The following is a 110,123-nucleotide window of genomic DNA, read 5'->3' as shown; positions in this document are numbered from 1 at the left end:
GAGATCGGGCAGGTCGATCACGAACATCGCGGCAGCAACCTCCGCCCCGGCATTGCGCATCAGTTCGGCAGTGGCGAGGATCGTGCCGCCGGTAGCGAGCAGATCATCGACCAACACCACGCGGTGGCCGGGCAGCACCGCGCCTTCGTGCAGTTCGAGCCGGTCGACGCCATATTCGAGTTCATAATCGACCCCGATGGTGACGCCGGGCAGCTTGCCCGCCTTGCGCACGGGCACGAGGCCCAGCCCCATCGCGGTCGCCATCGCGGCGCCGAACAGGAAGCCGCGCGCCTCGACCGCAACGATCAGGTCAGGCGCATGGCTTGCCGCGCGAACGGAAAGACGCCGCACGGCTTCGGAAAAGCCGGCGGCGTCGCCGATCAGTGTCGTGATGTCGCGAAACTGGATGCCCGGCTTGGGAAAGTCGGGAATGGTGCGGACCAGCGACGCGAGGTCGAGGTCCGGCTGCGGCGGGAGGGCGATCATGGGACGCGCCCTCCCTAGTCCGCTCAATGCTTCTTGTCGGCCCAGATGTTCCGGTACGACAGATAGGCGAGCACGCTGAACATCGCCAGGAAGATCACGACGGCCCAACCGACCTGCACGCGCTTCACCAGCTTCGGCTCGGCGGTCCAGACGAGGAACGCGGTGACGTCCTTGGCCATCTGGTCGACCGTCGCCTTGGTGCCGTCGGCATAGGTGACCTGGTTCGGAGCCAGCGGCGGCGCCATCGCGAGATTGAGGTTCGCGAAATAGGGGTTGTAGTGCAGCCCGGTGCCCGGCTTGAGTTCGGCGGGCAGGTTAGCCGGCGGGTTCTTGAACCCGGTCAGCAGCGAATAGACATAGTCCTTGCCGCCTTCGCGCGCCTTGGTGATCAGCGACAGGTCGGGCGGCAACGCATTGTTGTTCGCCGCACGCGCCGCGGTTTCATTGGCATAGGGCGACGGGAAATAATCCGACGACAGCCCATCGCGGGTTGCCGGTTCGCCGGTGTCGGGGTTGATCGACGGAACCTGGAAACCCTTGGCGAAGGTCTTCACCTGGCCTTCGCTGTAACCCAGCGCCTCGATGTCGCGGAAGGCGACGAGGTGCAGGCTGTGGCAGGCCGAGCAGACCTCCTTGTACACCTGCATGCCGCGCTGCAGCTGCTGCTTGTCCCAATGGGGCAGCAGGCCGTCGCTGGCGAGCTTCAGATGCTTGGGATGTTCGTGAAACTTGTGGGCGACATTCTCTTCATTGCTGAGCGGCGTCGTGAGAATCGCGAGCACCAGCGCGGCAATGAAACCGAGGCCGACGAGGAATCCGAGCGGACGAACCATGGCTGTATCAGCTCCTATTAAAGTCCGGCGCTCAGGCCGTGGCCGCCGACGGCGTGTCGGCATGCTTGGCGAGAACCGCCTCGGTGATCGAATTCGGCATCGGCAACGGACGTTCGATGCGCGACACGATCGGCAGGATCACCAGGAAGTGGGCGAAATAATAGATCGCACCGATCTGGCTCATGATCACATAGGGCTGTTCGGCCGGCTGCATGCCGCAGAAACCCAGGATGAACACGTCGATCACCAGGACCCAGAAGAACCAGCGATAGATCGGGCGATAGGTCGACGACTTGACCGGCGAGCTGTCGAGCCAGGGCAGGAAGAACAGCACCGCGATCGAAGCGAACATCGCGATCACGCCCCACAGCTTCGCGTCGATCCACAGGAAGTTGAAGGTGAAGGCCTTCAGGATCGCGTAGAAGGGCAGGAAATACCATTCGGGAACGATGTGCGCCGGGGTCGAAAGCGAGTTCGCCGGGATATAGTTGTCGGCATGGCCCAGCATGTTCGGGCTGAAGAAGGTCAGCGCGGCGAAGATGAGCAGGAAGATACCGAGTCCGAAGCCGTCCTTCGCGGTGTAATAGGGGTGGAACGGGACGGTGTCCTGTTCGTCCTTCACTTCGATGCCGGTCGGGTTCGACGAACCCGGGATGTGCAGCGCCCAGATGTGCAGGATGATGACACCCGCGATCACGAACGGCAGCAGATAGTGCAGCGAGAAGAAACGGTTGAGCGTGGCATTGTCGGGGACGAAGCCGCCGAGCAGCCATTCGCGGACCGGTTCGCCGACGAGCGGTATCGCCGAGAAGAAGCCGGTGATCACCTGCGCGCCCCAGAAGCTCATCTGGCCCCACGGCAGCACATAGCCCATGAAGGCGGTCGCCATCATCAGCAGGAAGATCACGACGCCCAGCAACCACACCATTTCGCGCGGCGCCTTGTACGATCCGTAGAAAAGGCCGCGGAAGATGTGGAGATAGACGACGATGAAGAACATGCTCGCGCCGTTCATATGCGCATAGCGGATGAACCAGCCGGCGTTCACGTCGCGCATGATATGCTCGACCGAATTGAAGGCGACGCCCGCATTGGCGGCATAATGCATCGCCAGCACGATGCCGGTGATGATCTGAATCGCCAGCGCGGCGCCGGCGAGGACGCCGAAATTCCAGAAATAGTTGAGGTTGCGCGGCACCGGATAGCCGGCACCGATCGCGTTGTAGACGAGGCGCGGCATTGGCAGCTTCTCGTCCAGCCACTGCATCAACGGATGCTGCGGCTGATATTGCTTGGCCCAGGGAAAGCTCATCTTATCTCGCTCCTCAGCCGATCGTCACGACGGTGTCGCTGTCAAAATTATAAGGCGGCACAACCAGATTCTTGGGTGCCGGACCTTTACGAATGCGCGCCGCGGTGTCGTAGTGCGACCCGTGGCACGGGCAGAAATAGCCGCCGAAATCGCCACGATTCTCGCCCTCAGCAGCGCCGAGCGGCACGCAGCCCAAATGGGTGCAGACGCCGAGCGTGATCAGCCAGTTTTCCTTGCCCGGCTTGGTCCGCTGGTCGATCGTTTCGGGGTCGCGCAGGTCACCCAGCGGCACCGCTTTCGCCTCGGCGATTTCCTTGGCGACCAGGTTGCGAACGAACACCGGCTGCTTGCGCCAGCTCGTCTTGATCGCCTGGCCCGGCTGGATTGCCGAAATATCGATCTGGGTCGTCGACAGCGCGAGCACGTCCGCCGACGGGTTCATCTGGTTGACCAGCGGCAGCACGACCGCGGCCGCACCGACCCCCGCAAAGCTGACCGCTGCAATGTTGATGAAATCACGGCGGCGCACCCCGTCTTCGATTCCGGCGGTGTGTTCGGTTTCACTGGCCATTCGATTGCCCTTGTATGGCTGAACTGACAATTTCCCCGGGCTGAGGGCCACCCTGATTGCGCGCGCACGAAATGGCGCGCCCCGGCGGCCCCTCCGGGAATTGCGGGCCTGATAGCCGCACAGTCGGAGCTTGCCAACAGGCAATTTCCGCTTCTTTGACCGGATCATGTCGCGGCGCCGAAACGCTCGATTTGCGACGCCGCGCGCCCTAAGGAAAGCGCATGGAAATCGCCCTGTTTCAGCCCGACATCGCGGGCAATGTCGGTACCACGCTGCGCACCGCCGCCTGTTTCGGCGTGCCCGCGCATATTATCGAGCCGTGCGGCTTTCCCTTCTCCGACGGCGCGCTGAAGCGTGCAGGCATGGATTATGCGGTGCGCGCCAATGTGCGGCGCCACCCAGACTGGGACGCGTTCCGGATATGGTCGCAAATCGGCGGCCAGCGGCTCGTGCTCCTGACGACGACGGGGGCGACGCCCCTGCCCCGGTTCGATTTCACCGCAAGCGACATCCTGCTGTTCGGATCGGAAAGCGCGGGCGTCCCGCATCATGTCCATGCGGCGGTGACCGCGCGGGTCGCGATTCCGATGAGCCAGGGCTTTCGCTCCTTGAATGTCGCGGTCGCGGCTGGCATCGCGCTCGCCGAAGCGCTTCGGCAGACGAAAGGTTTTCCCGCATGATTTCGCTCGATCCCCAGCAACAGGCCGCGCGCGACTGGTTCGAATCGCTGCGCGACCGGATCTGCGCCGAATTCGAGGCGATCGAGACCGAAGCCGGCAGCGACGCGCGCTTCGCCTATACGCCGTGGGACCGCGAGGCCGAAGGACTCGACTCCGGTGCAGGCGGCGGCGGAGTGCGCGGGGTAATGACCGGCCAGGTATTCGAAAAGGTCGGGGTCAATGTCTCGACCGTCGGCGGCCAATTCGCCCCCGATTTCGCCGCGTCGATCCACGGCGCGGCCGAGGACCCCAGTTTTTTCGCGACCGGGATCAGCCTCGTCGCGCATATGGCGAACCCGCATGTTCCCGCTGTGCATATGAACACGCGCTTCCTCGTCACGACGCGACGCTGGTTCGGCGGCGGCGCCGACCTCAATCCGCCGATTCCCTATGCCGAGGACACCGACGCCTTTCATGCCCGGCTGCGCGCCGCCTGCGCGCCTTTCGGCCCCGAGGTCTATGAACGCTATGCCAAATGGGCCGAGGATTATTTCTATATTCCGCACCGCGGCGTCCATCGCGGCGTCGGCGGCATATTCTATGACCATCTCGAAACCGGCGACGATGCCGAGTTCGACCGCAATTTCCAGCTGACCCGCGCGGTCGGCGAGGCCTTCCTCGATATCTTTCCGCAGATCGTGCGGCGACGCATGGGCCTGCCCTTCACCGACGCCGACCGCGAGGCGCAGCTCATCTGGCGCGGCCGCTATGCCGAATTCAATCTCGTCTACGATCGCGGCACCCTGTTCGGGCTCAAGACCGGGGGCAATATCGACGCGATCCTGATGAGCCTGCCGCCACTCGCCAAGTGGAGCTGATGCGAAAAGGGCGCCCCGTTTCCGGAGCGCCCCTTCTTTTGCTTTGATCGGCTCACCTCAGGCGAAAACGTCCGGCGAACCCTGCACCCCGATGCAGCGATAGATGCCCGCCGGCATCGACACCGACACCAGAACCACCGGCACATAGATGACCAGCGCCATGATGAGCGCGCCGATCATCGCGCCCATGCCCGCGTCGGGCGTCATCATCGCGCTCGCAACCCCGCCGAAGACCATCGAGACGATGAAAAAGAAGACGAGAAAGAGGAGGATCATCAGGAAATTGAAGCCGACGATCGTCCATTGCGATGCGCTCGTCAGCCTCCACGATTCGGCGAAGGCCGAAAAGGGATTCGACGAACGGTTCACCGCCATCACCGGGCCGGCGGCGGTCAGGCGACCAAAGAACCACAGGAAGAAGACGATCAACGCGACATAGAAGATCACGCCGAACAGGATAAGTCCCGCCGATGCACCGCCGGTCGCGAAACTCTCCAGCGACATGCCGCTGGCACCGAAAATGCCGAACGCCAGCAGGCCGACGATGAACAACACGATGTAGAAGACGATCATCAACGCGATCTGCACGACGAAGTTGGCGAGCATCAGCGCGGCGCCCGCGCCCAGGCCCCAGCCGATATCGCTGGCAGGCTCGCCGCCGACCAGTCCGGTCCGCCAGATCAAAAGGCTCGCCGCATAGACGATCGTCCCGGCGATGAAACCGAACAGAATGATCGACCCGAAGGCTCCGAATGCGGCCGACGGATCGCCCTGCGCCATCATCATGGTCATCATCGCATTGCGCAACAGCAACCAGCCGAGCAGGCAGGCGATCACCACCGCGCCGCCAAGCCACAACAGCATCTGCATCCAATTGGTCTTCAGAAACCCGAAGGTCTCCGAAAAAGCGGCACCGATACTCATCTTGACCATGATTTTCCCCCTTTGTTGAACTTGCCCTTGTTCCTTTTTGTGCGCCCAATGTCCCTCATTAGCGGGCCGTCGTCCGGTTTGCGATCACTTCATGACGTCACGGACAAAGGCCTCTTGCGTTTCCCTCAGGAAAATATGGCGTTGCCGCCGGTGAGCGCCAACTGACGGTAGGTCGCGGCGCTGATCGCGGCCGAGACGATGCCGCCGACCGCCGCGACGCCGCCTTCGACGAATCCGGTCAGCATCCGTCCGATACCGTCACCGGTCCCCACGACCGCGCCAATCACCCCGCCGAGGAGCAGTGCGACGATGATGATCACGAGTGTGACGAGAAACAGAAAGAGCGCAATCCGCCAACCATTGCCCTTGGTCAAACGCCAGCTTTCCTGGATCGCGACGACCGGATTATACTGGGTGCGATCGGCAACGACCGGCGAGGTCACTGCGAGCCGCCCCCACAAATAAGCGCAGATGCCGAGGATCAACAGCGCGCCGACGAACAACAGCAGCGCGCCGACGGCGCCGCCCCCCGCCGCGATTCCCGGCATGATCGCCAGAACCGCGATCAGGCCCAGCCCGACGCCGAGGATCAGTTGGATCGCGATCATCGTCGGGATCATCTTGAGCGCGAAGACGAGCGCGTCGCCGACGCTGGTGCTGGTCCGCGACAACCAGAGGCGCAGGATACCGACCCCGCCGATCGCCGAAATCACGCTGACGAGCAACTGATACGGCACGGCCTGCCGCGCGCTTTCGCGAAACGTCATCATCATCTGGTCGAATGTCGCGCCAGCGGCGGGCTCGATCGGGACCGGCCCGAACCAGGCGACCGCGAGCGTCGGCAGAAAGAGGAAGACGGCGGCGATGGTGCCCGTCAATACGCTGTGCGACCGCAGCAGGACCAAGCTGTCTTCCCACGCCGCGCCCATGTCGAATTTTGGCATCTAAATCCCGTCTATGGTTGACCCGCTGACGCGGGAGACTGGCGGTCTTGCTCCCCGATGTCCAGCCATGTTAACGATTTAGCGCGCGCCCCTTGCACTCGCTCGCGCGTGGGAGCAGGAGGCGGCACGATGAGCCATCTGCCACCGCCCCTATGGACCGTTTCGCCGGGCCTGAGCGATTATCCCGCCGCGCTCGCCGACATGGAGGCGCGCGCCGCCGCGATCTTCGCGGGCGAGGCCAGCGAACGCATCTGGCTGCTCGAACATCCGCCGCTCTACACCGCCGGGACCAGTTCGGATCCCGCCGAGCTGCTCGACCCCCGTTTCCCGGTCTATGACGCCGGGCGCGGCGGGCGCTACACCTATCACGGCCCCGGCCAGCGCGTCGGTTATGTCCAGCTCGACCTTTCCAAACGGGGCCGCGACGTGCGCGCCTATGTGTCGGCGCTCGAAGGCTGGGTGATCGATGCGCTTGCCGAATTCGGCGTCACGGCACGCCGCGCCCAAGGCCGCATCGGCATCTGGACCGACGACGAAAATGGCCGCGAGGCCAAGATCGGCGCGATCGGGGTGCGCGTGAAACGCTGGGTGACGATGCACGGCGTCTCGATCAACGTCGCGCCCGACCTCGCTCATTTCGGCGGCATCGTGCCGTGCGGGATCGCCGAATTTCCGGTGACCAGCCTCGCCGCGCTCGGCAAGATGGTGGGTTTCGCCGAGGTCGACGCCGCGCTCGAACGCGCGCTTCCCGCCTTTCTCGACAAAATTTCGGCCAGCGACTAGGACAAGATCATGACCCGTATCATCCTCCCCTCGCTCCTGATCCTCGCCCTCGCCGCCTGCGGCAGCGAACCGTCGGGCAAGACGACGACCAAGCTCGAAACGGTCGAGGTCGAGCCGGGCACGATCAGCGATTCGATGATCATCCTCGACGATGCGAGCGGCGACGGCACCGCGGTCGACAACAGCGTTCCCGACGATGGGACGGCGAAGCCCGCACAGAAGGACGAGCAAGCGACCGACGAGGCCGACGCCGAAGAGACGAGTGGCGAAGGCGAAGCGATCACTGTCCCCGTCGGCAAGAAGCCCGACACCCCGGCGCCTGCCAAAAAAGCCGGCGAATAATGAAGGGTTAGCGCAGCCCCAGGCTCTTGTGTGCCTGGAGCGACAGACGCCAGCGCGGGTCTTCCATCACCAGGTCGATGCACGCCTGGACATTGGCAGCGGCATTCGGATCGTCGAGCGGCTGCACCAGCAGATGCCCGAAATCGAGCGTCGCGAACCGCGCGACGTCGCTGCCCGGCTGCGGCCACACCAGCTTCAGTTCGTCGCCGCTCGTCTGCACCAGTTCGCTGCCCGCCTTCGGGCTGATACAGATCCAGTCGATGCTGCGCGGCACGGCAAAAGTCCCGTTGCTCTCGATCGCGATGATGAACCCCTGCGCGTGTAGCGCGTCGATCAGCGCATCGTCGACCTGCAGCATCGGCTCGCCGCCGGTTAGCACGACATAGCGGTCGGCCTCACCCTCGCCCCAGCTCGCGACGATCGTCGCGGCGAGCGCCGTCGCGTCCTTATACTTGCCCCCCAATGTGCCGTCAGTGCCGACGAAGTCAGTGTCGCAGAATTGGCATATCGCCTTGGACCGGTCCTTCTCGCGACCCGTCCACAGATTGCAGCCGGCGAAGCGGCAGAAAACCGCGCGGCGGCCTGCCTGTGCGCCCTCGCCCTGCAGCGTCAGGAAAATCTCTTTGACCGCGTAGCTCATGGTCAGGCGTAGCGCGTCGGGTCGGCGAGCCCCGCATCGGCAAAACCCTTGCTGCGCAACCGGCAGCTGTCGCACGCGCCGCAGTGCAGCCCCTCGGGGGTCGGGTCGTAGCACGACCAGCTCATGCCCGCGTCCATACCGAGCCGCGCCGCCTCGGCGGCGATGTCGGCCTTGGTCATATGCTGGAGCGGTGCGTGGATGCGGAAATCGACGCCCTTGTCGCCGTCGCGCGTCGCGAGCCGCGCCAGTTTTTCGAAGCCCGAAATGAATTCGGGGCGGCAGTCGGGATAGCCCGAATAGTCGAGCGCATTGACCCCGATGACGATGTCCTGCGCGGCGCGTGCCTCGGCGAGGCCGAGCGTCAGCGACAGGAAGATCAGGTTGCGCGCGGGCACATAGGTGATCGGCACGTCGCTTCCCACACCGTCCTTGGGCACCGCGATATTGTCGGTCAGCGCCGAGCCGCCGAAGCGGCGGAGGTCGAGGGGCAGGACGATATGCTCGGTCGCACCGATATATTCGGCGATGCGCGCCGCCGATTCCAGTTCGACGCGGTGACGCTGGTTATAATCGATCGTCAGCGCGACGATGCGCGCGCCGGCCTCTTTCGCGAGGCCCGCGCAAACCATCGAGTCGAGCCCGCCCGAGAGGAGGACGATCAGCGTTTTTCCGGCTACGTCTTGCATCGGCGCCAGATAGGCCCGCGTCGTCGGGCGTGCAAGTGCTGCGCTGCACCAAAGAAACGGGCCGCATGACAGGTCACACGGCCCAGTTCGGCATGAAAGCCGTTAGGGAGAAGGACACACATCGGTGCGTCGTGACACCCGGCTTAGCGGCTTTTGGTTAACGGATTGTTACCGCAGGGTGCGGCTCAGTTCGTGCAGGCGCCGCTGCGTCGTGCCTCATAGGCCTGCGAGAAAGGCTTCCCGTCGGCGATTCCTTGCGTGTCGATCTGGACCAGGCGGTTCGTCTCGGACCGGATCGTGGTGCGGCCGTGGCCCGCGCCCGGACAGGTGTAATGCACCGTTACCGACTTAGGCGTGTCCTCGATGACATAGCGCGAGCAGTTCGCGCGCGGGTGGTAGATCTGGATCATCCGCCGCGCGTCGCCGAAACACATCGTCTGGGCGACGGCGTTGTTGCCGCGTTCGCGCAGCTGCCAGCTGCCTTTTTCGAGGCCATCGAGCATCGCCAGCGACGGCGCCTGCGCAGGCACCGCCGTCGCGCCGGCCAGCATCGTGGCCGCAAGGACCCATTTCATCGGGGGAGAGAAGATCGCCATGTACACCTATCCAACGATTGCCCCCGTCGCGGGCAAACATGCGACCCTGTGAAGACAAAATAGCGTTTCGGCGCCGCGATTTCAACCGCTTGGCGCTGAAAAACGTCCGTTCGTCGTCAGCCGGCTCAGTTGGGGGTGGCGATTTCGCCGAGCGGGATCGGGAAAATCCGCGAACAAAAGGCGCAATCGACGACGATATTGCCGGCCTCGTCGGCCATGTCGACGCGCTCGGTCTCGGGAAACTGGCGCAGCACCCCGGCGAAATAATCGAGGCTGCACCGGCAGCCGCGCGACACGGTGATGCCCGATTCGACGCGTACCTCATCCTCATGGAACAGCCGCCACGCCAGCGTTTCGAGCGAATGCGCGGGGTCGGTCAGTTCCTCGGGTTTCAGCGTCATCGCGATCGTGCGCGCATGCTCCCATTCGGGGTGATCGTGGCGCGTGTGCAACCGGTCGCGACCGACCTCGCCCTCGGGCAGGTGCTGGAGCAGCAACCCGCCCGCGACGCAGCCGGCTTCATGGTCATGGCGCGCGGCGAGCCTGATCAGGCTCGGGATCTGCTCGGACTGTTCGAAATAATGTTCGGCCGCATCGCCGATCGACACGCCTTCGAGCGGCACGATCCCCTGATAACGCTCGTCGGTCGCCGGCTGGTCGAAGGTGATCGCGAGAAAGCCCTCGCCGAACAGCGCGAACAGCGTCGGGTCCGGTCCGACCTCGGCCAGCCGTTCGGCGTCGAATTTGAGGTAACCGCGCAGCTCGCCGCCGCGATAGTCGCAGACGAGCAGTTCGATCGGCCCGCCGCCGGTCTGCGCCTGCAGCGTCAATTGCCCGCCATCGGTCTTGAGCGTCGAACCGAGCAGCACGGTCAGCACCAGTGCCTCAGCGAGCAATTTCTCCGCCACCGGCGGATAGCTGTGGGCGCTCAATATCGTGTTGAGCACCGGCCCGAGCCGGACGAAGCGCCCGCGCACATGGCGCTCGGCAATGGTAAAGACCAAAGGCTGGTCGAACCAGGTTTCGACGGTGTCGCTCATAACTTCCCTAGCGCCCACAACAGGACGGATTTCTGGGCATGGACGCGGTTCTCGGCCTCTTCCCACACCCGCGATTGCGATCCGTCGATCACCGCATCGGTGACTTCCTCGCCGCGATGCGCGGGCAGGCAGTGGAGGAACAGCGCGTCACCCTTCGCCGCGCCCATCAATCGGTCGTCGACCTGATAGGCCGCCATGGCAGCGAGCTTGTTATGCGCATGGTCCTGCCCCATCGACACCCAGGTGTCGGTGACGACCAGGTCGGCGCCGGCGACAGCTTCGCGCGCGTCGCGGACGATATCGATCTTCGCGCCCTTCGCACGTGCCGCCTCGACGAAGCCCGCATCGGGCTCATAGCCCTGCGGCACGCCCACGCGGACGTTGAAACCGAACAGCCCCGCCGCCTCGATCAGCGACGCCAGCACATTATTGCCGTCGCCGAGCCAGGCGAGTTCGAGACCGGGCAGCGCCTTGCCGCTCTCGACGATCGTCAGCAGGTCGGCGACGATCTGGCACGGGTGCGACAGGTCGGTCAGACCGTTGATCACGGGGACGCTGGCGAAATGCGCCAGTTCCTCGATCTTGTCGTGATGATCGGTGCGGATCATGATCGCATCGGCATAGCGCGACAGCACGCGCGCAGTGTCGGCGATCGTCTCGCCGCGGCCGAGCTGGCTCGTGCCCGCGTCGAGGATCATCGGCACCCCGCCCAATTGGCGGATCGCGATGTCGAACGAGCAGCGCGTGCGCGTCGAATTCTTCTCGAACACCATCGCCAGCACATGGTCGGCGAGCGGCTTGTCGGCGTCGGGTTTCGCCTTCGGCCAGCCGGCGCGCGCCGCCTTGCGGTCGATCGCGTCCGACAGCATCGCTGCGATCGCATCCCCGCCCGCATCGGACAGGTTTAGAAAATTCGGCATCAGCTTTCGGGCGGCGTATAGCTCGCCGCGCCCGCCGACAATTTCTCGATGCACTCGTTGATGTGCGACTCTTCAATGTTGAGCGGGGGCAGGATGCGGATGACATTGTCGCCCGCCGCCACCGTCAGCAGCCCATGGTTGTCGCGCAGATGCGCGACGAAGGCGCGGCTGTCGCTCTTCATCTTGACGCCGAGCATCAGCCCCATGCCGCGCACGCTCTCGAACAGATTGTCGTGGTTCGGGATCAGCTGTTCGAGCGCACCGCGCAGCCGCTCGCCCGTCGCCTTGACGCCCTCAAGGAAGCCCTCCTCGAGCACGACGTCGAGCACCGCCTGCCCCGCCGCCATTGCGAGCGGGTTGCCGCCATAGGTCGAGCCGTGCGTGCCGATCACCATGCCGCGCGCCGCCTTTTCGGTCGCGAGGCACGCGCCCATCGGGAAACCGCCGCCGATGCCCTTGGCGCTGGCGAGGATGTCGGGGGTCACACCGAACTGTTCATAAGCATAGAGCGAGCCGGTGCGCGCGACGCCGCACTGGACCTCGTCGAACACCAGCATCAGGTCGCGCTGGTCGCAAATGTCGCGCAGCGCCTGCAGAAAGGGCTGCGACGCCGGACGGATACCGCCCTCGCCCTGTACCGGTTCGAGCAGGAAGCCCGCGGTATTGTCGTCCACGAGATCCAGCGCAGCATTGACATCGTCGAACGGTGCATAGGCGAAACCAGGCAGCAGCGGGTCGAAACCCTTGCGCAGCTTCTCCTGGTTGGTCGCCGAGATCGTACCGAGCGTGCGGCCGTGAAAGGCGTTGTTGAAGGTGATCAGCGTGTGCTTGTGCGCGTTGCCCGCGCTCGAGTGGTAAGCGCGCGCGGTCTTGATCGAACATTCGACCGCCTCGGCGCCCGAGTTGGTGAAGAAGACGGTGTCGGCAAAGGTGTTCTCAACCAGCCGCGCCGCATAGGCTTCGCCCTGCGGGCTGCCGTACAGGTTCGAGACATGCATCAGCGTCGCGGCCTGGTCCTGGATCGCCTTGGTCAGGTGCGGGTGGCCATGGCCGAGCAAATTGACCGCGATGCCGCTCGCGAAGTCGAGATAACGCTCGCCGCGCTCGCCGATCAGATAGGCGCCCTCGCCTCGCACCGGACGCACACCGCACCGGGGGTAAACGGGCATCAGCGGCGTGATCGACATGTCAGGCACCTTTCCAAAACACAAAAGATACGACCAAAGCAAAAAGGCGACCCCAGATGGGCCGCCCTTGGGTCGGGCGGTCCCTATACTGCCCCCTGCTTGGCCGCGTCAACACAGCGCCGCGCGCAGCAACCAAGGCGGCGGCGCGGCGTATGAGCGGGATGCGACACAGCTTCGCCCTTTCCTTCGCTGCGCTGCTGCTAGCCGGCTGCGACAGCCTTCCGCGCGATGCGGCGGGTACGACCGAACGGATCGAGCGTATGCAGGCGATGCGCGTGACCATCCTCCCCGACACCCCCGATGCCCACCCCGCACTCGCCCTGCTCGGCGCTTACGCCCGCGACCACCATGCGCGACTGAAACTCGTGCCCTTGCACGGCGAGCATGCGCATAAGGCGCTTGAGGATGGCGAGATCGACGTGCTGGTCGGTCATTTCGCAAAGGCCTCGCCTTGGCAGGCCGATATCGCGCTGTCGAAGCCCGTCGCGCGCGGCGAACCCGACGACAAGGAACATCCCGTGCTGCGCATCGCGCGGCGCAACGGCGAAAATGCCCTGATCCTCGCCACCGACCGGCTGGTCTCCGAGGGTCCGCGATGAGCCTGCACAGCGGCATCCCCGACGCCATCGCCGCCGACGTGCGGCATGGCGAACGGCTCGAATGGTGGACCTTGCTATGGATCGGCAGCGTCGTCGTGGTGATGGCGCTGGTGATGGGCGCAAGCCAGGCGATGAAGTCGGCAGTGATCGAGGATGTGCTGAGCCTCATCCCTGCGATCGTGTTCCTGCTGTCGGCGCATTGGGAGCGCAAGCGCGCCAACAATCGCTTCCCTTTCGGCTATCGCCGCGCCAACAGCCTCGCCTTCCTCGTCGCCGCGACGGCGCTGCTGTCGGTCGGCGGCTTCCTCATCTATGAAAGCGTCACGACGCTGGTGCGGCAGGAGCATCCGACCGTCGGCGGCATCACCCTGTTCGGCCATACGCTCTGGTTGGGCTGGCTGATGATCGCGGCGCTCGTCTATTCGATCATCCCGCCGCTCATCCTCGGTCGGATCAAACAGCCGGTGGCAAAGCGGATCAACGACAAGGTGCTCCACACCGACGCGCTGATGCAGAAGGCCGACTGGCAGACCGGGCTCGCCGCGATCGCCGGCATCACTGGCATCGGGTTCGGCTGGTGGTGGGCCGATGCCAGCGCGGCGCTGTTCATCGCGCTGTCGATCATCAAGGATGCCGTGGGCGCGCTGCGGCAAGCGGTCGCCGAACTGCTCGACGGCACCCCGCGCGCGCTCGATTCGAACGCGATTGCCGAGGATGCCGAACGGCTGATCGCAGCGCTCAAGGCGCGCTTCGGCGACGTCGGGGTGCGGCTGCGCGAAACCGGCCGCTATATCGCCGCTGAGGTCGATTGCGCGCCGCCGGCTGTCATTCCCTCTGCCACCGAGTTGATGGGCGACAACGCTTGGCGGCTGGCAAGCCTAAGCTTTCGGCCTCAATAACGTCGTCATTGCGAGCGAAGCGAAGCAATCCAGAGCGAGTTGACGCTACTCTGGATTGCCGCGTCGCCTTCGGCTCCTCGCAATGACGACGTTTGGCTAAAGGCTCTTCGCCGCTTCCATCGCGAGCGCCACCGAATGCTTCCGCGCGTCATGGTCGTACATCGATGAAGCCACGACCACCTCGTCGACCCCGGTGCGCCCGACAAAGGCCTTCAGCCCGTCGCGGACATCGTCGACCGTGCCGACCGCAGAGCATTGCAGCACATGGTCGAGGATCGCGCGCGCATTGGGCGGCAGGCTGTCCTTGTACCCCGCGAGCGGCGGTTTCATCTTGCCGGGATTGCCGGTGCGCAGCGCGACAAAGGCCTGTTGCTGCGACGAGGCGAGCAGTTCGGCCTCTTCGCGCGTGTCGGCGGCGAAGACGTTGAACGCCGCGGCGGCATAGGGTTCGGACAATTGCGCCGACGGCTTGAACTGCCGCCGATAGATATCGAGCGCCTCGTCGAGCGCATCGGGGGCGAAATGGCTGGCGAAGGCATAAGGCAGCCCGAGCATCGCCGCGAGCTGCGCGCCGAACAGGCTCGACCCCAGGACCCAGATCGGGATGTGGGTCCCCTCGCCCGGCACCGCGCGGATGCCGAGCCGCTCGTCGCCGGCAAGGAAGGCCTGTAGTTCGACGACGTCCTGCGGAAACTGCCGCTCGTCGCTCGCGAGGTTGCGGCGCAGCGCCCGCGCGACGACTCCGTCCGACCCCGGCGCGCGGCCGAGGCCAAGGTCGATACGACCGGGAAACAGCGCCTCCAGCGTGCCGAATTGCTCGGCGATCACCATCGGTGCATGGTTCGGCAGCATGATCCCCGCCGACCCGATCCGGATGCTCGACGTTGCCTGCCCGATATGCGCGAGCACCACCGCGGTCGCGGCGCTCGCGATCCCCTGCATGCCGTGATGTTCGGCAACCCAATAACGGCCATAGCCGAGCGTTTCGGCATGTCGGGCGAGATCGGCCGCGTTGGCCAGCGATTGAGCGATCGTCCCGGTGTCGGTGACGGGCACAAGATCGAGCAGGGAGAGTTTCAGCATGAAACTGGATATGCGGATGGCACGACCGCCGTTCAACCTCTCTTCGTCATTGCGAGCGAAGCGAAGCAATCCAGGGCGGTTTACGCAGGCTCTGGATTGCCGCGTCGCCTTCGGCTCCTCGCAATGACGATGTTTTGGAACTTAGGCCCGCTCATCCTTCGGCGAACCCATCAGCACATAGGTGGTGATCGCATTCACCTGCGGCAGTATGCCCAGCACCTCCGTGTGGAAATGCTTGTACGCAGCGAGGTCGGCCGCCTCAACGCGCAGGATATATTCGATCGCGCCGGTGATGTTGTGGCACTCGCGGACCTCGGGCGCTTCGGCCATCGCGGCTTCAAAATCTTCCTGCGCCTGTTTGGTGTGCGTCGACAGCCCGACGGTAACATAGGCCATGAAGCTGTAACCGACCTTCGCCGGGTCGATGCGCGCCCGATAGCCCCTGATCACGCCGCTGCGTTCGAGTTCCTGCACCCGGCGCAAGCAGGCCGACGGCGACAGCCCAACCCGCTCGGCAAGTTCGAGGTTCGAGATTCGCCCGTCGCGCGACAGTTCGCGCAATATATTGCGGCCAATGGCGTCTATATTACTCATAGATTGCATAATCTATCCCAAAACCGCCCATCTTTGCAACCACCAGCGACGCAAGCCGCATTATATTGCGCATATGGATCAGACCACCCTCGCCGCCCTCTCCGCCTTCGCGCTCGTCTCGTCGATCACGCCGGGTCCTAACAACATGATGCTGATGGCGTCGGGCGCCAATTTCGGTCTGCGCCGCACCGTGCCGCACGCGCTCGGCGTCGGCTTCGGCTTCACGCTGATGATCGTCCTCGTCGGCGTCGGGCTGATGGGCCTGTTCGACCTCTTCCCCATTCTCAATACCGTCCTCAAGATCGTCAGCATCGCCTATTTGCTCTGGCTCGCGTGGAAGATCGCCAATGCCGCCGCACCGACCACCGACGGCAATGCGCGCGGCAAGCCGATGACCTTCGTCCAGGCGATGCTGTTCCAGTGGGTCAATCCCAAGGCGTGGACGATGGCGCTGTCGGCGATCGCACTCTATGCCCCCGACCGCAATGTCGTCGCGGTGCTGCTCGTCGCGATCGTCTTCGGCATCGTCAACCTGCCCTCGACGAGCATCTGGGCGGTGATGGGACAGGCGCTGCGCGGCTGGCTGTCGAGTCCGGCGCGACTTCGCGCCTTCAACTGGACGATGGCGGCGCTGCTCGTCGGATCGCTTGCGCTTCTGATTTGACGGCTTAATGCACGGCGCGACCTCCCCTCGCGACCGGAGAAGAGAAGCATGCAAAGCCGCCGCCTTGGCAAAAGCGCCATCCATGTGTCCGACATCTGCATGGGGACAATGACCTTCGGCAGCCAGACCGACGAGGGCGAAGCGTTCCGCATCCTCGACCGCTGCTTCGACGAGGGCATCAACTTCTACGACACCGCCGAGGGCTATCCGGTGCCGCCCGATACCAAATGGGTCGGCCGCACGGAAGAAATCGTCGGGCGCTGGCTGAAGACCAAGCCGCGCGACGCGATCATCCTCGCCACGAAAGTCTCCGGGCCGAGCCATGTCTGGTTCAAGTCGCCCTGCCGCAACGGCATGACCGCGCTCGACCGCAAGAATATCATGCAGGCGATCGACGACAGCCTGACGCGGCTGCAGACCGACTATGTCGACCTCTACCAAACGCACTGGCCCGACCACGACGCGCCCTATGACGAGATGATGGACGCGCTCGACGAGTTGGTCCGCGTCGGCAAGGTTCGCATCCTCGGCTGCTCGAACGAGACAAGCTGGGGGCTGATGAAGTCGCTCGCGGCGTCCGAACGGCTCGGCGTCCATCGCTACCACACGATCCAGAATAATTTCAGCCTCAACAACCGCCGCTTCGAGGACGAACTCAAGCAGGTATGCCGGCAGGAAGGCGTCAGCCTGATCCCATACTCGCCGCTCGCCGGTGGGGTGTTGTCGGGCAAATATCAGGGCGGCGCGACCCCTGAGGGCGCGCGCTTCTCGCGCTACCTGAAGATGGAAGGGCGGCAGGCGGTGATGGGCCGCCGCTTCGTCAACGACAAGAGCCTCGCCGCGACCGAGCGCTATCTGAAGATCGCCGAGGAGGCCGGGCTGCACCCTGTGACCATGGCGACCGCCTGGTCGAAGCAGCATGACTTCGTCGCCTCGACGATCGTCGGGGTCAGCGCCTATGACCAGGTCGACCCGATCCTCGCCGCGAAGGATCTGGTGCTGAGCGACGATGTGATGGCGGCGCTGCACCAGGTCAGCCGCGACATCCTTTACCCGATGGGGTGAGCGCCTTGCGTCGCGGAGGACCTTTGCTATCCTGACCGGGTCACCCCGAAAGGAAACCGCATGTCCCCCGCCCGCCGCACCCTGTTCGCCTTCGCCGCCTTTGCCGGCATCATCGGAACCGCACACGCCGCCAATCCGACGATGTTCCGCGACGCCGGCTGCGGCTGCTGTCTCAAATGGCTCGAACTGGTGAAGACCTCGTTCGGGGCGAAGGTGACCGTGGTCAATGCGGCCGACATGGATGCGGTCAAAGACAAGCAGGGCGTGCCCGCGGCGCTGCGCAGTTGCCACACTGTTCTCGTTGGCGGCTATGTCATCGAGGGCCATGTGCCCGCGAAGGAAATCGCCCGGCTGCTCAAGGAAAAGCCCAAGGGCGTCAAGGGCCTGGCGGTCGCGGGTATGCCGACCGGATCGCCCGGCATGGAATATCGCAATATCCGCGAAGCCTATAAGGTGATGACCTTCGGCCCCGGCGGCCAGCGCGTCTATGCGAGCTATGCGGCGAGCGGCGGCTGAGTTCACCCGCCTGCCCTAATCCCATTCGCATCGAGCGAAGTCGAGATGCCCATCGTTGATTCACGCCCTCGGGGTGTCTCGACTTCGCTCGACACGAACGGGAAATCAGGCGGGCTTTAACTCGGCCTTGAACAGCTGCAGCATCCGCCCCCACGCCTTTTCCGCCGCCGCCTCGTTATAGGCGCGGCCGTCGGGCGGGCACCAGCCGTGCATCGCACCGGCATAGACCTCGACCTCGTGCCACTGCGGGCGCGGCTTGAGCACCTCGGCCAGCAAGACCTTCTCGTTCGGGCTTTCTTTGTCGTCATTGTCGGCGATCGCGAAGAGATAACCGGCATTGGTGCCGTCGATCAGCAGATGCGGGCTGTCGGGCTTGTCGGTGGCGACCCCGCCGCCGTGGAAGCTCGCCGCCGCGCCGACGCGATTGGGGCTGAGCGCGGCGGTATAGATCGTCATCGCGCCGCCCATGCAATAGCCGGTGGTGCCGATCCGCCGCTTGGTGTCGACTTCCTTCTGCGCATCGAGGAAGGCGAGATGCGCGGTCGCGTCGGTGGTAACGAGCGTCTTGTTAAGCTGCTTCAGATAGCCGAACAATTTCTCGCGCACCTCGGGGACGTTGAAGTCGTTGGCAGCATCGACGACCGGCGATTTCTGCCAGCGGTAGAAGGGGTTGATCGTCAGCACCGCATAGCCCTCGCCCGCCAGCCGGTCGGCCATCTGGCGAAAGGCGGGGCGCAAGCCGCGGATGTCGGGCCACACCAGCACGGCGGGATGCTTGCCCTCGGCGGGCGCGACGAAATAGGCGTCGCAGGTGCCGTCGGCGGTCTTGATCTCGACATCGCGGCCCTTGACCGGCTGGCCCGCCAGCGCGCGCGCGGGCAGCGCCGCCATCAGCGCCCCGGCGCCCGCGAGCGCGGTAAAGCTGCGCCGCCCGACGGGCAGCCCGGCGCGGTCGAGGTCGGCTTCGGTTTCTTGGGTGCACATGGCGTCTCTCCTTGGGGGGATTTTCGAAAGCGGCGGAAAACTGCCGAACTTTATAGTGGATTCACGTCGCCGGCCATCGTTCCCCGGCGCAGGCCGGGGTCCAGACAGATCGGCGCGCGCTCCACGACATGGACCCCGGCCTGCTCCGGGAAACAGCGAACGACTCGCCTTCGAAAAACGGCGCAAAACTGCGCAACTTCATTCGCGATTGACGTTTCGACGGGCGATCGGGGCACTGCATGATCGCAGGCTAATCTGGCGATGTTTTTTAGGACAGCGCTTTTTGCATCCAATCCTCCCTGTGGCGCAGCCATGGGGAGGTGGCAGCGCGAAGCGCTGACGGAGGGGCCGACGCCGTCAGGCGTCGTGTAAGGTTTCGGCCCCTCCACCACCGCTTCGCGGCGGTCCCCCTCCCCATCGCTACGCGACAGGGAGGATCAACCCGAATGTGTCGTCAACATTATGGACCGCTGAGCTCCTTTTCAGGGTCTCAGCGCCGCCCCTCCAGATCCTTGATGATGTCCGGGGCCGCAAGGTCTCGCGACACCTTGTCCAGAACCGGGTCGAAGTTGTCGGCACGGCCATATTGGCGCCCGTCCGCCGCCGCCTCGGTTTCCTCCCAGCGGGCACCGCCGCGCACCGGCGCATCGTCGAGCGCGTCGCGCGCCATCTGCTGCACCTTCTTCATCCGCCGCCACAGCCAGGCCGGCCAGACGACGAGCGCGCCGAACAGCATCAACGGCCACAGGATATTCCACATAGGCCTTCCCCCTCGGCAAATCGTCAGCCAGCGATGCTAATCTCTTCAAAGGTAAAGGCAAGCCGGTGCACGCCGACCTCGCGCAGCATCGCGCCATGCGCGGCGCGATCGACGATATGACCCGCGCCGCAGAAACCGACGACGGTCATCCCCGCGGCCAGCGCCGACCGCGCGCCGGTCGGCGAATCCTCGACCGCCAGGCACTTCGCCGGATCGACACCGAGCCCCTTGGCGGCGGCGAGATAGATGTCAGGGTGGGGCTTACCACGGTCCCATCCGTCGGCGCTGTAGACATGCTCCCCGAAATGATGGCCGAGCCCGAACAGCTCGAGCGCCCAGCCGATATATTCGGCGCGGCTCGACGAGGCGATCGCGCGTGGCGTCGTGCCCAGCGTGTCGAGGAACGCAGCGGCGCCGGGGACGGCGTCGAAGCCCTCCATGAAGCGCGCCCGCGCCCGCTCACGGTGCCGCTCGCGGAAATCGGCGGGCAGCGGCCGCCCAAAGCGGGCCTCGATCCGCCGCTGCGTCTCCTGCCAATTATGGCCGTAATAATCGCGCAAACTCTCGTCATAGGTCGTCGGCATGCCGACCGCGGTCAGGCTCTCGGACAGCGACATATTCGCGCGCACTTCGCTGTCGGCGATGACGCCGTCGAAGTCGAAGATGATGGCGGCGGGGGTCATAAGCGCGCGTCCTGTTTATGCGAATGCAACTTGTCGGGCCTAGAGGCCATGGCAACAGGAGACGCAATCATGAAGTTCATCGAGCTCAAATCGCGCGGCGGTAATTATCTGCTCGTCGCGGAAAATGTCGCCTGGCTGCGCGACTATGAGAACGGCCAGACGCAGGTCGGCATGGTCGGCGGCGCGCCGCTGCTGATCGTCGGCAAGATGGAGGATATCGCGGCGTCGATTCTGGAGCAGGCTAATAAGGCGGAGTGACTTCTACTAAGATGATCTGTTCGAAGCCTTGGCGCGAACTATACGCCCATATCTCTTTGCGGCCTTCCTCTCTTCGCCGTGTGCCTTGAGGGTCAAGGCCGCCTCTTCGCCGTCAGGTTCGGTGCGGTGCGTATCGATGACATGCCAACCGCCGCAATTTTCATCCGGGCACCCGCACGTGACGGCCCTAACCGGGTGCCGGCTTAGCCCTTCCCGCTTTTGAAGCGAATTCGTTCGATCAGCGCTTCGCACCAAATCGGCGATCGCCCTCCGCCCGAGAAATTTCTTCGTCATGGCTCCGATCCCTCTGACGGACAGCGCATTTACTACTCCACCGTCACCGACTTAGCCAAATTCCGCGGCTGGTCCACATCGGTCCCCTTCGCCACGGCCACATGATACGCCAGCAACTGCACCGGCACCGCATACACCAGCGGCGCGATCAGCGGGTGGACCTTGGGCATTTCGATCGTCGCCATGCAGCCGTCGCCGGCTTCGGCGAGGCCCTCGGCGTCGCTGATCAGCACGATCTTGCCGCCGCGCGCCATGACTTCCTGCATGTTGCTGACGGTCTTTTCGAACAAGGGGCCGCTCGGCGCGAGGACGATCACCGGGACCGCTTCGTCGATCAGCGCTATCGGGCCGTGCTTCATTTCGCCCGAGGCATAGCCTTCGGCGTGGATATAGCTGATTTCCTTGAGCTTGAGCGCGCCTTCCATCGCGAGCGGATAGTCGGGGCCGCGGCCGAGGTAGAGCACGTCGCGCGCCGGGGCGACGAGGTGCGCCATCGCGGCGATTTCCTCGTCGTGGCTCAGCGCGGCGTTGAGCGCGGCAGGAGCTTCTATCAGGTGGCGGACGATATCGCGTTCCTCGGCAGCGCTGAGCTTGCCCTTCTTGAGCGCGAGGTGCGCGGCGAGCGCGGCGAGTACCGCGAGCTGGCAGGTGAAGGCTTTCGTTGACGCAACGCCGATTTCGGGACCCGCGTGGGTCGGGAGCAGCAAGTCGGCCTCGCGCGCCATGCTGCTGGTGGGCACATTGACGACGACCGCGATCGTCTGCCCGTTCGCCTTGCAGTGGCGCAGCGCCGCGAGCGTGTCGGCGGTCTCGCCCGATTGCGAGATGAAGAGCGCAAGCCCGCCGGGTTGCAGCACCGGGTCGCGGTATCGGAATTCCGACGCGACATCGATGTCGACCGGCACGCGTGCGAATTGCTCGAACCAATATTTGGCGACCATGCCGGCATAGAAGCTGGTGCCGCAGGCGACGATGGTGATGCGGTCGATCGCCGACAGGTCGAAATCCATCTGCGGCAGCGCGACGGTCTGTTCGAGCGGGCGGATGTAGGAGGAGAGCGTCTGCGCGACGACGGTCGGCTGCTCGAAAATCTCCTTTTGCATGAAGTGGCGATAATTGCCCTTCTCGATCGTCGCCGCGGTGACCCCCGAGGTGGTGATTTCGCGGGTCACGGGATTGTTCGCGCTGTCGAATATCTGCGCGCCCTCTCGCGTGATGACGACCCAGTCGCCTTCCTCGAGATAGGCGATTTTCTGGGTCAGCGGCGCAAGGGCAAGGGCATCGGAGCCGAGATAGGTCTCACCCTCGCCATAACCGACGACCAGCGGCGAGCCGAGCCGCGCGCCGATCAGCAGATCGGGATGCTGGCGAAAGGCGATGGCGAGCGCGAAGGCACCGCGCAGCTGCGGGAGGACCGCCTGCACAGCTTCCTGTGGAGATTTGCCCGCCTCGACCTGTTCGCTGACGAGATGCGCGACGACCTCGGTATCGGTCTCGCTCTCGAAGGTCCGGCCGCGCGCCTGCAGCGCCTCGCGCAGCGGCTTGAAATTCTCGATGATGCCATTGTGGACCAGCGCGACCTCGCCCGTCGCATGCGGATGCGCGTTGCTCGTCGTCGGCGCGCCGTGGGTCGCCCAGCGCGTGTGCGCGATGCCGACGAGGCCCGGCGCGGGGTTGCCCGCAAGCTCCTTGACGAGATTGCCGAGCTTGCCCTCGGCGCGGCGGCGGACGAGCTGGCCGCCCTCGACGGTACAGACACCCGCCGAATCATAACCGCGATACTCCATGCGCCTGAGGCCATCGACGAGGCGATCGGCGACCTGGTCCTTGCCGACAATTCCGATAATTCCGCACATGTGGGTCTGGCTTTCGTTTAGAGCGTGTAGGGAACGCGAATACCCGGCATCGCTGCCGGAAACACCTTGATATTGCGTGTAACAAGAATGCGGCCGCTAATTTGTGCGGTCGCGAGCACGAGCGCGTCGCAGAGCGTCAGCCCCTTGCGCTCGGCGCGGAGCGCGGCGGCGCGGCGCGCGACCGCATCGCCGACCTCCTCGACCGCGAAACAGCCGAGGAACGCCTCGACCGCCTTCACCGATACGGGGTCGGCGGCGGTCATCACCTCGGTCCAGCTGATCCGGCTGACGCTCTTGCGCCCGGCGCGGCGGATCTCGCTGCGCGCGGCCTCGACGCCGTTGAGGGCGTCGATCAAAATGTCGCTGTCGAACTGCGCGTCGATCATTCGCGCTTGCCCCGCAGGCGCCGCTGATATTTGAGCCCGTCGCCGATATCGGCGCGCTCACGCCAGATGCCGAACGCATTGTCGATGGCGTCGCCCGAGGCGTCGGCGCGATAGGCCGCAACCGCGCGGCGGACCAGCTCGGCGCGCGAGACGCCTTGCCCGGCGGCGAGGCTATCGAGCCATTCGACGTCGGAGTCGGGAATGTCGGCGAGGAAGCGCATGGAAGATTGATATCATATCATGATATCAAATCAACCGCAGATATTGGCAAGCTTTCCACCGGTCCAAAGCATATCGACGGCGTCCGCACGGATCGCATCGGCGATGATCTCGCTGGTAGGGCGCAATATGGTAAAATGATCGCATCCTGCGCCCGCGACGAAATGAAGCTGCGGATTACCGCTGACTTCCTTCATCTCGTTGAGATCGACAATATTTCCCCGTTCGCTGCCTTCGATCACAAGGGTCGGTTTGCGAACCGACGCGAGCCAGTGGACCGGCGCGCGCAGCTTCACACCCGGCTTGTCCTTGACGTCGATCGGAAACATGTCGCCATAGAGCCGCGGATCAATGACCGGGCCGAAGGAAAAGACGGCCGCCCATTCGTCGGCATATTCGGACGCCAGCAGCACCAGCGTCCCGCCGGTGCTGTGGCCGCCCAGATAGACGCGCGCGGGGTCGATTCCCGGCTGCTGTTTCAGCCACCGCGTCGCCGCGACCAAGTCGTCGACCTCGCCGTAAAAGCCCTCGCTATGCCCCGGATTGCCGTTGAGTCCGCGCAGCGAGGGATAGAAAGTCACGACGCCGCGCTCGCGAAAAGCCGCTGCGGACTGGTCGTTTTCACGCGGCTTCGGGCTCCAGAAATCGCCGATCGCGAGATCGCCGCCGCTGACCCAGACGATCGCCGGGTGCCGCTGGCCATCATCGGGCACCGAGGTCAGATAGCCCGATATCGACCCGACCGCGCTGGGGTAATGGACGACCGACATGATCTTCGCCGGCGGCTTGGGCGCCTGGTCGCTCTGGCGCACCTCGGCCACGACCGTCGGCCTATGCCCGGCGCGCGCGCTCGCGAGGTCGACCGCAGGCTCGCTGCACGCAGCGGTGCCCGCGATCAAAAGCGCCGACGCCAGCAGTGCGACCCGACCCATAAACATCCCCCTCGCCCTCCCGTTACCGTTGCCCGAAATTCCGGTCGACATAGATCATCGCGAACTGCACCGGATCGGCCGGCGCGCTGTTCGCCTGTTCGAAGCGCGCCTTGCCATCTTCCCAGATCTTGCGGATCTGCGCGGGCAGGTCGGGGCCGAACTTCATCTGCCGCGCGACAATCTGCGGCCAGCTTCCGGTCGTGCCGAAGCTCTTGTGCAATTGCGGCTCCATCGCCTTGCAATAGGCCGCGGTCGCGTCGTCGAGATGGCCGATCGCCTGGAGCACCCAGGCATCGACATAACGCAGGAAGGGCTTGTCGGTGTAGCGGTCACTCAAATCGTTTTCTCCATCATCCATTCGTCCCGCAACAAGCCGTAGATCAGCGAATCGCGCACGCCGATATGCGTTTCCCACTCGCCGCGCAGCCGGCCTTCGCGCTGGAATCCCAGGCGTTCGAGCAACCCGATCGAGCCGGGGTTTTCGGGATCGGTGTCGGCGAAAATACGGCGCAGTTTCATATCCTCAAAACCATGATCGATCACCCGCGCCACCGCCTCGCGCGCGATACCGCTGCCCCACCGGTCGCGGCGCAGGATATAGCCGATTTCTTTCACATCGGGCTTGCCGTCGATCAGGATCACCCAGCCGAGCGCAACATCGTCGCCCGCGGTGATCGCCCAGCACAGAAAGCCCTGCCCCTCGGTCGCATTGCCTTTGACATAGGCCTCGGTCTCGGCGGGCGACGCGTGCGGCCCGCTCGACCACCAGGTCATCACCTCGGGGTCGGACAGCACCGGAAATAGCGCAGCGGCGTCGTCCTCGCGCAGCTGGCGCAGCACGAGGCGCACGGTCGTGAGGGTCGGCGCGGGCATGGCGTTATTTCTTCTCCGCCGCTTTCTTCTTCCGCATCGCATCGTGGAAGCGGTCGGCCCAATTGGGTTTGACCAGTTGCTCACCGCGGACCAGCCGCAGCTCGCCGTCGGCGACGTCGCGGGTCACCGCGCTGCCGGCGGCGACGATCGCGTCGCGGCCGATCTTCACCGGCGCGACGAGCGCGCTGTTCGATCCGATGAAGGCGTTCTCGCCGATCTCGGTCCGATATTTGAAATAGCCGTCGTAATTGCAGGTGATCGTCCCCGCGCCGATATTCGCGCCTGCGCCGACCGTCGCATCACCCAGATAGGTGAGATGGTTGGCCTTGGCGCCTTTGCCCAGCGTCGTTTTCTTCACTTCGACGAAATTGCCGACCTTCGCCTTCTCCTCCAGCACGGTGCCGGTGCGCAGCCGCGCGAAGGGGCCGACCTCGCAGCCGCTCGCGATGCTCGCACCCTCGATATGGCTGAAGCCGCGGATCGTCACATTGTCGGCGATCGTGACGCCGGGACCAAAGAAAACATGGGGCTCGATCGTCACGTCGCGGCCAAGTTCTGTATCCCAGGAGAACCAGACCGTGTCCGGCGCGCGCAGCGACGCGCCGCCCGCCATCGCCTCCTCGCGCTTGAAGTCCTGCCACTGCGCCTCGGCGGCGGCGAGTTCGGCGCGGCTGTTGATCCCGGCGACGTCGGCGGGGTCGGTCTTGACGACGGCGCAGTGCCGCCCGTCGGCGTTGGCGATGTTGACGATATCGACGAGGTAAAATTCCTTCGCCGCATTGTCGTCGGTGACGCGCGCGAGCAGCGCGAACAGATCGGCCGACCTGGCCGCCATCAGCCCCGAATTGCACAAAGTCACCGCGCGCTCGGGCTCGGTGGCGTCCTTGTGCTCGACCATCTTGGTGACGCGGTCGCCCTCCACAATCACGCGCCCATATTGCAGCGGATCGGCCGGCTCGAACGCCAGCACGACCACGGCGGGCGCGTCGGCTGCGGCGAGCCGGTCGATCATCGCCTGCATCGTCGCGGCGGGGACGAAGGGCACGTCGCCATAGAGGATCAGCACATCGCCATCGAAGCCGGTCAAGGCGCCCTCGGCCTGCTGCACGGCATGGCCGGTACCAAGCTGCGGGTCCTGCACCGCGAGGTCGGCGCTGCCGGCGAGCGCGGCTTCGAGCTGATCGGCCTTGTCGCCGACGACAACGACCTTCTTCGCGGGTCTCAGCGCATCGACGCTGGCCATCAGGTGGAGCAGCATCGGACGCCCGGCGATCGGGTGCAGCACCTTGTGCAGGTCGGACTTCATGCGGGTGCCCTTGCCCGCGGCGAGAATGACGGCAGCGATCGGATTGCTCATGGCCGCCGCCATGCCAGCAAATCATTGCGGTTTCCAGAACATCGCGCCATGCGCTCCTTCAAACTCCGTTCGCCCGAGCGAAGTCGAGACACCCATCGGTCGTAAGCGTCCGTGGGGCATCTCGACTTCGCTCGACACGAACGGGAATCGGGGTTCGCGTCATGTCATTTCCCTTCGCCATCATCGGCTTCGATCTCGACGGCACATTGGTCGATACTGCGGGCGACCTCACCGCCGGGGTCAATCATGCGCTCAGCCTTGCCGCGCGCGCGCCGCTGACCGTCGAGCAGGTGCGGCCGATGATCGGGCTGGGCGGGCGGCATATGCTCGAACAGGGGCTGCGCGCGACCGGCGGGGTTCCGGGCGGCGATTTCGAGCGGCTGTTCCGCGAATTTCTGCGCCATTATGAGGCGAATATCGCGGTGCACAGCCACCCCTTCCCCGGTCTGATCGAGGCGCTCGACGCACTCGACGCGCTGGGCGTGAAGACCGCGGTGGTGACCAACAAGACCGAACGCCTCGCACGCTTGCTGCTCGGCGACCTCGGGCTCGCCGATCGTTTCGCGACGATCATCGGCGGCGACACGCTGGGGCGCGAGAATGCCAAGCCCTCCCCCGCCCCGATCCACGAAATGATCGCGCGCTGCGGCGGCGGTCGCACCGCCTTCGTCGGCGACAGCATCTATGACATGGAGGCCGCCAACGCCGCCGGGGTGACGAGCATCGCGGTGCGGTTCGGCTTTCCGAACCAGCCGGTCGAAACGCTTGGCGCCGACCATATTATCGATCATTACAACGCATTACTGCCTTTGTTGCGCGAGTTGGGGGATTCGCATGTCCAATCAGATATGGGACGAAGAGATTGAGCCGCCGGCGCCCAATCAGTGGGTGCGGCTGGGCGGAGTGCTCGCGGCCGCGGCGCTGATCGCGGCCATCGTGGGGATGCGGCCGTCGCAGGTCTCACCGACCGGCGTGCTCGGGTACAGCCTGATGCAGACGGTGCTGCTTTCGGCGACCCTCTATTTCACCTGGATGCGCGATGGCCCGACCTGGCGTCCGATCGCGACCGCGGCCGGCCTGTTCGTCGTCATCATGCTGGTCAATCTGGACAAGGCCGACCGGCATGCCGTGGCCGTCAAGGCCGATATGGCGACCTTCGGCAAGCTGTATTTCGACGCCGGCGGCAGGCTGGTGGCGCCCCCCGACCCGTCGAGCCACGGTCCCTTTTCGCGAGCGACGATCAAGCTCGCGAAGGAAACCGAAAAGCTCAACGACGAATATATGCTTCAGCTGGACCAGTCCGGCATGCTGGCGCTGTTCGATGCCAACCGGATTCGCGTCAATCCCGACATGGTCAAGAATTGCGGCGCGATCATCGCGGTCAAGTCGGACATCCCGAAATATAAGGCGCGGCACCTTGCCCTGATCGAAAAGGGGCGGCGCGATTTCGAAGACGTCGATGCGGAATCGGAGATGGTGGAGGCGGTTCTGCGCGGCATGGATAGCCGAATGCCGCAGGCGCGATCGGACATCGAGCGAAGCTGGGACCTCAACAGCCAGCAGATCGAAGCCGCCCATGCCGCATGCGAGGTGCTGGCGCGCGGCAACTGGCATGCCCAGGGCACGGTCTTCGCCTTCACCTCGCGAAGCGACATGGCCGCATTCGACCGCCACAGCGACCGGCTCAACGCCCTTTCCGAGCAGCTCGAGACGATCGCGGACGCCGGACGACAACGGATGCGGGCCGCGCAAAAGGAGATGGCGCGCGGTCTCAAATAGCCGCGCGGCCCTTGCGCCATTTCGTCCACAAATGCCGCGCCAGCATCAGCGGCGGCATGCGCAGCCAGTGCGAGCGGATGTAGAAGATCTGTTGCAGCAGCGGATCGGTCGCGCGGCCCCAATCGTCGCGTGCAAGCAGGCGGCGCTGGTATCGCTCGTCGCCAGGCTTGATCCGGTTCCAGCCCGACGGCAGCTGCGCGCCGTAAAGGTCGCGCGCCAGCCGCGCGGCGCGGTGGACCGGCTTTTCCAGCCCGTGCACCTCCGCCCGCGCGTCGAGCTTGCCCCAGAAACCGCGATCGGCGGCGGCGAATTCGGCGGTCAGCCTATGGAAATCCCACAGGTTGCGCAGTCCGCCCTGCAGGTCGCCGTCGGCGAGCATATGCGCGGCGCAGTGGCAGGCCATGTCGGCGGGGTTGAGCACGCGAAATCCGCCCGGCGTCCGTATCGCATCGCCGACCAATGCCAGCGCATCGGGCGTAATCCGGTGCGTGCGCGGCAGGATCGTGTGGTGGACGTCGATCATCCGGTCGCGGTCCTTGTGGATCAGCGGCGGCAACTCGTGCATATGGTCGCGGTAATAGGCGTCGTCATAGTCGTCCTGTTTCAGCCATTCCCATCCGTCGATCAGCGCCAGATTCTCGGCGCGGCCAAGGTCGTGCCAGGGCACGAGGATGTCGAGGTCGCCGATCTGGCGCCCCGCTGCACAGGCAAGGTCCGCCGCCGCATAGGCGGTGCCCTTGAGCAGCACGAACTCGACCCCTGCCGGGTCGAGCGAACGGCGCGCCATTTCGGCCTCCCACAGCGCCTGCGCCTGCGCGACGGCAGCGGCGGCGCGCTGGTCGGCGAACAGCGCGGCGACCGAGGGCGGCAGCGCCGCCTCCTCGAGCCGGCAGGCGAGCGTCGCCAGCAGCGCCTCGGCGCGCGCGACGCTGACCACCCCGTCCCAGTCGCGCGGGGCCAGCGAGGCGGCGTCGCGCCGCCCCGCGAGCAGGTCGACGAGCGCTTCCACCGCGCTCATCGCACCGCCTCCGTCCATAATTGCTCGACGATCGCCATGCCGCTCGCGCTGTCGGGATAGCCGATGGTGAAGGCCGGCGTCTCGCGCACCAGCCGGGTCATCGCGGCGAACCCCGCCTCGCCCAGCGCGACATAGTTGGTCGAGGCCTCGGTCAGCCGGACAAAGGCCTCGCCCTCGCCGATGCGCTCGATCGAAGGCGCACCGCCGAAGCGGGGGAAGAGAAGCAGCGCCGGGCGCACCGGTTCGTGCATCGCGGCGATCGCGTCGGCGCGCGGGATCAGGTGGCGGATATCGCCCTTTGGCGTGCCCGCGAGCAGCGGGCCGAGCCGCGCCGCATCGACCCGCGCTTCGACCTCGGCGATCGCCTCGTTCTTCAGGCTGACCGCACGCGGAAAGGCGAGCGCGTCACCGCTCTGCGGATCGATCAGTATGAACTCGTCGCCCATCAGCCGCCAGTCGCCCCCACCCTCCTTCTCACCGAGCAGCGCCGCGAGGGTCGATTTGCCCGACCCCGACTCGCCCGACAGGATCACCGCGCGGCCGTCCTTCGCGACCGCGCTGGCATGGAGCAACATGTGCCGCCGCCAGCCAAGCGCGACCTGCAGGTTCATCCCCATTTCGGCGGCGAGCAAGCCCATCGACAGCGGCAGCGGCAGCGCGTCGGGGACGATATAATCGCCGCCGATATGCACCGACGGGCGCAGCCAGCGCCGCCAGGGCCGCGCCGCGAACAACCGCACCGTCGCGTCGGCGGGGCGGGCATCGTCGCGGGGATAGCCGGCATAGAGGGTCTTCAACGCGGCGATCGGTGCGGCCCAGTCGCTGCCGATACGGAACTGGACCGGGCCGACGGCGATGCGCGTGCAGTGCCTCACGCCGGTTCGACCAGCCCCATCGCCGCCAGTTCAGCCAGCCGTGCGGCGAGGATCGCGGTGGCATCGCCTTCGCCGTCGAGGTCGAAGCGGTCGGCGAGCCGCGCGGCGAGCGTCGCGGCGTTGCACGGGCTGCTGGCCAATGCGGTCAATATCTCGGGCATCGGCGCCACGACGAGGTGCGTCTGCATCGACCGCCGGTCGAAGATCGCGGTCAGTTCGCCCAATGGTTCGACCCGCAGCACCCCCGCCTCCGCTGCGCGATACCGGCGATCAGCCATAATCTTCGGCGGCGGCGGTCAGCTTGGCGAGGATCGCAAGCAGGGTCGCGCGCTCGGCGGCGCTGATGTTCGATTCGAGCCGCGCCTCGCTCGCCAGCGCGGCGGGAACGATCGCGTTGTAAAGCTCGCGCCCGGTCGCGGTGAGGTCGAGGTGATGCGATCGTCCATCGGCCTCATGCGCCTGGCGGCCGATCAACTGGCGGTCGGCAAGCGCCTTGGCGGCACGGTTGACGGTGACCTTGTCCATGCGCGTCGCCTGCACCAGCTCGCGCTGGGTCTTGGGCGCCCCCTCGCCGAGTACCGCCATCAGTCGCCATTCGGGGATCTTGAGCCCGAAGCGGTTCTGATATTCGGCGGCGATCCGTTCCGACAGCGCGTTCGACGCGATCGAAAGGCGATAGGGCAGGAAATTGTCGAGGTTGAGGTTCTTTGCGGCCATGTCCCCGTTCTTATCGACAATCCCGGCGCTGTGAAGGCCGCAATTGCGCCAAATTCCTAGAAAGACGCGCGCGCACCGACCCAGAGCGTGCGCGGCGTCGCGCGTTCGACGACGCCCGACGCGGAGATCGCGGCGGGCACCAGTTCGTCGAACAGATTCTCGCCGCGTGCCTCGATGCTGACCGCCTTGTTCAGGCGCCAGGACAATCCGGCGTCGAGCGTCAGCGCGTCGCCCAGCACCAACAGCCCACGGTCATCCTCATTCTGCTTGCCGATATAGCGCAGCGTCGCGAAGCCGCCGAACGGCCCGTCGTCGTTGCTGCGCAACGACACGCTGCCGCCATGTTTCGCGATCTGCGCCGGGCGGCGACCGTCGAGCGTCGACGCCATGCCCGAGGCGTCGACCTTGGCATCGGTAAAGGCATAGGTCGCGCGCAAGGTCGCGGGGCCGATCCGCTGTTCGGCGCTGACCTCGATGCCCTTGCTGTCGATGGCGTCGAGATTCTGGCGCTGGTTGAGGTTCGGGGCGAGGGTGACATTGGCGATGGCGTTCGACAGATGGTTGGCGAAGAGGGTCGCCGACAGCTTCGTGCCGTCGCTCGCCCAGTCGACCCCGACCTCACCGCCCCACAGACGTTCGGGTTCGAGCATCTCGTTCGCGGTCGTCACCTCGGCACCGACGCGGAACGGACGGTAGAGTTCGTTGAGCGTCGGCAGCCGCCAGCCGCGATAGGCCGCGGCGCGCAGCGACAGCGCGTCGGAGGTCCAGCGCACCCCGGCGCGGCCGCTGCCTTCCCAGCCCTGCCGCGCCGCGAAGCGCAGGTTGGTGATCGTCGAACCGCCGATATTGCGTTCGAGCCGATAGCCCTCGCCGAGCCACCAGTGATCGACACGGCCGCTGAGCGTCCAGAGCAGCCCGTCGCCGGCATCGCCCGCGCTCCATTCGGCGAAGGCGCCGACGGTATCGCTGCTGCCGCCGGCGATCCGGTGGCGGCCCGGCGTGACGCCGCTGAAGAAGAAATCCTCTTCGGTCCGCCCGGTGGTGCGGCGCCAGTCGGTGCCGATGCGCAGCGGGTTGTCGCCGCTGATCGCCGGCCGCAGCTCGAAGCGCGCGCCGAGGCCGGTCGCGGGCACGCGCTGGAAGAGCGCAGGGGCGACGCTGTTGCGACCCGCCGCGACGCTGGCAAAGCCGCTGTCGAAATCGCGGACCTCGACATAGGCGAGTGCGAGCCATTGCGCCGCGCCCGCGGGATCGTGGACGACGCGCAGGCTGGCATCGACGCCGTCGGTCTTGCTCGTCGTGAAATCGGTGCCGCGGTCGCGCCGGTCCGAAAAGCCGCGCAGGCTCGCCTCGATCCGGCTGTCGTCGCCCGCGTCGAAGCGCAGGCGCAGGCCGAGCCCGCCCTGTTCGTATGGCGCTGCACGATCGACCGCGCCGCGCTGGCCGCTGGCTACCGGCACGAACCCGTCGCCGCGGCTGTAGCGGCCATCGACCGCGACCTGACCGTTGCCCAGATTGCCCCCGACGCTCGCTGATGCGTCCCAGCTGTCGCGGCTGCCATAGGCCGCGCTCGCGGTGACGCCGTCGGTCATCGTCGAATAGAGGCCGATCGTCCCCGCGAGCGCGCCCGGGCCGTCGGCGCCGCTGCCGCCACCGCGCGCGATGACGATGCCGCCGAGGTTGATCGCGTCATAAGCGCTCCACGGCACCCAGCCACCGAAGGGATCAGCCTGCGGCACCCCGTCGAGCGTCACCAGCGCGCGCGACGACGCGTTGCCGCCGAGCCCGCGCAGCGTCACGCCCTGGCTGGTCGGATGGGCGCTGCGGCCGTCGCTGCGGCGGAACTGGACGATGCCGGCTTCGTCGCGGAGGCGGTTCTCGATGCGCGTGCCGAAGCCGGGTTGGAGGTCGCGGAGGACAGCGGTCGTCTGCACCGAGTCACCGCCCGATGGCCGCAGCGATCCAGCGCCGGTGACGACGATCTCCTCCGCCGGAATCGGAGCCGTCATTTGAAGGACGACTGCCGTATCGCTGTCATCGACCGCTTCCTGCCCCATCGCCGCCGCCGGCATCGCCAGCAGCGCCACCCCCGTCAGCAGCCGGATCATACGGGCTTGACCGCGTCGGGATGGGCCTTCTGAAACGCTTCGAGTTCCATGCAGGCAGCGTCGATCTCGGTCAGCCGCGGGAATGCGTCGAGCGGCACCTCGAAGCGCCGCGCGTTGTACATCTGCGGCACCAAACAGCAGTCGGCGATGCTCGGCGTGGCGCCGCCAAGGTACGTCCCCTCGCCCGCCATGGCTTCCAAAGCTTCAAACCCCTGCGCGATCCAGGTGGCGATCCAGCGGTCCTTGGTCGTCTCGTTGAGGCCGAGGTCGCGGGTCAGATATTTGAGCACGCGCAGGTTGTTGAGCGGGTGGATGTCGCTCGCCACCACCTGCGCCTGCGCCAGCGCGACCGCGCGCGGCATCGCCTCTTCGGGGATCAGCCGCGGCTCGGGGAAGGCGCGGTCGAGCCAGTCGATGATCGCCAGGCTCTGGATGATCGTCTCGCCATCGGCGATCAGCAGCGGTACAAAACCCTGCGCGTTGAGTTCAAGATAGGCGTCGCTGCGCTGCTCGCCCGCGATCAGGCTGACCTCGACGCGCTCGTAAGCGAGCCCTTTCAGTTTGAGCGCGATGCGGACGCGATAGCTCGCCGAGGAGCGGAAATAATCGTGGAGGACGAGCTTTGTCATGGCGCGTCTAATGCGATGCTTTCGGCATCTCCGCAATCCACTGCCGCAGCAGGGCCGCGCCCTCCTTGTGCACCGTCGAGCGCCCGACCTCGGGCATCGCGATGCCGGCGTCGGTGCTTTCGAGGCGATAGATCATATAGCTGTGGTCGGGATCGCCCGGCGCGATCGCGAAATCCATGCCGCCGCTGCCGCGTCCCGCCGCGGTCGGGCGTTTGCCGATGCCGTAATTGACCGTCGTCGGATCGTCGGTCCAGCGCAGGAACAGCCCGCTGTTCGACGCGCTGCCAGCCGGATTGTGGCAATGCGCGCAATTGACGTCGAGATAGGCGCGCGCGCGGTCCGCGACGCTGCCCGATTTGGGGTCGTCCCATTGCGGCATCACCGGTTTCAGCGCCGCAGGCTTGTCGAAGGTGATACCACGCCAATAGTCGGTCGCGCCCGCTGGCAGCACAAAATTCCGCGCCTTGGGTCCGATCGGCACGATCTCGCCCGACAGGCTGTGGCATTCCTTGCACTGGTTCTTGTTCGGCACCGCGTAGCGGATGTCATGTGTTTCGCCGTCGGGACTCTTGAAGCTTACCGCCACGCGGCGCCCGCCCAGCGCCAGCGTCGCATCCTTGCCGTCGGCATCCCAGATATAGGGGAGCGCGACCCAGCCTTCGGCGCGATGGATCAGCAGCCGCGTCTCGACCGGGCGTCCGCCATTGACGTCGGGCCAGCCAAAGCTTTTGACGATGATGCTGCCGACCGGAAAAGCGATGCCGCCATCGGCGGCGACAGAGGCTTTCCGGCCTTTCGGAATCCAGAACATCCGGTGCTTCTCGGTATAGTCCGAGAACAGCGCGGTGCGCAGCGTATAGGGCGTCAACGATTCGAGCGGCTGCGACGAGTCCGGCCAGAACAGCCGGAACGCCGACAATTTGGGCGGCAGGACGCTGCCCTCGATCACCGACTGATCGGGTTCGGGCACCGGGACGACGACCGCCGAACTGCCACTCGCGCACAGCAATGCCGCCGCCAGCGCGGCGAAAACGCGCTTCACTTGACCTTCGCCTCCATCGCTTCGGGCAGCGTGATCCCCGGCAGTGCCGCGGGCGGCGTGCCCTTCGACAGGTCGGCGGGCGCGGGCTTCGCCTGGTCGCGCGGCGTTGCGACGTCGGGCAGGTTCAGCGACAGCACCCCGACCTTGTCGAGCACGATCACATCCTCGCCCGCGCCGTCCCACAGGACGGGCGGGATTGCGCCGCCGAAGGCCGCCGCGATCTGCGTCCCGCCGTCGAACGCCGGGGCATAGCCCGCCTTGCCATGCACATTGTCGCGCACGACGATCTGACGCGGCAGCGGCTGGTATTTCGGGTCCTTATGCTCGTAGCGATAACCGACGATCATGACGTTCGCGGTGCCGTTCTGATCGAAGTCGTTGTCGAAAATCTCGACATGGCGGTTCGCCATGATCAGCACCCCGGTTCCGGTCGGAACGCTCGCGACGATATTACCCTTCGGCGCGAAATTGGGCGTGCTGTTGTCGTTCACGTCATTGTCGAACACGCGGACATTGTGCCCGCCCTGCATCGGCAGGCTGGGCAGGTCGAACACCAATATACCGCCGGTGTTCTTCGTTGCGATATTGTCGTGGACGTCGGCGTCGTAGCTGTTTTCGATCTCGATCCCCGCGACATTCTCGGTCGCGATCGAATCGCGGACGACGATATTCTTCGACTGGCCGACATAGATGCCCGCGTCAGACGCGCCGCGGACGTAGACGCTGTCGATCAGTACATCGCTGCTTTCGACCGGATAGATGCCATAGGCGCCGTTGGTTTCCTTTGGTCCCGCGGTCCATTCGACGCGCAGCTTGTGATAGACGATGCGGTCGGCGCCCTTCGACTTGATCCCGTCGCCCTTGCTGTTGAGTACAGCAAAATTGGTAAGAAAAACATCGTCGCTGGTGACCAGCAGCCCCTCGCCCGCGCCCTGCTGGCCCGTGAAGTCGAGGATCGATCCGCCCTCGCCCGTCCCCGCGCCGCGGATCGTGACGTTCGCCACGTCGAGCGACAGGCCATCGGTCAGATGCCAAGTTCCCGCGCCGAGTTCGACGACATCGCCGGGCTGCGCAACGATCAGCGCTTCCTGGAGTTTCTCGTTCGCGTCGGCGGCGCCCGCTTCGATCTTGATCGTCCTGGCCTGTGTCGGCACCGCGACCATCAGCGCGGCAACCAGCGGCAAGGCCAAATAATGGAATCGCATCAGACTCTCCCTTGTTTTTTGCCAGCATGGTGCAAGACTGCGCGTATGCCAAGCCATGTTGCTGACATGGATGTAGCTAGGGTCAGGGTCGCAACCCCGCCCGCACCGGGGAGAAGAAATTGAAGCATCTTATCATCGCGGCGACCGCCGTGTTCGTCGCCGCATCGCCGGCGTCGGCGGTTGCGCCGCAATCGATTACCGGCCGCTGGGCCACCGACGACGGCAAGGCGATCGTCGACATCTATGCCTGCGGCGCCAAGCTGTGCGGCAAGGTCCACAAATTGCTGATCGCCCAGCCCGCCGGCGGCCAGCGCGACGAACGCAATCCCGACAAGGCGAAGCGCGCGCGCCAGGTATCGGGTCTGCAAATCTACTGGGACCTCGCCGCCGACGGCAATGCGTGGAAGGGCCAAGGCTACAGCCCCGAGGACGGCCGCTATTATAAGGCACATCTCACCGCGAAGGGCGGCAAGATGACGATGAAGGGCTGCGTCAGCGTCTTTTGCAGGACGGTGACCTGGACGAAGATGGGGTGAAGACTGATCCTCCCTGCGCCGAAGGCGTGGGGAGGTGGCAGCGCGAAGCGCTGACGGAGGGGCCGACGCCGTCAGGCGTCGGTGCGGCGCCGCGGCCCCTCCACCATTCGCTTCGCGAACGGTCCCCCTCCCCATGGCTTCGCCACAGGGAGGATTATCGGCGTCAATCCGCCTTGGTGGGAAAAACGCCCTGCTGGGCGCTCGCGCGCACCATATTTTCGGTGCCAGGCGCCGGCGGTCCGGGCAGTTCGAACGGCACCGGCGCCGGCGGCGGCAGGCTCAGCTTGTCGGCGAACAGCAACCGCCCCGGCCCCAGCTTGTAGAGGATCATCGGCAACAATTCCTCGCCGAACACGAAACAGCCCTCGCTCCGTCCCAGCTTGCCCTGCGTCGCGATCAGCGACGGTTCGGCATACCAGGCGCCATGGACGACGATCGCGCGCTGATCGGCATTGTTGTTGTCGGGCTCAAGTCCCGCGAGGCGCATCGACGACCCGTTGCTGCCCCAATAATAATCGCTGGTCCGGTATGCCCCGCGCGAGGTCGCCAGCGACCCGACGCGGTTCGAAAAGCTCTTGAGCCAGCCGTCGTGTTGCGGGTCGGAGCCGCGGCCATGGGTGACCGGAAACATGTCGACCTTGCCCGCGACCATATCGACCAGCGCGAAGCGCGCGCGCGACGACGGCAGGCCGAAATCGACGATTCCGACACGGTCGGTTTGCGAAATATTTCGGCCCTGCGTCGCCAACTGGCGTTTCGCCACAGCGAGATAGTCGACCGGTGGCTGCGCCGCCACCGGTTGCTGAATCCAGCTCGGCATCGTCTGCGCGCGCAGCGCCGTCGCGGCGAAAGCGCCTGCGCCCGCCACCGCGGCCAGCATCGATCGGCGATCGATCATTTTTGTCACGTGCAACCCAACCCCGTCTGCCGCCTCTGGCGATCCCTCGTCCGGGTATTAGCCGCAGCTTGGCTTGCAAAGGCAAGCGGCATTGCGTTCGTCATGCCGCCAGTTGTGGCATAATCGCCATGAACGGCGGGTTTACACCGCAACCCCTGCCGCGATAGAGCCTAGGCCATGAAAGCAACCATCTGGCACAACCCCGCCTGCGGCACCTCGCGCAAGACGCTCGCGATCCTGCAAGAGACGCCCGGCGTCGACCTCACCGTCGTCGAATATCTCAAGACGCCCTATGAGGCCGACAAGCTGCGCCAGCTGTTCGAAGCCGCCAACATCAGCGCCCGCGACGCGCTGCGCCTGCGCGGCACCGACGCGCAGGAGCGCGGGGTCGCCGACTGGAGCGAAGACGCGATCATCGCCGCGATGGCGGCGAACCCGGCCTATGTCGAACGGCCCTTCGTCGAGACCGATAAGGGGGTTCGGCTGTGCCGACCGATGGACAAGGTGCACGAGATTCTCTGATCGGTTTCGACCGCTTGGGGGTGGGAAGCGGACGCCTATGTCACCGTCATCCCGGGCTTGACCCGGGACCCGCATTTCTTCTTTCGCTGCCGGTTCAAAGACAAGGCAGGCCCCGGGTCAAGCCCGGGGTGACGGGAATGGAGCGACAGCAACCGCTCGATTTATGCCGTTCCGATCCAATCGGCGTCGAACGACGGACAAGCGGTGGAATCCGAACCAACCGGTTTTGGACGAAACGATGCGGCGGCAGATGTCGGGCCGGAAAGCGAGGCAAGAAAATCGCTCGCGGCGGACAACCCTTGCGACCACGATGGGTCAATGACTTTGACACTGAACCCCATTATCGTTCATGCGTCGGCCCCGGAAGCGACTGCCGACAGCGAAGGAAAAGGGAAAACAATGGCCGCGCCATTTTCAATGGACGAGCGACGCGAGCACTTCGCTTATTGCGTCCAACTATTTGGTGGCACCACGGCTTTCTCGCGGCGTCTTGGCATCGACGAGCGGGCCATCCGCCGTTTTATCAACGGCGAGCGGCCTCTTGGTGCCGGACTTCTGGAGGACACCGCAAAGGCACTACGCCTGCTCATCGCGGAGGCAACCACGGCCGAAGAACAGATCGCTGCCACATTGCGCTTTCCACCGACCGATCCGTCATAATTTGCCCCATCAGACCCGTCGCGATTAGCGTTCGATGGCGGAGGGTCAGGACCGGGGGACGGAAAATGGTCGGCTGAGCTGCTGAAATTGGTCGAAAGCCGACCAAAGGACGCTTCCCGCTGGACAGAATCGCGACCCTGCCGCTACCCGCGCGCCATGGGTATCACCGCAACAATCATGAACACCGCCACCGGCCAGCCGATCCAGAAGATGAGCTTTGGCCGCATGCCGAAACCATGGGCCAGCTTCACGCTCGAAACCGGCGAACTGGTCACCGCCGAGCGCATCGACGTCGGCAAGCCCGCGCCGGGCAAATTCGTCGCCCCGGTCAGCGTCTGGGTGACGGTCAAGCCGAAGGGCTGATAGCGCCTATTTCTTGTCCCACGGCGACGACGTGTCGCCGGACGCAGCCCCACCGCCCCCGCCACATGGCGTCAGCACCGCGGGCGCGGGTTCGCGCAGCGTGAACACGCCGTCGTTGACGATCTCGATCGCGCCCGACGCCGACTTGCGCTGCATCACCGTGATGCAATAATCGCTGTGGTTCGGCCAGATCGCGTCGAACTGCGCCGACGGCACCGCGATATCGGTGCTTTCGCCGGCCTGATACGGGTCGATCTCGAACGAATCGCGCCGTCCCTTGCGGCCATGGCTCGCATATTTGATCGGATAGCTGGCGGGCTCCCAGGCGGCGGAGGAAAAGCCGAACTCGGTCCAGTCGCTGATCCGCCAGGCCGCTTCCCCGCCGGTGAAGCCCGTGAGGAACGGGAGGAACAGCACGATCAATATCTTCTTGGCGATCCCCATCGGCTCGTGCGGCCGCGTGATGACGAACAGCGCAAAGGGTATGCCGAGGACAAAACCGATCAGCCGCATCGCGTTGAGGAAGGTCCCGTTGATCGGCGTGATCAACGAAGTCCCCGAAAACAGCGCCTCGATGCACAGCAGCGCCAGCAGTCCGCCCATTATGATGGCAGCAAGGCGCAACGCCGAAATGCGGTTGGCCGGTTCGTCGGCCTCGAAGGCATAGGGTGGTGCCCGCTCGGTCACCGGCTCCCCGGCAGACGCGCCCATCAACGCGCTGCGCCGCCGTCCGAAACCCCCGCCCGTCAGATTGTCGCGACTGTCCATGGCCATGCCCCCTCTGACGGCACAGCTATACGGCAAGCCTTGATATCGCGTTACTTATCCCGCCCCAATCCGTCCGCCCGCGATGCGGAAGCGCGTCACCGGCCCCGGCATATCCGCGAACAGCGCCGCCTCGGTACCGGTCAGCCACGCCTGCCCGCCCTGCCCCGCCAGTCGCTCGTAGAGCGCCGCACGGCGCATCGGGTCGAGATGCGCGGCGACCTCGTCGAGCAGCAGCACCGGGCGCTGGCCGCGCGCGCGCGCGACGCAATCGCTGTGCGCGAGGACGAGCGAGAGTAGCATCGCCTTCTGCTCGCCGGTCGAGCAGCGCGCCGCGCTGCGCCCCGTCGCGGCGTGGACCGCCATCAGGTCGTCGCGATGCGGCCCGGCGGTCGCGCGGCCCGCTGCCGCGTCGATACGCCGCCGTCCGGCGAACAACGCCCTCAGCGCCTCCGCCGTCCACGGCGCCCCGCGCTGTGCGCCCTCGCTGTCGACCAGCGTCAGCAGCGGGCGCGCGAAGGGCGCGTCGGGCTGCTGCGCCAGTTCGACCGACAACCCCGCGAGTGTCCTCTGCCGCGCCGCGTCCATCGCCGCGCCATGGTCGGCGAGTTGCGCCTCGAGGCTGGTCAGCCATTGCAGGTCGGCGCCCGCGAAGTCGGCGAGCAATTTTCCTCGCGCCCGCAGCGCCGCCTCGTAGCGATTGCCGTGCTGGGCGTGGCGTGGGTCGAGCGCGAGGACGAGCCGGTCGAGGAAGCGCCGCCGGTTGCCCGCGGTCTCGACGAACAGCCGGTCCATCGCCGGGGTCAGCCACAGCACCGCGAGCCAGTCGCCGAGCGCCGTCGCCGCCGCCGCCGCGCCGTTGACCCGCACGATCCGCCGACCGGGATGCACGGGCTCGATCCCGGTGCCCAGCGCGACCGGCGCCAGATCATCGCCCGCCTGCACCTCGGCGAAGACCGCGAAGCCTCCGCTGGCGCCGTCGCGCACCATGTCGGACAGCGCCGCGCGCCGCAGCCCGCGCCCCGGCGCGAGCAGCGAGACGGCCTCCAGGATATTGGTCTTGCCCGCACCATTGTCGCCGTGCAGCGCGACGAGGCCGGGCCCGGCCGCCATTTCCGCCGCGGCATGATTGCGAAAATCGGTGAGCGAGAGGCGGGCGAGCGTCATTGCGCCGTCGTCCTAGGGGATTTGGCGCGGCGAAGGAACGCCCTGTTTCTCCCCTCCCGCTTGCGGGAGGGGTCGGGGGAGGGCCTGCCTTTTGAACACGGCGTAAGAAACACGCCCTCCCCTAGCCCCTCCCGCAAGCGGGAGGGGAACTAGCCCCCTTAGCCCATGTTAGAATTTTCCGTTCATTGGGAATTAATCCCGTTAGGGAGGATTTTTCCCGTTGAAACAATCGATCAAAATCCGAAAAACCGCAGTTAACCGCCAATGAATGAAATTGGCACGCCTCCTGCATTACCCTTGGCATCTGCCGGAAGGTCCGGCGGGATGAAAAAAGGAAGGACAAAATCATGGCCCATTTCAACGCAGACTCGCTTCGCAGCTACGCCGTCGCCGCTTTCGCTTCGGTCTATTGCTCCGCGATGCTCTTCATGGTCGCCGTCGGTCAGACGGGTGCACATGTCGGTCAGTTGGTCGCTTGACCAACTGACCCGCCGCCACCGAAAAACGCCGGCCCGATGGCCGGGATGGAAAGGAAAGAAATGACACAGGGTTTTCGCAAGAATCGTCGCGATGGGATGGTCTTCGGCGTCTGCGCCGGCATGGCCGACCGCTTCGGCTTCGACGTCTTGTGGACGCGCGTCGCCTTTGTCGCGCTGACTTTGCTGGGCTTCGGCCTGCCGCTGCTGCTGTACGTCACCGTCGCGATCCTCGCGCCGTAGAGCCAGCACCGGGCCGGCCGCCTTTCAGGCGCAGTCGCACCGGCCCGCACATTCCCACAGATCAAAGGCTCGCCGGTCTATCCCCCGGCGGGCCTTTTCATTTGGGTCGGATCGAGAAATTATACGGCAGGTACAGGAACACCTCGGTCGGGCTGGCCTGCGCCCAGGCAAGCTGCTCGTTGAGCCCGGTGACCTCGACGCCATAGTCGGGACCGAAGGCCGCCGCGGTCTTCAGCCCCTCGGCCGCGACCAGCCTGACGATCTCGGTCCGATACTGGTCGGGATTCTTGATCGTCAGCGTGATGCCGCCGCGCTTCTCGATCAGCGCACGACCGTTCGCGGGCACGCCCTTGACGAACGTATCGATCCGCTCCTGCGCGCTGCCGACCGAACCCGCGAGCCCCGCCTTGACGAACAGTCCGATCTCGCTGGTGTCAGGCCGTCCGCCGCGCTGGAAGGCCAGGCCTTTATAGTTTGTCAGTGTCACCTTGGTCAGTTCGAAATCGCCGGTGACCAGTTCGACGCCGGCACTCTCGGCGCGGCGGATCGCGGCCTCCAGCATCGCGTGGATCTCGCGCTTGCGGACATCCTCCTCGCGCGAGTCCGAGGTGAATTGCACCCGCTGGATCGCACTGTCGGCGGTGCGGCGCAGGCCCACCACCGGCTGCACATCGGCAAGATAGCCCGCCGAGGCGCGCTGCGCGGTGACCACCACCTCGCCCTGGATATTGCTGTTGTCCTGCGCGGCGACGCCACCGCCGCCCGCCGCCAGCGCGAGAACCGCCGCCAGTCCGATCCTGCCGATGCTCATGATACCCTCCTTCGCCGCAGATGTGCGTTCCGTGGACGGCGTATCAGGCAATGGCCTGCCCGGCCATGAACGAAAAAGGACCCGCCGGTTTCCCGGCGAGTCCTTGTTTCTTGTCGCAAGCCGTGTGGCCGAGGAGCTTACTCCTCGCCCTCACCTTCGGGACGGTCGATCACCGCGACATCGTCGGTGGTGAAGTCCTCGCCCTGCACCTTGCCCAGCGGATCGTCGCCGATCGCCGCTTCAGGGCCCTGCGCCAGTTCGGCGGCATGCTCTGCGGCGGCGGTCGCCGGTGCGATCAGGTCTACCTGATTCGCGGCGCGCATCGCGGCGCGCAGCGCGGCATCCTTCGACGAGGCCGTCACGCGGACGCGGTTCATGGCAGCACCGGTACCCGCCGGGATGAGGCGGCCGACGATGACATTTTCCTTGAGCCCGATCAGCGAGTCGACCTTGCCCTGCACCGACGCTTCGGTCAGCACGCGGGTCGTTTCCTGGAACGATGCCGCCGAAACGAAGCTGCGGGTCTGCAGCGACGCCTTGGTGATGCCCAGCAGGACCGGGCGACCTTCGGCCTTGCGGCCATTCTTCGGCAGCTTGGCGTTATATTCCATCATCTCCAGATAATCGAGCTGCTCGCCCGGCAGCAGCGTGGTGTCGCCGCCTTCGGTGATCTCGACCTTCTGCAGCATCTGGCGAACGATCACCTCGATGTGCTTGTCGTTGATCTTCACGCCCTGCAGTCGATAGACTTCCTGGATTTCGGCGACGAGATATTCGGCCAGTGCCTCGACACCCATGACGTCGAGGATGTCGTGCGGGTTCGGCGAACCGCTGATCAGCGCATCGCCGCGCTTGACCTGGTCGCCTTCCTGCACTTCGAGGACCTTCGACTTGGGGATCAGATACTCGATCGGATCGCCTTCTTCCGGAACGATCGCGATCTTGCGCTTCGCCTTGTAATCCTTGACGAATTCAATGCGACCGCTGATCTTCGCGATGACGCTGTTGTCCTTCGGAATGCGCGCTTCGAACAGCTCGGCAACACGCGGCAGACCGCCGGTGATGTCGCGCGTCTTCGACGCCTCGCGGCTGACACGCGCCAGCACGTCGCCCGCCTGCACTTCCTGGCCGTCCTCGACCGACAGCATCGTGCCGACCGCGAGCAGATAGCGCGCGGCCTCGCCCGACTGGTCGTCGAGCAGGGTCAGGCGCGGCTGGAGGTCTTCCTTCTTCGACCGGCCCGCCGAGCGATATTCGATCACGACGCGCTGGGCGATGCCCGTCGCTTCGTCGACCTGTTCGATCAGGGTCTTGGTATCTTCCAGATCCTGATACTTCACGACGCCCTGCTTTTCGGTGATCAGCGGCATGGTGAACGGATCCCATTCGGCAATCCGCTCGCCCTTCTTCACCTTGTCGCCATCCTTGAGCAGGATGTGCGCGCCATAGGGCAGCTTGTGCGACGCGCGTTCGCGGCCTTCGCTGTCGATCACCGCGACTTCGCCCGAACGCGCCAGCGCCAGGCGGCGGCCACGCTGGTCGACGATCGTCGGCATGTCGCGATATTCGATCGTGCCGTCTGAGATCGATTCGGCGTTCGACTGCTCGTTGACCTGCGCCGCGCCACCGATGTGGAAGGTACGCATGGTCAGCTGGGTGCCGGGTTCACCGATCGACTGGGCGGCGATGACGCCGACCGCTTCACCGATGTTCACCGGGGTCCCGCGCGCGAGGTCACGACCATAGCATTTGCCGCAAACGCCCAGCGTCGCTTCGCAGACCAGCGGCGAACGGATCTTCACCGACTGGACTTCGGCGTCTTCGATCCGCTGCGTCGTCGGCTCGTCGAGCAGGGTGCCGACGGGCGCCAGCACATTGCCGTCCTTGTCGAGCACATCTTCCAACGTGGTACGGCCCAGGATGCGCTCGCCCAGCGAGGCGATCGTCGAACCGCCCTGGATGATCGCGCGCATTTCCATGCCGCGTTCGGTGCCGCAATCTTCCTCGATGACAACGCAATCCTGCGACACGTCGACCAGACGGCGGGTCAAATAACCCGAGTTCGCCGTCTTAAGCGCCGTATCCGCGAGGCCCTTGCGGGCGCCGTGGGTCGAGTTGAAATATTCAAGGACGGTCAGGCCTTCCTTGAAGTTCGAGATGATCGGCGTTTCGATGATCTCACCCGACGGCTTGGCCATCAGGCCGCGCATGCCGGCGAGCTGTTTCATCTGCGCCTGCGAACCACGAGCACCCGAGTGCGCCATCATATAGATGGAGTTGATCGGGGCCAGACGACCCGTTTTCGGATCCTTCGGTTCGGCGCGGATTTCGTCCATCATCGCGTTCGCGACCTTGTCGCCGCACTGCGACCAGGCGTCGATCGCCTTGTTGTACTTTTCCTGCTGCGTGATCAGGCCGTCCTGATACTGCTGCTCGAAATCCTTCACCAACGCACGGGTTTCGTCGACCATGCCTTCCTTCGACGCCGGGATGATCATGTCATCCTTGCCGAAGGAGATGCCGGCCTTGAACGCGTTGCGGAAGCCCAGCGCCATGATGGCGTCGGCGAACAACACGGTCTCTTTCTGGCCGGTGTGACGATAGACCTGATCGATCACGTCGCCGATTTCCTTCTTGGTCAGAAGGCGGTTGACGACGTCGAAGGGCACGGTGTGCGACTTCGGCAGGCATTCGCCGATCAGCATGCGGCCCGGGGTCGTCTCGAAGCGGCGCAGATATTCATTGCCCTTCTCGTCGGTCTGCGGGACGCGGCTGATGACCTTGGTGTGTAGCGTCACGGCACCGGTGAACAGCGCCTGATGCACTTCGGCCATGTCGGCGAGCAGCATGCCTTCGCCGGGTTCGCCCGCGCGTTCCATCGACAGATAATAGAGACCCAGCACCATGTCCTGCGACGGAACGATGATCGGCTTGCCGTTCGCGGGGCTCAGGATGTTGTTGGTCGACATCATCAGCACGCGCGCTTCCAGCTGGGCTTCCAGCGAGAGCGGTACGTGAACGGCCATCTGGTCACCGTCGAAGTCGGCGTTGAACGCAGCGCAGACCAGCGGGTGAAGCTGGATCGCCTTGCCCTCGATCAGCACGGGCTCGAAGGCCTGAATGCCGAGGCGGTGAAGCGTCGGGGCGCGGTTCAGCAGGACCGGATGCTCGCGAATGACTTCGTCGAGGATGTCCCAGACTTCCTTGCGTTCCTTTTCGACCCACTTCTTCGCCTGCTTCAGGGTCATCGAGAGACCCTTGGCGTCGAGGCGCGCGTAGATGAACGGCTTGAACAGCTCGAGCGCCATCTTCTTCGGCAGGCCGCACTGGTGCAGCTTGAGTTCGGGACCGGTCACGATGACCGAGCGGCCCGAATAGTCGACGCGCTTGCCGAGCAGGTTCTGACGGAAGCGGCCCTGCTTGCCCTTGAGCATGTCGGACAGCGACTTCAGCGGACGCTTGTTGGCGCCGGTGATCGTGCGACCGCGGCGGCCGTTGTCGAACAGCGCATCGACGGCTTCCTGCAGCATGCGCTTTTCGTTGCGGACGATGATGTCCGGCGCGCGCAGCTCCATCAGGCGCTTCAGGCGGTTGTTGCGGTTGATGACGCGGCGATACAGATCGTTGAGATCCGACGTCGCGAAGCGACCACCGTCGAGCGGCACCAGCGGGCGCAGTTCGGGCGGGATCACGGGAACGACTTCGAGGATCATCCATTCGGGGCGGTTGCCTGAATCGATGAACGATTCGACGACCTTCAGGCGCTTGATGATCTTCTTGGGCTTCAGCTCCGACTTGGTCGTCGCCAGATCTTCCATCAGATCGGCGCGTTCCTGTTCGAGATCGAGATTCTCGAGCAGGACGCGGATCGCCTCGGCGCCGATGCCGGCGCTGAACGCGTCTTCGCCATATTCATCCTGCGCGTCGAGCAGTTCGTCCTCGGTCAGCAGCTGGAACTTTTCCAGCGGCGTCAGGCCGGGTTCGAGGACGATATAGGCTTCGAAGTACAGGACGCGCTCGAGCTGCTTGAGCTGCATATCGAGCAGCAGGCCGATGCGCGACGGCAGCGACTTCAGGAACCAGATGTGCGCGACCGGCGCGGCGAGCTCGATATGGCCCATGCGCTCGCGGCGGACCTTGGTCACCGTGACTTCGACACCGCATTTTTCGCAGACGATGCCCTTGTATTTCATGCGCTTGTACTTGCCGCACAGGCACTCATAATCCTTGATCGGGCCAAAGATGCGCGCGCAGAACAGGCCGTCACGCTCGGGCTTGAACGTGCGGTAGTTGATGGTTTCGGGCTTCTTGATCTCGCCGAACGACCACGAACGGATCCGCTCGGGGCTCGCAATGCCGATCTTGATCATGTCGAAGGTTTCCGGCTTCGCGACCGGGTTCATGAAGTTGGTAAGCTGGTTCATATTCTAGCTCCACTCTTCCCCTCCCGCTTGGTGCGGGAGGGGCGAGGAAAAGATCTTATTCGGCGGCTTCGGGAAGGGCGTCGGGGCCTTCGTCGGGATCGGTCTCCGCATAGGAAGACAGTTCGACGTTGAGACCCAGCGAGCGCATTTCCTTGACGAGCACGTTGAAGCTTTCGGGAATGCCGGCCTCGAAGGTGTCGTCGCCCTTGACGATCGCTTCGTAAACCTTGGTGCGGCCGATCACGTCATCGGACTTCACCGTCAGCATTTCCTGGAGCGTGTAGGCGGCGCCATAAGCCTGGAGCGCCCACACTTCCATTTCCCCGAAGCGCTGGCCACCGAACTGCGCCTTACCGCCCAGCGGCTGCTGGGTAACAAGCGAGTAGGGCCCGATCGAACGCGCGTGGATCTTGTCGTCGACGAGGTGATGGAGCTTCAGGATATACATATATCCCACCGTCACCTTGCGGTCGAAGCGGTCGCCGGTGCGGCCGTCGTACAGATCGACCTGACCCGACCGGTCGAGACCGGCGCGTTCCAGCATCTCGGACACATCGCCTTCGCGCGCGCCGTCGAACACCGGGGTTGCAAAGGGCACACCCACCGAAAGATTGCCGGCAAGCTCGACGACCTCATCGGCGCTACGCGCCTTGATTTCGTCCGCATATTCATCGCCATAGGCCTGCAGAAGCGCTTCGCGCACCGCCTCGGGCGGAGCGCCCGCCTCGGGGTCGGGGTTCGCCATGCGCCAATCTTCGAGCGCCGCGGTGATCCGGCGACCAAAGCCGCGCGATGCCCAGCCGAGGTGCGTCTCCAGGATCTGCCCGACGTTCATGCGCGACGGCACGCCCAGCGGGTTGAGCACGAAGTCGACGTGCGTGCCATCTTCGAGGAACGGCATGTCCTCGATCGGCAGGATGCGGCTGATGATGCCCTTGTTGCCGTGACGGCCGGCCATCTTGTCGCCCGACTGCAGCTTGCGCTTCACCGCGACGAAGACCTTGACCATCTTGAGCACGCCCGGGGCGAGTTCGTCGCCGCGCTGCAGCTTTTCGACGCGATCTTCGTACTTCGCGCTGATCCGCTTGATCGCGTCGTCATACTGCGCCTTGATCGCTTCGAGGGCGGTCTGGGCATTGTCTTCGACGACCGCCAGCTTCCACCAATCGCCGCGGTCGAGTTCGACCAGCATGTCCTCGGTGACCACATCGCCCTTCTTCAGGCCCTTCGGCACCGCGCTGGTCGTCTGACCGATCAGCAGGTCCTTCAGGCTCGAGAAGGTCGCACGGTTGAGGATCGCGCGCTCGTCGTCGGCGTCCTGCTTCAGACGCTCGATTTCCTCGCGCTCGATCGCGATCGCGCGCTCGTCCTTGTCGATGCCATGGCGGTTGAAGACGCGGACTTCGACGACCGTACCCGACACGCCCGGCGGCAGGCGGAGCGAGGTGTCGCGCACGTCGCTGGCCTTTTCACCGAAGATCGCGCGCAGCAGCTTTTCTTCCGGCGTCATCGGCGATTCGCCCTTAGGGGTGATCTTGCCGGCCAGAATGTCGCCCGGGCCGACTTCGGCACCGATATAGACGATACCCGCTTCGTCGAGGTTGCGCAGCGCTTCCTCGCCGACGTTCGGGATGTCGCGCGTGATGTCTTCAGGGCCAAGGCGCGTGTCGCGCGCGGTGACTTCGAATTCCTCGATGTGGATCGAGGTGAAGACGTCGTCCTTCACGATGCGTTCGCTGATGAGGATACTATCCTCATAGTTATAGCCGTTCCACGGCATGAACGCGACGAGCACATTCTTGCCCAGCGCCAGTTCGCCCAGTTCGGTCGATGGACCGTCGGCGATGATGTCGCCCGTCTTGACCACTTCACCGACCTTCACCAGCGGACGCTGGTTGATGCAGGTGTTCTGGTTCGAACGCTGGAACTTCTGCAGGCGATAGATGTCGACGCCCGACTTGCCGGGTTCGACCATATCGGTCGCACGGATGACGATACGCGTCGCGTCGACCTGGTCGATGATGCCGCCGCGGCGGGCCGCGATGGCCGCGCCCGAATCGCGGGCAACGGTTTCTTCCATGCCGGTGCCGACGACGGGCGCTTCGGCCCGGATCAGCGGCACGGCCTGACGCTGCATGTTCGATCCCATCAGCGCGCGGTTGGCGTCATCGTTTTCCAGGAACGGAATGAGCGATGCCGCGACCGAAACGAGCTGTTTCGGCGACACGTCCATCAGCGTGATCTGCGCCTTGGGCGCCATCAGGAATTCGCCCGCTTCGCGTGCCGAGATCAGGTCCTCGACAAAGCTGCCGTCCTCGTGGAGATCGGCGTTCGCCTGCGCGACGGTGTGCTTCTGCTCTTCCATCGCCGACAGATAGACGACGTCGGTCGTGACCTTGCCGTCGATGATCTTGCGATAGGGGGTTTCGATGAAGCCATATTTGTTGACGCGCGCGAAGGTCGCGAGGCTGTTGATCAGACCAATGTTCGGGCCTTCCGGCGTTTCGATCGGGCAGATGCGGCCATAGTGCGTCGGGTGAACGTCGCGGACTTCGAAGCCCGCGCGCTCGCGCGTCAGACCGCCCGGCCCGAGCGCCGAAACGCGACGCTTATGCGTCACTTCGGACAGCGGGTTGGTCTGGTCCATAAACTGCGAAAGCTGCGACGAGCCGAAGAATTCGCGCACCGCGGCAACCGCGGGCTTCGCGTTGATCAGGTCGTTCGGCATCACGGTCGACACGTCGACCGAGCTCATGCGCTCCTTCACCGCGCGCTCCATGCGGAGCAGGCCGACGCGATACTGGTTTTCGAGCAGTTCGCCGACCGAGCGGACACGACGGTTACCGAGGTTGTCGATATCGTCGATTTCGCCCTTGCCGTCCTTCAGGTTCACCAGTTCCTTGACCACGGCGAGGATGTCCTCGCTGCGCAGCGTCGTCACCGTATCCTCGGCGTCGAGGCCGAGGCGCATGTTGAGCTTGACGCGGCCGACGGCCGACAGGTCGTAACGCTCGGCGTCGAAGAACAGGCCGCCGAACAGCGCTTCCGCGGTTTCGCGCGTCGGCGGTTCGCCGGGGCGCATCACGCGATAGATGTCCGAAAGCGCCTGGTCGCGGTCCTCGGCCTTGTCGACCTTCAGCGTGTTGCGGATCCAGGGGCCGGTGTTGTTGTGGTCGATGTCGAGCAGGACGAGCTTGTCGATGCCCGCGCCGTCGATCTTCTCGAGATTCTCGGCCGACACTTCGTCGCCGGCTTCGATGTAGATCTCGCCGGTGGCTTCGTTGATCAGGTCATAGGCCGAGTAACGGCCGAAGATTTCCTCGGTCGGGATCAGCAGCGTGTCGAGACCGTCCTTCGCCGCCTTGTTGGCGAGGCGCGGGCTGATCTTGTGGCCGGCGGCGAAGACGACTTCGCCGGTCTTGGCGTCGACGACGTCGAACGCGGGCTTCGACCCGCGCCAGTTTTCGACCATGAACGGCACGCGCCAGCCATTTTCGGCGCGCTCGAAGACGAGGCGGTCATAGAAGTCGTTGAGGATTTCCTCGCCCGTCATGCCCAGCGCATAGAGCAGGCTGGTGACCGGCAGCTTGCGCTTGCGGTCGATACGGACGTTGACGATGTCCTTGGCGTCGAATTCGAAGTCGAGCCACGACCCGCGATACGGGATCACGCGCGCGGCGAACAGGAACTTGCCCGACGAGTGGGTCTTGCCGCGGTCGTGATCGAACAGCACACCCGGCGAACGGTGCATCTGCGACACGATGACGCGCTCGGTGCCGTTGACGAAGAAGGTGCCGTTCTCGGTCATGAGCGGCATGTCGCCCATGTAGACGTCCTGCTCCTTGATATCGAGGACCGAACGGGTGTCGGTTTCGCTGTCGACTTCAAAGACGATCAGGCGCAGCGTGACCTTCATCGGCGCCGCATAGGTGATGCCGCGCTGGCGACATTCGTCGACGTCGTATTTCGGCGCCTCGAGTTCGTAGTGGACGAAGTCGAGCTCGGCGGTGCCGGCGAAATCGCGGATCGGAAAAACGCTGCGCAGCGTCTTTTCGAGGCCCGAAACATAACCCGTCGACGGATCCGAGCGCAGGAACTGCTCATAGGATTCGCGCTGCACCTCGATGAGGTTGGGCATTTCCACCGCTTCGTGGATGTTGCCGAACAGCTTACGGATTCGCTTGCTTGCGGTTGCTTCGAGGGCCTTGCCCACCGACTTCGCCTTGGTCGCCATAAGTGATTGTCTCGCCTTGATAAAATAACTCGTGGGCGCATCGACGCGAAAAAAGCCGCAGGCAACCGTCGCCGGTTTACCGCAGCTTTCAAACGCCTGTCGAAATCCCCGCCGACCTATCCGTACAGCCTGCCGCGCAAAGTCAGGCTCTATCTCGGACGATGGGGTGTGACGGCGATATAGGATCGGGGCCCTGTTTTGTCAACGCGGCGACGACAGGAACCTCAGCGATCGAGCCCGTCGATCTTGCGTTCGATCCGCTCCAGCCGCGCGGCGATATCGCCGCCAGCGCCGCCCGGCGGCGCCGGCAGGTTCAGCACCGGCATCACATAGATGGCGACGCGACGCCGGATTTCCAGCGGATCGTCATAATCCTCGGCACCGAGCACGAGCATCTGGTGGAGCAGCCATTCGATCAACCGGTCGAGATCGTCGGGCGGCGCCCAGCCGCCCGAGGCGATCGCGCCGTCGAACATCGACCGCACCAGCGCCCCGGTGATCGACTTGTGCGCCGCGAGGAAGATCGAGAAATCGTCGTGGAGCAGCCCGTCCTGCGCGACCTTGTGGATCCACGGGGTGTTGCAAATGCTTTCGATCCCGCCCGCGATCACCTGCTCCAGCCGGTCCTCGATCGGCCCCAGCCCGACCGCGATCTTCGCCCCCTGCTCCAGATACGGTCCCGCCAGATGCTGGAGCAACGCGAGCAGCAATCCGTCGCGGTTGCCGAACCAGCGATAGAGCGTCGCGCGCGACACCCCCGATTCGCGCACGACATGATCGATCGTCGTGTCGTGAAAACCGATGCGCGACACCACCTCGGCAGTAGCGTCGAGCACCGCCGCGCGCGCTGCATCGCCGCTCGCGGGGCGCAGATTTGGGCCGAGACTCGCGATTTTTCCCTCCATCGTTGAGACGCGCTGGCTAGCATATCCCACCCTATGAGGCAAAATGTTGCATCTATCTCACTTAGTGTGATAAGTGGGCCTCAATGTCTCGCGGACGAACAGACCGGCTCCAGCCGGTGGCGCGCGATGGAGGGAGAGCAAAATGAGAATGACGCACGGACTGTTTTTGCTGCTGACCAGCGCCAGCATCGCGATCGCCACCGGCGCCGCGGCACAGGAAGCGCCCGCCCCCGCCCCTGCCGACGCGGAGACGACGCAGGGCGGCATCGAGGATATCGTCGTCACCGCGCGCCGCACCAGTGAGGTCGCGCAGACGATTCCGATCGCGATCACCGCCTTTGGTGCGCAGCAACTGACCGACGCCAATGTCGAGGGCATCGCCGACATCGCCAAGCAAACCCCGAACTTCTTCGTCCAGACGTCGAGCGCCGACCCGACCGGTGTCCTCCTGACGATCCGCGGCCAGTCGCAGCAGGATTCGATCCTGACCATCGAATCGCCGATCGGCGTCTATGTCGACGGGGTGAACTACATCCGCTCGTCGAACCTCGAAACCGCGCTGTTCGACACCGAACGCGTCGAGGTGCTGCGCGGGCCGCAGGGCACGTTGTTTGGCAAGAACACCACCGGCGGCGCGATCAACATCACGACGCGCCAGCCCGACCTGTCGGGCGTCGGCGGCTATGTCCAGGCGAGCGGCGCGACCCACGACCGCTACGATATCGGCGCGGTGTTCAACCTGCCCGTCGTCACCGACAAGCTGGGTGTGCGCCTCGTCGGCCGCTGGCTCGACAACGGGTCGCTCGGGGTCAACGGCCTGAACCAAGGCATCGGCGGGCGCGAGCAGATCGCCTTTCGCGCCAACACGCTGTTCACCCCCAACGATGCGGTCAGCTGGGCGATCTCGGCCGATTACACCCGCACCAAGGGCGACGGACCGGTCAGCAAGCTCGCCTTCGTCAGCCCTTTCCCCAGCCCCGCCGCGGGCACTCCCAACCCCGCCCCGGCGCTGATCGACATCGCGATCAGCCAGGGCATCCTCAACCCGGCGCTGCTCGCCGATCCGGTCGCCAACGGCCCCGCGATCGGCGCCGCGCTGGCGCAGGCCCGCACGCTTTTCGCCGGTCTCGTCGACCGGCGCGGATTTTACGACAATGATGCAACGGGCGCGCAGGGCATTTATGCGCGCACCTATGGCGTCAGCTCGAACCTGGCGGTTGAGCTGACGCCAGATTTGTCCTTCCGCTCGATCTCGGCGGCGCGCTGGCTGAAACGCTGGCTCGACGTCGACCTCGACGCTTCGCCCTTCCCGCTGCTCGAGGCGAGCCTTTCCAGCCACGCCAAGAATCTCAGCCAGGAATTCCAGTTCAGCGGCACTATCGGCCAAAGCCTCGACTGGATCGTCGGCGCCTATTTCAACGAGGAAACCGGCCGCGACTTCTCGCGTGCCACAGCGCTCGGCACGATCAACGCGACCAATCCGAACATCACCGACGGCTTCGTCAAGAACAGTAGCTGGGCGGTGTTCGGCCAGTTCAACTATGACCTGACCGATGCCTTGCGCTTCACCGGCGGGCTGCGCTGGACCGAGGAAAGCAAGGAATTGCGCTCGTTCAACCGCTCGTCGGGCGGCGCGGTGTGCAACATCCCGCCGGCGCTGCAACTCGGCGGCACCTGCCAGGCGGTCTTCAAGGACGGCTTTTCGGATTACAGCTATCTCGCCAGCGTCGACTGGACACTGCGGCCGGGGCTCTTGGTCTATGCCCGCACCGCGCGCAGCTTCAAGGGCGGCGGCCAGAATCTGCGCGGCACCGGCAGCGCCGACAGCTTCGCCGCCTTCGCCCCCGAAACCGTCACCGATTACGAAGTCGGGACAAAGGCCGATCTGTTCGACCGGCGGCTGCGCATCAACGCCGCGATCTTCCAAGCGAACTACAGCGACATCCAGCGCACGATCGTCCAGGCCTCGCCCGGCGGCGCGATCGTCAGCCTGGTCACCAACGCGGCGCGCGCGCGGATCCGCGGCGGCGAGCTCGAGGTCACCGCGATCCCGCTCGACGGGCTGACCCTGTCGGGCAGCCTCGGGGTCAACGACGCCAAATATCTCGACTTCACCGACGTCACCGGCGACCGCTCGAACGAACCCTTCCAATTCCCCAAATACAGCTACCGCCTCGGCGCCACCTACGCGGCGCCGCTCGATTTCGGCGAACTCAGGCTCAGCGTCGACTGGACCTGGCGCAGCGCGACCCAGCTCGTCGGTTCGGCGATCTACCGCGACAGCCTGCGCCAGCCCGCCTACGGCCTGCTCGGCGCCCGCGCGTCGGTGGATATCGAGAGCATCAACAGCCAGATCGCGATCTTCGCGACCAACCTGACGGGCAAACGCTATGCGGTGTCGGCGGTGCAGTTCGACAACAGCCTGGGCTTCAACAGCCTCTACGCGGGCGAACCGCGGGTGATCGGGGTGCAGTTGACGACGCGGTTCGGCGGGGAGTGAGCACGGCCGCCGCGGTCGCAACGCCGCTCTCATAAGCTTCGTCATTGCGAGCGAAGCGAAGCAATCCAGAGCGGTTTACGCCGCTCTAGATTGCCGCGTCGCTTCGCTCCTCGCAATGACGAGACTTGAGTGGCAGCCCCCGCGCGCGCCGACCGACGTCAGAAAATCCCCTTCAACAAATTCGCCGGATTCTTCCGCAACGCCGCCTCTTCGCCCGCCATATATTGGAAAATGCCTTTCAGCGCCTGCTCGGTCACCGACTTGGTCAGCCCGTCATGCGTCAGCCCCGCCGACGCCAACAGCGAATTGCCCTTCGACAAATCGTCGAGCTGGCGAAAGGCGCCGACATTCTGCAGCGCCGATCCGACCAGCGGCGACACTTTGGTGAACAGCACGTCCCCCGCGCTGGTCTGCAGATAGCGCGTCGCGCCATCCTTCTTGGTCACCAGCGCGGGTGCGTCGGACCAGCGCAGGTCGTCGATCGCGGCACGAAAAACCGGCTTCGCCTCGCCCGCGGCCTTGCCGCCGGCGTCGTTCAGGCTTCTGGTCAAATTGGTCGTCAGGCCCAGCTTGTCGCCCATGCCGAACAGCTTCGACGCCATTTTTCCGCCCGCCCCCGGCAACAGGATGCGCACAGCCTTGTCGGCGTAAAAGGCCCCCGGCTGCGCCAGTTTGTCGAGCGCCCCGTCGGACGCGTTGCCGATCAGCGACTTCACGCCGCCGTTCGGCGCCTTGGCCATGGCGAATGGCGTCACCGCGAGCGCCAGCATCCCGGCCGCCCCCGCAAACAGCGCCCGGCGCCGCATTTCCGTCTCGTCCCACTCCATGACGCACTCCTGCTCGGGCCTGCCGCAATCGACGGGCCGGTTGTAGCAGCAAAGCGTTGGCCGCCATAGAGCGTCGGTGAGACGGATGACGTCCGCTAACGACCGAAGCCAGCCCTAAAAATCCTCCCTGCGGCGCAGCCGTGGGGAGGGGGGCCGCCGCGCAGCGGTGGTGGAGGGGCGGTGGCCTTGCGCCAGCCTTTGACGGCGTCGGCCCCTCCGTCAGCGCTGCGCGCTGCCACCTCCCCATCGCTGCGCGACAGCGAGGAGCGGCGACGCCCGCTTTCTACCCCTTCTCGTCCGCGCGGCTCCGAGCGGGGCGATGACGGCAAACGATCGGTTGCGGACGATGGATTCCTGGCCCATTCAAACATGTAATGGGTATTGTTGCGAGAGCGTAGATGTTGCGAGACAAACAGCGAGCGGTCATCGTGGCCGCAATCCTTTCGGTCGCCGCCTCCCTCTCCATGCTGGTGAGCACTTTTGTGGCCCCGGAATTTCCCATTTGGCCCATTATGGCGTGCAATTGGCTGCTCTTCATGTCTGTAACTTGGCTCGTCGGCCACCAGGTGAGCTTATTCGGACAATGCAAAGGCATCGGTCGCGTCAACCGGAACATCTGGCGCGTGGTGATACTTGCCTTCTCCGGTTGTGGCTTCGTCGCGATAGCCAATGGCGCAACCATCATCTGAAATTACTGACGGCGCCCCACCCCAAAGCCGACCTCACACCCCGTCAAGCCGCCATGCGCAGCCGGTTCCGTCCTTCGCGCTTGGCGGTGTAGAGCGCGTCATCGGCGCGCTGGAGCAGTTCCTCGACGCCGGTCTCGCCGGCATAGACCGCGACGCCGATGCTGACCGTCGCCGGCGGACCGTCGTCGTCGGCGCGGCCGTTCAAGGCCTCGACCGCCTGCCGCACCCGCTCGGCGACCAATTCGGCGGCCTGCGCGCTCGACCGTTGCAGCACGCAGACGAATTCCTCGCCGCCATAACGGCCGACCATATCCTCTTCGCGCAGCGACGCCTTGGCGCGCTGCGCGACGCGGCGGATCACCGCGTCGCCGACGCCATGGCCGTGGATGTCGTTGATCCGCTTGAAATGGTCGATGTCGAAGATCGCGACCGCCAGCGGCGCACCATTCTCCCGCGCGCCGACCAGCGCGCTCTCGAGGAAGGCGAGCGTGTGGCGGCGGTTCGGCAATCCGGTCAGTGCGTCGGTGTTCGCCGCGGCCTCGGCATCGCTTCGCGCCGCTTCGAGCATGCGGGCGTTCTCCACGGTCTCGGTCACATCCTGGATCGTGCCGAAGATGCCCACCGGCTTGCCGCCACGGCTCATTTCGATCGAGCCGTGCGACACGATGTCGCGCACCTCGTCGTCGGGGCGGATGATCTGGCCATGGAATGCGAAGGATGTGCCGTCGGCGACCGCCTTTTCCAGCGTCGCGCGCATCCGGTCGCCGTCCCCGGGCATATAACGGTCGAGGCTGCCCTGAACCGTCATCGGGGTGTCGGGTTCCAGCCCGTGGATGCGATAGGCCTGATCCGACCATTGGATCGTCCAGCGGACAAGGTCGACGCGCCAATGGCCGACGAGCGCCGCCGCCTCGGCCTGGAGCAGCCAGCGGTTGCTCTGCTCGAGCCGTTTTGCCAGCCGTTGCCGCACCACGAGCAGCGCCGCGAGCGGCAGCGCGGTAAACAACAGGGTCAGCAGATAGAATTGCAGGAACAGGACGATCGTCGTCGGCGCGGCGTCCATGTTGGCGATCGGGCCGAGCCCGTGCCCGGTCATCCACGACGCGACGATCGTGACGATCAGCACGCTGGCCGCGGCGCCGAACGGGCCGAGACGATAGGAAGCCGCGACCACCGCGACGCACGGCAGGAAGGTGACCGGGAATTCGGCCTGCGAAAAACAGACCGTGGTGATCGCCGCCGCCGCGGTCAGTATCGCGGTCGCCTCGACGGTCCCGGCGCGATTGCTGTTGCCGAGCGCGCCCGCTCCGGCAAGCCGCGCGAGCATGACGATCGGCGGGGTGACGATCAGCATTCCCAGCCCGACGGTGGTCAGCCACGACCGGAAAAAATCGAAACCGCCACCGGTCAGCAAGGTCGCGATACCGGCGCTGGCGCAACTGGCGGTCAGCGCCGCGATACAGAAATTGCCGACCGAGCGCGGCACCATGAACGACAATATGCCGCGCTCGCGGCGATTGATCATCCACAGCGCGACGCTACCCTCGACGGCATTGGCCAAGGTGAAGGCGGCCGACAGCGACAGCGGGGCGCCGCCAAGCATATTGGCGCTGACACTCGCACCCGCCATGCCGACAAGGGCGCCGATCCGCGCGCCGGCCGGCGCCAGCAGCAGCATCGCGAGCAGATAGCCCGACGGCGGCCACACAGCGGCGATATTATCAGCGCCCTTGGTCGCGGCAAGCGACAGGCTGGCGAGCAGGAAATAGCCCAGCGCCGTCAAAAGCGACCAGAACAGCGTCTCGACCTTGGGGGACATCGACCGCGTCATGCCGCAAGACTGATCGAAATTGGCAAAGAAATCGATAACATAAGCGCCGCCGCCCTGGATTTGCGACGAAATGCCGGTCGCGGCGCCGGCGGTCAGGCCACCCCGCCGAAGGTCAGCCCGACGACCTGTGCGACCATCGCCTCGTCCCAGTCGATGCGGCGGTCGAGGATCAGCATCGCGAGGCCGTGGACCAGCGCCCAGGCGTGCAGCGCGGCAACATCGGGGTCCTTCACCCCCGGCAGCGCCTCGCCGACCCCGGCACGGAGCAAATTATACGCCACTTCGCCGCCGTCGTCTTCGCCATCCTTGCGGTCGGGCATCTGGCGCGTGAAGCTCAGGCGGAACAACGCCGGTTCGTCGTGCGCGAACCGCACATAGGTGGCGCCGGTCGCCTTGAAGCCCGCGACCCCGCCGCCCGCCTTCAGCCACGCCTGCGCCTGCAGCGCGCCGAGCCGCCGCAATCCCTCACCCGCGAGCGCGTCGAGCAGCGCCTCCTTGTCGGGGAAATGGCGGTAAAGCGCGGTCGCGCTGACCCCGACGTCGCGCGCCAACGCGCGCAGCCCCAGTTCGCCGTCGTCGCCGGCTTCCAGCCGCTTGAGTCCCGCCGCGATCACCGCCGCGCGCAGGTCGCCATGATGATAGGTGCCCGCCGCTTTCGCGCCGTCGCTTTTTATGTTGACACTGTTATCTTTGCTCGCCATCATGTTGTCACTGTAAACATATCGAGTCGCCCACGCAACCCCACGTTGCGCGGCACCTTCGCCAACTTCCGTACGGAGCTTCATCATGGCCAGCAACGTCGAAACCATCATCCGCGGTGCCGTCACCAAAACCATCGGCAAGGTCGCCGATTTCAACCGCAAGCGCCTCCCCCGCCCCACCGACGCGCATCCCTTCCTGACCGGCATCCACCAACCGATGACCGAGGAATTCACGCTCGAGGAACTGCGCGTCGACGGCGAAATCCCGGCCGCCCTGACCGGCCGCTACCTGCGTAACGGCCCCAACCCCGCGATCGCCCCCGATCCCGCCAGCTATCACTGGTTCACCGGCGCCGGCATGGTCCATGGTATCCGCATCGCGAACGGCAAGGCCGACTGGTATCGCAATCGCTGGGTGCGCGGCAGCGAGGCCTGCGAAGCCCTCGGCGAAGATCTGCCCCCCGGCCCGCGCGAAGGGCGCAACGATGCCCCCAACACCAACGTCGTCGGCCTCGCGGGCCGCACCTTCGCGATCGTCGAGGCGGGCGGCAAGCCGGTCGAACTGGGTTACGAATTGAACACGATCGCTCACAACCCGTTCGACGGCAGCCTCGCCGGCGCCTTTACCGCACACCCGCACCACGACCCCTTCACCGACGAAATGCACGCGATCACCTATCGCGGCGACGAGCCGAATAAGGTCTGGCACGTCGTGCTCGACAAGGATGCGCAGGTCGTCCGCGAACTGGCGATCCCGGTGAGCGACGGTCCGTCGATCCACGATTGCGCGATCACCGAAAATTATGTGCTGGTGCTCGACCTGCCGGTGACCTTCTCGATGAAGATGCTGCTGGCGGGCTACCGCTTCCCCTATGCGTGGAACGACGCGCATCAGGCGCGGGTCGGCCTCCTCCCCAGAAAGGGCGGCGCCGACGACATCGTCTGGGTTCCGGTCGAGCCTTGCTATGTCTTCCACCCCGCCAACGCCTTCGAGACGGCGGACGGCAAGGTGATCGTCGACGTCGTCGCCCACGAAACGATGTTCGCAAGCTCGAAGCGCGGCCCCGACAGCGAAAAATCGCGCATGGAACGCTGGACGATCGATCCCGCGGCCGGCACGACGACCCGCACCGTGATCCACGATCATGCGCAGGAATTCCCACGCTACGACGAGCGGCTGACGACCCGGCCCTATCGCTACGCCTACAGCGTGGCCATTCCCGATGCGCAATCGAGCGAATGGGCACTGGCTGAAACGCGACTGTTCCGCCACGACCTCGATGCCGGCACCACGACGGCGCATGACTTCGGCCCTGATCGCCACCCCGGCGAATTCGTCTTTGTCCCGCGCAGCGAAAATGGTGCCGAGGACGATGGCTGGCTGATCGGTCTCGTCGTCGACATGAACGACGAGACCACAGACCTCGTCATCCTCAACGCCGACGATTTCACCGGCGCGCCGCAGGCGGTGATCCACCTGCCGCACCGCATCCCGCCGGGGTTCCACGGCAATTGGGTCGCCGACTGACGCCCAAACCACTGAAACGGGACAATTTCGAGACCGGCGTCACCCAGTTGACGCCGGTCCCTTTTTTCCGCCATGAGGGTCACCATAAAGGAGATTCCGCATGGCCCGTTTCACCCGCCTCGCAGCCGTCGCTGCCGGCCTCACCTTGCTGGCAAGCCCGCTTGCGGCACAGGATAAGTCCAAGACGATCGAAGGCACGTTGACCCTGTTCGAAGGCCAGAAGTTCGACGGCGATTCCTATCGCCTCGAAAAGGACGAACCGTCGCTGCAGCACGACTTCCTCGTCGGCAGCATCGCCGTCTACCCCGGCGAAACCTGGGAATTGTGCGACAAGCCCAAGTTCAAGGGCAATTGCCTGACCGTGTCAGCCAACGAGACCGGCATCGGCAAGGCGATGATCAAGTCGGCCCGCGTGGTCAAGGCCAAGTAATAGATCCGCGTCCGGTCGCTGCGGCGGCCGGCGCTTTTCCATGATCGCCTCGGTCGCGCGCAGCGACCGGTCGTTGTCGACGTCGATCGCGGTCGCGCCGTCGCGGACGATCAGCGCCGCGACCTCGACCTTCAGATGCCTCGAGATGCGGCCGAAGATGTGATGGATCGGCCCGAGGCCGAAGCGGAAGCGGAGCAGGTTGATCAGGCCGAACGCCTGCATCACACGCACCGGTTTCTTGACGAACTGGCCGCCGCCGCGAAATGCCTCGGCTGCTTTCAGCGCTCTGCGATGGCCGATCCAATAGGCGTTGCAGTTCGACACCGCGACGTCCGAAAATTCGTAAAAGCGCCGCTGGCCCTCAGGATGCGCCGCCAGCACATCCTCACGCCGCGCCAGCGCCACCCCCGCCTCGGCACCGAGGCGCGCCGCTTCGGCGCTGATTTCGGCGATCGTCGCGGGGGTCAGCAGGCAATTGTCGGCGGTCGTAACGAGCAGCGGGAAATCCGCCTGTTCAGCAACAGCGAGTACGGAATCCGCCAGATTGTCGGAAGCGGGCACGAACACCAGGCGATCGCCGAGGCTGTCGACGACGATATCGCCAAGATCGTCGGCCAGTCCTTCGTGATGGCTCGACACGAAGATGCGCGCCGCGTCGGTCGCGGCGGCGCTGACGAGCACATGCGCGACCATCGGACGGCCTGCAACGGGCACCAGGCATTTGTCGGCGACGCCATGCGCCTCGGCGAGGGCGTCGACCGCGCCGGGCCGCCGCCCCGCGAGGATGAGGATAGAACCGAGGCCCGTTTGCTGTCCGCTCATGCCGCGTCCCTCCGCGCCGCCGCCGGCGCCAACTGGCGGAGCATGCTTTCGGCGACGATCGTCTCGATCAGGTCGGCCTGGGTAAATCCGGCAGCGACGGCGGCGCGGCCGAAGACTTTTTCGGACCAGAGATTGCAGTTGAGGTTCACCTCGAGCAGCCGCACCTCGCCGGTCGCGAAGTCGACGCGGAACTCGAAACGCCCGAAATCGAACGGGCGGAAGACCTCGGCCATCTGCGCGGTCATCGCCGCGATGCGCGCACCGATTTCGGGTTCGTCGAACAGTTTGAGGCTATATTTGGCGCTGCGGTCGACCAGGTCGCGCTTTTCCTGATAGGTGCGCAGGTGCGTCGGATCGGCCTGTTCGAAGATCATCATCGGCAGCATCGCGGGTTCGCCGTCCAGCGTAATCACCGGTACCTCGACATCGCTGCCGGTGATGAAGGGTTCGACGATCGCATCATGGTCGAGTGCGTGGATTTCGGCGACCGCCTGCGCGAGTTCGATGCGATCGTGCGCGTCGCGGATGCCCCATGACGCCGAGCTGTTGTTCGGCTTGATCACCCAGCGCGAGGCGGGCGGGCAGCGCGACACGTCGACCGTCGCGCCGCGGCGGAACAAGGCCCAGGGCGCGGTCGGCACGCCGCGCGCGGCCGCCTCCAGCTTGGTCAGATGCTTGTCGTCGGAGAGTCCGCGCACGATCGGCGAGGCGCCGACATAGGGCAGGCCCATGCGGTTGCAGAGCAGGGGCAGCAGCATTTCCGAATTGAAGAAGCCACCCCGGTTGAGCAGCGGAAAGACGAAATCGGCATCGGGTCTGTCGAACAGCGCCGCATAGCTGTCAGCGATGACAAGCGGGACACCAAGCCCTTCCAATATCTCGCGAATCTCGCGGTGATAGAGGGCGTGGTTGCCGTCCTCGGGGTGCAAGGCGCCGGTCCAGCGCGCATGTTTGGCGATGAAGAGCAGCCGCTGTTGGCGGATGGCGTCGGGCAGCCGCGTGGGCTGAAGAGAGGTGGTTCGCATAAGGCGGTTCGACCACACGGAGGTTGCAGCGGCATGACCTTTCGGTGACGGCGCTGAAACCAAAACGCCAAATCTCTGTCATGTTGGGGCGGTAGACATCGGTCTTGCCCTCCCCTTGCCAGGACCGCGCTCCCGATGTTGCTCAACGCGATTCCCGCCGACGAACCCCGCCTTCCGCCCGCCAAACGCTACGCAGCGCGGCTGGCGACCGCACTCACCAGCGGCGGCGATGCGCGGATCCGCCCCGACGCCGACGGTCGCAACCAATATCATGCCAGCGTGCTGCCGTCGGACGCACTCGCCTATGGCTCGTCGACGATCAGCAGCATCTCGGACCACGCCTTTCATACCCTGCTCGATCGCTGGCATCACGGGCTCGACCGCCCCGTCGCCGAGGGCGATTATGCCGAGGCCCTGGCGATCCTGCGCTTCAAGCTGGTCGAAGCCTTTGGGACGCCGGACACCGCAGTGGTGTTCGCCGCGTCGGGCACCGACCTCGAATATGCGGGACTTGCCGCGGCCCATGACGGGCGACCGCTCACCGCGATCCTGCTCGGGCGCGACGAAGTCGGCAGCGGCTGCGTCCACAGCGCCGCGGGGCGCTTTTTCGCCGACGAGACCGCGACCGGCGCGCGGGTCGTCGCGCAATCGGCGATCGATCCCGCCTTTGCCGGCACCGAACTGGTCGATGTTCCCGTGCGCGACGCCGCCGGACGACCGCGCGCGTCGAGCACCGTCGCCGACGACCTCGCCGCCGCTGCGCAGCGAGCGATCGCAAACGACCGCCGTCCGGTCGTCCATGTCGTCCACGGGTCGAAATCGGGACTGACCCTGCCGGTCCTCGCCGATGTCGAACGGATCGTCGCGGCCTTCGGCGACGCGGTGACGATCGTCGTCGACGCGTGCCAGCTGCGCGTCGCGCCTACGACGATCCGCCGTTACCTCGCGCTCGGTTGCGTCGTGTTGATGACCGGATCGAAATTCGCCGGCGGGCCGCCGTTCAGCGGCTTCGCCCTGATCCCCGACGCGGTGCGGGCCAGAGCCATGCCGCTTCCCGACGGTTATCGCCGCGTCGCGACGCGCGCCGAATGGCCGGCGGACTGGCCGGGGGCCGATCGTTTGCCGGCGTCGGGCAATTTCGGCCTGCTCCTTCGCCTGCAGGCGGCGATGATCGAGATCGAACGCTTTGCCGCGCTGCCCGCGCCGCAGGTCGATCATATCGCCGCACGCTTCGGCCATCATGTCGGCCGGATGGTCGCGCGGCTCGAACTGCGCGACGTACTGGACAGCGACGGCAAAGACAGGACCGCGCCCTGCCTCGCCGCCGCGACCCTGCGCACGCTCGACCTCTCCGCACGCTGGACGACCTGCGATTTCGATCAGGCGCGGGCAATCCATCGCCATATCGCGCGCCAATCGCGCCAATGGCTGGGTCGCGAAATCCGCCTGGGCCAGCCGGTGCGCACGCATGGTCTGGCCGATGGCCGCGCCGCCGGGACGCTGCGGCTTTCGCTGTCGATGCCGATGATGGTCGAGATGGCGACACTCGACGATGCGGCGCTCGACACCCGGTTCGACCGTGACATGGGGCTGATCGGCGCAGCGATTTCCGCCGCGGCGGCGGCAATGGATTCGTCGCGCCCGCCCCAACACGCCTGACCGCGATTCCGACGCCGCAAGGCGCCGAAACGAGTCGGAATCATCGCCGCGCCGTCCGGCTGCCACGGTTCATCGTGAAAATCGCCGCTATTCGGCAGCATTTTTTGCGTGCCGTTCGTTGGCCCTTCACTATGACGAAGAACATTCCCCTCTCCCGCCCCGCCACGTGCGCGATTGCCGCGTTCCTGGTTCTGTCCAGCCCCAGCGCTTTCGCGCAGGAAACCACCGCACCCGTGGCCGAGCCGGTCGCCCCGCCGGTGATGGTGCCGCCGGTCGCGCCGACGACGGCTCCGGCGCCGGCAATGAGCGCCCCGGTCGCCGCACCGACGCAGCCCGCGCCGGTGATCCGCGTTCCCGTCGATATCGAACCCGCTCCCGCTCCGGTCGCCAAGGCGACGCCGCGCGCCGCGCCCAAGGCCGCCGCGCGTCCGACAGCAACGGCACGCACCGCCGCGCCCGAACCGGTTGCAGTTGCGCCCGTCGCGGCTGTCTCAAGTGCAGCGATTCCCGCCGAAGCCGCGGCCAGCACCTTGCCCGTGGAAAGCCTGCCCCCGGGCGCGCCGACGGTCGATCCGGTTCCGACGCCGGTCGCCGATGCGGCACCCGCCACTGACGGCTTTCCGTGGGAGCTCGCCGGTGGTGCCGCCGCGCTGCTGATAGTCGGCGGTGCCGCGCTGGCTTTCAGCCGCCGTCGCCGGACGCGCGAGGCATGGACCGAATCGACGGTCGAATATGCCGATGTCCCGGTAGTGGAACCCATCGCCCCGGCGGCGGTTCGCGAACCCCTGATCGCTCCGGCAGCGCCCGCCTATGCGCTGCGCGACGAACAGGTCATCGCGCCCCCCGCGCCAGCCCAGCGCTCGACGCCGGCCTTCGCAGCCGCACCGAGCGGCAGCATGGGACGCCACGAGGCGCTGGCAATGGTCGGACCGACCGCCAACAACCCGTTCCTGACGCTCAAGAAGCGCCTGAAGCGCGCCCGTTTCCATGACCGCAAGGAGCGGATGGAATATGATGGCTTGATGGATCAACCGCAGGTCGCGCGCCAGCCGGTCAGTGCGTGGGAAATCGCCAACCGTCCCGAACCCGCGCTTGCCAAACAGACGACGCGCCGCCCCGATCAGGCGCCGCTCTTTCCCGGCCGGCTTCGTCCCGGGTACGTCGGCAGCTAGTTAACTGCCTGAAGTATCCGGAAACAGAAAAGGGCGGCGCCGCGAGGCACCGCCCTTTTCCTATTCCAGCCTGCGCCCCCGCGAAGGGGCCCGGACAAGAGCTTACTTCAGTTCGACGGTACCGCCGGCAGCGAGAATCTTCGCCTTCAGCTCTTCGGCTTCCGCCTTGTTCACGCCTTCCTTGATCGGCTTCGGCGCGCCTTCGACGAGCGCCTTGGCTTCGCCAAGACCCAGGCCGGTGATCGCGCGGACTTCCTTGATGACGTTGATCTTGTTGCCGCCGTCACCGGTCAGGATGACGTCGAATTCGGTCTGCTCTTCAGCAGCCGGGCCGGCAGCAGCAGCGGCCGGAGCGGCAGCAACAGCAGCGGCAGCCGAAACGCCCCACTTTTCTTCGAGCAGCTTCGACAGGTCAGCCGCTTCGAGGACGGTCAGGGTCGACAGTTCTTCAACGATCTTTGCAAGATCAGCCATGTTCATTCTCCATCAGAGCCGGGATATCCCGGCAGTAGTTCAAGGGGTTAGTTCGAAATCACGCTGCTTCTTTGGCGGCATATGCGCCAAAAACCCGCGCCAGCTGGCCCGCCGGGGCTGCGGCAATCTGCGCAACCTTGGTGGCCGGAGCCTGCACCAGACCGATGATCTTGGCGCGCAGCTCGTCGAGCGAGGGAAGCGAAGCAAGCGCTTTGACGCCATCGACGTCGAGCACCACGTCACCCATGCCGCCGCCAACGATCTCAAGCTTGTCGTTGGTCTTGGCAAATTCCACCGCGATCTTTGCAGCCGACACCGGATCGGTGGAGGTTGCGAGCGCCGTGGGACCGGTCAGCAGTTCGCCGATGCCGGTGTAGGACGTGCCGTCGAGCGCGATTTTGGCAAGACGGTTCTTCGTGACGCGAAAGTCGGCCCCGGCATCACGCATCTGCTGGCGCAGCACCGTCGACTGAGCGACGGTCAGACCCAGGTTGCGGACGACCACAACCGAGGCAGCTGACGACAGCGTAGCGTTCAGCGAGGATACGGCTTCGGCCTTTTCCGTACGATCCATGCCTATACTCCACTCTGTGCCCGGTACCGCGCGCAAGCGCGCGCCGCCGGGCGGCTAAAACACGCAAAGGCGGCAGCGAGCCAAAGCTCGCCTGTCCTTTGCGCAACGATGTCCGATGGGGTCGGTCAAGCCGCGTCACCTGAAACCAGGCGGGCGACCGATAAAGACTGTTCCCCGTCTCGGCTGGAAATTAAGAAGGGCATATTCCCTTCACCAACTGTCTCGGACGGAATCGCCGCTGCCGGAGCAGCGACAATGTGCGGTGGCCAATAGCGTCGGCGCTCGGGAAGTCAAGGCCGATGCGCCGCCTGGCCGACTCCGTTCCCCGCCCGGGACGGCAAGAGATCAGCCAACCCCAAGACAAGCCTCCTTTAATCTGATAAGTTGTCACAACTTGATGTCACTCCCCCCGTGCATCTTCCATGTCGACAGGAGGGATCATTGGGTTTTTCGGATATGTTCGGCGGTCGACGTGCGGCACAAAAGCTCGCCGACGACCTCGACGCATTGCAACAGATGAAGCTGAAACACGGGGACAACACACGCCCCGAACTGGAACGGCGCGCCGCCGATCGCGGCCTGAACGGCCGGGACCGGCGCCACTGGCAACGCCTGCTGGCACTGGCCCGGGAAGAAGGCCTTTGACGCCTCGCGGCGCATCGGTTCACAAAAGCCGCAGGATCATGTCCGGAAAATTTGCGGACGCCCCTTGTGCAGCCATTCATAAGATATATCTTAGAGCTATCGGAAATAGCTCTAAGGACCATATGATGTTTTACGGAAAGATGGAAGGACGCGGCTGCGGCATGCGCCGCGCGATGCACAACGGCGGACACGGACGGGGCTTCGGCCATGGACGCGGCTTCGGCGGTCGCCACGGACATGGAGGCGGCGACGATGGCCGCCGGTCGCGGCGGCGGATGTTCGACAGCGGCGAACTGCGGCTGGTGCTGCTCCGGCTGATCGCCGACGAACCGCGCCATGGCTATGACCTGATCCGCCGGATCGAGGAACTGACCGGCGGGGCCTATGCCCCCAGCCCCGGGGTCATCTACCCCACCCTCACCCTGCTCGACGACATGGGCCAGATCGCCGCGCAGCAAAGCGAAGGCGCCAAGAAATTGTTCGCGATCACCCCCGATGGCGCAGCCGAACTCGACGCGAACAAGGATATCGTAGACGCGTTGCTCGCGCGGCTGGCCGAGGTCGGCGAAGAGCGGCAGCGGACCGATGGCGGATCGGTCCGCCGCGCGATGGGCAATCTGCGCCAGGTGCTGCTCAATCGGCTCGGCGACCGCGACATCGACGAGGCAAAGCTGCACGAAGTCGTCGCGCTGATCGACGAAGCCGCGCAGAAGATCGAACGGCTGTAAGGAGCAACGGATATGACGATATCGGCAACCGCCAGCGTGCCCACCGCGCATGCCGGCAAATATCTCCAGCAACTGTGCAAGCATTGGCAGCACAACCTCGCGGTCGAATTCACCGCCGACCATGGCACCGTTACCTTTCCCAAGGACGCTCGCGGCGCCGAGTGGCCGGGCGACGGGCTGGTGACCTTCGATGCCGGCGCGGATGCGCTGGCGGTCCGCATCGATGCCAGCATCGACGGCCAGCTCGAGGGTTTGAAGGGTGCCGTGGCGCGCCACCTCGATCGCTTCGCCTTCCGCGAAGCGCCGCTGACGTTCGACTGGAAGGCGGCCTAGGCCCGAAATATCGTTTTTCGATAATATCGATTGACGATAAGGACGACTCGCAATATTGTTCTTCGATAAACAACCTATCGGAGAACGATATGCCCGCTCAACATTCCACATTGCTCGGGGTCACCCGCGGCCTGCTCTGGCTCATGCTGGGGCTGGTGGCGGCGGCCACCGTGCTCGTGCTCGTCGTCGGCATCGCGCTGGTCGCCGCCTGGCCCGACGTGATGGTCGAGCTGAAGAACAGCAAGGTCTTTGTCGACCCCGGCATCATCCAGTCGCAACTGCTCTGGATGATGGCCGTGCTGGCGGCGATCCTGGCGGTTGCCGTCTATGTGCTGCGCCAGTTGCAGGCACTGGTCGCCAGCGCCGCGACCGGCGATCCCTTCGTCCCCGCGAATGCTCGGCGCCTCCGCCGTATCGGCTGGGGCCTTGTCGCGGCGCAGCTGCTGGCGATCCCGCTCCACATGATCGCGAGCAGCGTCGCGGCGGCGCACAGCGAATTTGCCGGCATGGGCGGGCTGTCGCTGAACAACATCCTCGCCATCCTGCTCGCCTTCGTCCTCGCGGCGGTGTTCGAACAGGGCGCAGCGATGCGCGACGAACTGGAAGGAACCGTGTGATGGCGATCGTCGTGAAACTGGACGACCTCCTCCACGCGAAGCGGATGACGCTAACCGACCTGTCCGAGCGCATCGGCATCACGCTGGCCAATCTGTCGATCCTCAAGACGGGCAAGGCCAAAGCGATGCGTTTTTCGACGCTCGAGGCGATCTGCACCGAACTCGGGTGCCAGCCGGGCGACCTGCTCGTCCATGAGGCCGATGGCTGACCGCGCGGGAACGCAAATCCCGCTCCGGCGTTGAGATGAAAGGCGGTCGCTTTCGGCCGCCTTTCGCATGTGCCGAGAAAGGAATTTTTGTGACCGATGCCCAAGGGCTGCTTTGCCCGACCTGCCGCGTGAATCTGACGATGTCCGAACGGCAGGGGATCGAGATCGATTATTGCCCGCAATGCCGCGGCGTCTGGCTCGATCGCGGCGAACTCGACAAGATCATCGAGCGCAGCGAAGCCGCGACCGCGCCGCAGCAGCAGGCCGCGCCTCCGCCCCAGCAGCCGCAATATCGCGAGCAGGAATATCGCGGCGGCGAGCGCGGCTATGACGACCGCCACTATGGCAAGCCCTACAAGAAGAACTACAAAAAGAGCTTCCTGAGCGAGCTTTTCGACTGACGATCAGCCCGCGACGGCATTTCGCCGGGCATAGAGGAAATAAACGCCCAGCCCGGCGATATTCCAGATGAAGAACCAGATCTGGGTCTGCGCCGGCAGGCTGAAGAACAGATAGATGCAGCCGAGCACCGCGATGCCGCCGACCACCCACGGCAGCGGCGTGCGGAAGGTGCGCGGCGCATCGGGCGCGCGGACACGCATGATCAGCATGCAGACCGAAACGGCGGTGAAGGCCGCGAGCGTGCCGGCATTGGCGAGCGCGGCCAACTCGTCGAGCGGGATGAAGCCCGCGAGTACCGCGACGACAAGGGCGGTGAAGATGGTGATGCGCACCGGCGACCCACGCGACGACAGCTTGGCGAGGCCCTTGGGCAGCAGGCCGTCGCGGGCCATGGTGAAGAAGATGCGGCTCTGGCCGTAGAAAAACGCGAGAATGACGGTCGGCAGCGCGACGACCGCCGAAACGCCCAGATAATAGGCCGCGTTCGGGCTGCCCAGATCGCGCAGGATCAGCGCCAGCGGCTCGGGACTGTTGGCGAATTTGCTGTAGGAAATGGCGCCGACCGCCGCGACCGCCACGGCGACATAGATCAGCACGCAGACGATCATCGACCCGACGATGCCGATCTTGAGGTCGCGGTCGGGGTCTTTCGCTTCCTCGGCGGCGGTCGCGATGGCATCGAAGCCGTAGAAGGCGAAGAAGATGATCGCCGCCGCCGCCATCACCCCGCGCTCGACCCCGTCGGGACCGATATGCTTGGCGAAGCCATAAGGGCTGAAAGGTTCGAGATTGGCGGCGTCGAAGGCGGGCAGCGCCACCGCGACGAACACCGCCAGCGCGATGATCTTGACGACGACGAGGATCGCATTGACCGTCGCGCTTTCGCGGGTGCCGAACAGCAACATGCCCGCGACGAGGGCGATGATCGCGATCGCCGGCAGGTTGACGATGCCACCAAGTTCGGGACCCTGCATCAGCGCCATCGGGACGTCCGCCCACGCTTGTAGCAGCGGCGCCGCATAGCCCGACCAGCCGACCGCGACCGCGCTGACCACCAACGAATATTCGAGGATCAGGCTCCAGCCGACGATCCAGGCGATGAGTTCGCCGATCACGACATAGCTGTAGGTATAGGCGCTGCCCGACGCGGGGATCATCGTCGCCATTTCGGCATAGGCGAGCGCGGCGCAGGCACAGATCAGCCCCGCGACGGCAAAGGACAAAATGACCGCGGGTCCCGCCTTGTCGGCACCGACGCCGATCAGCGTCAGGATGCCGGTGCCGACGATCGCACCGACGCCCAGGGCGACGAGATGTGGCCAGCCGAGCGTGCGCGCGAGCCTGTGCCCCTCCTGCTGTTCCGGAACGATGGTTTTGCGGCGCAGCAGGCTGTCGGTCATTCGGGCTCCCCTATTTTCGTTGCTTGTGAAACGGGATCGGGGAGAAGGCAAGCGGAGCCATTAACCCGGGCGCGCCACCCTATGCGCACGCGCCGCCAGCCCTGCCGCCAACAGCACCGCCAGCGCGTAAGCGAGCGGCGCCGACCACAGGACCACCCGCGCCCCGGCGACCGCGCCGGCAACCAGCGCAGCCCACAGCCAAAGATGCGCGAACCAGCGCCCGTCGCCCGTACCCCGCAGCGCATTGGCGATCTTGTGCCCCATCTGCACCAGCGTGCCGGTCATGTAAGTGACGCCGACGACGGCGCCGTCCTGCCCCTCGATTGCGGCATTGACGACCCCCATGGCGAAGGCGAGGCAAAGGACAGGCGACCAGCCGGGAAGGATGGAACGCAATCCGATCGCCAGCACGAGCAGCAGCGCGACGAGCGCGAGCACGCAAGGCGACCGCCGCGAACCGGCACGCGCGGCAACGAGCGAGCCCGTCACCACCCCCGCGACGAAGGTCGCGATGATGCCGCCCGCGACCATCGCCGCGTCGCTCCATTGGGCGAGACCGACCGCCAGCCGGGTCGAATTGCCCGTCATGAAGGATACGAAAAAGCCCGACGACTCCACAAAGCCGATCGCATCGACGAAACCGGCGAGGATCGCGATCCCAACCGCCAGATGCTGATGGGTGCGGTCGAAACGGATCATCGCGTCAGAGCAAAGCCTCGATCGCCTCGGCCAGTTTCGCATCGCGCGCCGACAATCCATCGGCATCGTGGGTTGTCAGCAGAATGTCGACGCGGTTGTAGACGTTCGACCATTCGGGGTGATGGTCCATCTTTTCGGCGATGATCGCGACGCTGGTCATGAAACCGAAGGCTTGCGCGAAATCGGCGAACTTGAAGCGGCGGGTGATCGCATCGCGCTGCGGCTCGTGTGTCCAGTCGGGAAAGCGCGCCAGCAGGGCATCGCGCGCGGCATCGTCGAGTTTCTGGATCATCGCTTCGTCTCCCCGCTGGTAATGGCGCGATGCTCCCCATAAGGAAGGGCGCGATGAGCGACAAGACCGCCCTTTCCTCTCTTCCTCCCGGCTGGACCGGCACGGCGCCCGATACCGACGCGCTGTTCGCGATGGCCGAGGCGGCGCTGGACAGCCTGCCCGCCGTGTTCGCGCCGCATATCCAGGATGTGGTGATCGCGATCGAGGAATTTGCCGACGACGACGTGTTGAAGTCGCTCGACATCGAGCATCCTTACGACCTCACCGGCCTCTACGAAGGCCGCCCGCTGACCGAACGCAGCATCGACGCGAGCGGTGGCATGCCCGACCGCGTCACCCTCTATCGCATCCCGATCCTCGTCGAATGGATCGAGACCGGCGAGAAACTCGACCGGCTGGTGCGCCATGTGCTGATCCACGAAATAGGCCATCATTTCGGCTTTTCCGACGACGATATGCACGCGCTCGAGGACATGGCGTGACAGTATTGCTGCGGCTCGACCGGGTGGCGTGCATCCGCGGCGACCGGCTGTTGTTCGAAGAGCTGTCGCTGGCGCTGGCGCCCGGCGAGGCGCTGTGGCTGCGTGGCCCCAATGGCGCCGGCAAATCGAGCCTGATCCGCGTTGCGGCGGGGCTGCTGCGCGCCGCCGCGGGAACGGTCGAGCGCTTCGGCCGGGTCGCGCTGATCGACGAGGCCTCGGCGCTCGACGCCGAACTGCCGCTGCGCCGGGCGCTCGATTTCTGGGCACGGGTCGATACCGTTGACGGTCATACGGTGGATCGCGCGATGGAAGCGATGGCGCTGCATCCGCTGGCCGAGGTGCCGGTCGCGATGCTGTCGACCGGACAGCGCAAGCGCGCCGCGATGGTCCGGGTGGTCGCCAGCGGGGCGCCGATCTGGCTGCTCGACGAGCCCGCCAACGGCATGGACGATGCGGCGCAGGCGCGGCTGGTCGCGGCGATTGCGATGCATCGGGCCAATGGCGGCGCGGTGATGCTGGCGTCGCATTTCGCGCTGGGCGTCCCCGATCTGGCCGACCTCGACATGGGGGCGCGGGCATGACGATGCTGATCGCCCTGTTCTGGCGTGACCTGCGGCGGGCATGGGGTAGCGGGGCGCTGTGGCTGCCGGTGCTGTTCTTCCTGCTTGTCGCCACTGCCTTTCCCTTTGCGGTCGGCCCCGATGCCCCTTTGCTCCAGCGCGCGGGCGGCGGGATGGCATGGGTTGCGGCGCTGCTCGCGGCGCTGCTGCCGATCGACCGGCTGGTCCGTCCCGACCGCGATGCCGGGGTGCTCGACCAGCTCGCGGTGCGCGGGGTCGCCGACGAGGTGATCGCGGCGGTGAAGATCGGCGCGCATGCGGTCGGCTTTGGCCTGCCATTGCTGATCGCCCTCCTCCCCGCCTCGGCGCTGCTGGCGCAGGATGCGGGGCGGATGGAGACGCTGGCGACGGGGATCGCTATCGCCATCCCCGCCCTCGCCTCGCTGGCGGTGCTGAGCGCGGCGCTGACTGCGGGTCTCAAGGGCGGAAGCGCGATCGGCGGGCTACTGGTGCTGCCGCTGGCGGTGCCGCTGCTGATCTTTGGCGCCGGCATGCTCGACCCGTCGGGGCGCGGGGCGATCAAACTGCTGGCGGCGGTGAGCCTGTTGCTCACGGCGATCGGGCCGTTTGCGGCGGGCGCCGCGTTACGAGGCTTGCGCGAATGACAAACGCCGGCGGATCGCGAAAAACCGGCCCGGTTTGGCCTTAAAGCCACAAAAGCCCCGCATGGCCGCGTCCGAATTGTATCCTTTGTGGCTTTAAGCGGGCGATGGAGGACAGGCGTCGTTGCGGGGTTCAGCGGGATAGGCGAGACGGCCATCTGGCAGGGTAGATCATGGTCGAATAAATTAGGAAAGCGGTTTTTGGTGGGGCCGCGTGCGGCGGGTTTCGACCGGTTGCGGCCAAAAGATCCTCCCCATCGCGAAGCGTTGGGGAGGGGGACCGCCGCCGTAGGCGGTGGTGGAGGGGTTCGACGGCGCGTCATGAGGCAAGGGTGCCGACCCCTCCGTCAGCCCTGCGGGCTGCCACCTCCCCAACGCTTCGCGATGGGGAGGATCAAGGATAGCCGCCTCCTACCCCAAAGCCGGCGCTACCCATAAGAAAAGGGCCGGAGTTTCCTCCGGCCCTTCCCTAAGTCATGTGCCTGAAATCAGGCGCCGGTGACGTCGGCGGTGTCGACCTTGACGCCGGGGCCCATCGACGACGACAGCGCGATCTTGCGGACATATTTGCCCTTCGCGCCGGCCGGCTTGGCCTTGACAATCGCATCGACGAAGGCGTCGAAGTTCTGGCGGAGCTTTTCCTCGCCGAACGACAGCTTGCCCAGACCGGCGTGGATGATGCCAACCTTTTCGACGCGGAATTCGATCTGACCGCCCTTGGCGGCCTTCACGGCTTCGGCGACGTTCGGGGTGACGGTGCCCAGCTTCGGGTTCGGCATCAGGCCCTTCGGACCCAGCGTCTTGCCGAGGCGGCCGACGATACCCATCATGTCCGGCGTCGCGATGACGCGGCCATAGTCGAGGTTGCCCGCGAGCATGTCTTCCATCAGGTCTTCGGCACCGACCTTGTCGGCGCCGGCGGCGAGCGCCTTGTCGGCATTGTCGCCGCGCGCGAACACGGCGACCTTGACGTCCTTGCCGGTGCCGGCGGGGAGCGTGACGACGCCGCGGACCATCTGGTCGGCGTGGCGCGGGTCGACGCCGAGGTTGATCGCGACTTCGAGCGTTTCGTCGAACTTGGCCGAGGCCAGTTCGCGAACGGTCTTGATCGCTTCGTCGACGGCGTGAAGCTTCAGCGCGTCAACCTTGCCCTCGAGGGCCTTCTGCTTCTTGGTCAGCTTTGCCATCGGATCAGCCCTCCGTCACTTCGAGGCCCATCGAGCGCGCGCTGCCCTCGATGATCTTCGTTGCCTGTTCGAGATCGTTCGCGTTGAGATCCTTCATCTTGATCTCGGCAATTTCGGCGAGCTTCGAGCGCGCGATCTTACCACCACTGATCTTGCCGGGTTCCTTCGAGCCCGACTTCAGGTTCGCGGCCTTCTTGATCAGATAGGTCGCCGGGGGCGTCTTGGTGACGAAAGAGAAGCTCTTGTCGGCAAAGACGGTGATGATGGTCGGGGTCGGGGTGCCCTTTTCCATGGAATCGGTCGCAGCGTTGAACGCCTTGCAGAATTCCATGATGTTGACACCGCGCTGGCCGAGTGCCGGCCCGAGCGGCGGCGAGGGGTTTGCGGTCCCTGCCGGAACTTGCAGCTTGATGTAGCCGCTAATCTTCTTAGCCATATGGCCTCCTATCTTTCTGTCGACTTTCCCGAGGGAAAAGCCTCAAAATTAGCGGTCAAGCAGAAGGGCATCACCCCTTCCTCCCGCGCGGAATCACGCCCGTGTCTGGCGCGAAGCGGCGCCGTTAGACGGAAACGGGCACGAAAGCAAGGTTTTTAGCCCTGCGGAACGAGGCGCAGCAGCCCTTCCTGCACCGCCGATGCGATCAGCGTGCCGTCGCGCCGATAAATCGAACCGCGATTGATGCCGCGGCTGCCGCCCGACCAGTCGCTGTCCATCACATAGACGAACCATTCGTCGACGCGCACATCGTCGTGGAACCACATCGCATGGTCGAGGCTGGTCGAGAACAGGCCGGGCGTCGACCAGTTGAGCCCGTGCGGCAGCATCGCCGACGACAGCAGCCCCATGTCCGACGCGAAGGCGAGGAAACCCTGATGGACGAGCGGGTCGTCGCCGATCGGCGCGGCGGCGCGAAACCATTGATAATGCTGCGTCGCCTTCGCCGCGGCGGGCGGGCGATAGTTGCGCAGTTCGAACGGACGGCGCCGCGCCATATGGTTGAACGAATCCTCCGACACATTCGGGTCGGCGGCGATCGTTTCGAGGAAATCCTGGCACTCTTCCGGCGGCAACAGATCGGGCATCGCGACCTGATGCGCGAAGCCCGGCGTCGGTTTCTGGAACGAGGCGGTGAGGTTGAAGATCACCTTGCCGTCCTGGCGCACCACGACGCGGCGGTTGGCGAAGCTGCGCCCGTCGAAGTCGCGGTGAACACGGAAATGCAGCGGCTTGGTCTCGTCGCCGCCGCGCAGGAAATAGGCGTGCAGCGAATGCACCCGCTTGTCGGGATCGACGGTGCGCGCCGCCGCGACCATCGCCTGCGCGATCACCTGACCGCCGAAGATGCGGTCGCGCGCGGTGGTTGCGAGCGCGGGAAAGGTGAATTCGTCCTCGACCCCGGGCACGGCATCGAGGTCGAACAGGCGCGCGACGGCACCCACCACGTCGCCGACATCGACACTGGCGTTGATCGCGCGGGCACGGTCGATGCGGGCCTGAATCGCGTCGGGAGTCAGTTTATTCATGGTGACGGCTTGCCCCTTATCCGTCGCCCCCGCGAAGGCGGGGGCCGCTGGCAACCTGGCGCAATGCCGATAGCGGCCCCCGCCTGCGCGGGGGCGACGCTTATTTCATGCGCTCGACCTGTTCGAAGTCGAGTTCGACCGGGGTCGCACGACCGAAGATCGACACGCTGACCTTGACGCGTGCCTTTTCGAAATCGAGCTCCTCGACCAGCCCGTTGAAGCTGGCGAAGGGACCGTCGAGCACCTTGACCTGGTCGCCGATTTCGTAATCGACGCGAATTTCCTGCTTCGGACGGGCCGCAGCCTCTTCCTTGCTGTTCAGGATGCGCGCGGCTTCGGCTTCGCTGATCGCCTGCGGCTTGCCCATCGAACCGAGGAAGCCCGTCACCTTCGGGGTGTTCTTGACGAGGTGATAGACGTCGTCGGTCATCGTCAGCTTGGCGAGCACATAGCCGGGGAAGAATTTCCGCTCGGCCTGCACCTTTTTGCCGCGCTTGACCTCGGTGACGGTCTCGACCGGGACCTCGACCGATTCGACGAGTTGGGTCAGGCCCATGCGCTCGGCTTCGGCGATCACCGAATCGCGGACCTTGTTCTCGAAACCCGAATAGGCGTGAATGATGTACCAGCGCGCCATGTCTATACTATCCCTGTAAGCCTGCGCGGATCAGCGCGCGAGCGACGTCAGCCAGGTGACGATCGCGTTAAAAACCGTGTCGACGCCGAGGAAGAAGAACGCCAGGATCGTGGTCATGATCAGCACCAGGATCGTCGTCTGCATCGTCTCGCGGCCCGTGGGCCAAACGATCTTGCGCGCTTCATCCTTCACCTGATTGATGAATTGGCTCGGGCTGGTCTTCGCCATGATCGTCCTAATCCTCTAAGCGTCCGAATATCGGGCAGATGGGTTGCCGCCCGCCGCGCGTCAACCGTGCTTTGGGCAATAGTCCGCCCACCCTCCCCGAGCATGTCGGCGAAAGGCGGAAGGAAAACGGCGCATCTGTCCGAATGCTGCGGCCTTTACTTGCGCCCGGGAGCGATTGCAAGTCAAAGGCGGGGTGCGGCGTGGGACATGTGGCGGCGCATGAAAAGCAGCAGCACGATCATGATCGCCCAGCTGATCACCGGCTGGAACACGAACAGCAGATGCAGCGCGCCCGCCGACGCCTTGCCGTCCTGCGGATCGAAACCGACGAGGCCGAGCAGCGCGTAGCTGACCGCGATGGCGGCGGCGACGCCGAACTTCTGCATCAGGTTGAGCAGCGCGAACAGAAAGGCCGAGCGGCTGCGCCCGCAGCGCGCCGCATCGCGCGGGACGAGGTCGGCGAGCATCGAATAGATAAACAGCAGGCCGACGAAGCCGGTCCCGAGCAGCAGCGAGAAGCCCGCCGCCTGCGCCAGCCCGCGCGGTTGCTGCGCCAGCGTCGCGAGCAACAAGCCCGAAATCAGCAGCGCCATCGCGATCATCGTCACCGGCTTGCCGAACCGACGCGCGAGGAAGGTCCACACCGGCGAGGCGATGGCACCGCCGATGAAGCTCGCGAACAGCAGGATCGCACTTTGCGCATCGAGGTCGAGCACCGCCGCGGCGAAAAAGACGAAGAGCGAGGTCAAGGATCCGAAAGCGAAGCTGTTGAGGAACTGGACCCCGAACAGCAGCATCAGCGGCGGAAACCCTAGCGAAACGCGAATCTCGTTTCGCCAGCCGATCCCCGGTTCGGCGACGATGGTGCGCGGCGGCACGCGCCCGATCGCGAACAGCGCGATCGGCACCATCACGAGGAACAGGCTGGCATAGGCCATGATCCGTCCCTGCAGACTGATGCCCGGGATCGCGATTTGCGCCGCCGCCGGGGCGGCAAAGGCGGCGATCAGCGCGATCTTCGCGAACCAGTCGCGCATGCCATAGAGCAAGGCGCTGTCGGCAGGCGAACGTACCAGTGCCGAACCCCACGACAATTGCGCGACCTCGTAGAGGCTGTAGCTCGAATAGAAGAAGACCATCAGCAGGAACAGCGCCGCGAACGGCAGGCTGTCGCCGATCGTCACGATGGTGACGAGCAGCAGCGCCAGCGGCACCAGCGCGAGCAGCATCCAACGCCGGTGCGCGCCGAGGCCGGTACGGACGCGGTCGATCATCGTACCGATCAGCGGATCGACCACCCCGTCCCAGATCGTGGTGAGCGAAAAGAGCAGCCCGACGAGGCCCACCGCGATGACGCCGCCTTCGGCGATATAGGGCGGCAGATAGACGCTGAACGGCAGGCTCAGGATCGCGGTCGGCCCCGCAGTTGCGGCATAGGCGGCAACGGTGCGCGGGCGCAGCGACGCCTCGGGCGCGTCGCCGGCCGGCGCGGGAATCACGGAGACGGACGGCGCCGTCGAAGCCTGCTGCTCTGCCACGTCGCCTTGTCTCCGATCCCGCCGCGAAGCTTTCAGCAATTGACACTCATGTCAACAAACGAACGATGCCATTTTAGATTGCCGTGCCCGGCACATCGGCCCACATGTCGATGAAAATATCGGGCGCATGTGTTTCATTCCGGGGGGATCAACCATGTCCGACGCCGCCAAGGCCGCGATCACCAACATCTTCGTCCTGATGCTGGAAAATCATTCGTTCGACAATATGCTCGGCCGGTCGGGGATTCCCGGGCTGCGCGTCGCGCCGGCGGACGCCAGCAACAGCTATGACGGGCAGACCTATCCGGTCAAAAGCCCTGCCCCCTGGTGCATGACCACCGATCCCGGCCACGAATATCTCGACGCGCTGCAACAATTATGCGGCGCGGACGCGTTCGACCGTTTCGTGAAGAAATGCCGCAAGGAAGCGCGCGGCTTCATCGAATGCGCGGGTTGCAGCTATCCGCCGGTCGACAATTCGGGCTTTGCCAGCAGCTATGCGACATCGGTCAGCGAGGACACGGGGACGCCGCAGCCCGGGAATATCGGCGACATCATGGCCTGTTTCGACACGCCGGCGCAATTGCCCGTCCTGTACACGCTGGCGACCGAATTCGCAGTGTGCGACGCATGGCATTCGGCGCTGCCCGGCCCGACCTGGCCCAACCGTTTCTTCGTCCATGGCGCCTCGTCGTCGGGCATGAACATCAGCCCCAGCTTCGGCGACGAGGCCGAATGGGAAGCGTGGCGCGGACTGGGTTTCGAATATGCCAATGGGTCGATCTACGACGCGCTCGATGCCAAGCAGCATCAATGGAAGCTGTACCAAGACAAGGATAATGGTTTCAGCGACCGGCCGTCGCACTGGGACCAGGGCGGCTGGATTTCGCAGGTCGCGGCGATCAAGAACATCGGCCTCGAGCGCATCGAGAACCTGACCAAATTCGCGCACGACATCAACGCGCGCGACGGCAATGGCAAGCCGAGCTACACCCAATATCCCTATACCTTCATCGAGCCCAATTTCGGCGCCAGCTTCTTTTCGCCGCAACCCGGCGGCGACGGCAAGGGGCCGCGCTACACGGGGGGATCGTCGCAGCATCCAGAGGATAATTGCTATGGCGGCGAGGGGCTGATCAAATATGTCTATGAGACGATCCGCAATTCGCCGGTCTGGGAGAGCAGCCTGCTGATCGTCGTCTATGACGAACATGGCGGCTTCTATGACAGCGCGGCGATCCCCCCCGCGGTCGAACCCGGCGATCATATCCATGCTAAGGATCGCAAGCTCAACGAATATTGCTTCGATTTCAGCGTTCTCGGCGTCCGCGTCCCGGCGGTGATCGTGTCGCCCTGGATCGCGAAGGGTCATGTCGATCACACCCGCTATGACCATAGTTCGGTGCTCGCCACGCTGACGCGCAAATTGGGCATGGGGCCATTGACCAAACGCGATACCGCCGCCGCCGACCTGTGGCCGCTGCTAACCGAAAGCGCGCCGCGCAGCGATTGCCCGACGACGCTGCCCGACCCGGTCCTCCCGCCGCAGGGAAGCGACTATGAGACCGGCGCGGCGCCCGACAATCGGCACGAACAGCCGCTGCCGCGATCGGGCAATGCGGTCGGTTTCCTGCATGTGCTGCTCAAGACCGAGATCGAGCTCGCGCAAAAATGCGGCGGCCGCGCAGCCGAGGACATCATCGCCGATTTCCGGAAGATCGAGACCCACGCCGATGCCAGCGCCTATGTCGGCAAGGTGAAAGCGATGCTTGACGCGCTTTAACTCGGCGACGCGACCTGCATCAGCACGAGGTCGCTGACGAACAGCAGCGCCACGACGATGCGCACCGCCAATGCGGCGAGGCGCATGAGCCGTCCGATTGCTTCATCGAAAAAGCCCAGACGATTTCGAGCAGGCCGGCGATTGTCAGATAGATCCAGACCATGGGGGCAGCCTCCTGCAACGGGCTGCCGGGCCGTCCCGGCCTTGAAGAACCGTGAACGCGGGCGAGGACGTGACCTCTGTCGGCGGCCTGGCAGGGGCAGTAGGACTCGAACCTACGACCCTCGGTTTTGGAGACCGATGCTCTACCAACTGAGCTATACCCCTAGGCCGGAGTGCGCCATTAGCGGGACAAAGCAGGCGGGGCAAGCCTTATGGCGATGCATAGCTTGCAAAGCATCGCCGCCCTGATATGCGCCCCTGCATGACCGCCGTCGCCGCATCCGATCCGCCACAACATTATCTCGGCGGTATCGCGCTCCGGCTGCTCGCGATGCTCAGCCTTTCGGTGATGTTCGTGCTGGTCAAATATATCGACGCGGCGGGCATCCACCTCGTCGAAAGCCTGTTCTGGCGCCAGGCGCTGGTGCTGCCGCTGCTTGCGATATGGGCGTTAACGCACGGCGGCCTTGGCCTGTTCAAGACTCAGCGCATCGGCATCCATGCGCGGCGCGCGATGATGGGGCTGACCGGCATGGCTCTCAATTTCGGCGGCATGATCTTCCTGCCGATGGCCGAGGCGACGACGATCAACCTGTCGGTGCCGATCATCTGCGTTTTCCTTGCGGCCGCGCTGCTCGGCGAGCGAGTCGGCTGGCAACGCTGGGGGGCGGTCGTCATCGGCTTCGTCGGCGTGCTCATCGTACTCAACCCGACGACCCTGCTGATGCAGGGATTCGAGGGCGATCATGGACTCGGCACGCTGATCGCGCTCGGCGGCGCTGTGATGACCGCGCTGATCACGATCCAGGTCCGCGACCTCGGCCGCACCGAAAGCGCGATGACGATCGTCTTCTGGTTCAGCCTGATCTCGATGATCCCGCTCGGTATCGCCCTGCCCTTCGTCTTCACGCCACATAGCGCGGGCGAATGGAGCCTGCTCGTCGGACTCGGATTGCTCGGCGCGGTGGTGCAATTGTCGCTGACCGGTGCGCTGCGCCTCGCCCCCGTGTCGGTGGTGACGCCGATGGATTATTCGAGCCTGCTGTGGTCGATCGCCTGCGGCTGGTGGTTCTTCGGCACCCTGCCCGCCGAGACGACGTGGATCGGCGCGCCGCTGATCGTCGCCAGCGGACTGTTCATCGCCTGGCGCGAACATCGCCTGCATATCGAGCGAATGAAGGATATCGCCGCATGACCCTGCCCATCCTCTATCATTGCGCCGACGCGCGTTCGCTGCGCTGTCTGTGGGCGGTCGAGGAGGCGGGGATCGACGTCGACCTGCGTGTCCTGCCTTTTCCGCCTCGCGCCTTTGCCCCCGATTACCGCCCTGTAAACCCGCTGATGACGGTGCCGGGCTGGGTCGAGGACGGGCGACTGATGACCGAGTCGGCCGCGATCTGCGAACGCATCGCGGAGGGAACACCGCTCGAGGTACGCCGCGACGAAGCGGATTATTGGGACTATCGCAACTGGCTCCACCGCAGCGACGCGACGCTGACCTTCCCGCTCGCGATCATGCTGCGCTACACGCGCGTCGAGGCCCCGGAGCGGCGGCTGGCGCAGGCGGTCGACGATTATAAGGCCTTCTTCGGTGGCCGTGCGAAGAGCATCGAGGCGGCGCTGGGCGATGGCCGCGAGTGGCTCGTCGCGGGACGCTTCACCATCGCCGATATCGTCATCGGCTATGCCGCCTTTCTCGCCACCACGCTGAAGGCCGACGATGTGCTGGGCGAGGCGACCAAGGCGTGGCTGGCGCGCTGCATGGCGCGCGACGGGTTCGTCCGCGCGCGCGAACGGCAAAAGCCGGCATAGGGAAGCGCCGCGATGGACCTCGAACTGGCAGGCGAGCCGATCGTCATCGTCGGCGGGACGCAGGGCATGGGTTATGCGACTGCGCGGCAACTGGCCGAGGAAGGCGCGAAGCTGGCGCTGATCGCGCGCGATATGGAGCGCGGCGAGGCGAAGGCTGCGGCGCTGCGTGCGCTCGGCGCCGAGGTGATCGTGCGCGGCGCTGATGCGACGCGGCCGGGCGAGGTCGAGGACGCCATCGCGTCCGCCGCCGATCATTTCGGCCGCCTCTATGGCCTCGCGGTCACCGCGGGACCGGTGCTCAGCCACGGCAGCTTCGAGGAGGACGGCGACGCCGCGTGGGAGGCCAGCTTTCAGGCGGTGCTGATGACCAGCGTGCGCGCGTGCCAGGCGGCGCTGCCGATCATCGCAGCGTCAGGCGGCGGCGCGGTCGTACTCACCGCGTCCTATTCGACGCGCGCCGCGGCGGCGCATCTTTATCCCTATGTCGCGATGAAGTCGGGCATCGCGGCGCTGTCGAAGAATCTCGCCATCGCCTATGGCCCGAAGGGCGTGCGCGTAAACTGCGTCGCGCCCGGCGCGGTGGCGACCGAGGCGCTGGCCTCGGCTACCGAGCAGGCGGTCGCGGCCTATGGCGACGACCCCGAGGCGGCACTCGACCGCTGGATGACCGAACAATGGGGAATGAAGGTCGCGCTGGGGCGCGTCGGGCGGCCGCACGAACTCGCCGACCTCTTCGCCTTCCTGCTATCGAAGCGCGCCGCCTATATGACCGGCGCGATCATCAACCAGGACGGCGGCACGCAGTTTTTCTGAGACGCGGCTGGCCGTCGTCACGGACAGCGGCACATCCTGGATTGGATGGGGGCAATAATCGCCGTCGACCAGGATCGCGGCCTCTACAGCTGGCGTGCGGTCAGCGCGGATGTCGCAATTCGGCAGGCGAAACTGGATCGACGGCAGCTTCGCGCGCACATAGTGCCCCGCAAATTCCGGCTTGTCCTTGAGGCGGAAGCGGCGAACGACGAGCCGCTGGACAATGTCGTCGAGTATCGGCGACGCCGAGCGCGTCACCACGACGTGGAGGACGCGACCATTGGGCGCGATCACGGCTTCGGCCTCGACGACACCTTCGCTTTCGTCGCGGAGGGCGCGTGCCGGATAATCGTCGGCGGTGATGAACGGCTGGAAATTTGCCGGTTGGAGTGCCCCGCCGTCCAGCAGGCCGCCCTCCCGTTCATAGGCCGCGGCCATCACCTCGGCGGCGCCCGGTTCCTGCTTCATCATCAAACGGCCCAGATTTCCCCAGCTAGCGGTCTTTTCCGCCTCGCTACCGTCACGCAACGCCGTGTCGAGCCATCGAAGCAAGGGCGCACGGTCGGCCTCGGCCCCCAGAATCGCATATTGGGTCAGGTCGCGGGCCGCCGCCATTTGCACCTCGGAAGCGGGGGCGGAGAGCTTCTTCACCAGGCCCGGCCAAAGGAGCGCACGGGTGGCCGCACCGCCTGCCTCGGCCTTTGACGCCCAGGCCTGCATCGCCTTGAGCGCGGCCTGAGCGGCGACGGGATCGGAGCCGTCGAGGCGCGGCGCCAGGATCGGCAGCAGCAACAGGCGGGCCGCGTCATCATATTCGGCGGCTCGGACAAGCAGTCCTTCGGCACGCACGGGATCGGCGGGCAACTGCTTGCGTTCGAGCAGCAGCCGCGCCGCACGCGTCCAGTCGCGGCTGTCATTCCCCTCCTCGATCATCGACACCGCGCGCGCAGCGTCGTGACGCGGCGACAAGGGGTCGAGCAACGCCTCGAGCAGCATCGCCCGATGCTTCCATCCTTCGCGCCGTTCGGGACTGTCGATGAAGGCCCAAACATCGTCGCGCGCGACAAAATCGCGCTTTTCATCGGCCGACCAGGTCGGGGAATCGCCGACGCCATAATAGTCGCCGCGCACCCACATTATGCGTCGAAGCTCGGCGAGTTCGCTCAGGTCGGCGGGTTCGCCGCGCGACTGGAGGAACATGGCGAGCTGCGCGACCGTGTCGACGTCGGCGGCGGTCAGCGCCTTGCCGTCGATGACACGGCGCGTCACATCGATCGCCAGCGCGCGGTCCCGGCGACAACCATCCTCGCCATCCCAGAGCTGCCATGCGACTTCGGACAGCCTGTCGCCATCGGCGCCCTTGGTGACCAGCAATTTGTCGAGGTTGTTGCGATGACGCGCGGCGCTCCGGCAGAGTGCGACCAGCCGCCGGTCGCGCCATTGCATCGCGCGAATTTCCTTGGGCGTGAGGTCGTGGACGGTGATGACCGTCACCGGAACAGCGGAGGCCGCGACCGGTGCGGTCAGGAGCGCATACGCCAAGCCGATCGACATCCGACCTCCCCGCCGCCCCCTGTTCGAATGGCTGGGGCGGCTCGGCTATCCTAGACGCGCCGCCCCTGTGTCGCAAGACAGCGGCCTGGCCGCACTAGTACCACATATCGCGCACGCAGCGGCCATCGCCCGGCAAGTCCTCGAAGCTGTCGAGGCCGTCGAAATGGTCGATCGGAAGGTCGGCCACTGCCTCGGGTTCGGCGAGGCGGATGTTAACCGCCATGCGACGCCGTCCATCTTCCTCCGGTCGCAAACCGCGCCAACTCAGCAAGCAGCCGCAACTCGGGCAGAAATGGATTTCGAGCGCCGGATCGGCTTTGCCGCGGCGCGCAAAAGTCGCCGTCGGCCCCGTCATCCGAATGCGCTCATTCTCATAGTCATAGGCCCACAGCGCGCCATAGCGGCGGCACATGGTGCAATTGCAGGCAGTGATCGAACCGGGATCGCCGGCAAGCGTCCAGCCGGCATCGCCGCACAGGCAGCGGCCTTCGAGGACGGCCTCGCCGTTGGTCAATTGACCATCCGTTCGCGCCCCTCCCAATAAGGCGCGCGCAGATCCTTGCGCAGGATCTTGCCGCTGGCGTTGCGCGGCAGCGCCTCGATCACGTCGATGCTGCGCGGCGCCTTGAACGCGGCGATGCGTTCGCGCGCCCAGGCGATGATGTCGGCCTCGTCGATGCTCATGCCCGGCTTGGGCACGACGACGGCCTTCACCGTCTCGCCCCATTTCTGATCGGGAATGCCGATCACCGCGACCTCCTGCACCGCCGGATGGCCGAAGATCGCGCTCTCGACCTCGGCCGGATAGACATTCTCGCCGCCCGAGATGATCATGTCCTTCATCCGGTCGTGGATATAAAGATAGCCGTCCGTGTCGAGATAACCCGCATCGCCGGTGTGGATCCAGCCGTCTGCGGTCATCGTCTTCAACGTCGCCTCGGGCAGGTTCCAATAGCCGATCATATTGTTGGACGAGCGGGTCACGACCTCGCCCACTTCGCCCACCGGCACCGCCTGCCCGTCGTCGCCGAGGATGCGGATTTCGACCCCGGGCAGCGCCTTGCCCGCCGAGCGCATGCGCTGATTGCCTTCGGGATCATGATCTTCGGGCGGCAGCATGCAGATGGTGCCCGTCGTTTCGGTCATGCCATAGGCCTGGATGAAGTCGGCGCCGAACATCTTGATGCACTGGCGCAGCAGTTCGAGCGGGATCGGTGCGGCGCCATAGAGGATATATTTGAGGCGGCTGAAATCGGTCTCGGCGCAGCGCGGGTGGAGCAGCAGCATCTGCAGCGCCGCGGGCACGATAAAGAAGCGCGTCACGCCATGATGCTCGACCGCGTCGAACACGCCATCGGGGTTGAATTCGGCGAGGACAACGCCCGGCAGTCCCGCCGCGAGCGCCATGATGCCAAGTCCCGTGCCGCCGATGTGCGCGCAGGGCATCGCGACCAGCACCGCCTCATCATCCTCCCACTTGGTATAGGGCAGGTCGAGGTCGCTGGAATTGCGGCGCAGCGCGAACAGGTTGCGGTTCGACAGCACTGCGCCCTTGGGATTGCCGGTGGTGCCCGAGGTATAAAGCTGGAGCACCGCGTCGTCGGGACCCGAGCCCTCGAAGGCCGCGCGCGCGGTCGTGGCAATCAGTGCGCGCGCTTCGCCGTCACCCACGATGCGCGGATCATGATCGAGCTTGCCGGCGAGTTGCTGCGCCACCGCCTCGAAGCCAGGGCCGGTGAACAGGATCTTTGCCCCGGTATCGTTGAGGACATAGGCCCATTCGGCGGGCGACAGCCGCCAACCGATCGGCGCCATGACGATCCCCGCGCGCGCCGCGCCGAAAAAGAGCTGGAAATAGAGGTCGCTGTTCTTGCCGATCCACGCGATGCGGTCGCCCTTTTTTAGCCCCGCGCCGATCAGCGCGCTCGCGACCTTCGCGGTCAGATCGTCGAGTTCGCCATAGCTGAACTCGCGATCCTCTTCGCGCAGCGCGAGCCGGTCGGGACGGTCGGCCGCCCAATGGGTGAGGAACTCGTCAAAAGTCAGAAGGTCGGCCAGCGCTTTCATAAATCTCTCCCGGATGCCGTTCTCGGAAATTCTCAAGTCTGATAACAACGTCGCGGGCGGTTTGACAAGCCATCCGCGCGCCGCGTGTCGTCCGCCATCTTGCGGATAGTTCGCTCTCTATGCAATCCCGCACGACGTCGGGCGTTCGTCGAAGCGCGCGGTGCATTGGGCGGGCGACCATTGCATCGCGGCGCGCCCAACTTATTGCGACACCTGGGCAATCCCTCTATGGTGGATTATCAAAATAACACAGCGGCGCCATCGCCCGCACGGAGACTCATGTGACCAAGACCCGCCTGTCGATCCTGCTGCTCGCCTCGGCCTTCGCCTTTCCCGCCGCGGCGCAGACCAACGGCGACCCCGAAATCGTCGTCACCGGCCGTTCGCTCAAGGACACCGCCGACGCGCTCGCGGCATGCCTCGCGCGCAATTGCCCGCCCGACGAGGATGTCGCGGCCTCGCTCGCCCATGCCGAAAACCAGTTGCTGCAGGGCGAATACAAGGATTCGCGCACGACATTGCTCAAGTCGATCGGCCGCAACCGCAAGTTCGGGACCAAATATCCGGTCGAGGTCTCCGACCTGTTCCGCGCCAACAGCCGCGTCGCCGAACATGTCGGCGAGGCGAAGAATTTCCAGCTGTCGGTGCTCGACATGCGCAACACGCTGAAGGCCGGACTCGGCGAAAAGGACCCGCGCGTGATGGTCGCGCAGATCGAGGTCGGCGACAGCCGCGCCAAGCTGGGCTTCCCCGACGAAGCGAAACGCATCTATCAGGATGTCGAAAAGGATGCGCTGGCGAACGGGCAAAACCGCGTCGCGATGTTCGCGCGCGTGCGCCAGGCGCTGTTGCTGCAGACCGAGGCCGAAGCCTCGGGACTCGACGCCGATTATGCCAAGGCCCGCGCGAAGCTCGACGAGATCTCGGCGCAGCCGCTCGCCGGCGGCGAGGATTTCGCGCTCGTCGCGACGGTCATGCGCGCGCGCATGGACCGCAAGAAGGGCGATGCAAGCTCGACCGAGGCGATCCTGAAGGATTTCGCCGCCAAGGGCGGCGCGACGCGCCCGCTGCTGCTGTTCAGCGAACCGATCAAGCGCATCGACCTGACCCAGGATTATGGCAACGACCAGCCGCAGGCGAACACGCTGCAGCGGCTGACCGCGCTCAACAGCATCGCCAAATGGGCCGATGTCGGTTTCTGGATCAACGCCGACGGCCGCGTCGGCGATATCGAGGTGCTGCGCGGCGAAGGCACGAAGCAATGGTTGAAACCCGTGCTCAAGCAAATCCAGACCCGCGTCTATGCGCCGCTGCGCCGCACCGACAATGATGCGACCCCCGGCTTCTACATGATCGAGCGCTATACGCTGACCGCGCGCTGGACCGACGACGCGACGGGCACCAACATGCGCCGCCGCGAAGCGACCCCGCGCATCGAACGGCTCGACATCACCCCCGAAAATTACCAGCGGCCGATCATCGACGACGACAAGACGGGTTGACCGGGTCCGATTGACGAAGAGCGCCGTTCATGAGACCCTTCGCGCACATCAGCGTGAAGGGAGAAGGTCGATGCGTCGCCTGATTTTTCTCGCCCCGCTCGCCGCGACCCTGTCGGTCGCGCCTGCGCTTGCCGCCGAAACCGACGGCCCCATCATCGTCACCGGCCAGCCGCTCGGCGAGACCGCCGCGGCGCTTGCCGCGTGCCTCGCCCGCGCCTGTCCGCCCGACCAGGACGTCGCGGCGACGCTGACACATGCCGAGAACCAGTTCCTCGCCGGCCGGTACAAGGATGCACGCTCGACGCTGTTGAAGTCGATCGACCGCAACAAGGCGCACGCCCGCGCCTTCCCGGTGCCGGTATCCGACCTCTATCGCGCCAACGGCCGTGTCGCCGAACATGTCGGCGAAGCGCGCAGTTTCCAGTCGTCGGTGCTCGCGATGCGCGACACCCTGCGAGAAGGACTCGACCGCGACGATCCGCGGGTACTCGGCGCGCAGATCGAGGTGGGCGACAGCCGTGCCAAGCTCGGCTTCCCCGACGAGGCCGCGCGTATCTATGCCGACGTCGAAGCGCAGGCGCTGGGCCGCGGGCTGAACCGCATCGCCATATATGCACGGCTACGGCAGGCGGTGCTCGCACAGGTCGCGACAGAGGACAGCAATCTATCCGCTGACCGCAAGCGCGCCCGCGCGATGCTCAACGACATCATCGCCGATCCGCTTCCGGACACCGACGACCTGCGGCTCGTCGCGCAGGTATCGCTGGCGCGGATGGACCGGAAAGCGGGCCGGTCGGATTCGACCAGCGCTCTGCTGCGGCAATTCGCCGCCGAAGGCGGCGCCGCGCGGCCGATCCTGATCGCGGCATCACCGATCAAGTCGCCGGGCATCGACACCATGCGCAACCCCGCCACCCAGAGCATGGCCGACAGCGTCACGAGCGCCGGTTTCCTGGCCATTGCGGCTGGCGATACGTCGCGTCGGCTGGTCGCGCTCAATTCGATCGGCAAATGGGCCGACATCGGATTCTGGGTCACGCCGTCGGGCAAGGTGTCAGATATCGAAGTGCTGCGCTCGAGCGGCGGCACCCAGTGGCTGGCCCCCGTGGTGACGCATCTCGAAGGGCGCGTTTACGCTCCGCTCAAACCGGGAAGTGATGGCGTGAATCCGGGTTTCTACATGGTCGAGCGCTATTCGCTGACGGCGCGTTGGACCGACGATGCCACCGGCACCAACATGCGCCGCCGCGAATTCACGCCGCGCATCGAACGGCTGGACATCACGCCCGAAGATTATGCGCGCCAGCCACCCGAGGGACCGGGAACGCCTAAGGGCGCCTAGGCCCGACGGAAGAGCAGCATCAGATTGTTCGCGGGCATCGCCCGCCGCTCGGCGAAATCCAGCCCGGCATCCGCTGCCGCAGCCCGGACCGCATCGAGGTCGCGCAGCCCCCATGCCGGGTTGCGCGCCCGCAAACTGGCATCGAAGGCAAGATTGCTTTCGGCGGTCGGCACAGCGGGATCGAAATAAGGTCCGTAGAGGATCAGCGGCGCGCCGGGCGCCAGCAGCCGGCCGGCACCCGCGAACAGGCCAAGCGTCGCCGCCCACGGGCTGATATGCACCATGTTGATGCACAGGATCGCATCGGCCTTCGCAATCGGCCAGTCGGCCGCCGACGCGTCGAGCGCGAGCGGCGGCGCGATATTCACGAGGCCCGCGTCGGCGCTCCAGGCGGCGATCGAAACCAGCCCGGCCGGGTCGGGGTCGCTCGGTTGCCAGTGCAGACGGGGAAAGACGGCCGCGAAATGCACCGCATGTTCGCCCGAACCGCTCGCCACCTCCAGCACCGTTCCCGCGGGCGGCAGCCAGTCGGCGAGCACCGCGGCGATCGCGTCGCGGTTGCGCGTCGTTGCGGGGGCATGGCGCTTGGCCGCTTCGTCGCCGTCGCCCGGCATCCAGGGCCGCGGTGTCACTTCGCGGCTTTGGCGTGGGCCCGCGCGCGGCGTTCGCGAACGATCAGCCACAGGAACAGGCCGACGGGGCCCGCCATCAGCGTCAGGAACAGAAAGGGAAATTGCACGACGCGGCTGAAGCCCTTTTGGTCGGCATCGCGCGCGATCCACATGCCAGTGAACAGATCGAACGCGAGATAATGGATCCAGCCCATCGTCGTCCCGCCGGGGGTATCGAACAGCTTCATCACCCCGGCGAGCGAGGTCAGGTTGCCGTCGGTGCCCGGTCCGCCGGGATCGATCGCCCCGCTTAGAAAGCCGACGATCAGCACCACATAGGTGAGGCACAGGAGAAAGACGCCGGCATACATGACCAGCGACAGGAGGCGCGGCCCCCGCGGTGCGAAAGCGAGGACGATCCAGCCCGCAATCGCCCAGTAATTGGCCAGCAGAAACAGTGTATCCCAACTCATCGATCGTCCCCTCGTTCGCGGTGCCCCCGTGCCTTGCCAGCGTCAGAGCAGTCCGCCAAGCCCGAAGAGCAGGATGCCCGCGAACAGTGCGATCAGCCCGGTCACGACGATCAACAAGGTCAGCCGCGCCGCCGAGAAGCGCCGGGTCGCGAAGAAGGCCGCGACGAATCCGAGGCCGGCTGCAATCAGCGGGGCATAGAGAAACACCCAGTCATAGCTGAATTCGCGCCGCACGCGCACGAGTTCCCATTGCTCGACCACCAGCCCGTAGAGGGTGATCGCGGCAAGCCAGACCGCGACGAAGACCACCGCGAACAACGCGCCGCCCATCAGGCATCCGGCCGGACCCGACGGACGCGCGCTGGCGGGCGCCTCGTTCAACTGCCGCCGATCTCGCTGAGCGACGGGGTGTCGGGGGCGACGACTGGTTCGCTCCAGGTCAAGATCGGCTTGCGCGCCGCCGCCGTTTCGTCGAGCCGCGCGCGCGGGGCGAAATGCGGCGCCGATTTGAGCGCCGGATCGCCATTCTTGGCGCGCAGCGCGACGCTGCGCAGTGCTCCGACGAACTGGTCGAGTACCGCCTTGCTCTCTGTCTCGGTCGGTTCGATCAGCATCGCACCATGGACGACGAGCGGGAAATAGACCGTCATCGGGTGAAAGCCCTCGTCGATGATCCCCTTGGCGATGTCGAGCGTCGAGAAGCCTTCGGCGAGGCCGTTGTCGGTGAACAAAGCTTCATGCATGCACGGCCCCGAGCCACCGAACGGCGCCTCGAGCACATCGTCGAGACTGCGCAGGATATAGTTGGCGTTGAGCACCGCATCCTCGGCGACCTGCTGGAGCCCGTCAGCACCGTGGCTGAGCATATAGGTCAGCGCGCGGGTGAACATGCCCATCTGGCCGTGGAAGGCGGTCATGCGGCCGAAGGTCTCGGGATGCTCGGCGCCCGCGCTTTCCTCCTCGACCAGCTTGAACGAGCCGTCGGCGTAGCGCGCCGCATAGGGGATCGGGCCATAGGGGGCGAGCGCCTCCGACAGCACGACGGGGCCCGAGCCGGGGCCGCCGCCGCCGTGCGGGGTCGAGAAGGTTTTGTGGAGGTTGATGTGCATCGCATCGACGCCGAGGTCGCCCGGACGCACCTTGCCGACGATCGCGTTGAAATTGGCGCCGTCGCAATAGACATAACCGCCCGCCGCGTGCACCGCGTCCGAGATCGCCTTCATGTCGCGTTCGAACAGGCCGCAGGTATTGGGGTTGGTGATCATCACGCCGGCGACGTCGGGACCGAGGCGTGCCTTCAAGGCCGCGAGGTCGACGCGGCCTTCGGGGGTCGCGGGAATATCCTCGACGCTAAAGCCGGCGAACGCCGCGGTCGCGGGGTTGGTGCCATGCGCGCTTTCGGGGACGAGCAGCACGCGCCGGTCCTCGCCGCGCGCTTCGAGCGCGGCCTTGATGCAGAGGATGCCGCAGAGTTCGCCATGCGCACCGGCCTTGGGGGTCATCGCGACCCCGTGCATGCCGGTGAGCTTGATCAGCCACATCGCCAGTTCGTTGATCACCGCGAGCGCGCCCTGCACCGTTTCCTGCGGCTGGAGCGGGTGGATGTCGGCGAAGCCCGGCATCCGCGCAACTCGTTCGTTGAGACGCGGGTTGTGCTTCATCGTGCACGAACCGAGCGGGAAGAGGCCGAGGTCGATCGCGTAATTCTGGCGCGACAGGCGCGTATAGTGGCGGACCGTCTCGCCTTCGCTAAGTCCCGGCAGGCCGATCGGCGCCGAGCGTGCAAGGCCGCCGAGATCAAGCGCCGGGGCGACCTCGTCGAAGTCGACGCCGGTGGTTTCGGTCGAGCCGATCTCGAAGATCAGCGGCTCTTCGAGCATCAGCGCGCGGTTGCCGGTGAAGGTCGTGCTGTCGTCGGCGCCGCCCGCGTTCATTTCGGGGCGCCAGCCGGATGCGTTGGGCGTGCTCATGCCAGCACCTCCTTCAGCGCCGCGGCAAAGGCGCTGATATCCTCCGCCGTGCAGGTTTCGGTAACCGCGACGACGAGCCCATTTTCGAGGCCCGCATTGTCGGGATAGAGGCGGCCGAGCGAAACCCCGCCGAGGATATCGCGCTCGGCAAGCTGGTGAACGACCGGCCTTGCGGCGGTCGGCAGCAGCAAGGTGAACTCGTTGAAGAAAGTGGTGTTCAGCACCGACACGCCCGGCACCTTCGCCAGTTCGGCGGCGGCGGCCTTGGCGCGGCCATGATTGATCGACGCGAGCTGGCGCAGCCCCGCTTCGCCGAGCAGCGTCATGTGAATGCTGAACGCCAGCGCACAAAGCCCGCTGTTCGTGCAGATATTGCTCGTCGCCTTTTCGCGGCGGATATGCTGTTCGCGCGTCGAGAGCGTCAGCACGAAACCGCGCTTGCCATTGGCGTCGACCGTCTCGCCGCACAGACGCCCCGGCATCTGGCGGACATATTTCGCCTTGCACGCAAAGAGGCCCACATAAGGACCACCGAATTGCAGGCCGACGCCGATCGACTGGCCCTCGCCGACGACGATGTCGGCGCCCATCTCGCCGGGCGATTTGATCAGGCCGAGCGCGACGGGTTCGGTGACGACGGCGATCAGCAGCGCGCCCGCTGCCTGGCAGGCGCTCGCGAGCGCAGCCATGTCATCGATGCGGCCGAGGATGTCGGGATATTGCACGACGACGCAGCTGACCTCCTTGTCGACCGCGGCGGCGAGCGCGGCCCAGTCGGTGCCGGGAACCAGTTCGGGGTCGCCCTCGACCAGCGCGTCGCCGGTATATTTTGCCATCGTCCGAGCGACGCTGCGGTAATGCGGGTGGACGCCGGTCGAGAAGAGAGCTTTCGACCGTTTGGTGATGCGGCGCGCCATCACGACCGCTTCCCAGCACGCTGTCGAGCCGTCGTACATCGACGCATTGGCGACGTCGGTGCCGAGCAGACGCGCAATCTGGCTCTGGAATTCGAACAGCATCTGCAGCGTGCCCTGCGCGATTTCGGGCTGGTACGGCGTGTAGGCGGTCAGGAACTCGCCGCGCTGGATCAGATGATCGACGCTCGCCGGAACATGGTGGCGGTACGCGCCCGCTCCGAGGAAGAAGGGCCCGTCGCCCGCCGCGCGGTTGCGCCGTGCCAAGGCGCCCATATGACGCTCGACCGCGAGTTCGCTGGCATGTCCGGGCAGATCGGCAATCGGACCGTCGAGCCGCGCTTCGGCGGGGACGTCGATGAACAGGTCGTCGATCGTCGCAGCGCCGATGGTGGCGAGCATGGCCGAACGGTCAGCGGGGGTGAGCGGGAGGTAACGCATTGTCGATTCTCCCCCCTCCCGTTTGCGGGAGGGGTCGGGGGAGGGCTTGTTCGAAGGAAGGCGCGTCCCCTGACAGGCCCTCCCCTAACCCCTCCCGCTTGCGGGAGGGGGACTTGGATCAAAGATCGTCGCAGAAGGCCTTGTACGCGGTCGCGTTCATCAGCGCTTCGAGCTGGCTCTTGTCGCTCAGCGTCATGCGGAAGAACCAGCCTTCGCCTTCGGGGTCCGAATTGACGAGCGCGGGATCTTCCTCGAGCTGGCCATTGCCTTCGGTCACGGTGCCGTCGACGGGGGCGTAGACGTCGCTCGCCGCCTTCACCGATTCGACCACCGCGGCGTCGCCGCCCTGGGTAAGCTCGGCGCCGGTGTCGGGGACCTCGACAAAGACGATGTCGCCGAGCTGGCCCTGCGCGAAGTCGGTGATGCCGACGGTCGCGACATCGCCATCGACGTCGATCCATTCATGTTCTTCGGTATAATAACGCGGCATCGGTCAGCCTCCCTGTTTGCGCACATAGCGGTGTGGAATGAATGGCGTCGCGGCAACGGTGCAAGGCACGCGCTTGCCGCGGACTTCGGCGGCGACCGACGTGCCGGGGACGGCATGGTCGCGCGGGACATAACCCATGGCGATCGGCGCGCCGACACTGGGGGCGAAACCACCCGAGGTCACGACGCCGATCTCGTCCTCGCCGTCGAACAGCTTGGCGCCCTCGCGCACCGGCAGCTTGCCGTCGACGAGCAGCCCGACGCGTTTGCGCGGGCTTCCGTCAGTATAGTGGCCGAGGATGCGCGCCGCGCCGGGAAAGCCGCCTTCCTCGCGGCGGCGCTTCTGGATCGCAAAGCCGAGGTCGCCCTCGATCGGATCGATCGTCGGGTCGAGATCGTGGCCGTAGAGCGGCAAGCCGGCCTCGAGGCGCAAGCTGTCGCGCGCGCCGAGGCCGATCGGCTTCACCTCGGGCTCGCCGCACAAGAGGTCGGCGACGTACTGGACCTTGTCGGCGTCGACCGAAATCTCGAAGCCGTCTTCGCCGGTGTAGCCCGAACGGCTGATCCAGGCATCGACGCCGCCGATCTGGTACGGGCCGCCCATCATGAAGACGAGGGCGTCGAGGCCCCATTTGCCGGTGGTGTGGCGCTTCAGCGCGTCGAACGCCTTGGGGCCCTGCAGCGCGAGCAGCGCGCGTTCTTCGAAATGGTTGATCGTGATCGCGTCGGGAAGCGCTTCACGCAGATGCCCGATATCCTCCCACTTCACCGCGCCGTTGACGACCATATAGATGCCCTCGGGCCAGCGGCTGAGCATCAGATCGTCGAGAATACCGCCATCCTCGGCAAGCAGCAGCGAATAACGCATCCGCCCGACCGCGAGGCTCTTCACATCGCCGGGAATCAGCGCCTCGAGCGCCTCGTCGAGCCCTTCGCCCGAGAGGTAGAGCTGGCCCATATGGCTGACGTCGAACAGCCCGGCATTTTCGCGGACCCACAGATGTTCGGCCATGATGCCGTCATACTGGATCGGCATCCAATAGCCGGCGAACTCGACCATCCGACCGCCCTTCGCGCGGTGCCAGGCGTCGAGCGGCAGGGTCTCGGTCGCGACCTCTACGACTTCACTATCTTCTCGATCATCGCGCATATCGCGAACTCCCGTTTCAAGCACGGCAAGGAGCGGCGCGGGTGCCGCCTTGTCGCCATGCCCCCTCTGTCACGGGAACCTGAGAGTTTTCCCCCATGATATCATGGGGTTACCCCTTCGGTGGCTCCAGCCTGTGGCTGAAACGCTTTCCAGAGTGTCCGTTCCGGCCTGCGCGGTCCGCTTGACCTGAGAGTTTCCGGGGCGGTTGCTCCTTCGGTGGCGAAGCACGGGTGACCCCGCCCTCGCGCTCTCCCGCGCGGCCGGTCGAATCTCTTGCGATCTTCGACAGACGCCCGAGCCTTGGCGGCGCCCCAAGGCAGAGTCAATCGGCGAGCCGCCGCATCGCGTCATTTTCATGGATGCGCACGCCGGGCTGCGCATTTCCCGCCAGCGCGACGATCGCCCGCGCGACGGTTTCGCCGGGAATCGAACGATAGCGGCGCAGCGAGCCGTGCAGCAGCGCATCGGCGAGGGGCGCCGCGGCGATCGCGATCCCCTCCCCCATCCGTTTCGGCCCGGCGCGGTCGCCCATCAACAAGCCGGGGCGCAGGATGTCGAGCCGCTCGAAACCGAGCGCGCGCAGCCCGTCCTCGGTCTCGCCCTTGGTCCTGAGATAGAAATTGCGGCTCTTCGCCGCGGCACCGACCGAACTGACGACGATCATCTGCGTCGCCCCCGCCATGCGCGCGCCGCGCGCCGCCGCGAGGATCAGGTCGTGATCGACGGCGCGAAACGCCGCTTCCGACCCCGCCTGCCGGATCGTCGTGCCGAGGCACGAAATGAGGACGCGCGGGCGCTCGACCGCGATGATGTCGGCCCAGCGCTCGGGCGGCGCGACGAGCAGCGCATGCGCTTCGGGCAGATCGTCCATTTCGCGGCGAACGAGGACGGTCAACGACAGCGCGCCCGCGTTCGCGATCACCGCACCGCCGACCATCCCGGTCGCGCCGATGAGCAATGTTCTCCCACCGGACTCTGTCATGCGATCTTCCTTCAATCGGGCGCGCCAAATTCGGCGCTCTCAAGCATTCGCGCAAACAATGACAGATCGCGCCCGAAATGCCTGTCGGGGCTTTCCATCCGAAACGTGTAAAGAAAACGTGGCCGTGCTTCCTTACCTATCGCTTCGCGACCGGGCGAAAGAAGTTTCAGTTCGATGGTGCCGTTCCGGCTTCCGGCGGGCGCGCATTGCTCTACCTCCATTCCGAGTTTCCGCCATTTATCAACCATTGGCGTCAACGCGGCGTTTGGCACTTCCGGCGTGCAGCCGGCGTCTTTCAGCGATCGATGCTCCATCGCATTGTGGTCGGCCCAGACAGCGACCCAACGATCATTTGCGACGGCGTCACGTGCGGCATCGCAATCGGCATAGCGTGCACCAACGCGAAAGAAGAAGCCGTGCGGATGCGTGTCGCTCATCGCCGCACAGACAAAAGCGTCCTTCGGTAATTCGGGCCTGAATGCATATTCGTCAAACGCCATCGCGACGCGTCCATCACGCTCATCCGCGCCATTTCGCTTCGGCGGCGCAGTGGTGTCCTCGCAGCCTGTCAGGATCAGGGCCATGGCGAGCAACGGGACAGCAAGAGCGCCCCGCATCGTTCAGACATGCGCCAGCGCGGGCGGCACTTCGCCGCGGCCGAAGATTTCGGCATAGCGGTCGATGGCGAAGCGGTCGGTCATGCCGGCTATATAGTCACCGATATGGCGCACTGTCGCGCATTCTTCGCCCGGCACCCGCGCCGACCAGTCGGCGCCCATCAGGCGCGGATTGTCGGCATAGGCGGCGAAGAGCCGGGCGATGATCTGGTTCGCCGCCTCGGCCGCCGCGACCTGTTCGGGGTGATGATAGAGATTGGCGTACATGAAGCGCTTGAGATCGCGCTCCTTGCGCGCCAGTTCACCTGAAAAGCCGCCGAGGGTGCGGCCGGCGGCGCGGACTTCGGCGGCGCTCGTCACGCCCGCGTCGGCGACGTTGGCGCGCGTCGCAGCGATCACATCGTTGACCATGACGCCGATCTGGTCGCGGACCAGTTCGCGCAGCAAGCGGTCGCGCGGAGCGCCGGGAAAGCGATCCTCGACCGCCGCGAAATTGGCGGCGACGAACGGCTGGGCCATCAGCTGGTCGAGGCTGAGCAGCCCGGCGCGCAGCCCGTCGTCGATGTCGTGATTGTCATAGGCGATGTCGTCGGCGACCGCCGCGATCTGCGCCTCGAGACTGGCATGGCTGGAGAGGTCGAGCGGAAATTCGGCGTCGATCGCGGCGAGCGCCCAGCCGGGATATTTGACCGGGCCATTATGCTTGGCGAGGCCTTCGAGCGTTTCCCAGGTCAGGTTGAGCCCGTCGAACAACGGATAGGGGCATTCGAGGCACGCGAGCGTACGCAGCGTGTGGCCGTTGTGGTCGAAGCCGCCATGGTCGGTCATCGCGGCCTTGAGCGCATCCTCGCCGGCATGGCCAAAGGGCGGATGGCCGATGTCGTGCGCAAGGCAGAGCGCCTCGGTCAGATCCTCGTTGAGCCCCAGCGCGCGCGCGATGCCGCGGCCGATCTGCGCGACCTCGATACTGTGGGTCAGGCGGACGCGATAATGATCGAGATCGGGGGCGACGAACACCTGCGTCTTGTGGCGCAGGCGGCGGAAGGCGATCGAGTGGATGATGCGGTCGCGGTCGCGCTGGAACGCGTCGCGCGGCCCGCGCACGACGCGGCCGACCTCTTCATGGCGGCGTCCGCGACTTTGCAGCGGATCGCTGGCGCAGTCAGAGACGGAGGCCATCGAGGTCCTCCCCATCGCGTAGCGTTGGGGAGGTGGCAGCGCGGAGCGCTGACGGAGGGGTAAGGACGCCAGCGTCGAAACCCCTCCACCACCGCTTCGCGGCGGTCCCCCTCCCCAACGCTTCGCGATGGGGAGGATCTATCTCGACCGCTGCCGTGCTCATCTGACCGGATCGACGTCTTGGCCCGCGTCGCTGTTGAAGAGGAAGCCGTCGCCGCCCGCCTTTTTGTAATCGGCGAGCCAGGTGTCGGCGCTCTTTTTGTCCTTGAACGGCCCGACGAGCAGGCGGCGGGTCTTGCCCCATTCGGTGGTGCCGCCCGCCTTGCCCTTGAACAGCGCCGGAGACTTTTTGGCGAATTTGCCGAAGTCGGTCGCCAGCGCCTTCGCATTGGCGCCGGTCGCGACCTGCACCCAGATGCGTGCCGGGTTCGCTTTCTTTTCAGCCGCTTCGGCCTTGGCCTTCGCATCGGCTTCCGCTTTGGCCTTGGCCGCGGCGTCGTCCTTGACGCGCTTCGCCTCGGCAGCGGCATCGGCCTTGCGCTTGTCGTCGCGCAGCTTGGCGAGGGTGGCCGCGTCGACCGCTTCGCTGGCGGGCGCCATTTCCTCGGCGGGGATTTCGAGCGAACCGACGATATCGGCGAGCGAGGCGAGCGGCGCCGAGGGCGTCGGCGCGAAGGTCGGCGATGCCGCGACGGCCGAGGTCGGCGGCGGCGGCGCGTCGGCCTGCGCCATCTCGGCGGACGCCGGAGCGGGAGCCGGGGCGCCGGGCGCCGGCGTCGCCGCGCCGGGCTGGCCGATGTCCGAGATCGAGAAGCCGGGACCGACCGGACCGCCGTCGCGGATCGCGACGCCGATCGGTGCCGACGTCGTCGCGGCGGGCGGCGGGCTGGCGGCCGGAACCGCCTGAGCCGGGGCATCGACGCGAGCGACCGTCGTAGCCGCAGGCGCAGGCGCCGGTGCAGGCGTGGGCGTGGGCGTGGGCGTGGGCGTGGGCGCGGGACGGGCCGGCACCGGCGTGGTCCGAACCGGCGTCGCGCTGGCGACGGCGACGCTCGGCGCCTGCCGTGGCGGCGTTGCGACGGGCGCCGGATCGGGGGCGCGGCGGACGGTTACCGGCGGCGGCGTCGCGCTGACGGGCGTCAGCGTCCCGCGTGCCCGATCGCGCTCGCTGGGGCGGCGGCGGTCGGGCCTGGACGCCGCAGGCTTGGTCGTCGACGGCGCCGCTGCGGGCGGCGGCACGGCCGCGGCGACCTGCACGGGCTTGCGCGGCGGGCCGAGGTTGCCCGACGGGAAGCGGCCGAAATGCGCGGCGGCGGCCTGCTGCGCCGGGTTGAGCCGGTCCATCTGGACCAGATAAGGCAGGATATTCTGCGCCAGCTGCGGCGGCATCGTCGCGTTGACGATCTCGGTCGCCTCGCCGTTGCGGCCGTTGATCGCGAGGATCATCGCGCGCATCCGCCAGGCGCCGCGATCCTGCGTGCGGAGCTGGCCCGACAGCAGTTGCACGCCGCGGTCGGCCTCGCCGGCGATCCCCAGCGACAGCGCGTAGCGGCGCAGCGTTTCATCGTTCGGTGCCAGCGACAGCGCGAGTTGATAGTCGCGCTGCGCCGCGTCCTGCTGCCCGAGCAGGTCGCGCGCAAGACCCCGGTCGGAGAGGAAAATCCGCTCAGGCGCGCCGAGCAATTGCGCCTCGCCGAAATAGTCGAGGGCGCGGGTCGGATTTTCCATATGGACCATCGCCGATCCGAGCGCAGCCTTGACCGCGCCGTCGCGCGGGTTCGCCTGTTCGGCGCGGGTCAGGAAACCGAGCGCGGCGCGATAATCCTCAAGCTCGATCGATGCGCGTCCGGCGTCGAGCAGCGCGGGGCCGTCGGTGCTGTTCGCGGCGATCCGCGCCAGCGCCGACGACAGCAAGGTTCGCGCCGCGGTGCGCTTTTCCATCGCGGCGCGCGTCGCCGCGTCGGGCGGCGTGACCTGGGCCTGCACGGCCGCGAGCGGCAGCACGCCAAGCCACAGCGCGGAAAGCGCGAGCGCATGACGCGCCGCGCGTCCCGGCCTGCCCGACTTCATCGTTCGCCGCATGGGCCAATTCATCCCGATTTCCGCGCCGCCCTGCCCTGAAGGACGGCGGCGGTATGATCGCCCCGTTACTGGTTGTTCTGGCGGTTAAGGAAGCGCGGGATATCGACCCCGTCTTCCTTGCCCTCTTCCTCACCCTCGGCCGGCGCGGCGCCGCGCGACAGGCGCGACATGCGTTCGAACAGGGTGCCGCCACCGATTGCGCGCGACGGCGCCTCGTCGGCGGCGGGTTCGGGCGCCGGAGCGGGCTGATAGGCCGGAGCCGCCGCTTCGGGCTGCCCGAGGACCAGCTCATCCGCCGTGTCGTCGTAGGTCGCGGCGATGTTCGACAGTTCCATCGGCTCTTCCTCGACGCGTGCCGCGGGCGCGGACGGAGCGCTGTCGCCGAGCGAGAAACCCGGCGCCGGATCGGCGGCAACGGGCGGAGCCTCGACCGCCGCTTCGAAGGGCGCTTCCTCGACCGGCTCTTCGACGACCGGCGCCGCGGCGGGTGCCGCACTGCGCGCCGGAGCGAAGGAGAAGCTGCGCGTCGCGGCGGGAGCCGGTGCGGCTTCGCCGGTGCCGTCGATGCCGGTCGCGACGACCGACACCCGGATCTTGCCCTGCAGCGCTTCGTTGAAGGCGCTGCCCCAGATGATGTTGGCGTCGGGATCGACGAGTTCGCGGATGTGGTTGGCAGCCTCGTCGACTTCCATCAGGCGCATGTCCTCGCCGCCGACGATCGAGACGATGACGCCCTTGGCGCCCGCCATCGACACGCCGTCGAGCAACGGGTTGGCGATCGCCTTTTGCGCCGCTTCGAGCGCGCGGCCGTCGCCTTCGGCTTCGCCGGTGCCCATCATCGCCTTGCCCATTTCGCGCATCACGCTGCGCACGTCGGCGAAGTCGAGGTTGATCAGGCCGGGCATGACCATCAGGTCGGTGATCCCGCGCACGCCCTGCTGCAACACTTCGTCGGCCATGGTGAAGGCTTCTTTGAAGGTCGTGTTCGGGTTGGCGACCAGGAACAGATTCTGGTTCGGAATGACGATCAGCGTGTCGACATGGTCCTGCAGCTCGGCGATGCCGGCATCGGCCGAGCGCATGCGCCGCGCGCCTTCGAACATGAAGGGCTTGGTCACCACGCCGACGGTCAGGATGCCGCGGTCGCGCGCCGCCTTGGCGATCACCGGCGCCGCACCGGTCCCGGTGCCGCCGCCCATGCCGGCCGCGATGAAGCACATGTGCGCGCCGTCGAGCGCGTCCTCGACCTGCGCGATCGTTTCCTCGGCCGCCGCGCGCCCGACCTCGGGCCGCGAACCCGCGCCGAGGCCCTGGGTGATCTGCGCGCCGAGCTGGATGCGGCGTTCGGCCGGCGACGCGTTCAGCGCCTGCGCGTCGGTGTTGGCGACGATGAAATCGACCCCCTCGACCTTGGCCGCGATCATGTTGGCGATGGCATTGCCGCCGGCACCGCCGACGCCGATCACCGCGATCCGCGGCTTCAGCTCATCGACCTGCGGCGGGCCAATATTGATGCTCATCAAATAATCTCCCTGCAGCGGCGAACCCTTGCCGCTTCCTCATCGTGCGACCCACGGGCGGTGGTCCCGCCGCCCCGATATCCGTTACCGCATTGCACTATTGTGACGCCGGAATCACTCAAAAAATTAACCCTTTCGCGCAACTCGTCGCTAGAAACTGTTTTTAAGTGCAGCCATCAGGCGATTGATAATTCCGGTACTGCGCGGACGATAGACGTCCTGCGACATCATCGGCAGGTCGCGCAGGTCCACCGGGTCCGACGCGGCGTAAAGCACCAGCCCGGCGAGCGTCGCGAAAGCCGGCCCAGAATGGGCATCGGGCAGCCCGAGAAGCCCCTTCGGACGGCCGACCCGCGCCGCGCGACCGAGCGCGCTCTGGGTGTAGTCGGCGATGCCCTTCAGGTCGGCGCCGCCGCCGACGAGCACCACCTGGCGGCCGATCGGGCCGACGAAATGCAGGTCTTTCAACGTCCTGCCGATCTCTCCCATCATCGCGTCGAGGCGCTGGCGGATCACGGTGACAAGCTGGGCGCGGGTGATGCGCGGCGATTCCGATCCGCTCGGCGCGCCGGGTTCGAGTTCGATGATCTCGTTGTTGTCGCGCGGGCTGGCCGAGGCCGAGCCGTAGAAGCTCTGCAGGCGCTGCGCCTGGCTGCGGCGGATGCCGAAGGCCGAGGCGATATCGTCGGTGATGTCGCTGGCGCCGAAGGGCAGCGACGCCATTTCGACGAGCATGCCGCCGGCATAGAGCGAAACGGTGGTCACCGACGCGCCGAGTTCGACAAGCGCGACGCCGAGGTCGCGTTCCTCGTCGGAGAGGCACGACAGGCCGGCGGCGATCGGCGAGGCGACCACGGCGTTGACGTCGAGATGCGCCTGGCGCACCGCGGCCTCGAGGTTCCGCACCGGGGCACCGTCGGCCATGATGATATGGATGTCGACGCCGAGCCGGTCGGCGTGGAGGCCGATCGGGTTCTTGACCCCGGTGAGGCCGTCGAGCGTGTAGAGCGCGGGCTGGGCGTGGAGGATCATGCGGCCTTCGGGATCGATGCCGGCGCGGCCCGCGGCGAGCAGGTCGTCGACATCCTCCTGTTCGATGCGATGGCCGCCGAGTTCGCTTTCGATCGGGGCGACGTCGCTCAAGAGGCTGCCCGCCGAGAAGGCGACCCAGACATCGTCGATGTTGAGCCCGGCGATGCGTTCGGCCTGTTCGATCGCCTCGCGCACCACATGTTCGGTCTGTTCCATGTCGGCGACATAGCCGCGCTGGACGCCGCGGCTTTCGCGCTGGCCGGTGCCGAGGACGTGGAGCGCGCCGTCGGCGGTCTGCCCCGCGATCAGCGCGCACACCTTCCACGACCCGACATCGAGCGCGGTGATGATTTTCTCGATGCGCGGCGGCGCCATCGCCCTATCCTTCTTCGGCCGCGGTCGCCGCGGCCAGCGCGTCGGCGGCGGCGCGCGCGCCTTCGAGCTTCGCGGGCGCGACCTGTCCTTCGTGCGGCAAGCGTAGCACAAAACGGTTGGGGTCGCGCATGTCGAAGCGCAGGATACCGCGTCCGAGCAACCGGTTGGCGCCGTCCATATGCGCGAATTTGGCGAGCGCGGCCTTGGCCTCGGTCTCGCCTTCGGGCAGCGACAGCGTCTCGCCGCTGCGGAAACGCAGATCCCAGCGGCGGTTGCCGACCCAGGTCGCACCGGCGAGCAATTCCTTGAGGCTGCTCGCTTCGGCGAGCAGGCGGTCGAGGTCCTGCGAGCGCTGGTTCGCCTTCGGCCCGATGACGAGCGGCAGGTCGGGCATCGTCGCGATGGTGACGGGTTCGAGCACGACGCCATTTTCGTCGATCAGCGACAGCCGGTTGTTGTGCTGCCAGATCGCCGCCGGGGTGCGCTCGACGATGTCGACGACGAGCGTGTCGGGCAGGCGGCGCGAGACGCGCGCATCCTTGATCCAGCCATATTTCATCAGGTCGCCGCGCACCCCTTCGAGGTCGAGCGCCGCCATCGAGCGGTCCTTCTGCGCCAGCGCGATGTCATAGACCTTGAGCCGGTCGATGCGGTCGGCGCCGACGACCTCGACCTTCTTGACCTGGAAGCCGGCGCGGCCGACCGCCTGCGCATATTCCTCCTGCACCTTTGCCGTCACGCCCGTCGCATGGGCGGCAAGACCGACCACGGCGAACAGGCCGAGGCCGATCGTCCAGTTGGCGACCTGCTGCAGCCGCTGCGGACTGATCGGCAGCGCGTTGATCACCGCGTCGACGCGCGACGTCTTGATCGTCTTGCGCTTCTTGGGCGCGCGCGCCGGGCGGCGCGGCGCGGACGTCGGCCGCTTGATCTTCTGGCTCATAATGCTTCCCCCACGATGCGTTCGACCAGTTCCGCATAATCCATGCCGATCGCGCGTGCCTGTTCGGGCACGAGGCTGAGCGGCGTCATCCCCGGCTGGGTGTTGACCTCGAGCAGGAAGATGCCCGCGAGGCCATGTTCGTCGTCCCAGCGAAAATCGGAGCGCGAAGCCCCCTTGCAGCCGAGCAGGCGGTGCGCCTGGACCGCGAGGTCCTTCATGCGCTCAGCGATGTCATCGGGGACCTCGGCGGGGCAGACATGCTCGGTCAGCCCGTCGGTATATTTGGCGTCATAGTCGTAGAAGCCCGACTTCACCCGCAGTTCGGTAACCCCGAGCGCCTGATCGCCGAGCACCGCGACGGTCAGTTCGCGGCCCTTGATGAAGGGTTCGGCGAGCAGCCGGTCGAATTCCTGCCAGGGCCCGACCGCGCCGCGCGCGATCGGATTGCCGTAATTGCTGTCGTCCTTGACGATCGCGACCCCGACCGACGAGCCCTCGTTGACGGGTTTCAGCACATAGGGGCGCGGCAGCGGGTCGACCGAAAACAGGCTTTCGCTGTCGACCATCGTGCCGACCGGCATCGGGATGCCGTGGGGGACGAGCGCCTGCTTGGTCAGTTCCTTGTCGATCGCGATCACCGAGGTGACGAGGCCGCTGTGGGTATATTTGAGGCCCATCAGGTCGAGCATGCCCTGCACCGTGCCATCCTCGCCGGGGACACCGTGGAGCGCGTTGAAGACGACGTCGGGATTGGCATCGGCGAGCCGCCGCGCGACGTCACGGTCCATATCGATGCGCGTGACCCGGTGCCCGCGCGATTCCAGCGCGTCGGCGATGCCCTTGCCGCTCATCAGCGAGACTTCGCGCTCGGCGGACCAGCCGCCCATCAGGACGGCGACATGCCACGGACCCCGGCTCACTTCTTCACTCCCACGCGCTGAATTTCCCACTGCAATTCGATGCCGCTCTTGGCCTTGACCCGCCGACGGACTTCCTCGCCGAGCGCTTCGATGTCGGCGCTTGTCGCCTCGCCGGTGTTGATGAGGAAATTGGTGTGCTTCTCGCTGACCTGCGCGCCGCCGACCGCGAAGCCGCGGCAGCCGGCCTCGTCGACCAGCTGCCAGGCCTTGTGGCCGTCGGGGTTCTTGAAGGTCGAACCGCCGGTCTTCGAGCGCAGCGGCTGTGACGCCTCGCGGCTTGCCGAGATGCGGTCCATTTCGGCCTGGATCGCGGCGGGTTCGCCGGGGTGGCCGTGGAAGACAGCTGAAACGACAATGCTGCCTTCGGGCAGACCGGAATGACGGTAGGTATATTCCAATTGCCAATTGAGCAGCGTTTTGATTTCGCCAGTGCGGAGAACCACGTCGGCGCTGACCAAAATATCCTGTACTTCGCGCCCGTAAGCACCAGCATTCATCCGGACCGCCCCGCCGACAGTGCCGGGGATTCCGCGAAGAAATTCCGTGCCTGCGATCCCGGCATCGCGAGCCGCAGAAGCAACGGAGATACCCGGCGCGCCTCCGCCGGCCGTAACGAAGCGGTCGCCACCCTTGTCGGCCGAAGCAGTGATCTTCGCGAAGGCCTTGCCCAGCCGGACGACGACGCCGGGGAAACCCCCATCGCGCACGATCAGGTTCGACCCGAGGCCGAGCGCCATCACCGGGATCGCCGGATCAAGGTCTCGCAGGAAATCGGCAAGATCGTCTGCGTCCTTCGGCTCGAACAGCCAGTCTGCGGGGCCGCCCGACTTGAACCAGACGAGCGGCGCCAGCGGCGCCTTTGCCGTCAGCTTGCCGCGCACGGCCGGGAGGGTGGCCAGGTCGCTCACAACCGCATCCCTTCCCCGTTCGTCCCGAGCGAAGTCGAGGGACGCGTGGCGCTGCGCCGGCGTGTCTCGACTTCGCTCGACACAAACGGAGATGGGATGGGAACGGAGAAGCTTGTCACGCCGCGCGCTCCACCGCCGCGGCCAAACCCGCCGCCATTTTGGTGATGTCGCCCGCGCCGAGGCAGATGATCTTGTCGCCTGCACCGAGGTCGCCCGCGGCGATCGACCGGGCGATGGCGGCCGCGAGCGCGTCGGCGTCGGCGACGGTCGACGCCTGGCGATGCCCGCGATCGCGCAGACCCGCCACCAGCGTGTCCGACGACACACCCTCGATCGGGCTTTCGCCGGCGGTGTAGACGGGCAGCGCGAGCACGATGTCGGCGTCGTTAAACGCCTGCTGGAAATCGTCCATATGGTCGCGAAGCCGGGTGAAACGGTGCGGCTGGACGACCGCGACGACGCGCCCTGCCCCGACACCCTCGCGCGCGGCCGAGAGCACGGCGCGGATTTCGACGGGGTGGTGGGCATAATCGTCGATGACGGTCACCACGCCCTCACCCGCCGCGATCTCGCCGACCTTGGTGAAGCGGCGCTTGACCCCGGCGAAACCGTTGAAGCCCGAGGCGACCTTCTCGTCCGACACGCCCATATGCAGCGCCACCGCGATCGCGGCGAGCGCGTTCTGGACATTGTGGCGCCCCGACATCGGCAAATGGATGCCCTCGATCGTCCGGCTGTTGCCGTCGCGGTCGCGCACGACGACGTCGAAGCGGTTGCCGTCGGCGCCCGGCGTCACATTGGTGCCGCGCACGTCGGCCTGCGCCGAGAAACCATAGGTGACGATCCGCCGGTCGCGGATGCGCGGGATGATCGCCTGCACCTCGGGATGGTCGAGGCAGAGCATCGCGGCGCCATAGAAGGGCACATTTTCGATGAACTCGACAAAGGCGTCCTTGATCGCGTCGAAGCTGCCATAATGGTCGAGATGTTCGGGATCGATGTTGGTGACGACCGCGATCGTGCCGTCGAGACGCAGGAAGCTGCCGTCGCTTTCGTCGGCCTCGACCACCATCCAGTCCGACGCACCAAGCCGCGCGTTCGAGCCATAATTGTTGATGATACCGCCGTTGATCACGGTCGGGTCGATCCCGCCCGCGTCGAGCAATGCCGCGACGAGGCTGGTCGTCGTCGTCTTGCCGTGCGTGCCGGCGATCGCGACGGTCGATTTCAGCCGCATCAGTTCGGCGAGCATTTCGGCGCGGCGGACGATCGGGATGCGGCCGGCCAAGGCCGCCTCGACCTCGGGATTGCCGCGCTTGACCGCGGTCGAGGTCACGACGACCGCGACGCCATCGACGTTCGACGCCTCATGGCCGATCGCGACCTTGATGCCGCGCTTGCGCAGCCCCTCGATCACATAGCCGTCGGCGATATCGCTGCCCTGCACCTGATAGCCGAGGTTGTGCATCACCTCGGCGATTCCCGACATGCCGATGCCGCCGATGCCGATGAAGTGGATGGTGCCGATGTCGGTCGCGACGCCGCGCATCAGCGGTCTCCCGAACGCGTCGCGGCGACGCCGCCCGCGACGGCGGCCGAGCGCGACGAGGCGCCGACACGGATGACGTCCATCATCGGCGGCGCGGCGAGCGATTCGACGAGGTCGGCGAGGTCGCGCGTCGCGTCGGGAAGCCCGCAGCTCGCGGCGCGTGCCGCGGCGTCCTCTAGCGCGCCGGGTTCGAGCGCCATGCGCTGGATCTGCTTGGCAAGCGCCGCGGCGGTGAAGTCGGGCTGGGCGAAGGACACCGCGCCACCCGCCTCGACGAGATCGGCGACATTGTAGGTCTGATGATCGTCCATCGCGTGCGGATAGGGAATGAACACCGCCGGGCGGCCGGCGCAGGCGAGTTCGGCGACGGTCGAGGCGCCCGCGCGCGCGATCACCAGATGCGCCCAGCGCATGCGGTCGGGGATATCGGCGAAATAGGGCGCGCATTCGGCGGCAACGCCGAGTTCGGCATATCTGGCGCGCACCGCCTCGAGGTCGGCCTCGCGCGCCTGCTGGACGATCTGCAACCGGTCGAGCAGCGCGCGCGGCAGCATCGCGATCGCCGCGGGGACGACTTCGCTGAGCACCGTCGCGCCGAGGCTGCCGCCGACGACGAGCAGCCGCAGGATGCCGTCCTCGGGAAGCGGCGGATAGCCTTCCTCGCGGATCGCGATGACCTCCTCGCGCACCGGGTTGCCGGTCAGGTGGCGCTTGAGCGCCAGCGCTTCGGGGAAACGATGGATGTTGCGATAGGCGACCGCGATCGCGTCGACGCGCGAGGCCATCAACCGGTTGGTGCGGCCGAGCACGGCGTTCTGCTCATGGATCACGCTCGGACGCCCGGTCGCCTTGGCGGCGAGCAGGCTGGGAAGCGAGGGATAGCCACCGAAGCCGACGACGACCGCGGGGTCGAATTCATTGATCAACTCGATGCCGAGGCGCCGCCCCTTGCGGATCGCCAGCGCCGCCTTGACCCAGCCGACGGGGCCGCCAGCGACGCGCCCGGCGGGCAGGACATGGGTTTCGAGTTCGGCGGGGGCGCCGGGAATCTTGAGGCCGCGGTCGTCGCTGACCAGCGCGACGCGGTGGCCGCGCGAAATCAGCTCGCCCGCCAGCGCATAAGCGGGAAGCATGTGGCCGCCGGTACCCCCGGCGGCGAGAAGATAATGGCGCGTTGCGGTCATTTGCGGGCCGTCATTTTTTGTTCCAGTTGCGGGTCATCGATACCCTTGCGGCATAGGGGTTCCGCCGGGTCAGCGACAAGAGCAAACCCATGCCGATCGACAGCGCGATCATCGACGAGCCGCCGTAGCTGATGAAGGGCAAGGTCATCCCCTTCGACGGGAAAAGCTGGGTGTTCACCGCCATGTTGATGATCGCCTGTCCGCCGAACTGCGCGATCAGGCCGGCGACGGCGAGGATCAGGAAGCTGTCCTCTTCGTCGAGCAGGCGAACGAGGACACGGACGATGATCGCGAGATAGAGGATCGCGATCGCCATGCAGGCGATCATGCCGAACTCCTCGCCGATCACCGAGAAGATATAGTCGGTATGCGCCTCGGGCAGCTGGAATTTGGCGAGGCCCGCGCCGGGGCCGGTGCCGATCAGCCCGCCGGCGGTCAGCGTCGCATGCGCCTTGTCGACCTGAAAACTGTCGCCCTCGGCGAACAGCCAGATGTTGATGCGCTGCTGCGCGACCGGATAGAAGAAATAGGCGAGGACGATGCCGGCGAGGCCGCCGCCCGCGAGCATGCCCATGATCCGCATCGACAGGCCGGCGACGAGGACGAGGACGAGCCAGGTCGCGATGAAGATGATCGTCTGGCCAAGGTCGGGCTGGCCCATCAGCAGCATCGCGATGATGCCGGTGAGCACGAAGCTGAGCGGCACGACGGGCAGGCTCTGGTCCTGCAACCGCAGCGACAGCACCCACGCGAGCGCGACCGCGAAGAAGGGCTTGAGAAACTCCGACGGCTGGAGGCGGAACATGCCGCTGCCGAGCCAGCGCTGCGCGCCGTTCACCTCGGTCCCGATCAAGGGCACGAGGAATAGCAGCCCCATGAAGGTGATGGTGCCGTAGATCGCGAAGCGCCGCGCCTGCTGTTTGGGCAGCATCGATACCGCGAGCATCACGGGCACGCCGACGAGCACCCACATCAGCTGGCGATAGAAATAATAAAGCGGGTCGAGGCTGGCGGTCGAGGTCGAGAGCTTCTGCGCCGCGACCGGCGAGGCGGCAGTGACCGCAACGAGGCCGACCGCGATCAGCATCGACACGAGCAGCAGCAGCACGCGGTCGATTTCCCAGAACCACAGCCCGAGCGGGGTGCGGTCGGCGCGGCTGAGCCG

116 protein-coding genes, 1 tRNA gene and 2 riboswitches (2 of these 119 cut by a window edge) are annotated in these 110,123 nt (G+C 65.8%); of the genes, 39 read left to right on the top strand and 78 right to left on the bottom strand.

Annotated features, from left to right (window positions below; genetic code table 11):
* The 4 genes in view from EEB18_RS17845 to petA are tightly spaced (at most 31 nt apart) and all read right to left on the bottom strand, a layout consistent with a single transcriptional unit that may run on beyond the window.
* Positions 1-486: the 5' portion of an adenine phosphoribosyltransferase gene (locus tag EEB18_RS17845; protein WP_187139777.1), read on the bottom strand. The gene continues 69 nt to the left of window position 1, outside the view; only the first 486 of its 555 coding nucleotides appear in the window; its start codon is at positions 484-486; its stop codon lies off the left edge, out of view.
* Between the two features lie 23 nt (positions 487-509).
* Positions 510-1,319 carry a cytochrome c1 gene (locus tag EEB18_RS17840; protein ID WP_056350971.1) on the bottom strand — a complete coding sequence of 270 codons (810 nt, stop codon included), beginning with the start codon at positions 1,317-1,319 and terminating at the stop codon, positions 510-512.
* Positions 1,320-1,350: 31 nt separating this feature from the next.
* Complete coding sequence (locus EEB18_RS17835) at positions 1,351-2,631, bottom strand: cytochrome b (protein WP_056350969.1); 1,281 nt, start codon at positions 2,629-2,631, stop codon at positions 1,351-1,353.
* A gap of 13 nt (positions 2,632-2,644) precedes the next feature.
* Positions 2,645-3,202, bottom strand: a complete 558-nt coding sequence (petA, locus tag EEB18_RS17830) for a ubiquinol-cytochrome c reductase iron-sulfur subunit (RefSeq protein ID WP_056350967.1) — start codon at positions 3,200-3,202, stop codon at positions 2,645-2,647.
* A gap of 221 nt (positions 3,203-3,423) precedes the next feature.
* Between petA and EEB18_RS17825 the strand changes: the two genes are divergently transcribed.
* Together EEB18_RS17825 and hemF are read left to right on the top strand one after the other, a co-directional pair.
* Positions 3,424-3,882, top strand: coding sequence for a tRNA (cytidine(34)-2'-O)-methyltransferase (locus EEB18_RS17825; RefSeq protein WP_056350965.1), 459 nt, complete (start codon positions 3,424-3,426; stop codon positions 3,880-3,882).
* A complete protein-coding gene (hemF, locus tag EEB18_RS17820) occupies positions 3,879-4,739 on the top strand; it encodes an oxygen-dependent coproporphyrinogen oxidase (protein ID WP_056350962.1) in 861 nt (286 codons plus the stop codon). Before EEB18_RS17825 ends, hemF begins: the two co-directional genes overlap by 4 nt.
* 57 nt (positions 4,740-4,796) lie before the next feature.
* Here hemF and EEB18_RS17815 read toward each other — a convergent pair whose 3' ends face one another.
* Together EEB18_RS17815 and EEB18_RS17810 are read right to left on the bottom strand one after the other, a co-directional pair.
* Positions 4,797-5,672, bottom strand: a complete 876-nt coding sequence (locus tag EEB18_RS17815) for a hypothetical protein (protein WP_187139776.1) — start codon at positions 5,670-5,672, stop codon at positions 4,797-4,799.
* Between the two features lie 125 nt (positions 5,673-5,797).
* Entirely contained in the window at positions 5,798-6,616 is an 819-nt protein-coding gene (locus EEB18_RS17810) for a glycerophosphoryl diester phosphodiesterase membrane domain-containing protein (RefSeq protein WP_187139775.1), read from the bottom strand.
* A 129-nt stretch (positions 6,617-6,745) separates the two neighbouring features.
* Between EEB18_RS17810 and lipB the strand changes: the two genes are divergently transcribed.
* Together lipB and EEB18_RS17800 are read left to right on the top strand one after the other, a co-directional pair.
* Positions 6,746-7,399, top strand: a complete 654-nt coding sequence (gene lipB, locus EEB18_RS17805; RefSeq protein WP_187139774.1) for a lipoyl(octanoyl) transferase LipB — start codon at positions 6,746-6,748, stop codon at positions 7,397-7,399.
* Positions 7,400-7,408: 9 nt separating this feature from the next.
* Entirely contained in the window at positions 7,409-7,741 is a 333-nt protein-coding gene (locus EEB18_RS17800; RefSeq protein WP_187139773.1) for a hypothetical protein, read from the top strand.
* Between the two features lie 7 nt (positions 7,742-7,748).
* On the opposite strand, the gene queE is transcribed toward EEB18_RS17800, so the two are convergent.
* The 6 genes from queE to EEB18_RS17770 all read right to left on the bottom strand — a co-directional run bounded on the left by queE (position 7,749) and on the right by EEB18_RS17770 (position 12,810).
* Positions 7,749-8,381: a 7-carboxy-7-deazaguanine synthase gene (gene queE / locus EEB18_RS17795; protein WP_187139772.1), complete on the bottom strand. Its 633-nt coding sequence runs from the start codon at positions 8,379-8,381 to the stop codon at positions 7,749-7,751.
* Positions 8,382-8,383: 2 nt separating this feature from the next.
* Positions 8,384-9,067, bottom strand: a complete 684-nt coding sequence (queC, locus tag EEB18_RS17790) for a 7-cyano-7-deazaguanine synthase QueC (protein WP_187139771.1) — start codon at positions 9,065-9,067, stop codon at positions 8,384-8,386.
* A 185-nt stretch (positions 9,068-9,252) separates the two neighbouring features.
* On the bottom strand, positions 9,253-9,642 hold the full coding sequence (locus EEB18_RS17785; RefSeq protein ID WP_156377849.1) for a hypothetical protein: 390 nt from the start codon (positions 9,640-9,642) through the stop codon (positions 9,253-9,255).
* Positions 9,643-9,788: 146 nt separating this feature from the next.
* A complete protein-coding gene (locus EEB18_RS17780; RefSeq protein ID WP_056350947.1) occupies positions 9,789-10,703 on the bottom strand; it encodes an Hsp33 family molecular chaperone HslO in 915 nt (304 codons plus the stop codon).
* A complete protein-coding gene (gene argF, locus EEB18_RS17775; RefSeq protein WP_187139825.1) occupies positions 10,700-11,626 on the bottom strand; it encodes an ornithine carbamoyltransferase in 927 nt (308 codons plus the stop codon). The genes EEB18_RS17780 and argF overlap by 4 nt, the downstream gene beginning before the upstream one ends.
* Positions 11,623-12,810 carry an aspartate aminotransferase family protein gene (locus EEB18_RS17770; protein WP_056350943.1) on the bottom strand — a complete coding sequence of 396 codons (1,188 nt, stop codon included), beginning with the start codon at positions 12,808-12,810 and terminating at the stop codon, positions 11,623-11,625. The genes argF and EEB18_RS17770 overlap by 4 nt, the downstream gene beginning before the upstream one ends.
* Before the next feature lie 152 nt (positions 12,811-12,962).
* Here EEB18_RS17770 and EEB18_RS17765 point away from each other — a divergent pair, with 152 nt between their 5' ends.
* Together EEB18_RS17765 and EEB18_RS17760 are read left to right on the top strand one after the other, a co-directional pair.
* Positions 12,963-13,409, top strand: a complete 447-nt coding sequence (locus tag EEB18_RS17765) for a hypothetical protein (RefSeq protein ID WP_187139770.1) — start codon at positions 12,963-12,965, stop codon at positions 13,407-13,409.
* Entirely contained in the window at positions 13,406-14,308 is a 903-nt protein-coding gene (locus tag EEB18_RS17760; protein ID WP_187139769.1) for a cation diffusion facilitator family transporter, read from the top strand. The genes EEB18_RS17765 and EEB18_RS17760 overlap by 4 nt, the downstream gene beginning before the upstream one ends.
* A gap of 96 nt (positions 14,309-14,404) precedes the next feature.
* On the opposite strand, the gene EEB18_RS17755 is transcribed toward EEB18_RS17760, so the two are convergent.
* Positions 14,405-15,391, bottom strand: coding sequence for an LLM class flavin-dependent oxidoreductase (locus tag EEB18_RS17755; protein ID WP_187139768.1), 987 nt, complete (start codon positions 15,389-15,391; stop codon positions 14,405-14,407).
* A 141-nt stretch (positions 15,392-15,532) separates the two neighbouring features.
* Positions 15,533-15,985: an Lrp/AsnC family transcriptional regulator gene (locus EEB18_RS17750; protein ID WP_187139767.1), complete on the bottom strand. Its 453-nt coding sequence runs from the start codon at positions 15,983-15,985 to the stop codon at positions 15,533-15,535.
* A 73-nt stretch (positions 15,986-16,058) separates the two neighbouring features.
* On the opposite strand from EEB18_RS17750, the gene EEB18_RS17745 reads away from it, so the two are divergent.
* From EEB18_RS17745 to EEB18_RS17735, 3 genes are read left to right on the top strand one after another with little or no spacing between them, the layout of a single operon-like run.
* Positions 16,059-16,649, top strand: a complete 591-nt coding sequence (locus EEB18_RS17745) for a LysE family translocator (protein ID WP_187139766.1) — start codon at positions 16,059-16,061, stop codon at positions 16,647-16,649.
* Positions 16,650-16,697: 48 nt separating this feature from the next.
* Complete coding sequence (locus tag EEB18_RS17740; protein ID WP_187139765.1) at positions 16,698-17,714, top strand: aldo/keto reductase; 1,017 nt, start codon at positions 16,698-16,700, stop codon at positions 17,712-17,714.
* A gap of 60 nt (positions 17,715-17,774) precedes the next feature.
* Positions 17,775-18,230 (top strand): DUF411 domain-containing protein, encoded by a 456-nt coding sequence (locus EEB18_RS17735; protein ID WP_187139764.1) that lies wholly within the window; start codon positions 17,775-17,777, stop codon positions 18,228-18,230.
* A 105-nt stretch (positions 18,231-18,335) separates the two neighbouring features.
* On the opposite strand, the gene EEB18_RS17730 is transcribed toward EEB18_RS17735, so the two are convergent.
* From EEB18_RS17730 to EEB18_RS17720, 3 genes are all read right to left on the bottom strand, one after another.
* A complete protein-coding gene (locus EEB18_RS17730) occupies positions 18,336-19,214 on the bottom strand; it encodes a dienelactone hydrolase family protein (protein WP_187139763.1) in 879 nt (292 codons plus the stop codon).
* Between the two features lie 490 nt (positions 19,215-19,704).
* On the bottom strand, positions 19,705-19,974 hold the full coding sequence (locus EEB18_RS17725) for a hypothetical protein (RefSeq protein ID WP_187139762.1): 270 nt from the start codon (positions 19,972-19,974) through the stop codon (positions 19,705-19,707).
* A 23-nt stretch (positions 19,975-19,997) separates the two neighbouring features.
* Positions 19,998-20,657, bottom strand: coding sequence for an HAD family hydrolase (locus EEB18_RS17720; protein ID WP_187139761.1), 660 nt, complete (start codon positions 20,655-20,657; stop codon positions 19,998-20,000).
* A gap of 69 nt (positions 20,658-20,726) precedes the next feature.
* Between EEB18_RS17720 and EEB18_RS17715 the strand changes: the two genes are divergently transcribed.
* Positions 20,727-20,915 (top strand): hypothetical protein, encoded by a 189-nt coding sequence (locus EEB18_RS17715; RefSeq protein ID WP_187139760.1) that lies wholly within the window; start codon positions 20,727-20,729, stop codon positions 20,913-20,915.
* A 326-nt stretch (positions 20,916-21,241) separates the two neighbouring features.
* Here the strand turns inward: EEB18_RS17715 and glmS are convergent, their stop codons facing one another.
* Genes glmS through glmU form a run of 7 tightly spaced genes read right to left on the bottom strand, consistent with a single transcriptional unit; the run spans position 21,242 to position 26,832 of the window.
* Positions 21,242-23,065, bottom strand: coding sequence for a glutamine--fructose-6-phosphate transaminase (isomerizing) (gene glmS, locus EEB18_RS17710; RefSeq protein WP_187139759.1), 1,824 nt, complete (start codon positions 23,063-23,065; stop codon positions 21,242-21,244).
* A gap of 17 nt (positions 23,066-23,082) precedes the next feature.
* On the bottom strand, positions 23,083-23,451 hold the full coding sequence (locus EEB18_RS17705; RefSeq protein ID WP_056350918.1) for a PIN domain-containing protein: 369 nt from the start codon (positions 23,449-23,451) through the stop codon (positions 23,083-23,085).
* Positions 23,448-23,672, bottom strand: coding sequence for a ribbon-helix-helix domain-containing protein (locus tag EEB18_RS17700; protein WP_187139758.1), 225 nt, complete (start codon positions 23,670-23,672; stop codon positions 23,448-23,450). Before EEB18_RS17700 ends, EEB18_RS17705 begins: the two co-directional genes overlap by 4 nt.
* 30 nt (positions 23,673-23,702) lie before the next feature.
* Complete coding sequence (locus EEB18_RS17695; protein ID WP_187139757.1) at positions 23,703-24,602, bottom strand: alpha/beta hydrolase family protein; 900 nt, start codon at positions 24,600-24,602, stop codon at positions 23,703-23,705.
* A gap of 22 nt (positions 24,603-24,624) precedes the next feature.
* Positions 24,625-24,939: a hypothetical protein gene (locus EEB18_RS17690; RefSeq protein ID WP_187139756.1), complete on the bottom strand. Its 315-nt coding sequence runs from the start codon at positions 24,937-24,939 to the stop codon at positions 24,625-24,627.
* Entirely contained in the window at positions 24,936-25,475 is a 540-nt protein-coding gene (locus EEB18_RS17685) for a GNAT family N-acetyltransferase (protein WP_187139755.1), read from the bottom strand. The genes EEB18_RS17690 and EEB18_RS17685 overlap by 4 nt, the downstream gene beginning before the upstream one ends.
* Positions 25,476-25,479: 4 nt before the next feature.
* Complete coding sequence (glmU, locus tag EEB18_RS17680) at positions 25,480-26,832, bottom strand: bifunctional UDP-N-acetylglucosamine diphosphorylase/glucosamine-1-phosphate N-acetyltransferase GlmU (protein WP_262407988.1); 1,353 nt, start codon at positions 26,830-26,832, stop codon at positions 25,480-25,482.
* A gap of 161 nt (positions 26,833-26,993) precedes the next feature.
* Here glmU and EEB18_RS17675 point away from each other — a divergent pair, with 161 nt between their 5' ends.
* On the top strand, positions 26,994-27,698 hold the full coding sequence (locus EEB18_RS17675) for an HAD-IA family hydrolase (protein WP_187139753.1): 705 nt from the start codon (positions 26,994-26,996) through the stop codon (positions 27,696-27,698).
* Positions 27,667-28,611, top strand: a complete 945-nt coding sequence (locus EEB18_RS17670) for a hypothetical protein (RefSeq protein ID WP_187139752.1) — start codon at positions 27,667-27,669, stop codon at positions 28,609-28,611. Before EEB18_RS17675 ends, EEB18_RS17670 begins: the two co-directional genes overlap by 32 nt.
* Here EEB18_RS17670 and EEB18_RS17665 read toward each other — a convergent pair.
* From EEB18_RS17665 to EEB18_RS17630, 8 genes are read right to left on the bottom strand one after another with little or no spacing between them, the layout of a single operon-like run.
* A complete protein-coding gene (locus EEB18_RS17665; protein ID WP_187139751.1) occupies positions 28,604-29,629 on the bottom strand; it encodes a nucleotidyltransferase family protein in 1,026 nt (341 codons plus the stop codon). The genes EEB18_RS17670 and EEB18_RS17665 overlap by 8 nt on opposite strands.
* Entirely contained in the window at positions 29,626-30,504 is an 879-nt protein-coding gene (locus tag EEB18_RS17660; RefSeq protein ID WP_187139750.1) for an HprK-related kinase A, read from the bottom strand. Before EEB18_RS17660 ends, EEB18_RS17665 begins: the two co-directional genes overlap by 4 nt.
* Positions 30,501-30,782, bottom strand: a complete 282-nt coding sequence (locus tag EEB18_RS17655) for an HPr-rel-A system PqqD family peptide chaperone (protein WP_187139749.1) — start codon at positions 30,780-30,782, stop codon at positions 30,501-30,503. Before EEB18_RS17655 ends, EEB18_RS17660 begins: the two co-directional genes overlap by 4 nt.
* Positions 30,775-31,221: a MarR family winged helix-turn-helix transcriptional regulator gene (locus EEB18_RS17650; RefSeq protein ID WP_187139748.1), complete on the bottom strand. Its 447-nt coding sequence runs from the start codon at positions 31,219-31,221 to the stop codon at positions 30,775-30,777. Before EEB18_RS17650 ends, EEB18_RS17655 begins: the two co-directional genes overlap by 8 nt.
* A gap of 56 nt (positions 31,222-31,277) precedes the next feature.
* Complete coding sequence (locus EEB18_RS17645; protein WP_187139747.1) at positions 31,278-33,329, bottom strand: TonB-dependent receptor; 2,052 nt, start codon at positions 33,327-33,329, stop codon at positions 31,278-31,280.
* Positions 33,326-33,958 (bottom strand): maleylacetoacetate isomerase, encoded by a 633-nt coding sequence (maiA, locus tag EEB18_RS17640; protein ID WP_187139746.1) that lies wholly within the window; start codon positions 33,956-33,958, stop codon positions 33,326-33,328. Before maiA ends, EEB18_RS17645 begins: the two co-directional genes overlap by 4 nt.
* Positions 33,959-33,965: 7 nt before the next feature.
* Entirely contained in the window at positions 33,966-35,000 is a 1,035-nt protein-coding gene (locus EEB18_RS17635) for an SO2930 family diheme c-type cytochrome (protein ID WP_187139745.1), read from the bottom strand.
* Positions 34,997-36,205 (bottom strand): parallel beta-helix domain-containing protein, encoded by a 1,209-nt coding sequence (locus tag EEB18_RS17630; RefSeq protein WP_187139744.1) that lies wholly within the window; start codon positions 36,203-36,205, stop codon positions 34,997-34,999. Before EEB18_RS17630 ends, EEB18_RS17635 begins: the two co-directional genes overlap by 4 nt.
* Before the next feature lie 119 nt (positions 36,206-36,324).
* On the opposite strand from EEB18_RS17630, the gene EEB18_RS17625 reads away from it, so the two are divergent.
* Positions 36,325-36,741, top strand: a complete 417-nt coding sequence (locus EEB18_RS17625) for a DUF2147 domain-containing protein (RefSeq protein WP_056350890.1) — start codon at positions 36,325-36,327, stop codon at positions 36,739-36,741.
* A 163-nt stretch (positions 36,742-36,904) separates the two neighbouring features.
* Here EEB18_RS17625 and EEB18_RS17620 read toward each other — a convergent pair whose 3' ends face one another.
* The gene (locus tag EEB18_RS17620) at positions 36,905-37,639 is read right to left on the bottom strand and encodes a murein L,D-transpeptidase catalytic domain family protein (RefSeq protein ID WP_262407987.1); all 735 of its coding nucleotides are present in this window, start codon (positions 37,637-37,639) and stop codon (positions 36,905-36,907) included.
* A gap of 177 nt (positions 37,640-37,816) precedes the next feature.
* On the opposite strand from EEB18_RS17620, the gene EEB18_RS17615 reads away from it, so the two are divergent.
* From EEB18_RS17615 to EEB18_RS17605, 3 genes are all read left to right on the top strand, one after another.
* A complete protein-coding gene (locus tag EEB18_RS17615; RefSeq protein ID WP_187138892.1) occupies positions 37,817-38,161 on the top strand; it encodes an arsenate reductase family protein in 345 nt (114 codons plus the stop codon).
* Positions 38,162-38,365: 204 nt separating this feature from the next.
* Positions 38,366-38,821 carry a helix-turn-helix domain-containing protein gene (locus EEB18_RS22780; RefSeq protein WP_262407986.1) on the top strand — a complete coding sequence of 152 codons (456 nt, stop codon included), beginning with the start codon at positions 38,366-38,368 and terminating at the stop codon, positions 38,819-38,821.
* A gap of 156 nt (positions 38,822-38,977) precedes the next feature.
* Positions 38,978-39,184: a hypothetical protein gene (locus EEB18_RS17605; protein WP_082545055.1), complete on the top strand. Its 207-nt coding sequence runs from the start codon at positions 38,978-38,980 to the stop codon at positions 39,182-39,184.
* Between the two features lie 6 nt (positions 39,185-39,190).
* Here the strand turns inward: EEB18_RS17605 and EEB18_RS17600 are convergent, their stop codons facing one another.
* Positions 39,191-39,952: a hypothetical protein gene (locus EEB18_RS17600; protein WP_187138893.1), complete on the bottom strand. Its 762-nt coding sequence runs from the start codon at positions 39,950-39,952 to the stop codon at positions 39,191-39,193.
* Positions 39,953-40,006: 54 nt separating this feature from the next.
* Complete coding sequence (recF, locus tag EEB18_RS17595; protein ID WP_187138894.1) at positions 40,007-41,116, bottom strand: DNA replication/repair protein RecF; 1,110 nt, start codon at positions 41,114-41,116, stop codon at positions 40,007-40,009.
* 347 nt (positions 41,117-41,463) lie between these two features.
* Here recF and EEB18_RS22775 point away from each other — a divergent pair, with 347 nt between their 5' ends.
* Both EEB18_RS22775 and EEB18_RS17590 read left to right on the top strand, forming a co-directional pair.
* The gene (locus tag EEB18_RS22775; RefSeq protein ID WP_262407985.1) at positions 41,464-41,595 is read left to right on the top strand and encodes a hypothetical protein; all 132 of its coding nucleotides are present in this window, start codon (positions 41,464-41,466) and stop codon (positions 41,593-41,595) included.
* A 60-nt stretch (positions 41,596-41,655) separates the two neighbouring features.
* Positions 41,656-41,835 carry a PspC domain-containing protein gene (locus tag EEB18_RS17590; RefSeq protein ID WP_056348315.1) on the top strand — a complete coding sequence of 60 codons (180 nt, stop codon included), beginning with the start codon at positions 41,656-41,658 and terminating at the stop codon, positions 41,833-41,835.
* A gap of 97 nt (positions 41,836-41,932) precedes the next feature.
* Here the strand turns inward: EEB18_RS17590 and EEB18_RS17585 are convergent, their stop codons facing one another.
* The 4 genes from EEB18_RS17585 to EEB18_RS17570 all read right to left on the bottom strand — a co-directional run bounded on the left by EEB18_RS17585 (position 41,933) and on the right by EEB18_RS17570 (position 52,209).
* Entirely contained in the window at positions 41,933-42,646 is a 714-nt protein-coding gene (locus EEB18_RS17585) for a TonB-dependent receptor (protein ID WP_187138895.1), read from the bottom strand.
* Between the two features lie 137 nt (positions 42,647-42,783).
* Entirely contained in the window at positions 42,784-47,070 is a 4,287-nt protein-coding gene (gene rpoC, locus EEB18_RS17580) for a DNA-directed RNA polymerase subunit beta' (RefSeq protein ID WP_187138896.1), read from the bottom strand.
* 55 nt (positions 47,071-47,125) lie between these two features.
* Positions 47,126-51,304, bottom strand: a complete 4,179-nt coding sequence (gene rpoB / locus EEB18_RS17575; protein ID WP_056348324.1) for a DNA-directed RNA polymerase subunit beta — start codon at positions 51,302-51,304, stop codon at positions 47,126-47,128.
* Between the two features lie 224 nt (positions 51,305-51,528).
* Complete coding sequence (locus tag EEB18_RS17570; protein WP_187138897.1) at positions 51,529-52,209, bottom strand: TetR/AcrR family transcriptional regulator; 681 nt, start codon at positions 52,207-52,209, stop codon at positions 51,529-51,531.
* A 142-nt stretch (positions 52,210-52,351) separates the two neighbouring features.
* Here EEB18_RS17570 and EEB18_RS17565 point away from each other — a divergent pair, with 142 nt between their 5' ends.
* On the top strand, positions 52,352-54,709 hold the full coding sequence (locus EEB18_RS17565) for a TonB-dependent receptor (RefSeq protein ID WP_187138898.1): 2,358 nt from the start codon (positions 52,352-52,354) through the stop codon (positions 54,707-54,709).
* A gap of 158 nt (positions 54,710-54,867) precedes the next feature.
* Here EEB18_RS17565 and EEB18_RS17560 read toward each other — a convergent pair whose 3' ends face one another.
* Complete coding sequence (locus EEB18_RS17560) at positions 54,868-55,536, bottom strand: DUF4197 domain-containing protein (protein ID WP_262407984.1); 669 nt, start codon at positions 55,534-55,536, stop codon at positions 54,868-54,870.
* Positions 55,537-55,934: 398 nt separating this feature from the next.
* On the opposite strand from EEB18_RS17560, the gene EEB18_RS17555 reads away from it, so the two are divergent.
* Positions 55,935-56,225 (top strand): hypothetical protein, encoded by a 291-nt coding sequence (locus EEB18_RS17555; RefSeq protein WP_187138899.1) that lies wholly within the window; start codon positions 55,935-55,937, stop codon positions 56,223-56,225.
* Positions 56,226-56,268: 43 nt separating this feature from the next.
* On the opposite strand, the gene EEB18_RS17550 is transcribed toward EEB18_RS17555, so the two are convergent.
* The gene (locus EEB18_RS17550; protein WP_187138900.1) at positions 56,269-58,056 is read right to left on the bottom strand and encodes a sensor domain-containing diguanylate cyclase; all 1,788 of its coding nucleotides are present in this window, start codon (positions 58,054-58,056) and stop codon (positions 56,269-56,271) included.
* A gap of 92 nt (positions 58,057-58,148) precedes the next feature.
* Complete coding sequence (locus EEB18_RS17545; protein WP_262407983.1) at positions 58,149-58,757, bottom strand: TetR/AcrR family transcriptional regulator; 609 nt, start codon at positions 58,755-58,757, stop codon at positions 58,149-58,151.
* An 85-nt stretch (positions 58,758-58,842) separates the two neighbouring features.
* Between EEB18_RS17545 and EEB18_RS17540 the strand changes: the two genes are divergently transcribed.
* Both EEB18_RS17540 and EEB18_RS17535 read left to right on the top strand, forming a co-directional pair.
* A complete protein-coding gene (locus tag EEB18_RS17540; RefSeq protein WP_187138902.1) occupies positions 58,843-60,285 on the top strand; it encodes a carotenoid oxygenase family protein in 1,443 nt (480 codons plus the stop codon).
* A 100-nt stretch (positions 60,286-60,385) separates the two neighbouring features.
* Positions 60,386-60,715 carry a beta/gamma crystallin-related protein gene (locus EEB18_RS17535; protein ID WP_187138903.1) on the top strand — a complete coding sequence of 110 codons (330 nt, stop codon included), beginning with the start codon at positions 60,386-60,388 and terminating at the stop codon, positions 60,713-60,715.
* On the opposite strand, the gene EEB18_RS17530 is transcribed toward EEB18_RS17535, so the two are convergent.
* Both EEB18_RS17530 and EEB18_RS17525 read right to left on the bottom strand, forming a co-directional pair.
* A complete protein-coding gene (locus EEB18_RS17530; protein WP_187138904.1) occupies positions 60,650-61,537 on the bottom strand; it encodes an NTP transferase domain-containing protein in 888 nt (295 codons plus the stop codon). The genes EEB18_RS17535 and EEB18_RS17530 overlap by 66 nt on opposite strands.
* Complete coding sequence (locus EEB18_RS17525; protein ID WP_187138905.1) at positions 61,534-62,562, bottom strand: phosphoribosylglycinamide synthetase; 1,029 nt, start codon at positions 62,560-62,562, stop codon at positions 61,534-61,536. The genes EEB18_RS17530 and EEB18_RS17525 overlap by 4 nt, the downstream gene beginning before the upstream one ends.
* A 135-nt stretch (positions 62,563-62,697) precedes the next feature.
* Here EEB18_RS17525 and EEB18_RS17520 point away from each other — a divergent pair, with 135 nt between their 5' ends.
* Positions 62,698-64,221, top strand: coding sequence for a hypothetical protein (locus EEB18_RS17520; RefSeq protein ID WP_187138906.1), 1,524 nt, complete (start codon positions 62,698-62,700; stop codon positions 64,219-64,221).
* Between the two features lie 233 nt (positions 64,222-64,454).
* Positions 64,455-65,393: a hypothetical protein gene (locus EEB18_RS17515; protein ID WP_187138907.1), complete on the top strand. Its 939-nt coding sequence runs from the start codon at positions 64,455-64,457 to the stop codon at positions 65,391-65,393.
* A gap of 102 nt (positions 65,394-65,495) precedes the next feature.
* Here EEB18_RS17515 and rplL read toward each other — a convergent pair whose 3' ends face one another.
* Both rplL and rplJ read right to left on the bottom strand, forming a co-directional pair.
* Positions 65,496-65,867, bottom strand: a complete 372-nt coding sequence (rplL, locus tag EEB18_RS17510) for a 50S ribosomal protein L7/L12 (RefSeq protein WP_056348362.1) — start codon at positions 65,865-65,867, stop codon at positions 65,496-65,498.
* Between the two features lie 58 nt (positions 65,868-65,925).
* Entirely contained in the window at positions 65,926-66,441 is a 516-nt protein-coding gene (gene rplJ, locus EEB18_RS17505; RefSeq protein WP_056348365.1) for a 50S ribosomal protein L10, read from the bottom strand.
* Between the two features lie 441 nt (positions 66,442-66,882).
* Here rplJ and EEB18_RS17500 point away from each other — a divergent pair, with 441 nt between their 5' ends.
* From EEB18_RS17500 to EEB18_RS17475, 6 genes are all read left to right on the top strand, one after another.
* Positions 66,883-67,086: a hypothetical protein gene (locus tag EEB18_RS17500; protein ID WP_156377715.1), complete on the top strand. Its 204-nt coding sequence runs from the start codon at positions 66,883-66,885 to the stop codon at positions 67,084-67,086.
* Between the two features lie 161 nt (positions 67,087-67,247).
* Entirely contained in the window at positions 67,248-67,814 is a 567-nt protein-coding gene (locus EEB18_RS17495; protein ID WP_187138968.1) for a PadR family transcriptional regulator, read from the top strand.
* A 12-nt stretch (positions 67,815-67,826) separates the two neighbouring features.
* Entirely contained in the window at positions 67,827-68,147 is a 321-nt protein-coding gene (locus EEB18_RS17490; RefSeq protein ID WP_187138908.1) for a DUF2218 domain-containing protein, read from the top strand.
* Between the two features lie 89 nt (positions 68,148-68,236).
* Positions 68,237-68,764: a DUF2975 domain-containing protein gene (locus EEB18_RS17485; protein ID WP_187138909.1), complete on the top strand. Its 528-nt coding sequence runs from the start codon at positions 68,237-68,239 to the stop codon at positions 68,762-68,764.
* Positions 68,764-68,973 (top strand): helix-turn-helix domain-containing protein, encoded by a 210-nt coding sequence (locus EEB18_RS17480; protein WP_187138910.1) that lies wholly within the window; start codon positions 68,764-68,766, stop codon positions 68,971-68,973. The genes EEB18_RS17485 and EEB18_RS17480 overlap by 1 nt, the downstream gene beginning before the upstream one ends.
* 140 nt (positions 68,974-69,113) lie before the next feature.
* The gene (locus EEB18_RS17475; protein WP_410468136.1) at positions 69,114-69,374 is read left to right on the top strand and encodes a zf-TFIIB domain-containing protein; all 261 of its coding nucleotides are present in this window, start codon (positions 69,114-69,116) and stop codon (positions 69,372-69,374) included.
* 3 nt (positions 69,375-69,377) lie between these two features.
* Here EEB18_RS17475 and EEB18_RS17470 read toward each other — a convergent pair whose 3' ends face one another.
* From EEB18_RS17470 to EEB18_RS17460, 3 genes are read right to left on the bottom strand one after another with little or no spacing between them, the layout of a single operon-like run.
* On the bottom strand, positions 69,378-70,775 hold the full coding sequence (locus EEB18_RS17470) for an amino acid permease (protein ID WP_056348379.1): 1,398 nt from the start codon (positions 70,773-70,775) through the stop codon (positions 69,378-69,380).
* A gap of 60 nt (positions 70,776-70,835) precedes the next feature.
* Positions 70,836-71,474, bottom strand: a complete 639-nt coding sequence (locus EEB18_RS17465; protein ID WP_187138911.1) for a YoaK family protein — start codon at positions 71,472-71,474, stop codon at positions 70,836-70,838.
* A gap of 4 nt (positions 71,475-71,478) precedes the next feature.
* Positions 71,479-71,766: a 4a-hydroxytetrahydrobiopterin dehydratase gene (locus tag EEB18_RS17460; RefSeq protein ID WP_187138912.1), complete on the bottom strand. Its 288-nt coding sequence runs from the start codon at positions 71,764-71,766 to the stop codon at positions 71,479-71,481.
* A gap of 53 nt (positions 71,767-71,819) precedes the next feature.
* Between EEB18_RS17460 and EEB18_RS17455 the strand changes: the two genes are divergently transcribed.
* The 3 genes from EEB18_RS17455 to EEB18_RS17445 are packed head-to-tail and all read left to right on the top strand — an operon-like array spanning position 71,820 to position 73,473.
* A complete protein-coding gene (locus EEB18_RS17455) occupies positions 71,820-72,248 on the top strand; it encodes a metallopeptidase family protein (RefSeq protein ID WP_187138913.1) in 429 nt (142 codons plus the stop codon).
* Positions 72,245-72,829, top strand: coding sequence for a heme ABC exporter ATP-binding protein CcmA (gene ccmA, locus EEB18_RS17450; RefSeq protein ID WP_262407982.1), 585 nt, complete (start codon positions 72,245-72,247; stop codon positions 72,827-72,829). The genes EEB18_RS17455 and ccmA overlap by 4 nt, the downstream gene beginning before the upstream one ends.
* On the top strand, positions 72,826-73,473 hold the full coding sequence (locus EEB18_RS17445; RefSeq protein ID WP_056348396.1) for a heme exporter protein CcmB: 648 nt from the start codon (positions 72,826-72,828) through the stop codon (positions 73,471-73,473). The genes ccmA and EEB18_RS17445 overlap by 4 nt, the downstream gene beginning before the upstream one ends.
* A 485-nt stretch (positions 73,474-73,958) precedes the next feature.
* Here EEB18_RS17445 and rplA read toward each other — a convergent pair whose 3' ends face one another.
* From rplA to EEB18_RS17415, 6 genes are all read right to left on the bottom strand, one after another.
* Positions 73,959-74,657: a 50S ribosomal protein L1 gene (gene rplA / locus EEB18_RS17440; RefSeq protein WP_056348398.1), complete on the bottom strand. Its 699-nt coding sequence runs from the start codon at positions 74,655-74,657 to the stop codon at positions 73,959-73,961.
* 4 nt (positions 74,658-74,661) lie between these two features.
* Complete coding sequence (rplK, locus tag EEB18_RS17435) at positions 74,662-75,093, bottom strand: 50S ribosomal protein L11 (RefSeq protein ID WP_056348400.1); 432 nt, start codon at positions 75,091-75,093, stop codon at positions 74,662-74,664.
* Between the two features lie 155 nt (positions 75,094-75,248).
* Positions 75,249-76,181, bottom strand: a complete 933-nt coding sequence (locus EEB18_RS17430; RefSeq protein ID WP_187138915.1) for an acyl-CoA thioesterase — start codon at positions 76,179-76,181, stop codon at positions 75,249-75,251.
* Positions 76,182-76,281: 100 nt separating this feature from the next.
* Positions 76,282-76,818 carry a transcription termination/antitermination protein NusG gene (gene nusG, locus EEB18_RS17425; RefSeq protein ID WP_056348403.1) on the bottom strand — a complete coding sequence of 179 codons (537 nt, stop codon included), beginning with the start codon at positions 76,816-76,818 and terminating at the stop codon, positions 76,282-76,284.
* A gap of 30 nt (positions 76,819-76,848) precedes the next feature.
* On the bottom strand, positions 76,849-77,046 hold the full coding sequence (secE, locus tag EEB18_RS17420; RefSeq protein ID WP_056348406.1) for a preprotein translocase subunit SecE: 198 nt from the start codon (positions 77,044-77,046) through the stop codon (positions 76,849-76,851).
* A 182-nt stretch (positions 77,047-77,228) separates the two neighbouring features.
* A complete protein-coding gene (locus EEB18_RS17415; protein ID WP_187138916.1) occupies positions 77,229-78,545 on the bottom strand; it encodes an MFS transporter in 1,317 nt (438 codons plus the stop codon).
* A 193-nt stretch (positions 78,546-78,738) separates the two neighbouring features.
* On the opposite strand from EEB18_RS17415, the gene EEB18_RS17410 reads away from it, so the two are divergent.
* Entirely contained in the window at positions 78,739-80,367 is a 1,629-nt protein-coding gene (locus EEB18_RS17410; protein WP_187138917.1) for an alkaline phosphatase family protein, read from the top strand.
* Between the two features lie 251 nt (positions 80,368-80,618).
* Here the strand turns inward: EEB18_RS17410 and EEB18_RS17400 are convergent.
* Positions 80,619-80,694, bottom strand: a tRNA-Trp gene (locus tag EEB18_RS17400).
* A gap of 97 nt (positions 80,695-80,791) precedes the next feature.
* Between EEB18_RS17400 and EEB18_RS17395 the strand changes: the two genes are divergently transcribed.
* The 3 genes from EEB18_RS17395 to EEB18_RS17385 are packed head-to-tail and all read left to right on the top strand — an operon-like array spanning position 80,792 to position 83,154.
* Positions 80,792-81,724 (top strand): DMT family transporter, encoded by a 933-nt coding sequence (locus EEB18_RS17395; protein ID WP_187138919.1) that lies wholly within the window; start codon positions 80,792-80,794, stop codon positions 81,722-81,724.
* Positions 81,721-82,341: a glutathione S-transferase family protein gene (locus tag EEB18_RS17390; RefSeq protein ID WP_187138920.1), complete on the top strand. Its 621-nt coding sequence runs from the start codon at positions 81,721-81,723 to the stop codon at positions 82,339-82,341. The genes EEB18_RS17395 and EEB18_RS17390 overlap by 4 nt, the downstream gene beginning before the upstream one ends.
* 12 nt (positions 82,342-82,353) lie before the next feature.
* Positions 82,354-83,154, top strand: a complete 801-nt coding sequence (locus EEB18_RS17385) for an SDR family NAD(P)-dependent oxidoreductase (protein ID WP_187138921.1) — start codon at positions 82,354-82,356, stop codon at positions 83,152-83,154.
* Here EEB18_RS17385 and EEB18_RS17380 read toward each other — a convergent pair.
* From EEB18_RS17380 to EEB18_RS17370, 3 genes are all read right to left on the bottom strand, one after another.
* Positions 83,086-84,708, bottom strand: coding sequence for an energy transducer TonB (locus EEB18_RS17380; RefSeq protein ID WP_187138922.1), 1,623 nt, complete (start codon positions 84,706-84,708; stop codon positions 83,086-83,088). The genes EEB18_RS17385 and EEB18_RS17380 overlap by 69 nt on opposite strands.
* A 94-nt stretch (positions 84,709-84,802) precedes the next feature.
* Positions 84,803-85,222 (bottom strand): GFA family protein, encoded by a 420-nt coding sequence (locus tag EEB18_RS17375; protein WP_222943112.1) that lies wholly within the window; start codon positions 85,220-85,222, stop codon positions 84,803-84,805.
* Positions 85,219-86,775 carry a fatty acid--CoA ligase gene (locus tag EEB18_RS17370; protein ID WP_187138923.1) on the bottom strand — a complete coding sequence of 519 codons (1,557 nt, stop codon included), beginning with the start codon at positions 86,773-86,775 and terminating at the stop codon, positions 85,219-85,221. The genes EEB18_RS17375 and EEB18_RS17370 overlap by 4 nt, the downstream gene beginning before the upstream one ends.
* Before the next feature lie 281 nt (positions 86,776-87,056).
* Here EEB18_RS17370 and EEB18_RS17365 point away from each other — a divergent pair, with 281 nt between their 5' ends.
* Both EEB18_RS17365 and EEB18_RS17360 read left to right on the top strand, forming a co-directional pair.
* Entirely contained in the window at positions 87,057-88,277 is a 1,221-nt protein-coding gene (locus EEB18_RS17365) for a hypothetical protein (protein WP_187138924.1), read from the top strand.
* A gap of 70 nt (positions 88,278-88,347) precedes the next feature.
* A complete protein-coding gene (locus tag EEB18_RS17360; protein WP_187138925.1) occupies positions 88,348-89,619 on the top strand; it encodes a hypothetical protein in 1,272 nt (423 codons plus the stop codon).
* Here the strand turns inward: EEB18_RS17360 and EEB18_RS17355 are convergent.
* The 19 genes from EEB18_RS17355 to EEB18_RS17265 form a co-directional block, all read right to left on the bottom strand.
* A complete protein-coding gene (locus EEB18_RS17355; RefSeq protein WP_187138971.1) occupies positions 89,616-90,233 on the bottom strand; it encodes a DUF938 domain-containing protein in 618 nt (205 codons plus the stop codon). The two genes, EEB18_RS17360 and EEB18_RS17355, sit on opposite strands and share 4 nt — an antisense overlap.
* Before the next feature lie 14 nt (positions 90,234-90,247).
* A complete protein-coding gene (locus tag EEB18_RS17350) occupies positions 90,248-90,703 on the bottom strand; it encodes an ABA4-like family protein (RefSeq protein WP_187138926.1) in 456 nt (151 codons plus the stop codon).
* A 42-nt stretch (positions 90,704-90,745) separates the two neighbouring features.
* Positions 90,746-91,084, bottom strand: a complete 339-nt coding sequence (locus tag EEB18_RS17345; RefSeq protein ID WP_187138927.1) for a hypothetical protein — start codon at positions 91,082-91,084, stop codon at positions 90,746-90,748.
* Complete coding sequence (gene gcvPB, locus EEB18_RS17340; protein WP_187138928.1) at positions 91,081-92,673, bottom strand: aminomethyl-transferring glycine dehydrogenase subunit GcvPB; 1,593 nt, start codon at positions 92,671-92,673, stop codon at positions 91,081-91,083. Before gcvPB ends, EEB18_RS17345 begins: the two co-directional genes overlap by 4 nt.
* A complete protein-coding gene (gene gcvPA / locus EEB18_RS17335; protein ID WP_187138929.1) occupies positions 92,670-94,028 on the bottom strand; it encodes an aminomethyl-transferring glycine dehydrogenase subunit GcvPA in 1,359 nt (452 codons plus the stop codon). Before gcvPA ends, gcvPB begins: the two co-directional genes overlap by 4 nt.
* Positions 94,029-94,146: 118 nt before the next feature.
* On the bottom strand, positions 94,147-94,518 hold the full coding sequence (gene gcvH / locus EEB18_RS17330) for a glycine cleavage system protein GcvH (RefSeq protein WP_056346911.1): 372 nt from the start codon (positions 94,516-94,518) through the stop codon (positions 94,147-94,149).
* 3 nt (positions 94,519-94,521) lie between these two features.
* On the bottom strand, positions 94,522-95,667 hold the full coding sequence (gcvT, locus tag EEB18_RS17325; protein ID WP_187138930.1) for a glycine cleavage system aminomethyltransferase GcvT: 1,146 nt from the start codon (positions 95,665-95,667) through the stop codon (positions 94,522-94,524).
* 56 nt (positions 95,668-95,723) lie between these two features.
* Positions 95,724-95,830: riboswitch (glycine riboswitch) on the bottom strand.
* Positions 95,831-95,932, bottom strand: a riboswitch (glycine riboswitch).
* A 57-nt stretch (positions 95,933-95,989) separates the two neighbouring features.
* Positions 95,990-96,649 carry an NAD-dependent dehydratase gene (locus EEB18_RS17320; RefSeq protein ID WP_187138931.1) on the bottom strand — a complete coding sequence of 220 codons (660 nt, stop codon included), beginning with the start codon at positions 96,647-96,649 and terminating at the stop codon, positions 95,990-95,992.
* An 11-nt stretch (positions 96,650-96,660) separates the two neighbouring features.
* Entirely contained in the window at positions 96,661-97,233 is a 573-nt protein-coding gene (locus EEB18_RS17315) for a hypothetical protein (protein WP_187138932.1), read from the bottom strand.
* A gap of 36 nt (positions 97,234-97,269) precedes the next feature.
* Positions 97,270-98,445, bottom strand: a complete 1,176-nt coding sequence (locus tag EEB18_RS17310; protein WP_187138933.1) for a deoxyguanosinetriphosphate triphosphohydrolase — start codon at positions 98,443-98,445, stop codon at positions 97,270-97,272.
* A gap of 159 nt (positions 98,446-98,604) precedes the next feature.
* A complete protein-coding gene (locus EEB18_RS17305) occupies positions 98,605-100,527 on the bottom strand; it encodes a tetratricopeptide repeat protein (protein WP_262407981.1) in 1,923 nt (640 codons plus the stop codon).
* 65 nt (positions 100,528-100,592) lie between these two features.
* Entirely contained in the window at positions 100,593-102,047 is a 1,455-nt protein-coding gene (gene ftsZ / locus EEB18_RS17300; protein ID WP_187138934.1) for a cell division protein FtsZ, read from the bottom strand.
* Between the two features lie 150 nt (positions 102,048-102,197).
* A complete protein-coding gene (ftsA, locus tag EEB18_RS17295) occupies positions 102,198-103,454 on the bottom strand; it encodes a cell division protein FtsA (RefSeq protein ID WP_056346903.1) in 1,257 nt (418 codons plus the stop codon).
* A gap of 4 nt (positions 103,455-103,458) precedes the next feature.
* Positions 103,459-104,397, bottom strand: coding sequence for a cell division protein FtsQ/DivIB (locus EEB18_RS17290; RefSeq protein ID WP_056346902.1), 939 nt, complete (start codon positions 104,395-104,397; stop codon positions 103,459-103,461).
* Complete coding sequence (locus EEB18_RS17285) at positions 104,394-105,317, bottom strand: D-alanine--D-alanine ligase (RefSeq protein ID WP_187138935.1); 924 nt, start codon at positions 105,315-105,317, stop codon at positions 104,394-104,396. The genes EEB18_RS17290 and EEB18_RS17285 overlap by 4 nt, the downstream gene beginning before the upstream one ends.
* Positions 105,314-106,225, bottom strand: coding sequence for a UDP-N-acetylmuramate dehydrogenase (gene murB, locus EEB18_RS17280; RefSeq protein WP_187138936.1), 912 nt, complete (start codon positions 106,223-106,225; stop codon positions 105,314-105,316). Before murB ends, EEB18_RS17285 begins: the two co-directional genes overlap by 4 nt.
* A 115-nt stretch (positions 106,226-106,340) precedes the next feature.
* The gene (gene murC, locus EEB18_RS17275) at positions 106,341-107,774 is read right to left on the bottom strand and encodes a UDP-N-acetylmuramate--L-alanine ligase (RefSeq protein WP_187138937.1); all 1,434 of its coding nucleotides are present in this window, start codon (positions 107,772-107,774) and stop codon (positions 106,341-106,343) included.
* A complete protein-coding gene (gene murG / locus EEB18_RS17270) occupies positions 107,774-108,958 on the bottom strand; it encodes an undecaprenyldiphospho-muramoylpentapeptide beta-N-acetylglucosaminyltransferase (protein WP_187138938.1) in 1,185 nt (394 codons plus the stop codon). Before murG ends, murC begins: the two co-directional genes overlap by 1 nt.
* A gap of 10 nt (positions 108,959-108,968) precedes the next feature.
* Positions 108,969-110,123: the 3' portion of an FtsW/RodA/SpoVE family cell cycle protein gene (locus EEB18_RS17265; protein WP_187138939.1), read on the bottom strand. The gene runs 84 nt beyond the window's last position; 1,155 of the gene's 1,239 nt are visible here — the last part of the coding sequence; the start codon falls outside the window, past its right edge — the gene reads right to left on this strand; it ends in the stop codon at positions 108,969-108,971.

The organism is Sphingopyxis sp. OPL5, assembly GCF_003797775.2.
Taxonomy (GTDB): Bacteria; Pseudomonadota; Alphaproteobacteria; order Sphingomonadales; family Sphingomonadaceae; genus Sphingopyxis.
The sequence above is the reverse complement of the archived record's forward strand: the minus strand, read 5'-3'. Positions and strand labels throughout refer to the sequence as shown.

Excerpts from the sequence above, each read along its gene's own strand:
- EEB18_RS17840 (WP_056350971.1), bottom strand. The coding sequence starts at position 1,319 with ATGGTTCGTCCGCTCGGATTCCTCGTCGGCCTCGGTTTCATTGCCGCG.
- EEB18_RS17835 (WP_056350969.1), bottom strand. The coding sequence starts at position 2,631 with ATGAGCTTTCCCTGGGCCAAGCAATATCAGCCGCAGCATCCGTTGATG.
- petA (WP_056350967.1), bottom strand. The coding sequence starts at position 3,202 with ATGGCCAGTGAAACCGAACACACCGCCGGAATCGAAGACGGGGTGCGC.
- EEB18_RS17825 (WP_056350965.1), top strand. The coding sequence starts at position 3,424 with ATGGAAATCGCCCTGTTTCAGCCCGACATCGCGGGCAATGTCGGTACC.
- hemF (WP_056350962.1), top strand. The coding sequence starts at position 3,879 with ATGATTTCGCTCGATCCCCAGCAACAGGCCGCGCGCGACTGGTTCGAA.
- EEB18_RS17815 (WP_187139776.1), bottom strand. The coding sequence starts at position 5,672 with ATGGTCAAGATGAGTATCGGTGCCGCTTTTTCGGAGACCTTCGGGTTT.
- EEB18_RS17810 (WP_187139775.1), bottom strand. The coding sequence starts at position 6,616 with ATGCCAAAATTCGACATGGGCGCGGCGTGGGAAGACAGCTTGGTCCTG.
- lipB (WP_187139774.1), top strand. The coding sequence starts at position 6,746 with ATGAGCCATCTGCCACCGCCCCTATGGACCGTTTCGCCGGGCCTGAGC.
- EEB18_RS17800 (WP_187139773.1), top strand. The coding sequence starts at position 7,409 with ATGACCCGTATCATCCTCCCCTCGCTCCTGATCCTCGCCCTCGCCGCC.
- queE (WP_187139772.1), bottom strand. The coding sequence starts at position 8,381 with ATGAGCTACGCGGTCAAAGAGATTTTCCTGACGCTGCAGGGCGAGGGC.
- queC (WP_187139771.1), bottom strand. The coding sequence starts at position 9,067 with ATGCAAGACGTAGCCGGAAAAACGCTGATCGTCCTCCTCTCGGGCGGG.
- EEB18_RS17785 (WP_156377849.1), bottom strand. The coding sequence starts at position 9,642 with ATGAAATGGGTCCTTGCGGCCACGATGCTGGCCGGCGCGACGGCGGTG.
- EEB18_RS17780 (WP_056350947.1), bottom strand. The coding sequence starts at position 10,703 with ATGAGCGACACCGTCGAAACCTGGTTCGACCAGCCTTTGGTCTTTACC.
- EEB18_RS17770 (WP_056350943.1), bottom strand. The coding sequence starts at position 12,810 with ATGTCGATCACGCCGCTGATGCCCGTTTACCCCCGGTGCGGTGTGCGT.
- EEB18_RS17765 (WP_187139770.1), top strand. The coding sequence starts at position 12,963 with ATGAGCGGGATGCGACACAGCTTCGCCCTTTCCTTCGCTGCGCTGCTG.
- EEB18_RS17760 (WP_187139769.1), top strand. The coding sequence starts at position 13,406 with ATGAGCCTGCACAGCGGCATCCCCGACGCCATCGCCGCCGACGTGCGG.
- EEB18_RS17755 (WP_187139768.1), bottom strand. The coding sequence starts at position 15,391 with ATGCTGAAACTCTCCCTGCTCGATCTTGTGCCCGTCACCGACACCGGG.
- EEB18_RS17750 (WP_187139767.1), bottom strand. The coding sequence starts at position 15,985 with ATGAGTAATATAGACGCCATTGGCCGCAATATATTGCGCGAACTGTCG.
- EEB18_RS17745 (WP_187139766.1), top strand. The coding sequence starts at position 16,059 with ATGGATCAGACCACCCTCGCCGCCCTCTCCGCCTTCGCGCTCGTCTCG.
- EEB18_RS17740 (WP_187139765.1), top strand. The coding sequence starts at position 16,698 with ATGCAAAGCCGCCGCCTTGGCAAAAGCGCCATCCATGTGTCCGACATC.
- EEB18_RS17735 (WP_187139764.1), top strand. The coding sequence starts at position 17,775 with ATGTCCCCCGCCCGCCGCACCCTGTTCGCCTTCGCCGCCTTTGCCGGC.
- EEB18_RS17730 (WP_187139763.1), bottom strand. The coding sequence starts at position 19,214 with ATGTGCACCCAAGAAACCGAAGCCGACCTCGACCGCGCCGGGCTGCCC.
- EEB18_RS17725 (WP_187139762.1), bottom strand. The coding sequence starts at position 19,974 with ATGTGGAATATCCTGTGGCCGTTGATGCTGTTCGGCGCGCTCGTCGTC.
- EEB18_RS17720 (WP_187139761.1), bottom strand. The coding sequence starts at position 20,657 with ATGACCCCCGCCGCCATCATCTTCGACTTCGACGGCGTCATCGCCGAC.
- EEB18_RS17715 (WP_187139760.1), top strand. The coding sequence starts at position 20,727 with ATGAAGTTCATCGAGCTCAAATCGCGCGGCGGTAATTATCTGCTCGTC.
- glmS (WP_187139759.1), bottom strand. The coding sequence starts at position 23,065 with ATGTGCGGAATTATCGGAATTGTCGGCAAGGACCAGGTCGCCGATCGC.
- EEB18_RS17705 (WP_056350918.1), bottom strand. The coding sequence starts at position 23,451 with ATGATCGACGCGCAGTTCGACAGCGACATTTTGATCGACGCCCTCAAC.
- EEB18_RS17700 (WP_187139758.1), bottom strand. The coding sequence starts at position 23,672 with ATGCGCTTCCTCGCCGACATTCCCGACTCCGACGTCGAATGGCTCGAT.
- EEB18_RS17695 (WP_187139757.1), bottom strand. The coding sequence starts at position 24,602 with ATGGGTCGGGTCGCACTGCTGGCGTCGGCGCTTTTGATCGCGGGCACC.
- EEB18_RS17685 (WP_187139755.1), bottom strand. The coding sequence starts at position 25,475 with ATGCCCGCGCCGACCCTCACGACCGTGCGCCTCGTGCTGCGCCAGCTG.
- glmU (WP_262407988.1), bottom strand. The coding sequence starts at position 26,832 with ATGAGCAATCCGATCGCTGCCGTCATTCTCGCCGCGGGCAAGGGCACC.
- EEB18_RS17675 (WP_187139753.1), top strand. The coding sequence starts at position 26,994 with ATGTCATTTCCCTTCGCCATCATCGGCTTCGATCTCGACGGCACATTG.
- EEB18_RS17670 (WP_187139752.1), top strand. The coding sequence starts at position 27,667 with ATGTCCAATCAGATATGGGACGAAGAGATTGAGCCGCCGGCGCCCAAT.
- EEB18_RS17665 (WP_187139751.1), bottom strand. The coding sequence starts at position 29,629 with ATGAGCGCGGTGGAAGCGCTCGTCGACCTGCTCGCGGGGCGGCGCGAC.
- EEB18_RS17655 (WP_187139749.1), bottom strand. The coding sequence starts at position 30,782 with ATGGCTGATCGCCGGTATCGCGCAGCGGAGGCGGGGGTGCTGCGGGTC.
- EEB18_RS17650 (WP_187139748.1), bottom strand. The coding sequence starts at position 31,221 with ATGGCCGCAAAGAACCTCAACCTCGACAATTTCCTGCCCTATCGCCTT.
- EEB18_RS17645 (WP_187139747.1), bottom strand. The coding sequence starts at position 33,329 with ATGATCCGGCTGCTGACGGGGGTGGCGCTGCTGGCGATGCCGGCGGCG.
- maiA (WP_187139746.1), bottom strand. The coding sequence starts at position 33,958 with ATGACAAAGCTCGTCCTCCACGATTATTTCCGCTCCTCGGCGAGCTAT.
- EEB18_RS17630 (WP_187139744.1), bottom strand. The coding sequence starts at position 36,205 with ATGCGATTCCATTATTTGGCCTTGCCGCTGGTTGCCGCGCTGATGGTC.
- EEB18_RS17620 (WP_262407987.1), bottom strand. The coding sequence starts at position 37,639 with ATGATCGATCGCCGATCGATGCTGGCCGCGGTGGCGGGCGCAGGCGCT.
- EEB18_RS17615 (WP_187138892.1), top strand. The coding sequence starts at position 37,817 with ATGAAAGCAACCATCTGGCACAACCCCGCCTGCGGCACCTCGCGCAAG.
- EEB18_RS17605 (WP_082545055.1), top strand. The coding sequence starts at position 38,978 with ATGGGTATCACCGCAACAATCATGAACACCGCCACCGGCCAGCCGATC.
- EEB18_RS17600 (WP_187138893.1), bottom strand. The coding sequence starts at position 39,952 with ATGGACAGTCGCGACAATCTGACGGGCGGGGGTTTCGGACGGCGGCGC.
- recF (WP_187138894.1), bottom strand. The coding sequence starts at position 41,116 with ATGACGCTCGCCCGCCTCTCGCTCACCGATTTTCGCAATCATGCCGCG.
- EEB18_RS22775 (WP_262407985.1), top strand. The coding sequence starts at position 41,464 with ATGGCCCATTTCAACGCAGACTCGCTTCGCAGCTACGCCGTCGCCGCT.
- EEB18_RS17590 (WP_056348315.1), top strand. The coding sequence starts at position 41,656 with ATGACACAGGGTTTTCGCAAGAATCGTCGCGATGGGATGGTCTTCGGC.
- EEB18_RS17585 (WP_187138895.1), bottom strand. The coding sequence starts at position 42,646 with ATGAGCATCGGCAGGATCGGACTGGCGGCGGTTCTCGCGCTGGCGGCG.
- rpoC (WP_187138896.1), bottom strand. The coding sequence starts at position 47,070 with ATGAACCAGCTTACCAACTTCATGAACCCGGTCGCGAAGCCGGAAACC.
- rpoB (WP_056348324.1), bottom strand. The coding sequence starts at position 51,304 with ATGGCGACCAAGGCGAAGTCGGTGGGCAAGGCCCTCGAAGCAACCGCA.
- EEB18_RS17570 (WP_187138897.1), bottom strand. The coding sequence starts at position 52,209 with ATGGAGGGAAAAATCGCGAGTCTCGGCCCAAATCTGCGCCCCGCGAGC.
- EEB18_RS17565 (WP_187138898.1), top strand. The coding sequence starts at position 52,352 with ATGAGAATGACGCACGGACTGTTTTTGCTGCTGACCAGCGCCAGCATC.
- EEB18_RS17560 (WP_262407984.1), bottom strand. The coding sequence starts at position 55,536 with ATGGAGTGGGACGAGACGGAAATGCGGCGCCGGGCGCTGTTTGCGGGG.
- EEB18_RS17555 (WP_187138899.1), top strand. The coding sequence starts at position 55,935 with ATGTTGCGAGACAAACAGCGAGCGGTCATCGTGGCCGCAATCCTTTCG.
- EEB18_RS17550 (WP_187138900.1), bottom strand. The coding sequence starts at position 58,056 with ATGACGCGGTCGATGTCCCCCAAGGTCGAGACGCTGTTCTGGTCGCTT.
- EEB18_RS17545 (WP_262407983.1), bottom strand. The coding sequence starts at position 58,757 with ATGGCGAGCAAAGATAACAGTGTCAACATAAAAAGCGACGGCGCGAAA.
- EEB18_RS17540 (WP_187138902.1), top strand. The coding sequence starts at position 58,843 with ATGGCCAGCAACGTCGAAACCATCATCCGCGGTGCCGTCACCAAAACC.
- EEB18_RS17535 (WP_187138903.1), top strand. The coding sequence starts at position 60,386 with ATGGCCCGTTTCACCCGCCTCGCAGCCGTCGCTGCCGGCCTCACCTTG.
- EEB18_RS17530 (WP_187138904.1), bottom strand. The coding sequence starts at position 61,537 with ATGAGCGGACAGCAAACGGGCCTCGGTTCTATCCTCATCCTCGCGGGG.
- EEB18_RS17525 (WP_187138905.1), bottom strand. The coding sequence starts at position 62,562 with ATGCGAACCACCTCTCTTCAGCCCACGCGGCTGCCCGACGCCATCCGC.
- EEB18_RS17520 (WP_187138906.1), top strand. The coding sequence starts at position 62,698 with ATGTTGCTCAACGCGATTCCCGCCGACGAACCCCGCCTTCCGCCCGCC.
- rplL (WP_056348362.1), bottom strand. The coding sequence starts at position 65,867 with ATGGCTGATCTTGCAAAGATCGTTGAAGAACTGTCGACCCTGACCGTC.
- rplJ (WP_056348365.1), bottom strand. The coding sequence starts at position 66,441 with ATGGATCGTACGGAAAAGGCCGAAGCCGTATCCTCGCTGAACGCTACG.
- EEB18_RS17495 (WP_187138968.1), top strand. The coding sequence starts at position 67,248 with ATGCGCCGCGCGATGCACAACGGCGGACACGGACGGGGCTTCGGCCAT.
- EEB18_RS17490 (WP_187138908.1), top strand. The coding sequence starts at position 67,827 with ATGACGATATCGGCAACCGCCAGCGTGCCCACCGCGCATGCCGGCAAA.
- EEB18_RS17485 (WP_187138909.1), top strand. The coding sequence starts at position 68,237 with ATGCCCGCTCAACATTCCACATTGCTCGGGGTCACCCGCGGCCTGCTC.
- EEB18_RS17480 (WP_187138910.1), top strand. The coding sequence starts at position 68,764 with ATGGCGATCGTCGTGAAACTGGACGACCTCCTCCACGCGAAGCGGATG.
- EEB18_RS17475 (WP_410468136.1), top strand. The coding sequence starts at position 69,114 with ATGTCCGAACGGCAGGGGATCGAGATCGATTATTGCCCGCAATGCCGC.
- EEB18_RS17470 (WP_056348379.1), bottom strand. The coding sequence starts at position 70,775 with ATGACCGACAGCCTGCTGCGCCGCAAAACCATCGTTCCGGAACAGCAG.
- EEB18_RS17465 (WP_187138911.1), bottom strand. The coding sequence starts at position 71,474 with ATGATCCGTTTCGACCGCACCCATCAGCATCTGGCGGTTGGGATCGCG.
- EEB18_RS17460 (WP_187138912.1), bottom strand. The coding sequence starts at position 71,766 with ATGATCCAGAAACTCGACGATGCCGCGCGCGATGCCCTGCTGGCGCGC.
- EEB18_RS17455 (WP_187138913.1), top strand. The coding sequence starts at position 71,820 with ATGAGCGACAAGACCGCCCTTTCCTCTCTTCCTCCCGGCTGGACCGGC.
- EEB18_RS17445 (WP_056348396.1), top strand. The coding sequence starts at position 72,826 with ATGACGATGCTGATCGCCCTGTTCTGGCGTGACCTGCGGCGGGCATGG.
- rplA (WP_056348398.1), bottom strand. The coding sequence starts at position 74,657 with ATGGCAAAGCTGACCAAGAAGCAGAAGGCCCTCGAGGGCAAGGTTGAC.
- rplK (WP_056348400.1), bottom strand. The coding sequence starts at position 75,093 with ATGGCTAAGAAGATTAGCGGCTACATCAAGCTGCAAGTTCCGGCAGGG.
- EEB18_RS17430 (WP_187138915.1), bottom strand. The coding sequence starts at position 76,181 with ATGAATAAACTGACTCCCGACGCGATTCAGGCCCGCATCGACCGTGCC.
- nusG (WP_056348403.1), bottom strand. The coding sequence starts at position 76,818 with ATGGCGCGCTGGTACATCATTCACGCCTATTCGGGTTTCGAGAACAAG.
- secE (WP_056348406.1), bottom strand. The coding sequence starts at position 77,046 with ATGGCGAAGACCAGCCCGAGCCAATTCATCAATCAGGTGAAGGATGAA.
- EEB18_RS17410 (WP_187138917.1), top strand. The coding sequence starts at position 78,739 with ATGTCCGACGCCGCCAAGGCCGCGATCACCAACATCTTCGTCCTGATG.
- EEB18_RS17395 (WP_187138919.1), top strand. The coding sequence starts at position 80,792 with ATGACCGCCGTCGCCGCATCCGATCCGCCACAACATTATCTCGGCGGT.
- EEB18_RS17390 (WP_187138920.1), top strand. The coding sequence starts at position 81,721 with ATGACCCTGCCCATCCTCTATCATTGCGCCGACGCGCGTTCGCTGCGC.
- EEB18_RS17385 (WP_187138921.1), top strand. The coding sequence starts at position 82,354 with ATGGACCTCGAACTGGCAGGCGAGCCGATCGTCATCGTCGGCGGGACG.
- EEB18_RS17380 (WP_187138922.1), bottom strand. The coding sequence starts at position 84,708 with ATGTCGATCGGCTTGGCGTATGCGCTCCTGACCGCACCGGTCGCGGCC.
- EEB18_RS17370 (WP_187138923.1), bottom strand. The coding sequence starts at position 86,775 with ATGAAAGCGCTGGCCGACCTTCTGACTTTTGACGAGTTCCTCACCCAT.
- EEB18_RS17360 (WP_187138925.1), top strand. The coding sequence starts at position 88,348 with ATGCGTCGCCTGATTTTTCTCGCCCCGCTCGCCGCGACCCTGTCGGTC.
- EEB18_RS17355 (WP_187138971.1), bottom strand. The coding sequence starts at position 90,233 with ATGCCGGGCGACGGCGACGAAGCGGCCAAGCGCCATGCCCCCGCAACG.
- EEB18_RS17350 (WP_187138926.1), bottom strand. The coding sequence starts at position 90,703 with ATGAGTTGGGATACACTGTTTCTGCTGGCCAATTACTGGGCGATTGCG.
- gcvPB (WP_187138928.1), bottom strand. The coding sequence starts at position 92,673 with ATGAGCACGCCCAACGCATCCGGCTGGCGCCCCGAAATGAACGCGGGC.
- gcvPA (WP_187138929.1), bottom strand. The coding sequence starts at position 94,028 with ATGCGTTACCTCCCGCTCACCCCCGCTGACCGTTCGGCCATGCTCGCC.
- gcvH (WP_056346911.1), bottom strand. The coding sequence starts at position 94,518 with ATGCCGCGTTATTATACCGAAGAACATGAATGGATCGACGTCGATGGC.
- gcvT (WP_187138930.1), bottom strand. The coding sequence starts at position 95,667 with ATGCGCGATGATCGAGAAGATAGTGAAGTCGTAGAGGTCGCGACCGAG.
- EEB18_RS17320 (WP_187138931.1), bottom strand. The coding sequence starts at position 96,649 with ATGACAGAGTCCGGTGGGAGAACATTGCTCATCGGCGCGACCGGGATG.
- EEB18_RS17315 (WP_187138932.1), bottom strand. The coding sequence starts at position 97,233 with ATGGCCCTGATCCTGACAGGCTGCGAGGACACCACTGCGCCGCCGAAG.
- EEB18_RS17310 (WP_187138933.1), bottom strand. The coding sequence starts at position 98,445 with ATGGCCTCCGTCTCTGACTGCGCCAGCGATCCGCTGCAAAGTCGCGGA.
- EEB18_RS17305 (WP_262407981.1), bottom strand. The coding sequence starts at position 100,527 with ATGCGGCGAACGATGAAGTCGGGCAGGCCGGGACGCGCGGCGCGTCAT.
- ftsZ (WP_187138934.1), bottom strand. The coding sequence starts at position 102,047 with ATGAGCATCAATATTGGCCCGCCGCAGGTCGATGAGCTGAAGCCGCGG.
- ftsA (WP_056346903.1), bottom strand. The coding sequence starts at position 103,454 with ATGGCGCCGCCGCGCATCGAGAAAATCATCACCGCGCTCGATGTCGGG.
- EEB18_RS17290 (WP_056346902.1), bottom strand. The coding sequence starts at position 104,397 with ATGAGCCAGAAGATCAAGCGGCCGACGTCCGCGCCGCGCCGCCCGGCG.
- murC (WP_187138937.1), bottom strand. The coding sequence starts at position 107,774 with ATGCGCGGCGTCGCGACCGACATCGGCACCATCCACTTCATCGGCATC.
- murG (WP_187138938.1), bottom strand. The coding sequence starts at position 108,958 with ATGACCGCAACGCGCCATTATCTTCTCGCCGCCGGGGGTACCGGCGGC.